83 protein-coding genes and 1 pseudogene are annotated in these 87,506 nt (G+C 43.2%); 42 read left to right on the top strand and 42 right to left on the bottom strand.

Features of this window, described 5'->3' with window-relative positions:
- Window positions 1-168: DUF169 domain-containing protein (locus tag EQO05_RS10295; protein ID WP_205793777.1), on the top strand; the 168-nt coding region annotated here is incomplete at its 5' end.
- A gap of 240 nt (window positions 169-408) precedes the next feature.
- Here the strand turns inward: EQO05_RS10295 and EQO05_RS10290 are convergent.
- The 5 genes from EQO05_RS10290 to EQO05_RS10270 form a co-directional block, all read right to left on the bottom strand.
- A complete protein-coding gene (locus EQO05_RS10290; protein WP_128506216.1) occupies window positions 409-804 on the bottom strand; it encodes a hypothetical protein in 396 nt (131 codons plus the stop codon).
- A gap of 19 nt (window positions 805-823) precedes the next feature.
- A complete protein-coding gene (locus EQO05_RS10285) occupies window positions 824-1,135 on the bottom strand; it encodes a carboxymuconolactone decarboxylase family protein (RefSeq protein WP_128506214.1) in 312 nt (103 codons plus the stop codon).
- A gap of 79 nt (window positions 1,136-1,214) precedes the next feature.
- Entirely contained in the window at window positions 1,215-1,811 is a 597-nt protein-coding gene (locus EQO05_RS10280) for a hypothetical protein (RefSeq protein WP_128506212.1), read from the bottom strand.
- Window positions 1,812-2,081: 270 nt separating this feature from the next.
- Window positions 2,082-2,396 (bottom strand): hypothetical protein, encoded by a 315-nt coding sequence (locus tag EQO05_RS10275; RefSeq protein ID WP_128506210.1) that lies wholly within the window; start codon window positions 2,394-2,396, stop codon window positions 2,082-2,084.
- Window positions 2,380-2,709: a pyrimidine dimer DNA glycosylase/endonuclease V gene (locus EQO05_RS10270; RefSeq protein ID WP_128506209.1), complete on the bottom strand. Its 330-nt coding sequence runs from the start codon at window positions 2,707-2,709 to the stop codon at window positions 2,380-2,382. Before EQO05_RS10270 ends, EQO05_RS10275 begins: the two co-directional genes overlap by 17 nt.
- 137 nt (window positions 2,710-2,846) lie before the next feature.
- Here EQO05_RS10270 and EQO05_RS10265 point away from each other — a divergent pair, with 137 nt between their 5' ends.
- Window positions 2,847-3,920, top strand: coding sequence for a hypothetical protein (locus EQO05_RS10265; RefSeq protein ID WP_128506207.1), 1,074 nt, complete (start codon window positions 2,847-2,849; stop codon window positions 3,918-3,920).
- A gap of 376 nt (window positions 3,921-4,296) precedes the next feature.
- Here EQO05_RS10265 and EQO05_RS10260 read toward each other — a convergent pair whose 3' ends face one another.
- From EQO05_RS10260 to EQO05_RS10245, 3 genes are all read right to left on the bottom strand, one after another.
- Window positions 4,297-4,530 (bottom strand): DUF378 domain-containing protein, encoded by a 234-nt coding sequence (locus tag EQO05_RS10260; RefSeq protein WP_128506205.1) that lies wholly within the window; start codon window positions 4,528-4,530, stop codon window positions 4,297-4,299.
- Between the two features lie 1,212 nt (window positions 4,531-5,742).
- Window positions 5,743-6,483 carry an MBL fold metallo-hydrolase gene (locus EQO05_RS10250; RefSeq protein WP_128506201.1) on the bottom strand — a complete coding sequence of 247 codons (741 nt, stop codon included), beginning with the start codon at window positions 6,481-6,483 and terminating at the stop codon, window positions 5,743-5,745.
- 2 nt (window positions 6,484-6,485) lie between these two features.
- Window positions 6,486-7,766, bottom strand: coding sequence for an ATP-binding protein (locus tag EQO05_RS10245; protein ID WP_128506199.1), 1,281 nt, complete (start codon window positions 7,764-7,766; stop codon window positions 6,486-6,488).
- 480 nt (window positions 7,767-8,246) lie between these two features.
- Between EQO05_RS10245 and purC the strand changes: the two genes are divergently transcribed.
- The gene (gene purC, locus EQO05_RS10240; protein ID WP_128506197.1) at window positions 8,247-8,960 is read left to right on the top strand and encodes a phosphoribosylaminoimidazolesuccinocarboxamide synthase; all 714 of its coding nucleotides are present in this window, start codon (window positions 8,247-8,249) and stop codon (window positions 8,958-8,960) included.
- A gap of 137 nt (window positions 8,961-9,097) precedes the next feature.
- Here purC and EQO05_RS10235 read toward each other — a convergent pair whose 3' ends face one another.
- The 3 genes from EQO05_RS10235 to yciH all read right to left on the bottom strand — a co-directional run bounded on the left by EQO05_RS10235 (window position 9,098) and on the right by yciH (window position 11,206).
- Complete coding sequence (locus EQO05_RS10235) at window positions 9,098-10,324, bottom strand: Nre family DNA repair protein (RefSeq protein WP_128506195.1); 1,227 nt, start codon at window positions 10,322-10,324, stop codon at window positions 9,098-9,100.
- Window positions 10,321-10,686 (bottom strand): transcriptional regulator, encoded by a 366-nt coding sequence (locus EQO05_RS10230; protein WP_128506193.1) that lies wholly within the window; start codon window positions 10,684-10,686, stop codon window positions 10,321-10,323. Before EQO05_RS10230 ends, EQO05_RS10235 begins: the two co-directional genes overlap by 4 nt.
- A gap of 211 nt (window positions 10,687-10,897) precedes the next feature.
- Entirely contained in the window at window positions 10,898-11,206 is a 309-nt protein-coding gene (gene yciH, locus EQO05_RS10225) for a stress response translation initiation inhibitor YciH (protein WP_011023951.1), read from the bottom strand.
- Window positions 11,207-11,768: 562 nt separating this feature from the next.
- Between yciH and EQO05_RS10220 the strand changes: the two genes are divergently transcribed.
- The 7 genes from EQO05_RS10220 to EQO05_RS10190 all read left to right on the top strand — a co-directional run bounded on the left by EQO05_RS10220 (window position 11,769) and on the right by EQO05_RS10190 (window position 20,560).
- Window positions 11,769-12,017 (top strand): transcriptional regulator, encoded by a 249-nt coding sequence (locus EQO05_RS10220; protein ID WP_240664563.1) that lies wholly within the window; start codon window positions 11,769-11,771, stop codon window positions 12,015-12,017.
- 614 nt (window positions 12,018-12,631) lie between these two features.
- On the top strand, window positions 12,632-14,779 hold the full coding sequence (gene purL, locus EQO05_RS10215; protein WP_128506230.1) for a phosphoribosylformylglycinamidine synthase subunit PurL: 2,148 nt from the start codon (window positions 12,632-12,634) through the stop codon (window positions 14,777-14,779).
- Window positions 14,780-14,924: 145 nt separating this feature from the next.
- On the top strand, window positions 14,925-15,221 hold the full coding sequence (locus tag EQO05_RS10210; protein WP_128506191.1) for a hypothetical protein: 297 nt from the start codon (window positions 14,925-14,927) through the stop codon (window positions 15,219-15,221).
- Window positions 15,222-15,362: 141 nt separating this feature from the next.
- Window positions 15,363-16,499 carry a glycoside hydrolase family 57 protein gene (locus EQO05_RS10205; RefSeq protein WP_128506189.1) on the top strand — a complete coding sequence of 379 codons (1,137 nt, stop codon included), beginning with the start codon at window positions 15,363-15,365 and terminating at the stop codon, window positions 16,497-16,499.
- Entirely contained in the window at window positions 16,496-17,692 is a 1,197-nt protein-coding gene (locus EQO05_RS10200; protein ID WP_128506187.1) for a glycoside hydrolase family 57 protein, read from the top strand. Before EQO05_RS10205 ends, EQO05_RS10200 begins: the two co-directional genes overlap by 4 nt.
- A 37-nt stretch (window positions 17,693-17,729) precedes the next feature.
- Window positions 17,730-18,542 (top strand): V4R domain-containing protein, encoded by an 813-nt coding sequence (locus tag EQO05_RS10195; RefSeq protein WP_128506185.1) that lies wholly within the window; start codon window positions 17,730-17,732, stop codon window positions 18,540-18,542.
- Window positions 18,539-20,560, top strand: coding sequence for a glycoside hydrolase family 15 protein (locus EQO05_RS10190; protein ID WP_128506184.1), 2,022 nt, complete (start codon window positions 18,539-18,541; stop codon window positions 20,558-20,560). The genes EQO05_RS10195 and EQO05_RS10190 overlap by 4 nt, the downstream gene beginning before the upstream one ends.
- 122 nt (window positions 20,561-20,682) lie before the next feature.
- Here the strand turns inward: EQO05_RS10190 and sppA are convergent, their stop codons facing one another.
- Window positions 20,683-21,870, bottom strand: coding sequence for a signal peptide peptidase SppA (gene sppA / locus EQO05_RS10185; protein ID WP_128506182.1), 1,188 nt, complete (start codon window positions 21,868-21,870; stop codon window positions 20,683-20,685).
- 542 nt (window positions 21,871-22,412) lie between these two features.
- On the opposite strand from sppA, the gene metG reads away from it, so the two are divergent.
- Window positions 22,413-24,539 carry a methionine--tRNA ligase gene (metG, locus tag EQO05_RS10180; RefSeq protein WP_240664561.1) on the top strand — a complete coding sequence of 709 codons (2,127 nt, stop codon included), beginning with the start codon at window positions 22,413-22,415 and terminating at the stop codon, window positions 24,537-24,539.
- A 477-nt stretch (window positions 24,540-25,016) separates the two neighbouring features.
- Window positions 25,017-25,628 carry a hypothetical protein gene (locus EQO05_RS10175; protein ID WP_240664559.1) on the top strand — a complete coding sequence of 204 codons (612 nt, stop codon included), beginning with the start codon at window positions 25,017-25,019 and terminating at the stop codon, window positions 25,626-25,628.
- An 85-nt stretch (window positions 25,629-25,713) separates the two neighbouring features.
- Here EQO05_RS10175 and cyaB read toward each other — a convergent pair whose 3' ends face one another.
- The 5 genes from cyaB to EQO05_RS10150 all read right to left on the bottom strand — a co-directional run bounded on the left by cyaB (window position 25,714) and on the right by EQO05_RS10150 (window position 29,826).
- Window positions 25,714-26,247, bottom strand: coding sequence for a class IV adenylate cyclase (gene cyaB / locus EQO05_RS10170; protein ID WP_128506180.1), 534 nt, complete (start codon window positions 26,245-26,247; stop codon window positions 25,714-25,716).
- Between the two features lie 146 nt (window positions 26,248-26,393).
- Window positions 26,394-26,792 (bottom strand): Zn-ribbon domain-containing OB-fold protein, encoded by a 399-nt coding sequence (locus EQO05_RS10165; protein WP_128506178.1) that lies wholly within the window; start codon window positions 26,790-26,792, stop codon window positions 26,394-26,396.
- Between the two features lie 6 nt (window positions 26,793-26,798).
- On the bottom strand, window positions 26,799-27,971 hold the full coding sequence (locus EQO05_RS10160) for a thiolase domain-containing protein (RefSeq protein WP_128506176.1): 1,173 nt from the start codon (window positions 27,969-27,971) through the stop codon (window positions 26,799-26,801).
- A 16-nt stretch (window positions 27,972-27,987) separates the two neighbouring features.
- Complete coding sequence (locus EQO05_RS10155; protein WP_128506174.1) at window positions 27,988-29,037, bottom strand: hydroxymethylglutaryl-CoA synthase; 1,050 nt, start codon at window positions 29,035-29,037, stop codon at window positions 27,988-27,990.
- Window positions 29,038-29,085: 48 nt separating this feature from the next.
- Window positions 29,086-29,826, bottom strand: a complete 741-nt coding sequence (locus EQO05_RS10150; RefSeq protein WP_128506173.1) for a helix-turn-helix domain-containing protein — start codon at window positions 29,824-29,826, stop codon at window positions 29,086-29,088.
- 137 nt (window positions 29,827-29,963) lie between these two features.
- Here EQO05_RS10150 and EQO05_RS10145 point away from each other — a divergent pair, with 137 nt between their 5' ends.
- Window positions 29,964-30,782 (top strand): Dna2/Cas4 domain-containing protein, encoded by an 819-nt coding sequence (locus EQO05_RS10145; RefSeq protein ID WP_240664557.1) that lies wholly within the window; start codon window positions 29,964-29,966, stop codon window positions 30,780-30,782.
- 31 nt (window positions 30,783-30,813) lie between these two features.
- Window positions 30,814-31,215, top strand: a complete 402-nt coding sequence (locus EQO05_RS10140) for a hypothetical protein (protein WP_128506171.1) — start codon at window positions 30,814-30,816, stop codon at window positions 31,213-31,215.
- 35 nt (window positions 31,216-31,250) lie between these two features.
- On the opposite strand, the gene EQO05_RS10135 is transcribed toward EQO05_RS10140, so the two are convergent.
- From EQO05_RS10135 to EQO05_RS10125, 3 genes are all read right to left on the bottom strand, one after another.
- Window positions 31,251-31,520, bottom strand: a complete 270-nt coding sequence (locus EQO05_RS10135; protein ID WP_128506169.1) for a type II toxin-antitoxin system RelE/ParE family toxin — start codon at window positions 31,518-31,520, stop codon at window positions 31,251-31,253.
- Complete coding sequence (locus EQO05_RS10130; RefSeq protein ID WP_164888529.1) at window positions 31,510-31,725, bottom strand: hypothetical protein; 216 nt, start codon at window positions 31,723-31,725, stop codon at window positions 31,510-31,512. Before EQO05_RS10130 ends, EQO05_RS10135 begins: the two co-directional genes overlap by 11 nt.
- Before the next feature lie 283 nt (window positions 31,726-32,008).
- The gene (locus EQO05_RS10125; RefSeq protein ID WP_128506165.1) at window positions 32,009-32,326 is read right to left on the bottom strand and encodes a hypothetical protein; all 318 of its coding nucleotides are present in this window, start codon (window positions 32,324-32,326) and stop codon (window positions 32,009-32,011) included.
- Between the two features lie 444 nt (window positions 32,327-32,770).
- Here EQO05_RS10125 and EQO05_RS10120 point away from each other — a divergent pair, with 444 nt between their 5' ends.
- The gene (locus tag EQO05_RS10120; protein WP_128506163.1) at window positions 32,771-34,675 is read left to right on the top strand and encodes a phosphoadenosine phosphosulfate reductase family protein; all 1,905 of its coding nucleotides are present in this window, start codon (window positions 32,771-32,773) and stop codon (window positions 34,673-34,675) included.
- Between the two features lie 191 nt (window positions 34,676-34,866).
- On the opposite strand, the gene EQO05_RS10115 is transcribed toward EQO05_RS10120, so the two are convergent.
- Both EQO05_RS10115 and dinB read right to left on the bottom strand, forming a co-directional pair.
- Window positions 34,867-35,121: a protease inhibitor I42 family protein gene (locus tag EQO05_RS10115; protein ID WP_128506161.1), complete on the bottom strand. Its 255-nt coding sequence runs from the start codon at window positions 35,119-35,121 to the stop codon at window positions 34,867-34,869.
- Window positions 35,122-35,478: 357 nt separating this feature from the next.
- Window positions 35,479-36,576, bottom strand: a complete 1,098-nt coding sequence (gene dinB / locus EQO05_RS10110) for a DNA polymerase IV (RefSeq protein ID WP_128506159.1) — start codon at window positions 36,574-36,576, stop codon at window positions 35,479-35,481.
- 167 nt (window positions 36,577-36,743) lie between these two features.
- On the opposite strand from dinB, the gene EQO05_RS10105 reads away from it, so the two are divergent.
- From EQO05_RS10105 to EQO05_RS10090, 4 genes are all read left to right on the top strand, one after another.
- Window positions 36,744-37,727, top strand: coding sequence for an energy-coupling factor ABC transporter ATP-binding protein (locus EQO05_RS10105; RefSeq protein WP_128506157.1), 984 nt, complete (start codon window positions 36,744-36,746; stop codon window positions 37,725-37,727).
- Between the two features lie 37 nt (window positions 37,728-37,764).
- Window positions 37,765-38,571 carry a cobalt ECF transporter T component CbiQ gene (gene cbiQ / locus EQO05_RS10100; RefSeq protein WP_128506155.1) on the top strand — a complete coding sequence of 269 codons (807 nt, stop codon included), beginning with the start codon at window positions 37,765-37,767 and terminating at the stop codon, window positions 38,569-38,571.
- A gap of 500 nt (window positions 38,572-39,071) precedes the next feature.
- Entirely contained in the window at window positions 39,072-39,737 is a 666-nt protein-coding gene (gene cbiM / locus EQO05_RS10095; protein WP_128506153.1) for a cobalt transporter CbiM, read from the top strand.
- Entirely contained in the window at window positions 39,734-40,039 is a 306-nt protein-coding gene (locus EQO05_RS10090; RefSeq protein WP_128506152.1) for a PDGLE domain-containing protein, read from the top strand. Before cbiM ends, EQO05_RS10090 begins: the two co-directional genes overlap by 4 nt.
- Before the next feature lie 962 nt (window positions 40,040-41,001).
- Here the strand turns inward: EQO05_RS10090 and nth are convergent.
- Together nth and EQO05_RS10080 are read right to left on the bottom strand one after the other, a co-directional pair.
- The gene (nth, locus tag EQO05_RS10085; RefSeq protein ID WP_128506150.1) at window positions 41,002-41,715 is read right to left on the bottom strand and encodes an endonuclease III; all 714 of its coding nucleotides are present in this window, start codon (window positions 41,713-41,715) and stop codon (window positions 41,002-41,004) included.
- Between the two features lie 127 nt (window positions 41,716-41,842).
- Window positions 41,843-43,195 (bottom strand): NAD(P)/FAD-dependent oxidoreductase, encoded by a 1,353-nt coding sequence (locus tag EQO05_RS10080; protein WP_128506148.1) that lies wholly within the window; start codon window positions 43,193-43,195, stop codon window positions 41,843-41,845.
- A gap of 423 nt (window positions 43,196-43,618) precedes the next feature.
- Between EQO05_RS10080 and purH the strand changes: the two genes are divergently transcribed.
- Together purH and EQO05_RS10070 are read left to right on the top strand one after the other, a co-directional pair.
- The gene (gene purH / locus EQO05_RS10075) at window positions 43,619-45,235 is read left to right on the top strand and encodes a bifunctional phosphoribosylaminoimidazolecarboxamide formyltransferase/IMP cyclohydrolase (protein WP_128506146.1); all 1,617 of its coding nucleotides are present in this window, start codon (window positions 43,619-43,621) and stop codon (window positions 45,233-45,235) included.
- 578 nt (window positions 45,236-45,813) lie between these two features.
- Window positions 45,814-46,671, top strand: a complete 858-nt coding sequence (locus EQO05_RS10070; RefSeq protein ID WP_240664554.1) for a winged helix-turn-helix domain-containing protein — start codon at window positions 45,814-45,816, stop codon at window positions 46,669-46,671.
- Between the two features lie 165 nt (window positions 46,672-46,836).
- Here the strand turns inward: EQO05_RS10070 and EQO05_RS10065 are convergent, their stop codons facing one another.
- Window positions 46,837-47,760, bottom strand: coding sequence for a UbiA family prenyltransferase (locus EQO05_RS10065; protein ID WP_128506144.1), 924 nt, complete (start codon window positions 47,758-47,760; stop codon window positions 46,837-46,839).
- A gap of 253 nt (window positions 47,761-48,013) precedes the next feature.
- On the opposite strand from EQO05_RS10065, the gene EQO05_RS10060 reads away from it, so the two are divergent.
- Both EQO05_RS10060 and EQO05_RS10055 read left to right on the top strand, forming a co-directional pair.
- Window positions 48,014-49,312, top strand: coding sequence for an NCS2 family permease (locus tag EQO05_RS10060; RefSeq protein ID WP_128506220.1), 1,299 nt, complete (start codon window positions 48,014-48,016; stop codon window positions 49,310-49,312).
- Between the two features lie 488 nt (window positions 49,313-49,800).
- Window positions 49,801-52,638 carry an HAD-IC family P-type ATPase gene (locus tag EQO05_RS10055; protein WP_128506142.1) on the top strand — a complete coding sequence of 946 codons (2,838 nt, stop codon included), beginning with the start codon at window positions 49,801-49,803 and terminating at the stop codon, window positions 52,636-52,638.
- Window positions 52,639-52,833: 195 nt separating this feature from the next.
- On the opposite strand, the gene EQO05_RS10050 is transcribed toward EQO05_RS10055, so the two are convergent.
- Window positions 52,834-53,448: an acetate uptake transporter gene (locus EQO05_RS10050; protein ID WP_128506140.1), complete on the bottom strand. Its 615-nt coding sequence runs from the start codon at window positions 53,446-53,448 to the stop codon at window positions 52,834-52,836.
- Between the two features lie 328 nt (window positions 53,449-53,776).
- Between EQO05_RS10050 and EQO05_RS10045 the strand changes: the two genes are divergently transcribed.
- Window positions 53,777-53,992, top strand: a complete 216-nt coding sequence (locus tag EQO05_RS10045; RefSeq protein ID WP_128506138.1) for a hypothetical protein — start codon at window positions 53,777-53,779, stop codon at window positions 53,990-53,992.
- A 117-nt stretch (window positions 53,993-54,109) separates the two neighbouring features.
- On the opposite strand, the gene EQO05_RS10040 is transcribed toward EQO05_RS10045, so the two are convergent.
- The gene (locus tag EQO05_RS10040) at window positions 54,110-54,310 is read right to left on the bottom strand and encodes a DUF1059 domain-containing protein (protein WP_128506136.1); all 201 of its coding nucleotides are present in this window, start codon (window positions 54,308-54,310) and stop codon (window positions 54,110-54,112) included.
- Between the two features lie 204 nt (window positions 54,311-54,514).
- Window positions 54,515-55,849, bottom strand: a complete 1,335-nt coding sequence (locus EQO05_RS10035) for an OFA family MFS transporter (RefSeq protein ID WP_128506134.1) — start codon at window positions 55,847-55,849, stop codon at window positions 54,515-54,517.
- 710 nt (window positions 55,850-56,559) lie between these two features.
- Here EQO05_RS10035 and EQO05_RS10030 point away from each other — a divergent pair.
- The 3 genes from EQO05_RS10030 (at window position 56,560) to EQO05_RS10020 (ending at window position 60,103) form a co-directional block, all read left to right on the top strand.
- Window positions 56,560-57,090 carry a DapH/DapD/GlmU-related protein gene (locus tag EQO05_RS10030; RefSeq protein WP_128506132.1) on the top strand — a complete coding sequence of 177 codons (531 nt, stop codon included), beginning with the start codon at window positions 56,560-56,562 and terminating at the stop codon, window positions 57,088-57,090.
- Window positions 57,091-57,347: 257 nt separating this feature from the next.
- Complete coding sequence (gpmI, locus tag EQO05_RS10025) at window positions 57,348-58,895, top strand: 2,3-bisphosphoglycerate-independent phosphoglycerate mutase (RefSeq protein WP_128506131.1); 1,548 nt, start codon at window positions 57,348-57,350, stop codon at window positions 58,893-58,895.
- A 251-nt stretch (window positions 58,896-59,146) separates the two neighbouring features.
- Entirely contained in the window at window positions 59,147-60,103 is a 957-nt protein-coding gene (locus EQO05_RS10020) for a beta-ribofuranosylaminobenzene 5'-phosphate synthase (RefSeq protein ID WP_128506129.1), read from the top strand.
- Window positions 60,104-60,115: 12 nt separating this feature from the next.
- Here the strand turns inward: EQO05_RS10020 and EQO05_RS10015 are convergent, their stop codons facing one another.
- From EQO05_RS10015 to EQO05_RS10000, 4 genes are all read right to left on the bottom strand, one after another.
- Complete coding sequence (locus tag EQO05_RS10015; protein WP_128506128.1) at window positions 60,116-61,123, bottom strand: cation diffusion facilitator family transporter; 1,008 nt, start codon at window positions 61,121-61,123, stop codon at window positions 60,116-60,118.
- Between the two features lie 73 nt (window positions 61,124-61,196).
- On the bottom strand, window positions 61,197-62,213 hold the full coding sequence (gene fen, locus EQO05_RS10010; RefSeq protein ID WP_128506126.1) for a flap endonuclease-1: 1,017 nt from the start codon (window positions 62,211-62,213) through the stop codon (window positions 61,197-61,199).
- A gap of 563 nt (window positions 62,214-62,776) precedes the next feature.
- Window positions 62,777-63,079: a hypothetical protein gene (locus tag EQO05_RS10005; protein WP_128506124.1), complete on the bottom strand. Its 303-nt coding sequence runs from the start codon at window positions 63,077-63,079 to the stop codon at window positions 62,777-62,779.
- A 507-nt stretch (window positions 63,080-63,586) separates the two neighbouring features.
- Complete coding sequence (locus EQO05_RS10000) at window positions 63,587-63,910, bottom strand: hypothetical protein (protein ID WP_128506122.1); 324 nt, start codon at window positions 63,908-63,910, stop codon at window positions 63,587-63,589.
- A 319-nt stretch (window positions 63,911-64,229) separates the two neighbouring features.
- Here EQO05_RS10000 and EQO05_RS09995 point away from each other — a divergent pair, with 319 nt between their 5' ends.
- The 12 genes from EQO05_RS09995 to EQO05_RS09940 all read left to right on the top strand — a co-directional run bounded on the left by EQO05_RS09995 (window position 64,230) and on the right by EQO05_RS09940 (window position 76,027).
- Window positions 64,230-64,502: a hypothetical protein gene (locus EQO05_RS09995; protein WP_128506120.1), complete on the top strand. Its 273-nt coding sequence runs from the start codon at window positions 64,230-64,232 to the stop codon at window positions 64,500-64,502.
- A gap of 456 nt (window positions 64,503-64,958) precedes the next feature.
- Window positions 64,959-65,852 (top strand): presenilin family intramembrane aspartyl protease PSH, encoded by an 894-nt coding sequence (locus EQO05_RS09990; protein ID WP_128506118.1) that lies wholly within the window; start codon window positions 64,959-64,961, stop codon window positions 65,850-65,852.
- A gap of 98 nt (window positions 65,853-65,950) precedes the next feature.
- Complete coding sequence (locus EQO05_RS09985) at window positions 65,951-66,751, top strand: HAD family hydrolase (RefSeq protein WP_128506116.1); 801 nt, start codon at window positions 65,951-65,953, stop codon at window positions 66,749-66,751.
- 356 nt (window positions 66,752-67,107) lie between these two features.
- The gene (gene atwA / locus EQO05_RS09980; protein WP_128506114.1) at window positions 67,108-68,721 is read left to right on the top strand and encodes a methyl coenzyme M reductase system, component A2; all 1,614 of its coding nucleotides are present in this window, start codon (window positions 67,108-67,110) and stop codon (window positions 68,719-68,721) included.
- A gap of 40 nt (window positions 68,722-68,761) precedes the next feature.
- On the top strand, window positions 68,762-70,318 hold the full coding sequence (locus tag EQO05_RS09975) for a methanogenesis marker 3 protein (protein ID WP_128506113.1): 1,557 nt from the start codon (window positions 68,762-68,764) through the stop codon (window positions 70,316-70,318).
- Window positions 70,319-70,612: 294 nt separating this feature from the next.
- Window positions 70,613-71,056, top strand: a complete 444-nt coding sequence (locus tag EQO05_RS09970; RefSeq protein WP_128506111.1) for a methanogenesis marker 6 protein — start codon at window positions 70,613-70,615, stop codon at window positions 71,054-71,056.
- The gene (locus tag EQO05_RS09965; protein WP_128506109.1) at window positions 71,053-71,565 is read left to right on the top strand and encodes a methanogenesis marker 5 protein; all 513 of its coding nucleotides are present in this window, start codon (window positions 71,053-71,055) and stop codon (window positions 71,563-71,565) included. Before EQO05_RS09970 ends, EQO05_RS09965 begins: the two co-directional genes overlap by 4 nt.
- Window positions 71,562-72,809, top strand: coding sequence for a methanogenesis marker 15 protein (locus EQO05_RS09960; protein ID WP_128506107.1), 1,248 nt, complete (start codon window positions 71,562-71,564; stop codon window positions 72,807-72,809). The genes EQO05_RS09965 and EQO05_RS09960 overlap by 4 nt, the downstream gene beginning before the upstream one ends.
- Window positions 72,810-72,815: 6 nt before the next feature.
- Window positions 72,816-73,415, top strand: coding sequence for a methanogenesis marker 17 protein (locus tag EQO05_RS09955; protein ID WP_128506105.1), 600 nt, complete (start codon window positions 72,816-72,818; stop codon window positions 73,413-73,415).
- A gap of 1 nt (window position 73,416) precedes the next feature.
- Window positions 73,417-74,349, top strand: a complete 933-nt coding sequence (locus tag EQO05_RS09950) for a methanogenesis marker 7 protein (protein WP_128506103.1) — start codon at window positions 73,417-73,419, stop codon at window positions 74,347-74,349.
- 144 nt (window positions 74,350-74,493) lie between these two features.
- Window positions 74,494-74,979, top strand: coding sequence for a carboxymuconolactone decarboxylase family protein (locus EQO05_RS09945; protein WP_128506101.1), 486 nt, complete (start codon window positions 74,494-74,496; stop codon window positions 74,977-74,979).
- 394 nt (window positions 74,980-75,373) lie between these two features.
- A complete protein-coding gene (locus EQO05_RS09940) occupies window positions 75,374-76,027 on the top strand; it encodes a matrixin family metalloprotease (protein ID WP_240664552.1) in 654 nt (217 codons plus the stop codon).
- 34 nt (window positions 76,028-76,061) lie between these two features.
- Here the strand turns inward: EQO05_RS09940 and EQO05_RS09935 are convergent, their stop codons facing one another.
- Window positions 76,062-76,499: an NUDIX domain-containing protein gene (locus tag EQO05_RS09935; RefSeq protein WP_128506100.1), complete on the bottom strand. Its 438-nt coding sequence runs from the start codon at window positions 76,497-76,499 to the stop codon at window positions 76,062-76,064.
- A gap of 241 nt (window positions 76,500-76,740) precedes the next feature.
- Between EQO05_RS09935 and EQO05_RS09930 the strand changes: the two genes are divergently transcribed.
- From EQO05_RS09930 to speB, 3 genes are all read left to right on the top strand, one after another.
- Window positions 76,741-78,459 (top strand): aldehyde ferredoxin oxidoreductase family protein, encoded by a 1,719-nt coding sequence (locus tag EQO05_RS09930; protein ID WP_128506098.1) that lies wholly within the window; start codon window positions 76,741-76,743, stop codon window positions 78,457-78,459.
- Between the two features lie 514 nt (window positions 78,460-78,973).
- Window positions 78,974-79,360: a translation initiation factor IF-5A gene (locus tag EQO05_RS09925; protein ID WP_128506096.1), complete on the top strand. Its 387-nt coding sequence runs from the start codon at window positions 78,974-78,976 to the stop codon at window positions 79,358-79,360.
- Window positions 79,361-79,438: 78 nt separating this feature from the next.
- Window positions 79,439-80,314, top strand: a complete 876-nt coding sequence (speB, locus tag EQO05_RS09920; protein WP_128506094.1) for an agmatinase — start codon at window positions 79,439-79,441, stop codon at window positions 80,312-80,314.
- Between the two features lie 158 nt (window positions 80,315-80,472).
- Here the strand turns inward: speB and EQO05_RS09915 are convergent, their stop codons facing one another.
- From EQO05_RS09915 to EQO05_RS15775, 9 genes and pseudogenes are all read right to left on the bottom strand, one after another.
- Entirely contained in the window at window positions 80,473-80,658 is a 186-nt protein-coding gene (locus EQO05_RS09915; protein WP_128506092.1) for an MM0924 family protein, read from the bottom strand.
- Between the two features lie 197 nt (window positions 80,659-80,855).
- The gene (locus tag EQO05_RS09910) at window positions 80,856-81,035 is read right to left on the bottom strand and encodes an MM0924 family protein (RefSeq protein WP_128506090.1); all 180 of its coding nucleotides are present in this window, start codon (window positions 81,033-81,035) and stop codon (window positions 80,856-80,858) included.
- Window positions 81,036-81,462: 427 nt separating this feature from the next.
- Window positions 81,463-81,687 (bottom strand): helix-turn-helix transcriptional regulator, encoded by a 225-nt coding sequence (locus EQO05_RS09905; protein WP_128506088.1) that lies wholly within the window; start codon window positions 81,685-81,687, stop codon window positions 81,463-81,465.
- A 100-nt stretch (window positions 81,688-81,787) separates the two neighbouring features.
- Complete coding sequence (locus tag EQO05_RS09900; protein ID WP_128506086.1) at window positions 81,788-82,171, bottom strand: DUF2178 domain-containing protein; 384 nt, start codon at window positions 82,169-82,171, stop codon at window positions 81,788-81,790.
- 793 nt (window positions 82,172-82,964) lie between these two features.
- Window positions 82,965-83,321: a P-II family nitrogen regulator gene (locus EQO05_RS09895; protein ID WP_128506084.1), complete on the bottom strand. Its 357-nt coding sequence runs from the start codon at window positions 83,319-83,321 to the stop codon at window positions 82,965-82,967.
- Window positions 83,311-84,039, bottom strand: coding sequence for a DUF1538 domain-containing protein (locus tag EQO05_RS09890; RefSeq protein ID WP_128506082.1), 729 nt, complete (start codon window positions 84,037-84,039; stop codon window positions 83,311-83,313). Before EQO05_RS09890 ends, EQO05_RS09895 begins: the two co-directional genes overlap by 11 nt.
- Window positions 84,036-84,728, bottom strand: coding sequence for a DUF1538 domain-containing protein (locus tag EQO05_RS09885; RefSeq protein ID WP_128506080.1), 693 nt, complete (start codon window positions 84,726-84,728; stop codon window positions 84,036-84,038). The genes EQO05_RS09890 and EQO05_RS09885 overlap by 4 nt, the downstream gene beginning before the upstream one ends.
- A gap of 539 nt (window positions 84,729-85,267) precedes the next feature.
- Window positions 85,268-87,259 (bottom strand): cation:proton antiporter, encoded by a 1,992-nt coding sequence (locus EQO05_RS09880; protein ID WP_128506078.1) that lies wholly within the window; start codon window positions 87,257-87,259, stop codon window positions 85,268-85,270.
- 64 nt (window positions 87,260-87,323) lie between these two features.
- Window positions 87,324-87,506 (bottom strand): annotated as a pseudogene (locus EQO05_RS15775) (hypothetical protein); the annotation flags it as partial.

Below are 87,506 nucleotides of genomic sequence, written 5' to 3'. Positions count from 1 at the left end.
TCGGATGGGGTTGTAAGGGTCTACAAAGAAGGCAAAATCGGAGTTACAGTCGGCTGCAGCGGCAGCAGGACATACACGAAGATCTCAGACGAGGAAATGATTATGGGAATCCCAATCGAACTTCTGGCAGATGTCTCCTCAGGTCTCAAAGCAATCTGTCCAAAATAAATTTAAAATTCAGGTTTTTACCCTGAACGTAAATTGTCCTATGCTCAAGCCCTTTCAGGAGATTATTAAATCATAAGTTTCGTGAAAGGGCTATCAAAAACAATGCTTCTGGTAACTCTTTAACTGGCGAAGATCAGACTGTTGATGCCTGGTTTGACCTATAAAAAAGATAAAGATCCGCTTTCGGAAGATAATATGAGCAAAGTAAGGAATAAAAAATAAAGTAGTTTTAGAGCTTGCTTACGCCCCAAAGGGTACAAGATATACGCCATCTGCCCTTTTTTGTCCTTTTACCAGCTCACAATGCCTCAGGAGAGCAAACTGGTTCTCGGCTTCCAGCAGGGAGATTCCAAACTTTTTTACAATCTCTTCTTTTTTTACCCCGCCGCTGGAAGCAATAAACTCATAAATGGCTTTTTGCAGTTCCGTCAGTCCTTCTGTCCCTTCAAGCCCGGCTTCTTCTCTGAAGATTTTCTTGGAGCGAACTGCCCAGGGGTTACATGCCTGGATTTTATGGTGCCCTTCTATAAAGCAGTCTTCACAGAAAAGCTTGCCTTCTTCCTCTATACAATCTTCTTTTTCCATCTCGCAGCCGCAAACGTTACATTTGACAGAATTGGTTTTTCCTTCGGTCAACTCATCTCACCTCGCTGATTCAGACATTCAGTTCATCCAGAATTTTAAGAACGATTACCGATCCATAGGCTACCGCAGGTCCACCAGCCATCACTATAGCTGTACTGACGGTCTCCAGGATTTCCTCACGGCTTGCTCCCAGTTTTACAGCTTCAGGAACATGCTTCCAGAGACAGTATTCACATCGCAGGGATACTGCAATCGCTACCATCATGAGTTCTTTCGTTTTCGCACTTAAAGCTCCGTCTTTAATAACTTCGGAATGGAGCCCGTGGACTGCACTCATTACTCCAGGGAGTTGCCCGGCCAGAATCCGTACTTTTTCATCCATGTCGATTTTTTCGGTGAATGTTTCACCTCCTTTAACACACTAAATCCCATAAGTGGTTTAAAAACTATTAAAAGTAGATTTAAGAGTCAAAAGGCACCATGTACATTTCATCTCCCATTTTCCGCCACTTCACGAGCTCACAATGCCTTAATATCGCAAGCTGGTTCCGGGTTTCCTGGGGCGTAAGCCCAAAGAGTTTAGAAACCTTTTCAGGCGTTACCCCTCCTTCAGCCTGTATAAACCGATAAACTTCTTTTTGAAGGTCGGTCAGCCCGTCGGTACCTTCCAGTCCATACTTTTTTCTGAAGAGTTTTTTAGAACGTACGGCTACAGGATCTGCAAACTTGATTCTCTGGTGCTCTTCCAGATAGCATTCTTCACATGTTACCCGCCCATTTTCTTTGATATATTCATTTTCTGGAATTTCTTTTCCGCAGCCTGGACATGTTACACAATAGGAAACATTTTGATCGAATACCCGGTTGCCGGATTCGTTTGTTCTTACCAGACCGTGAAATTCCAGATAACTTACAATCTCATATACTGTCGACCTGGATAGGCCATATCTTGTTTTTGCTTTTTTTATAACATCTCGAATATGGAAACCGCAGTCTATATGGGCTTCTTTTATGCACTCAATTATCCAGATTTCCTCTTCATCCAGTACAGGTTTCATTATATTCTCCGGAAAGATGTGAAAAGACGAGGTTTCAGGCTTTCCTGCTGCCATATCGCAGATCTGGCGACGGTATATTCTCTCCAGAATGTTTCTCTCTAGTAAATTAGAGTTTATTATATATTAGTTTATCGATATGTATATATATTTGTCTTGAATTTTAAAAGATTGAGCAGAAAAGATAAAGAATTAGCGCCATACATTAATTACCAGCGGCATGGTAGTAAGACAATGGAAAGACACAGTAACAAAAAGTAAAGGATCAGTGTCTCATTCCAGGCTGACGGTAAGTTCTACCACAGTTACAGGCTGAACAAATGCCAGAGAGAAACGAATAAATTCATACGAAGTTCTGCTGGAGATATGGATAGAATAACCTCTACTAATTAAGACGTATAAGATTAAATTTGTCTTAACCTTAGATCCTGAAACTATAAGGTAAATTTGTCTCAACTTTAGACCCTGAAATTCACTCCCCTTTTTACCCGGACTAAGAAGCCTTGCCTTCATAAAGAAGTTTGAAAGCACAGCCAGGGATGTGAATTTTCGTTTTCCTGAAAGAACCGATTCAAACCCGGCAATCACACCCCCTTTCTTTCAGGAGCCTGACCTGCTCTTCATAAGAATTCACAAGCTCATCCTGAACAGCCTTTCCCGTCGCAAAAGCAGGATCAAGAGGAGTGTGATGCTTGTAACCCCTTTTTGTCATTTCCTCTACCAGGGCTTCATGCCTCAGGTAGAGAGCTTTGAGTTTCCCCCTCCAGCGCATGGTTTCGGGATGATGCGCATAGCCCTTTTTGTTATTGATAATTATTGACCATAAAGCATGCAGCTCACGATGTTCCCCTAGCAGGTGCTGCCTGCATAGCCTTTCAGGAGGTATATCCCAGATTCTCATAAGAGAAATTCGAGCACATTTATGAAAGGGTTTTCGGAGGGAGAAGAATTCACTTAATACGGAAATTCAGCCTTATCTTCTATGTCTGATTCTTTGTTCTTATACATATTTACGTACTACTTGAGAAAACATTGTCCATGCAACTGCGGATACTCAAGCATCCTGGCTTTTTTCTACTGCTTCTGACTGCCATATGCTTTTTTCTCACTCCCGTACTTGCTCATGTGCCAGCTTTTGGTGGAGAAGGTGAAAATCCTGAATCCGCTGTCCTGATTGAAAATGCTGCGAAATCATGGGTTTTTTACGGGCAGATTGCTTCCGAAGACCTAAAATATTACGCTTTTAAGATGGAAAAAGGAGAGAGAATTGTACTCGGGCTCACCGTCCCGATTGAGGAGGTAGACCAGGGCTTTACTCCTAACCTGATTCTTATGGGGCCGGGTCTTGAGGATGAGGGACGGGCACCTGAGGGATTGGAAGTGCCCGATGGATATGGGGCAAAAGTACTTTCCTACGGTATGCCTGAGAGTCCAGTATATGAAGGGTTTACCCCGAGTGCCTTTTATTCACTTGCCCGGCTCGATATGGAAGCTCCGGAAAGCGGGATTTATTATGCCGCAGTAGGTGCGGTACATGGAGCAGATATAACAGGGGGAGAAACTGTCCCGGAAAGAGAAGTCCCGAGCGAAGGAAATTATGGGATGGTTCTGGGATACCGGGAGACTTTCACCTTGAAAGAATGGATCACCGTACCCCTGAGCCAGATAAGGGTTTATCGCTGGGAAGGGCAGAGCCTGTATTTGATATTCACCCCGCTTGCATTAACTCTTGCAGCCGGGTTTCTGGCAATATACCTGAAAAAGGAAACTGTAGCCGGACTCAGCCCTGCACGCATGTCAGGGATACTTGCAGGTCTTTTCTTCCTGGGTACGGGAGCCTCATATATTTTCCAGATGCTGATGTCATTAAGTAAAAGTTCGTACTCCCCGGAAATTGCTATCACTGTAGTTTTAATCTTATCCAGTATAGGACTTGGAGTTGCTTCAATCACGTTAAGCCTTAAAAATGAGACTTATGGCGGAGGATCAGCAAGAAAGCGGTTTTACTTCTTTTCGCTTGGAATAGTAGGGCTTTTATTGTGGGCAGGATGGTTCATAGGGCCGCTTCTGGCTTTTGAAGCTGCATTGCTGCCCTGGAAGCGTAAAGAATAAAATTCGGTTCGACCAGGAAGGATAAAACTGCTCTAAGATGAGCAGGAAATTGCCTACAGAACATACGGCATACTGCATTCAAAAAATTTCAAGGGCAGAGAAGTTATAAAATAAAATACATTATATTAAAGTACATTATATTGACAAACATAATAAGACTACGAATTAAAGATTATTATGACGTTGATAAAACCTGATATTTGACAATAACTGAGAAATCGGATTAAAAATAAAGAGAGAAAAATGAAGAAAAAATTTTTAGAAGGAATAGAAAAAAATTTGTCCTATTTTATATCCAGCCTTCTTAAAAAAATTACAGCTGGTTAGGTCTCTTTCACGGTGCTACACCGGAAAGGAGCTTTCCAATCATTTTTACTTAATGGCGTGTCGTAGTACCATGAGTTTGATACGTATCAGATCTTACGGTGAAGTAGATCGTATAAAGCGCTGCAAGCCCTACAAGGATATAGATAATTCTTGAAAGAGTACTCCCTTCCCCGAAGATAGCAGCTACCAGATTAAAGTCAAAGAGCCCTATAAGCCCCCAGTTTAATCCGCCCACTATAACAAGTATAAGTGCAATCAGGTCTACTGGATTTCTTACTGCCATAGATATCACTCCCTTTTTGTTTTATTTTCCCATTCAATATAATAGGAAAAAATATAATAATCCCAATATTAAAATTGGATGTACTTGTATTTATATGTGACTAACATAAAAATTAGAGCCCTTTAAAGAGAAAAATAGAAGAAATAAGAGATTAGATTGTTATTTAGAGATAGGAATCCTTTTATTTTTCAGACATTCTTCGAACTGTATATTTCGAGAGAATTATAGTCGTTTGCAGATATATTACTTTCTTTCGAGACAGTTGTTTTGAATCCATATAGAATAATGAAAACACCTTTTTTCAACAACCTTGCCGGGCGAGTTTCTGACCTCCCGCCCATTATATCCGTATCAAAGAACACCAGATATACCAGATACTACTAAATATATGGAGATTACATAAAAAATCAAGTTTATAAATACCTTACCAGCTTTATAGTCAGATTTAGCTTGATATTCGTTTTCATATAGCTCAACGTATAATCTGTAATCTATTGATTTTCGATTCCAGTTATCAATTAATACGCAACATGCTCCTACTAACATAATTAAGAAACTAGCTTTTGTTGCTAAATTAAAAACGACCGGGTAACTCTTTACAATTAAAAAAGTAAGTATAATACCGTCAAAACCTATAAAATACTTATAATAATTATCCAGAGAAAAGTAATGCTGATTCATAATTCTACACCGTATAAAATCCTTTAGTAATACTAAAACATTAAGATAAATATTAATCTAATGCTTCTATGCGAATTTTGTTTACCAGCTGAGTGGCAGGTTTTAAGACCAGTCTACCTGAAGAAATAGATTCATTCTAATTTCTGATTCTTGAAGCAGGTGAAATGCTTCAGTCATCTGGGAAAAACCCGAATTCAAACTTTATTAAGCTTGTACACATATCGATAAAAACTAGATCTCAGTGTGCGACATAAGCAAAAACCTGTATAAATTATTTGTAATAAATTGGCGATTTCTACAAAAAAGTACATTTTCAACATATATTTTAATACTCGATTTTCTTTTTAGGATTTTATAACTCATTTACCTGTTACCAAAATATGGATGAAACGATGTATAAACGATGTATAATACACCTAAATACACCTAATGCCAAAAATATAGATGAAGATTAGAATTTAGGAGTGAAACTGGTCCAGTTCAGAAAAATAATTAAGCAAAATAATACTGATAAGCGAGATGCCGAAAATTTTAGAACTCAAAAACCTGCTCGTCATATCCGAGGGGCAAAAATAATGCTTCAATATGGTGGGGACGGAACAGATGACTGAGATGGGTCAAAACTACTTCTTTTGCATTGAGTTGCTCTGCGAGTGCCATAGCCTCTTCTGAGTTCATGTGCTTTTTAATATGGATATGGGGAGGGACTATAGCATCGGCAATAAGAAGGTCCGGGTTCTGCATCAGCTCCAGGCTGGCTTCAGGAATCTTTGAGTTTGTGTCTCCTGTGATCACTACTTTCCTATTACCTTCACGAATTATAACCCCTGCCGGAATTTCTACTGGAGGGTGGTTGACCTTAAAAAGAGAAAACTGTAGCCCTATTAGCTCGAATGGCTCATAGAGCTTTACGTAATGATACCTGGGTTTAAGAAAGGAGACATACCGGTCTATATATTCGAGAGTTTCGCGAACTCCATAGACATCAACCTTATTTTGAACCCTGTAAAATTCACCGAACCCGGCGTAATGGTCATAGTGCCCATGCGTCCAGATTACTCCGTCTACGCAGGAAAGGTTTTGCTTGAGAAACTGCTGCCTGAGGTCAGGGCTGGTGTCAATAAGGATTTTACCCTCTCCGGACTCAACAAGGATGGAAGAACGAAGACGCTGGCTCTTTCCACCCTTTCGGGCATCTTCACAGGCAGGGCAATTACATCCGATTTTAGGCGTTCCGACAGCATCGCCGGTCCCAAGCAAAGTTAGCCTCATCTTTACTTCTTCCTTTCATATTCTTCGGATTTAAGGTCAGACCTTTCATCAAAAGATTTTACCGCTTCCAGCAGGTCTTCCTGGGTAAGTATTTTACGTTCCTCAAGAAGAGCACTGAGGACAGCTTCCCTTATAACCATGCGCAGGTCTGAACCTGAATAGCCTTCTGTCAATTCGGCAATTTCTGCTGTATCGAAGTCCCCTTCAATGTGCCGGGTTACGATATCCAGAATGTTTTTACGCATATTAGGGTCAGGAAGAGGGAAATGGACTATTTCATCAAAGCGCCTCCACGCCGCACTATCAAGCATGCGGGGGTGGTTGGTCGCGGCGATAAGAAGAACTCCATGCTCTACAAGACTAATTTCATCTATGGCTTTAAGGAGGGTATTGACTGCTCGCTTGATCGCAGCGTTTTCGTCCGAGGTTCTTGCTTTTGCTACGAAATCCAGCTCATCTATGAAAAGAATGCAGGGATTGAGTTTCTTTGCAAGCAAAAACACTCTGTCAATGTTCTTTGCGGTCTCACCAAGATACTGATCGGTTATCATGGAGAGTTTAACCTCAACAAACGGGATTGAGAGCTGTTCTGAGAGTGCACGGGCAACCGAGGTTTTTCCGGTACCAGGAGGGCCTACGAAAAGGAGTTTTCCTATATCATGCAGGCCAATTTCCCGCAGGTATTCCCTGTGCTTAATTGCTTTCATAATCTTTTCAACTTCGCTCTCCTGTTCTTCAGTGAGCACAAGGTCGCGGACTTTTTGCTTTACATCCTCAGGGGCGATAATGACCACGAGTTTAAGCATTTCTTCGCTTTTGTCCTCTTTCCTGATCTCAGCTATCAGGGACTCTATCCATTCCCTGTCAACTTCCTTGGGCCTTATTTTAGCCTTTGCGAGTGCATAATTTGCAACCTCACCCTTTCTTATTTCTCCAAAGTAATAAGCCAGGACAGGGTTATTCTCAATCCGTTCCTGAGACCCCTCCTGCTTTTCAAACCATTCTGCAGCAAGTTCGAAAGCACTCAGACGAAGTTCAAAATGAGACTTATCAGTATTTATGAAGGGGACGTTCCTTACGATTTTTTCGATATCCTTGATTCCATACAGTTTTTCAATACGGATAAACGTGGCTGTAACGGGTTTGGGAACTGTTTTTTCTGTGCCACTCCAGTAGTTTTTCCGAATGTTTTTTGGAAGATCGTTCACATCCAGTTCTGGATAGCGGTTATAGATCTCTGCGGTCAGCAGTAGTTCTACAATATCTAATATAGTGCCTGACATGTTTTTACCTGTTGCGTGCTTGGACTAATCCACTATCAAGTGTTGGGCACTCAAATGCGGTAAGTTCTTAAGTCTTTTTTTAAGTTGCTAAACCTAATAATTGAGTTTCTTCGGTGATAAAATTTACTAAGCAGTCGGCAGTAAAAGGAAAGACCGGCTGGAGATGATAACTTTATCTAGCAGAAGACATTATCATCTACTCTATCTCTTTCGAGAATCAAGGCATATTTTTGGAAAAAGCTTTTGCCGCGTCCGGAAAATGTCCCACTTTCGGAGAGTGATCATGAATTCTGGAAATAATCGAATAATCTCCGTGAGAATACTCGCGTTTTAGAGAGGATTCGATCCAATATAGTTATTTCTGGAATACCACGGCATTATCAAAACTCATTCATTATCAGAACTAGTATATTAAAACTATCATTCCTCAGATCTCTCTATCTAAGGAAATCCAGAATTATCCCTAGAGAGGACCATTGCATGACAAGAGAACAGCTCTATTCAGGGAAAGCAAAAACTATTTATAAGACGGATGATCCTGACACCTTTATTGCCGAATTCCGAAACAGTCTGACTGCGTTTAACGGCGAGAAAAAAGGGGAAATGGAAAAGAAAGGGTATTACAACGCCCAGATCTCAAAAAAGCTCTTTGAGATGCTTGAAGCAGAGGGAATAAAGACTCATTTTGTCGAAATGCTTTCTGATATTGATATGCTTGTGAAGAAAGTCGATATCATAAAAATTGAAGTCATTGTCAGGAATATTGCCGCAGGCTCGATTACAAAGAAATATCCCTTGAAAGAAGGCACTGTTTTCAAGTCACCGGTGATTGTTTTTGACTTCAAGAGCGACGAATATGGGGATCCCATGCTGAATGACGACATTGCGCTCGCGCTTGGACTGGCAACAGAGGAGGAACTTGCCACACTCCGAGAACTCGCTCTGAAAATCAATAAACTGCTTGTACCCTATCTGGACGAGAAAGGCATCCTGCTTCCGGATTTCAAGCTGGAATTCGGAAGAAGAGGCGGAGAGATTATCCTTGCAGATGAGATTTCCTGCGACACCTGCCGGTTCTGGGACAAGAACACAGGACAATCCATGGATAAAGACGTCTTCAGGTTTGACAAAGGCGACATTTCCAAAGCCTACGAAGAAGTTGCCCGGCGGATAGTGCCTGAGATCTTTGAATAAACCTGAGAAAGGCAGGGAGCTTGAATAAGCCCGATAAAAGGCCTCAAAATTTTCCTGCCTGCCTGTTTTCCTTTTTACATCGTAGTAAACAGTTACCCTTACTGGTGTTACACCTGCACCGATTTCTGTATTTATTACTATGATCTAAAGAAGAAGTCCAGCGTTGTTTGAAAACGGAAGTCTGAAAGCAGCTTTGCCTGCTGTATCCATTCGGCTTCTGGTGTGCGTACCCTGCCCGCAAGATCTGAAACTGCAGCTTCGAGAGAATCGAATTTTTTAGGAGGGTTCTGCATAGCTTTCCTCATGCCCTCCCTGACAACCCAGACTCCCAGGGGAGCCCAGTAGTCCGGAGTTATTTCCCGGAGCACGAAAACCGAAGCCTGCCTTTTGATTTCCGTAAGATATTCAAGTACAGGAAGCCTTGCAGCATAATAACCTCCAGCCAGGGTAGAATATCCTTTTTTTCCCTCGTAACCTTCACTGTCTTCCGCAATCCAGCTCGACTCTCCAGACCAGACTGTTTTTGGGAGCCAGGTTTCAATAAGTTCGAAGGAGTAAGCCCGTGGAAGGATAAGGACTTCAAAATGGTTCCCAAAATGGGTTCCGCTAAATAGCTGGATCTCTGAAACCCAGGGAAAATCCTTTATACGGTCTGCAAATTCTTTTCCTGCCATATCATCCACAGCTGTAATTGACCAGCGCGTTGGCACGATCTTTCGCGCTTTTCCGAGAAGGCCGATGGATAGCAGGCGCGTAATATGTTCAGCCGGGATGTCTCCTTTATAAAGTTCAAGCACAGCGTCTTTTGCGAGGGCATCAGTGTCATAGGCAAGGTAGTCTACTTTTTTAGGGACTTTCGGGTTTTCTGCAAGCTCAAAGTTTTTTACAAGTCCTGAAGGCCCCATAGGCGTGAGCACGGCATCGAACTTGAGTTCCTGTTTGGGGGTTTTGAAAAACCAGGCTTCGGTATCAACCGGTTTTCTGGAGAGGGCAAGTTCCTGAGCCTTTATAAGGAGAGGGTTTTCTTTTCCCTGGGCATCTTTTACATGGAAGTTTGTATTTGCCCTGACCATGCGGGAACGCAGGGAGATAATATCTTCAATTTGCATATTTGCCCATGCTGCAGGCTCCTCAAAAGCCGGGGCTTCACTCTCTTTTGCCAGAGGAGGAATGAGCGGGCCTGCCGATACCCTGGGGTAACCATAACTTCCGACAAAAATAGCTGGGGGAGATGCCCCAAAAACCGAGTTTCCTGAAATTACAGGAGCAATCGATTGTAAGGTCTTGAATTTTTCAAGGATTGGGCAACGGGGGCGCCCGCAGAGTCCTTTTCCTTTGCATTTAATACATAGCGTGCCATTCACTTTAGATCCATATCCTCGCATATAATACAGGGTTTAGCCTCAGGAGCATTCCTGTATAGCCAGCCGGATTTCTGAACAAAACTGCAAACCCCGCACATGCCTTTCGCCTTTTCCTTAGAGGATAGATTTCGATTTAGAAGCACTGATGCAAACTTGCGAATCTCATTTTGAGTCTCCTCGGAAAAACCAACTTCAGCACCGCGCTTCTCACTCACATATTGGGATACCGCAGCCCTTGAGAGCTCCAGGATGTCCGCTACATCCTGTTGCGTGCACCCATGTTCAAAAATCATTGTTCTGGAAAGCTCGGCCCGGATTGCGGGCAAGACTTTCTGTACCATAATTTCGCATGTTGTTTTCATGGGAGACCGACACCGCATAAATCAGGAAATTACGAGATATATTCTCTTAACTCATTTTATATCCGTATATTTTTATTTTTCGAGTAGAGCATGTCTCCCTCAGTTATAGAAAATGCATGCTACCGAAGATAATCGTAAAAATATATTTAATTCCGGACCTGCAAATTTATAGTTTCACATGCCCGGTTTATCCTTAGAAGCTGGTCAGAGTTTAGTTTTTAATCTGTTCAGCAGAAAAACCCTTTTCCATGAGGACTTCTTTCATGCGGGCCAGGTGATTACCCTGAAGTTCCACCGTATTTCCTTTTACCGTACCGCCGCATGCAAACTTTGATTTAAGATAAGTGGACAGTTCGTGAAGATCAATTTCACTTGCGTCGAATCCTTCTACAACGGTAACTTCTTTTCCGTATCTTCTTCTGTTAACTTTTACAGTAATTCTCTGTTGCTCTTTTGCAACCTCTTCGCAAATGCAAAGTTCTTTTGGAAGCCCGCATACTGGGCACATTCCGCTGCTCATTTGTTGGTATGTCCTCCGAATTTGTAATCATTGTATATGTAAGTTACATCTAAAAATAACTGAATAGATATAAAGTACTTATCAATGATGGTATTAAAGCCTAATGGTATTTTTCAGGCACTTTATGCTGAATTTCAGTAGATAACCAGAAATTCCCGAAAGCATAAAATGCCAGCCAGAGCTTTATTATTTTTCAATTTTTTATATAATAATACAATATTATGTTCGTTTATAGAGTAAGATTTAATAATATAATTGCTGGTTAAAATACACACAGCAAACGAGAAAACAGGTTTTTAGAGAATTCCAGAGGTTAACACTTTGAGGACGGATCCGGGCCGAAAAAACTGAAAAGCCGAAAAAGTTAAAAAATCAAAACGGCTAAAAAAGCCTCAAATCTCCGCCTTTGCCGGAAAAAACTTCTCTTACCCAGCAAGAAGTTAAATATATCTTGAATCCAATCTCTTTCTATAACCTGCGAATTACAATATATGCACTTCTATTATATAAATATAGTAGTATAAAATTAATGACTAAACGAATCCATATTCGGGGGCTTCTGATGAACGAATTGAACGATTTAATAGGTTTTGTAAACGGTAACAACATAAGACAAAAAGTACTCTCCTTACTTTCCTCGAAAGGAGAAATGGAAGGGAAAAGAGTATCAAAAATCCTTAGAGTCGCACATCCCACCGTTGCAAAGACTCTCGAAGAACTTGAACAGAGGGAGTTAATCGCGAAAAAAGAAGAAGTGTACTCCCTGACCGAATCCGGAGTAAAAGTGGAAAAAATGATCCAGCAAATCTAATCAATTAAATTATTAACAAAGTCTGATTAATCAGGTCAATGACTAAAAAGTAATAAATTATAAAGTCTGATTAATCAGGTAAACCACTAAAAAGTAATATATTCATTTATCCTTTCTCTTTATTTTAAATACTACTTTTACTTATTAACTTCCACTACTCCCCCATAATCAGCCTCAGTTTTTATTCTTTGATAACTTTTCAGAATATTTATCAAGGCGAGGAAGAGTATTTAAATTCATATAACGCTAGCAAAGAGCTGTCTTAAGTCCTGAATTATTCTTAAATGCTTATTTTCATTAGCTTGATTTTATTGAAAAACCGGGAGCTTCGAAGTCCACTATGGATTTGAGACATCGAACTGCATATTTATAGGGCACAGCTCGTACAGTTCTCCCGAGATGGACTCAGGTTTGCATAGGCGCAACTCTGTTGAAAAGGGCACCGTCTTCCGGAGATGCAATTGGGAGATCAGAAATATTTATCTAATCCTTATCCCTTTATGTCGGCATATACTGTTAATGCGAATAATGAAAATCCTGAATTTAAAGGAATAAACTATAGAAAAACCAAAGCTTCGGTATCCAAAAAAGGATTAAGCATTAGAGGCAAGGCAATGTTACCTGAAGAAGATCTTAAGATCATTAAAAAAGAACTCGGGCGAGAGCCCACCCTGGTAGAACAGGGCTGCTTTTTAAACCTGTGGAGCGAACACTGCTCCTACCGCTCAAGCGCTCCTCTCCTGAAAACTTTTACTACTACGGGCGAAAACGTAATTATCGGCCCGGGAGACGATGCTGCAATTATTAGATTCGACGATGGATACGTACTTGCCATAGGTATGGAAAGCCATAATCACCCCTCATATGTCGATCCCTACAATGGGTCTGCTACCGGTGTTGGAGGCATTGTAAGAGATATTATCTCCATGGGAGCCCGCCCTATAGCTCTCATGGACCCTCTCTATTTCGGGCCTCTGGACACTCCAAAAAACCTTTTCCTTTTTGAGCAGATAATTAAAGGAATTGCAGGTTATGGGAACTGTATAGGAGTGCCTGTAGTCAATGGCGAGGCTTTCTTTGACAAAAAATACAGCGGAAACCCTCTTGTAAATGTGGTTGCAGTAGGACTCTGTAAGGAAGAAGAGATTATAACTGCACGCTCCCAGAAAGCCGGAAATAAACTCGTGCTCGCAGGCTCAGGCACAGGAAGAGATGGGCTTGGAGGAGCTTCCTTTGCCTCCAGGGATCTTTCCGAATCAGCCGAAGCCGAGGACCGGCCAAGCGTCCAGGTGGGAGACCCATACACTGAGAAGCTTGTAATTGAAATGACTCTGGAAGCTATGGAAAAAGGCTATGTAAAATCCTGCAAAGATCTCGGAGCTGCCGGCCTCGGGGGAGCGAGCTCGGAACTGGCTGCAAAGGGAGGACTCGGAGCCCGGATAATTACAGATGCCGTACCCCAGCGCGAACCCAGTATGAACGCGTATGAAATCCTGCTTGCGGAATCCCAGGAGCGCATGCTCTTTGAAGTAGCTCCTGAAGATGTCGATGCAATACTTGCCCTGGTAACAAAGTATGACCTTAACGGGGCTGTAGTAGGATATCTGACAGAGGAACCAAACTATACCGTTGAGTTCAAAGGGGAAATTGTTGCTGATATACCAATAGCTTTACTGACAGGCGGCGCTCCGACCTGTGAGAAACCCTCAGTAATTCCTATTTCCCAGGTTGAGAAGAGTAAAGCGCCTGAAACTCCGAAAGACCTGAAAGCAGCTTTCCTGAAAGTCCTGTCTTCCTATAATATCGCCTCAAAGGAATGGATTTACAGGCAGTATGACCATGAAGTCCAGTTGAGAACGATTGCCAAACCCGGAGAAGATTCCGGTGTGCTCAGGATTACCGATAAAAAAGGAATTGCACTTTCCTGCGGCTGCCAGCCGAGAGCCACCCTCCTTGACCCCTACAATGGGGGAAGGACAGCAATAATAGAAAATGCCATGAACCTGGCAGTAAAAGGTGCAGAAGCTCTTGCCATTGTAAATTGCCTGAACTTCGGAAACCCCGACCGCCCGGAAATTTACTGGCAATTTAAAAATGCCGTACTCGGGCTTGGAGACGGTGCCAGGGAGCTCTCAATCCCGGTCGTGGGAGGAAACGTTTCTCTTTATAATGAAAGTGATGAATTCAGAACTTCAATTCTTCCAACCCCCTCGATTGGAATGATAGGGAAAGTCGACCTGGAAACCCCCCTGCCTTCGGGCTTTTTTGCAGAATCCGGAGACACGATTATCCTGGTAGGAGAAACGACTGCGGATATGGGGGGTTCTGAATACTATGCCTCTTTCGGAGCCCAGAATGCCGGAAAAGTTCCTCCTGTCCCTGAGAATGCTCCCGAAATACTAAAAGCTTTAATCGAAGCTTCAAGGAGCGGAAAACTCCGTTCGGCGCATGACCTTTCCCTTGGAGGGATTGCTGCAGGGCTTGCAAGGATGTGCAGAAATACCGGTGCAGAGATAGACCTTACTGAGGTTGCAGAAATAACAGCTGATGAACTGTTATTCTCAGAAGCCCCTGCAAGAGCTCTGCTTGCTACAGCCGAGCCTGATGCTGTACTGGAAATCCTTAAAGATGTGCCCCATCTCATAATCGGCAAGGTCGGAGGTAGCTCACTTGAGATTAGAGGAAAAGATTTCGGAATTTCCCTCTCTCTTAAAGAAATTTCCGATGCATATGGCAGCCTTACAAGATTTATGATGGGCTGAACCTCCCGAATTCCGCTTCGGGAGCACGGAGCCCTTTTACGAAAAAATTCTTGACCGCAAGCCTTTTCAAAAAATAGCTTGATCGCAAGCCTTTTCTAAAAAGGCTTGAGCGAAAACTTTTTCAAAAAAAGTTTTATCAAAAACCATGCTTTATCGAAAACGTCACTATCAGCGTGATAAACCGGCGCAACGCAAGCCTTTTGCAAAAAGGCTTGAGCGAAAACTTTTTCAAAAAAAGTTTGATCAAAAACGCATGCTTTATCGAAAATGGCTTGACGGCGTGATCAACCGGCGCAACGGTTGTGGCGCAGCGGTTGCGCTCAAGAGGGCTAACTTACAGGGCTGCGGCTTTTCCGCGCAGGTCTTGTTTTGGGAACAAGATCTTCTTTGCTTCCAATTTAAGTGGGATCCCATCTTATCTTTTAAGCTGTCTTTAATCTAAACTGATCTTTTTAACCCCTGAATCATTCCATCTTTAGTTTTTTCTAATCCCTGGGAATTCCAGGTTTAACTAGAAAATAATTTTGAGTTAAGCTAGATAAACAATAGTTTTTAGTAGGTTTCCGCACTAGATTACTTTGTTATGAAAGCTGTATGCATCTGTATGGGAGTGCATCTGCCTTACAGTCCCAAGTGGTACTGGCCTGTAGAGGGTTTTTCAGGGATGCCTGAAATGGACCGGTATTTTGACCGGAATAATATTTTTTCAAAATTTTTAAAAACAAGCCGGCAATTTTTACGCCTTAATGACCTGATTCTGGAATCCGTGGAAAGGGGAGGAAGATACTCCTTTGATCTATCCGGGCCTTTCCTTGAACAGTGTCGATGGGACCCCGAACTTCTTGAATCATTCTGCGAGCTTGGAGAAACCGGGAGCGTGGAATTTACAGGAAGCTGCAATTATCATTCCCTGAGTTCGCTATATCCTGATCTTTCCTGGTTTAAGGAAGAGATACTGATGTACAGAGAGATGTTTAGGGAGTTGTTCAGGATCACCCCTGAAACATTCGTAAATACAGAGCTTCTGTATACTGAAAGGGTAGGGGAAATTCTTACCGACCTGGGTTTTAAGTGCCTTATCGCCGAGGGGTCCAGAAACCTTATGAATGGATACGAGCCTGTACATGTTTTTGAGAATCATCTCCCTACTCTGCTAAGGCATATAAACCTCAGTGAAGATCTTGAGCTGCGTTTTTCGGAAAAGAACTGGCAGGGCTATCCTCTTATTCCGGAAAAGTTTGCAGACTGGATTGCCAGTATGGAAGGTGATGTCCTGACACTTTATTTTAATTATGAAAATCTCTGTCTCCATTACAGAAATAAGAGTATGATAGCTGATTTTATCCGGACGTTTCCGGAAATACTTGAAGTCAGGGGCATTGAGATGCTCACACCGGTTGAGGCTGTGAAGAAATTCGAACCCCTGAAACTTCCTACGCTAGGTACCGAGCAGACAATCCGTTATGGAATGTATAATGCAGTAGGGAACCATGCTCAGCAGCTTTACCTGCGAGAGCTGGTAAGGATTGGAGAAGAGCTCTCAGAGCTTAAAGAGAAAAAGGATTATCGGAAGCTTAAAGAGGTATACGGTTACCTCCAGCAAAGTGAAATATTTTTTTCAATGAACCCCGGGAATGTCAGGGAGGGATATGAAAGGGCTGTAAATTATTTTTCCATCCTTTCCGATTTTAGAAGAGCTGTACTGGAGGAGGGAACATGACATCGGTTTGTCTTTATTTCCAGGCACATCAACCTTTCAGGCTGCGCAGGTTCTGGCCTGATGATCGAGCAGGTTTTTTCCGTTATTTCGATGAAAGAAGCAACAGGGAGATCTTTGAGAGAGTGGCACAGAAAGGCTATATTCCCACAAACCGGATACTCCTTGACTCACTTGACAGGCACAAAGGGGAATTCAAATTTTCTCTTTCCGTTACCGGGACCTTGCTAGAACAATGCGAACTCTGGGGAAAAGACGTACTCGATGGCTTCCGGCAGATGGCTGAGACCGGATCAGTCGAGTTTCTTGACGAAACGTTTTATCATTCTCTGTCAAGCCTTTTTGAAGATAAAACCGAATTTATCGAGGAGATAAAAGAACACCGGGAACTTATGTCTGACCTTCTGGGAGTTAAACCTCAGGTATTCCGGAATACCGAACTGCTTTACAATAACACGATAGCAAAGCTTGTTTCCGATCTGGGGTACAGGGCAATCCTTACTGAAGGTGCGGATCATATGCTTGATGGAAGGTCCCCAAACGTGCTTTACAGGGCAAAAGGTTCGGGACTTCCCATTGTCTTCAGAAATTACAAGCTGAGCGACGATATAGGATACAGATTTTCGGCAAGGTGGTGGGAAGGATATCCCCTGACTGCTGAAAAATGGGCATCATGGGCGTCTGGGATTAATGAAGATTGTATTAATATCTTTATGGATTATGAGACCTTCGGAGAGCATCAATGGAAGGAAACCGGAATATTTTCCTTTCTGGAAAAACTGCCCGATGAAGTACTCAGGACTCGCCTGAGTTTCAACACACCTCTTGAGCTTGTCGAAAAATACTCATCTGTAGCCGAGATCGATATAGGGGACTTTTCCACAATTTCCTGGGCTGATATGGAACGCGATACCAGCGCATGGCTTGGCAACGACATGCAAAGGCGCTGCTTTGAAGAAATAAAGCTGCTTGAACCCTTTGTAAGGAAGACAGAAGACCCTGAAATCCTGCGCATATGGAAGCACCTGCTGACCTCGGACCACTATTATTACATGTGCACAAAATGGCTCGAGGACGGGGATGTCCATTCATATTTCAGCGTCCATTCCACGCCCTTTGACGCAGCGGTGAATTTTATGGCTGTGCTTATGGATTTCAAAGCGCAGGTATTCAGGAAACTAAGCACAATAGCTTAATTGAATGTACACATACTATTCATGGGAGTCGAGTCACATGGTAAGGGACTTATTTATGTTTGCAGGCTTCAATGAGAGCTCGCAGATCGTATGGTTTAAAATTATTTATTCGAAAGAACCCGGATCTTTATCCTCAATAATCGATTTTCTGGAAAAAGAGAATGCGTTCGTAATGTTTGGCCATCTGGATAACATTACACAAAAAACAACAGGTGAATACTCAGTATTTATCGAACTTAATAAAGATGTCGACCCAGAGAGCTTCGCCCAGAGAATAAAGGAACTTGAGGTCGTAAGCGAGGTAGAATATGGAATTTCAAAGTACGGGATGATTTATGCCATGGACTTTCCTCTTAATGTTGTAGGAGTCAGGGGAGTTGCAGCAAGGGCACTTACCATTGTTGACATCATTAAAACATTCAACCAGAATGCGCCGCATGCCGAAGGACTTCTCACAATTTCAGGACTTAAGGGTGGGATCCACTCAGCAAAATATTTTAAGAGTATTCTGAACCTTAATGACAGTAATTTTGCAAGCGTGCTTGCGGAACTATATAGGGCTGTGGGTTGGGGAATTCTGGAAATCGAATGTGATCCAGCGACCTTTGAAGGGAAAATCATTGTGAAGGACTCGTTTATAGCTGATGTTTACGGAGGGTCGGAACAGCCAGTTTGCGCCTTTATGAGTGGCTATTTTGCAGGTTACCTGACCGAATATTTCGGGAAAAACATAAGTGTGAGGGAGGTAAGCTGTAAAGCTACAGGAAAGAAGGTCTGCGAACACATAATCTCGCCGGCGCCGTCAGGCGGTACAAGCCAGGAATACCAGCTGAGAGGGGAGACACGGTGATAAAGCAACCCAATGTCATTCTCGGAAATGAAGAGCTGCTTGTAACAATGGGGAAAAAGGGGGAGATTTTAGGCTTTTTTTACCCCCGCAGAGACCATGCTCAGCACGTTGAAGAATCCGTCGCCTGTATCCATACAGGAGAAAAACTTCTCTGGACAAACGACAACGATTGGCACTGCATTCAGAATTATATTGAGGATACCAATATCGTATCTACAAAACTTTATCATGATTCGGGCATTCGGATTTCCATTCTTGACCTTGTACATCCCGACGTGCCTGTTCTTATCCGCAGGTTTAAGGTTCAGTCCCAGAAAAAAATATCAGGAAAATTCTTCTATTATTCGAATTTTAGCGTAGGGGAAACGTCAAAGAAGAACTCCGGATTTTGCGATACCGATACTCGTTTGCTCGTACAGTACTGGCAGAATTATTATATAGGGCTATATTCCCTGCCAGAGTTTACCGAGTGGCAGATAGGAAAAGCAATGGATACAATATGGTGGACAAATTCCAAGTATGATATGGAAGATGGAAAACTTCAGGGGAATAAGGAAGATATCGGAAATATTAATAATGCGGCTGGCTGGGATCTCGAACTGGAGGCTGACGGAGCAAACGAGTTTGTTATCCTGATAGGAGCTGCATCTTCCAGGCGCCTCCTGTATAAAAGAATATATGAACTCTCAAAACTGCCTCTTGAATATATTTTTGAAAAAACGCGGGAACACTGGGTTATGTGGCTTTCCAGAAAACATGTGCTCAAGATGCCTGGAATAGAGGGATACGATAACCTGCGGCAGGAGCTATTCAGCGCTTATAACCGGGCTCTTCTTGTGCTTTATCTTCTTAATGACCGTGAGTACGGGTCCTTTGTGGCTGCTCCGGAATTTGACTCCAATTTTGAGAAATGTGGAGGTTACGGCTTCTGCTGGAATCGAGATACTTCAGAAATCGTGCTTGCACTAAAACATTCCGGCTATCCGGAATACTGTGACACGTTTTTCAAATGGTGTATCCGAACCCAGCTTCCTGACGGTTCCTGGTTCCAGCGCTACTGGCTCAATGGGGATATAGCTCCTTCATGGGGCAATTTTGATTACTCGACTCAGATAGATGAAACCGGATCCACACTCTATGCTATGGATGTTTATTACAAGATTCTTGAAGGCCTGAAAAAAGCTGAGTTTCTCGAAGAAGTCTGGGTTTCCATACTCAGAGCTGCGGAATATCTGATGAAGCGGACCAAGTCAGGAATCCACGAAAGCTGTATGGATCTCTGGGAGACATATTACGGGATTTTCACATATACGAATGCTTCAATCTACGCAGGGCTCATGGGTGCTTCTCACCTGGCTGAAGAGAACGGGGAAATTGGCATGGCAAGGCGCTGGAAGAAGAGGGCGGAATTCATCAAACAGGCCACAATTGATCGTTTCTGGCTTCAGGAAGGCTATTTTGCAAAAGGAGTTATTAACGAGAAACTGGACAAAACTATTGATGCAAGCATTCTGGGCACCTATGTTCCATTCGGAATGCTATCTCCTAAAGATCCCATAGAGAGAGATATGATCCAGTTTATGATAGAGAACATCCAGAAAAAGCTATCAATACCTGTTAATCTCAACTACGGCATCAAAAGGTATGAAAATGACAGTTACATGAATGGAAACCCCTGGGTAGTAACAACTCTGTGGCTTTCGGAAGCAATGTTTGCCCTTGCCCTTGACACCCCGTATGAGAAAGCAATGTTTGCCTCTACAGAGGAGATTCCCGACAAAAAAGAAGGCGGGCATGATGAGAACATGAAAAATCTGACCGGTGAAGGAATTAAATGTCTTAAATGGGCTCTTGCCGGAGCAACAAGTACAGGGCTTCTCCCGGAACAGGTGGATCAGTCTACAGGCAAACCTGCCTGGGCAATTCCTCTAGGATGGAGCGGGTCCCTGATGCTTGACAATATTCTGCTGCTGGACAAAATCTGCATGAGAAAAGCGGGGAGCACGAAGGAAAGTTAAAGAAAAAAGAAAAGAAAGGTCAAAAATTAAAAGGAAAAAATAAGGGATTCCTTAATTTTCTTTATTTTGAGTTATTTACCTGCTACAGGAATCCTTTTAAAGTTTATACGCAGTTAGCAATTTCAGGCAAGGATTTTTCCATATGGACTTTCTTCAAAGTAGCTGACGAACTGCCCGGCAGTTTCATTAGATCCTCCTGAGCCCGAACCCAGAAGCAGTCTTGAGAGACTTGCCCTGTTCATGTATTCTATTCTTGGCTCCCCTTCAATTCCTCCTAGTTCTGCAGCTTTGTCAATAGCATCATAAAGATTTCCGAACCCATCCACAAGCCCGAGTTCCTTTGCTCTGGCTCCGGTGTATATTCGACCATCAGCAAGTTCCTTTACTTCACTTCTGGACATGTTGCGCCCTTCGGAAATTTCATTTATGAAATCTTCGTAGCTTTCCAGAACCACAGCATCAGCGTACTCTTTTTCCTCATCAGTAAGCCCTCTCCATGTGCTTCCCATGTCCTTTAATTCTCCGGATTTTGCAATGTAATGGTCTATGCCTTCTTCCTGATAAGAGGCAGACATATTCTGGAAGACCCAGATCACTCCGATAGACCCGGTATTCGTAGAGGGATTTGCAATAATATAATCAGTCGGCGCAGAGATATAATATGCAGCACTGGTAGCAAGATCTCCCATTGACACAACAACAGGGATTCCCTTTGCCCTGGCTTTCTCGATTTCCCCTGTAATTTCCTGCGCTGCTGCCGGAGACCCTCCTGGACTGTTAATCCGAAGCACAATTGCCCTGACTCCGCTGTCTGCGGCAGCCCTGCGGATACTTTCGGAAATCTCTTCAGAAGTTGCGTAGCCAAGTCCTGCAGGAACATTCCCGGAAAGTATGGTACCCTGAATATAGATAACAGCCACCTTCTCAGAACTCCTCAGATCTCCTCCGGCACCGAAACTGAAGGAAATGACCGCAATACTTACAAGTATGACGGCGATTAGAGCCAGTACTACCAGCAGATAGGGCATTAAGCCATGTTTTTTTCCCTGTGGAGGCGGATTGGAATTCATGCTTAAACTCTTGTTTTCAATTTCTTTATTTTGAGAATTTTCAAAGGAAGCTCCCTTATTCCCTGCTTTTCCCGACCCACCAGCGCCAAAGCCTGAACCTGAGGAGCTTTTGCTCATACCGTAAGCTGTGTTATCAGAGATGAAGTCCTGTTTTCCATTGTGAAAATTATTTTGTAAGTTGTCATCTCCAGATAGCTCTTCTGAGTTCATATCATCAGGGTTTATGTTTTTATCGTTCATGTCTGATAGAACCGCATATCTTGAACTCTTCGCTTTAACCTGAGGTTTGAGCGTGGTTGAAATTTCAATTAAGAGAGCAAATATATTAAGGTAGCTGGCAATGGAGGAAGGAGAACGTGCAAAAGCTCGCAACAATAGAATTGTCTAACAGCCTGAATTGTCAGAGCCCTTATTAATCTGTCTCTACAATCCATCCTTCTTTATATAGGATTATTTACTATCCCTCAAATAGGTTACCTTGTAAAACAAACTTTTTCAAAAAAGGCTTGAGCGAAAACTTTTTCAAAAAAAGTTTGATCAAAAACGCATGCTTTATCGAAACCGGCAAAGCGGCGTGATAAACCGGCGCAACGGTTTCGGGGCAACGGTTTCAATGCAAGCTTTTCAAAATGGGCCTGATCGAAAATGCTCTCAAAAAAATTTGGTTAAAAACAATGAGACAAACTTTTTTTGAAAAAGTTTTATCAAAAGATAGCGAAATATATTTCAGAATTGCGGTTATGGAAAAGGAATATACTCATGAAAAATATATGGAGATAAGAATGCCAGAATCATCCAGTAAACCCGTACTTGTCACCTGTGGCCTGCCTTATGCTAACGGCAAGGCTCATATCGGGCATCTCCGGACCTACGTGCCCGCTGATATTTTTGCCCGTGCCCTGCGAAAGGAAGGGAGGGACGTTACCTTTGTCTGCGGCTCGGACACTCACGGCACCCCTATTGTCGTAAACGCCGAAGAACTCGGGGTCACTCCTAAAGAGCTTGTGGAGACATATCACAAACATTTTGACGAGACTTTCAAACAGCTGGGAGTTTACTTTGATGCTTTTGGAACAACGGATGATCCTGAGAATCATAATAGAACCCTGGATATAGTCAACAGGCTGATTGAAAAAGGCTACGTATACCCAAAAACTATTGAAATTGCCTACTGCCCCAAATGCAACCGTTTTCTCCCTGACCGGTATGTAGAAGGCTCCTGCCCTCACTGCGGTGAAGTTGCAAGAGGAGATGAATGCGATCAGGGATGTGGGAAACACCTGGAGCCCGGAGAACTTCAGAACCCGGTCTGCACAATCTGCGGAGGACCCGCCGAGTACAGGCAGCAGGAACATTTCTTTTTCAAGCTTTCCAATTTCAGCGATTACCTGATGGGCTATCTCTCAAATGACCTCGGTGGGACCACAAATGCAAGAAATTACGCACTGGGCTGGGTAAAACAGGGGCTTACGGATTGGTGCATTACCCGGAACCTGGAATGGGGAGTAAAATTCCCTGGACATGACGACCTTGTGGTTTATGTGTGGGTAGATGCTCCTATAGGATATATTGCCTTTACAGAGGAGTGGGCTGCAAAAGCCAGAGATTCCTGGGAGAAGTACTGGAAAAATGACGGGGAAATTGTCCATTTCATAGGCGGAGACATTACCTATCACCACTGTATCTTCTGGCCGGCAATGCTCAAAGGTGCGGACTACTCGGTGCCTACTGCTGTTGTAGCTTCAGGTATGGTCAAAATTGAAGACAAGAAGTTTTCCAAGACCAGGGGGTATGTGGTCTGGGTAGGGGAGGATTACCTTGCCCACGGCTTCCATCCCGACCTCCTTAGGTATTATCTGGCAAGCTATACTTCCCACACAAAGGAGCTGAATTTCTCGTGGCGCGTGCTTCAGGAAAAGATTAATACCGAGCTTGTAGCCGTACTGGGGAACTTCCTGTACCGCACAATGCTTTTCGCTTTTAAGAACTACGGGGAAGTTCCAGCCGGGGAACTCGACACTGAAGTAAAGAGAGAGATAGAAAAAGCGCTAAAAGAAGTAAAAGCAGCAATGGCTGAATATGAGTTCAAGAAAGCCGTTGATTCTGCAATGGCTCTGGCATCTTTCGGAAACACCTACTTCCAGTCCCACGAGCCCTGGAGCCTGATAAAACAGGATAAGGCAGCCTGCGGGCAGGTGCTTTATAACTGCCTCCATCTTGCAAAAGCTCTCAGCCTTATCTTTGAGCCTGTGCTTCCCGGAACCATGGAAACCGCCTGGAAAGAACTCGGCCAGGAAGGAGACCTGCACACCACCTTTTATGACGAAGCTCTCATGCCTATAAAAGCAGGCACAACGCTTGCAAAGCCCCATATCCTTTTCACCAAACTCGAAGATGACAGGATAGGGGAAATGGAAGAGATCGCAAACCAGAGGGTAAAAGCTGCCGATGCTAAGAAAACCGCAGGAAAGAGAGAGGAAAAAGAATCCTCCAAATCCGAAGGAATGGGCACTGCCGAGGAAGCCGCAAAAGCGGGAAAAGCCGAAGCTGAATCTACCGAGTCGATAGAAATCCTTCCCACGATCGAGTACGAGGACTTTGCGAAACTCGATATTCGCGTAGGAAAGGTTTTACTTGCCGAACCCGTGAAAAAGTCCAAAAAACTTCTTCGGGTTGAGGTGGATATCGGCGAGGAAAAGCCAAGGCAGCTTGTTGCAGGCATGGCTTCGTATTACACTCCTGAAGAGCTTGTAGGGAAAACTGTAATCGTACTCGCCAATCTGAAACCTGCAAAACTCTGCGGAGTAGAATCAAACGGCATGATGCTTGCAGCCGACGATTGTGCAGCTAATATTGTAGCAGCCCTTATGCCGGACAAAGAGATAAAGCCCGGTTCAAGAATACGCTGAAACCATTTTCTGAAGAAGTGTTCATCTTTTTTTATTTTCTTTTTTATTTTTTTTCTATATCTTCTTTTTATTTTCAGCTTTTTGCTTTTTTTCTTTTTTTGCAGAAAAGGCTGTTTGAAGTCAAATGTAACAAAGATAGTGTAAAATGTAATCTTAGAATAAAACAAAATTGATTTTTTGATATAAACGAACATTTTTATGGATTTATCACATTCTATGAATAGAAGATAAGTTGTCTGATAAGTCTCCTCTTTTGGCTTTTGTATTTATGCCTTAGTGGAGCTAGACTAATCTTCCTGAATAGGTGAAAAACAGGCAGCTATTACAATGAATCATGAAAAATCCAGCCCACGATCTCGACAACCTATTCATTAAAATTAAATAAAGAACAGGAGAATTTTAGTGAAATGCCTAAATTTACTTTCTATACTTTTTACGATCTTGATACTTCTTCTAGTTCCAAACCTCGCAGCAGCTATGTTAGATGCAAAAACTGCGGAAATCCCGTATCAGGTAAATAACTCTGACCGCATAGTGGTTGGCACAGTGAGTAAGGTAATTGATTATGGCAGATACACGATTACTACAATTACAGTTAATGAGTGGCTCTATAATCCCCTACCTGCAAAGACTATAAAAGTAAGAACTGAAACAGGAAGCATTCAATGGACTGAAGATGAAGCGGAGTTTACCAAGAACGAATCCGTACTTATAATGTTAAAAGAAGTAGATCCAGATAAACAGCTTTTCAATGTTATTTTTGGTTTTCCAGGGAAACACCCGGCTACCGATAGAGATACAGTAATTAAGGAACTGAAAGCTCAGGGAAAGTGGCTGGAAGAAAACCAAATTGAGAACAAAACGGATGAGACTAAACAAATAGAAAATGCAGACTTCGCAGGCAAGCAAGAAGGAAATCAAACAGGAAATCAAACAAATGACACCGGAATGACAAAGAACGCAGAAACAGCAGACGAGCAGAAAGAAAGTTCCAATCAAACCCAGAAATCAAACACTACTCCTTTCATGAGTCCTATCTATCTGCTTGTAATAATTCTTGGAGCAGTCATATACATAAGAAGAAAATAACAAAAGTTAAAGAAGAACTTATTCAGACTTAATAAAGAATGGCACGAAATGCATTGAAGGATGGCACATACATCAACCAGATGTATTAACTTTTATCTTTTTCCAGTACCATCTCAAGGTAAGAAGTCCTAATCGAATCCTTTTCCCCGGCGCCAAACTGTTTTAACAGTTCAAATAACTTCGCCCTTGAGGTTTCAAGCTCATTTTCATTTTCAGCCACGATTTCAACTTCAAGAAATTCTCCGAGCCCTTCAACCACATCAAGGCAGACGGTTATCTCTCCTGCGGTGAAAACTTCTCTTTTTTTGCGGACTACTCCGGCTTCCGAGAAGCCAAGGGCATGCAAAATTTCTATTGTGGCAGCCTCATCTACAGAGGTTTCGAATTCTTTCCTGGTTTTGGAAACTCTATCGAGCTTGGGGCCTTTGTAGGTCAGTACAGCCTCGCCATCTAATGAACGGATTCGGAGCGCCTCGTCGGTTCTCGCAAAGTCCCTGTAAGGAGCTGCAAAATAAATATCGGACTGGCTCTCAGCCCCGAGTTTTACTGCCCCTATTTTCTTGAGGACGGGGCTGGCTTTTGAATGGTCTAGTTTGACCTTGACCTCGATTTCAATCATAGTCTCCACACATCTCCAGTTATTTCCGGTTAAGGTTGGCTAAACACTTAAGATTAAGTGCCTGCCTTCCTAAAATCTTGCTTAAATCAGCTGAAAAAATAGAATCCGGAAAATCCGGATCTTATTGTGGATCTTTATTGATCCTTTTATGCATCTGCGGGAACGAATTTGGTACCGTAATAGATCATACCGCGTTCGCCGTCTTCCCCGAGCTTACGAAATACGGGTCTAACCCTCATTCCGATATGCATCTTTTCGGGCTCACCAACGACCTGGGAGGTCAACCGGGGCCCCTCATCCAGCTGGATTATTGCAAGAGTGTAAGGGGACTGATTTTCAAACCCTTCCGCAGCTGTGTGAATTAATGTATATGTTACGATCTCGCCAGTGCCTGTGAAGGTGTAAGGCTCAATCTCGCCTTCCCGCCTGCAGTTTACGCAGACATTGCGTGGGGGATAGAAATGCTCCCCGCATTCTTTACAGCGGGTACCCTCAAGATTATACCGGCTGCCGAGATTTCTCCAGAATCTAGGAACGGAAGACATTTTATATCACCTCTCCCTCGAAAAGATATGCACTGCTGCTGTTGCGCCTGACCCTCCGACATTGTGGGTCATGCCGTATTTTGCGCCTTCTACCTGTCGCTTGCCTGCTTCTCCGCGCAGCTGGGTTACGATTTCTACAGCCTGTTTTATTCCTGTTGCGCCCACCGGATGTCCGCAAGCTTTGAGCCCGCCGGAGGTGTTCACAGGGATTCTGCCTCCAATTGCAGTTTCGCCGTTTTCCGTGACGATTCCGCCTTTCCCTTTTTCTGCAAACCCGAGATCTTCAATTGCACAAATCTCGGCAATGGTGAAGCAGTCATGCACTTCCACAAGGTCGATATCCTCAGGTTTCAGTTTTGCCATGGAATATGCCCGCTCTGCGGCTATTACAGTTGCATCAAGAGTTGTCAGGTCGCGACGATCATGAAGCGCAATCGTATCACTTGCCTGGGCAGTTGCCCTGATATAAATGGGAGTGTCTGTGTATTTGTGGGCAACCTCCGCAGGAGCAAGTACAAGGGCTGAGGCTCCGTCCGTGATGGGGGAACAGTCGAAAATATGCAGAGGGTCCGCTACCATAATGGAATTTAGCACCTGATCAACAGTAATTATGTTTTTGTACTGGGCAATGGGATTGAGGCATCCGTTTTTATGGTTCTTTACGGCAACTTCGGCAAGCTGCTCGCTGGTAGTTCCGTACCTGTGCATGTGCAGCCTTGCGATCATTGCATAAAGTCCCGGAAAAGTTGCTCCTGCCATACCTTCCCATTCCCGGTCAGCTGCCGCCGCAAGGGCTGAAGAGGCTTCCTCAGACCCGACGTCAGTCATTTTCTCCGCTCCCGCTGCAACCACAATATCGCTGTAACCGGATGCCACAGCCATAATAGCCTGCCGCAGGGCAAGCCCGCCTGAGGCACAGGCAGCCTCTACTCGCGTGGCGGGAACGTGCAGGTTCCTGGAAAGCCCGGAATAATCCGCAATAAGAGCCCCTATATGTTCCTGCTCAATAAAGCGGCCTCCACTCATGTTTCCTACATAAAGAGCATCGATTTCTTTTCCGCTAACACCTGCGTCTTCGATTGCTCCTATGCCGGCTTCTACCACTATATCCCTCAGGGAACGCTCCCAGAGTTCTCCAAACCTGGTATTTTTTACTCCGACAATTGCTACATCTCTCATTATACTCACTCCGTTTTCAGGCCAGGCGAATCTTCCCTTTATGCCTGGCATATCTTGCATAGTCGATATATATTGGGTCCTTAATCAGTTCGGAAACCGTCGGAGCTCTGTTTCGGATTTCCTCGATTCGGTCTGTAACTGTTATACTAAAAGCGTCAGATCCTGCACCTGACCCAAACGCAGTTGCAAAAATTCTATCCCCTGGTTTTGCCTGATCCAGAGTCGCAGCAATCCCCATAAGGCAGGAACCTGAATATGTATTCCCGATCTTTGGAACTACGAGCCCCGGCGTAATCTGAGCTTTAGTGAAGCCCAGGGTTTTTGCGGCTTTGCTCGGGAATTTGCCGTTTGGCTGGTGGAAAACCGCATAATCGTAATCTTCAGGTTTAGTTCCGAGTTTTTCCATAAGTCCTTTTGCGCCGTTAGTTACGTGTTTGAAGTAACCGGGCTCTCCTGTAAAACGGCCTCCGTGCTCAGGATAGGGCATTCCTTCCCTTCTCCAGAAGTCAGGGGTGTCAGTTGTAAAGGAATAAGTGTCTTCAATTATTGCGGCAAGCTCGGATTCCTTTCTCCCGATGAGACAGGCAACTCCACCTGCAGCCGCAGTGTACTCAAGCGCATCACTTGGAGCTCCCTGGGAAACATCTGCTCCTATAGCCATGCCCAGATCGACCATCCCTGAGCCCACCAAACCCATACAGGCCTGAACTGCAGCCGTACCTGCCTTACACGCGAACTCAAAGTCTGCTGCAGTCATGTGCGGAGTCGCTCTTATAGCCTGGGCAACAATTGTGCTCGTCGGCTTAACGGCATAAGGATGACTCTCCGAGCCGGTGTATACTGCCCCGATCCGGCCTGGATCGACTCCGCTTCTTGCCATCGCGTGTCTTGCCGCTTCCACAGCTATGGTTGCCGCATCTTCATCGATATCAGGCACGGATTTTTCATATACCATGAGGCCATTTTTAAGAGCCTCTGCGTTATCACCCCAGAGCCGGGCGATTTCTTCAATTTTTATACGGTATCGGGGGACATAAGCACCGTAAGATACAATTCCAATAGCCATTATTTTCACCTGTTTTTGAATTTTTCAGGGCATCAGTTTCAGGGCGGTTTATTCCCTGGCATAATATTGACTGTATTTTTTCAGTAACTGGACGATCTGGTCGAGATCCATTGTAGTTGCGACCAGAGGGATGCGGTCAACTTCCGCCATTTTGATTACAACGGGTTCTACTTCTTCCTTTCGAAGCCCGTGCAGTACCACCGCGCCAGGCTTAAGGTTGGTAACCCTGATGGCTACCATTGGGGATTTCCCGGTGCTGACTTTCGTAAAGACCATAGCCCTGTCCGTACTCCAGCCATAGAGTTTCTGGAACTCATGGGAGGAAAGCTCCAGAATTGCCCTCTGGCTGTCAACAACAGAGAAACCGTAGAGAGGTCTCTCAACTCCTTTGTAGACAATCTCGCCTTCGATAAGATTGACTAATTTAGCAAGCTGTATAGGGAGGGTATACTCGTATGTTGAGTAAATGGACTTTGTACTGCTTTCGGCGTTAAGTATTGATTCATAAGCGTGAATCTTTTTGCCTCCCCTATCAGCATCAATTTCAAGAAGAGATTCCACAATTTTCTTGATAATCAATGTTCCTGGAGACTTACGTCTCCCGCTTTCATAATCACTAATAACAGAAGGGGAAACCTTAAGGTAGTTTGCAATATCGGTCTGGGATATCTCGAAATTCGACCTCCATTTTTTGAGTGACTCACCCGGTTTTTCCGAGAGAGTGATATCTCCAGCCATTTTTTCTGCAAGGCGATTGCGCAGATTTTCCGAGGATTCATTAGATGTCATGACTCACGTACTCTAAGAGGAAACATTACCATATATATCTAACGAATATGAGTTCGGCAATTGTCGCAGAAGTTCTATTGAATTACGGCGAGAACTTTCAAAAAAATATATAAAGTTTGCAAAAGAATTATTATCTGATGCCAGCCGAATCACCAAATCCGGAGATAAATGTATCAGATCTTCTATTATATGCCAACTGCCCGCGAAAGGTATACTTTGTCAATCGGGGCTTTGAACTCTTCCCAGAAATGAATGGGCAGAGGCTCGAAAGAATGATCCTGAAAGAACTTTCCCTGACCTACCCTGAAATTTTGAGAAAGTGTTCGTTAAACGCCGATAACCTTCGTAAAGAGCTTGAAACCTCCCTGGCACAGACATGTAGGGATCTGCCACTCCTGTTTCCACGGGAACTTGCCGATGCCACAAAGGAAATTCTTGAGGTAGGAGAAGCGCAGGCGAGAACCAAAATTCCTGAAATTGCAGCCAATCTTCTGAGGGCACTTGAGGAATATGGGAAAGAGCCCATGCTTGCGGCATTCAACCCTGTTAAAACCGAGCCCTTCCTTTCCTCAGAGAAACTTAATCTTAAAGGTGTTCCCTCCAAACTGGTTTGCTTTGAAGGCGCGCAGGTTCCGTCAATCTTAAAGCCGGGAAGCTGCCCTGAACAGGGAGTATGGACTTCTGACCGGATACATGCCGCAGCTCTTGTCATGCTTCTTGAAGCCCAGAATGGGAAAGAGGTTCCTTTTGCTTTTGTAGAGTACGTGAGCTTCGGTCTTCTCAGACGGGTAGTTGTTCGAAGCTCGGACAGGCGGGAAGTTCTCAAAATCAGCAGGGAAGTTGAGAAAATTAAAGCCGGATTAATGCCCGAGAGAAAAGAAGAGAAATTCTGTAAGGAATGCAACTTTTTGGAGCATTGTGCTTCAGATTCGTCCCTTATGTCGAAGTTTTTCTAAACGGCATAAATTTAAAAACTACCTGAAGGGTTTGGCTTCGGAATTCTTATACCTGCATCTTCAGAACTCAAGAGAATGCAAAAGAAGAGAAGAAGAGCCAGCCAGCAGCCCAGGAGAGGCGCATATAATCCAGGAAGAGAGGGAGATAGTAACCCAGAAACCCGAAGGAAAAAAGAAGCTTAAATTATCGCATAGAAAAGTGACAGGAGACATAAAAATACCTTGTAATTATTATGAAAGGCCAACCAGGCCAGCTGGGAAAATGGTAGATGGCTTGCTGATAACAATACAACCAGAAAAACTCGAAACGCTGTATAGCTCTTCAAGTAAAATACTATCCAGAAGAAATGAGAAGAAAGAACGCTGTAACAGCGATTATTTCAAAAAATGCAACCGCTATATGATGCGACACGGCAGGAAACTTATAGAATAAAAATAAGAAAGGGTAAGTGAGAAAAAAGTTTGGGACTATTTAAAATGATTGTACTTCTTATGCGCCTGTTCAGCCGTTATTATATTAAAAACAAGAACTTCGTTTCGTTCAAAATCAATTTCGTATAAAATGCGAAAATCGCCTACATGAAGCCTATAAACTGTTTTGTGACTTCCTTTTACTTCTTTTTTGTTTCCCCCTGGCAGGGGGTCTTTTAGTTCTTGAAGTGCCTCTTTTATTTGATCCCTACGATCTACAGGAATATTTTCGAAGACCTTAGGGTGGATCAGAACTTTAAAGGTCATCGATGCTCACGAACTCGTCACGATGTTCTTTTATGAGCCTATCGCCTTCGTCTATAAGTTTATTACAGTTGTGTTCATGGATCAATTTTCGTATAACGGTATTGTAGTCATCGCCCATTTTCCCAATGTTTTTTAACTCATCACGAGTGTCTTTGGAAATCTGTATGGTTGTGGTTTCTGACATAATAATCACTATAGTTATCATAGTATTTATAACTATAAATACTCAAAAAACAGAGAGAGCTAATGATTTCAAAAATTATTAAAGATTGAGCCAGGAGTATCTATTTTTCGAAAATTTTCTAATCAAAGAACAAAAAGTAAGAAAAATGGGAAAAAACCAGCAGTGTGACGATTTTTCTCCTAGTACAAAAAAATAACTTTGAATTTACAGCAAATTCGTAACACTGCCCAATGATCATTAGCTATTATCAATCTCCTTAAAATAAAAGAAACCAGAAAAAGACGAATTGAAGAGATGCGAAACTTCAGGTTTTAACATTATTAAAGGCCGTATTTTTACGCAAAATCTCCACCCTGAGCCCTTTTTTCGAACCTATCAGAGTGTTATATAAGCCAGCCGTAATACGCCCTATAAGATAGCCCGACACTCCATAAAATAGCGGTAAGCTGAATACAGCCTGTCTTCCGAAGATCAGGGAGAAAATTCCCAGTCTTTTTGGCATGGAAAATCCCATGAAAGTAGCAATTGTTGTGAAAAACCCGAAAACTAAACCCATTGTCCCCTGAACGATCAAAAGAGTTTTTCCGAACTCCACAGGATCGATTTCTTTTATAATTACCATTAAATTCCCCCATACATTGTTTCTCGTTTTAGTGTATATAATTTAACTACTGCTATCGAGAAGTGTTAAAGGAAATTTTACTCAAAATTTTTTTGGAAAAGTTTGCGTTGCGCCGGTTCAGATAAAGCAGTAGTTTTTGACCAAATTTTTTGAAAAATTTTGCAATAAAATCTTTTCTCAAAAGGTTTTCGCTCAAGCACAACCGTTGCGCCGGTCGATCACGCTCCGGTTACACCGGTCTAGATAAAGCATGAGTTTTCGCTCAAGCCTTTTTTGAAAAGACTTGTGATTAAACTTTTTTTGAAAAAGTTTGCGATAAAACCTTTTCTCAAAAGGTTTTCGCTCAAGCCTTTTTTGAAAAGGCTTGTGATCAAGCCGTTTTTTTGAAAAAATTTGCAGGAAAGACAAACCTTTTAAAGGGGAACATATCTCAATCTGCTTGATATGTCCAGACCAGCTTATCTTGGTAAAATGCTTCTGCACTGGTGCGAGGCCTGTAATGTGCCTGTACTGGGAAAACGATGCGGATGCGGCAAAAACACAAAAAGGGTCGAGGTCACCCCCCCAGGGGATATCCGCCCTGCTTTTGATTATGATATAAAACGCATAAATTCGGTTTCTGAAAAACAATTCAATGCGCCCCTCATAGCCGACGGGCACCTGGTAGTGCTGAATAAAGCCCCATACGAAGACCGTATGGATGAGATTATAGTTGACGGGGAAGTGCTTGCATCTATCAGATTTGAAATCGAGAGCTGCGAATGGGTCCTGCTTCCCAGGCTCGAAGGGGCAAGAAGGCTTTTCCAGGGAGAGGATATAAAGGCCCTGAAGAAATGGGTCGTTATCGAGCAGTCCGTTGTACCTTTCATTTTAAAAAAGGGTGCAAGTGTCCTTGCTCCCGGAGTTCTTGATGCAGACCCCGAAATCCAGAAAGAGGACGAGGTCGTTGTGCTGAACCCTGCAGGAGAGGTAATCTGTTGTGGGCGTGCCCGAATGGCGGGAAAGGAAATGTGTGAGGAAACCCGCGGGCATGCCGTAAAACCGCGCTGGAGCGGAGAGCCAGAATCTCAAAAAACAAATTCTGCGGGTCAGAACTGGGAAGATGCCGTAAGAGCCAACGAAAAAATCCTGGACGGCATGATAGAAAAATCCCACGCCTTCATCAAAAATGTAACAGGAAGCATGAATCTGAAAGTAAGCGTATCCTATTCCGGGGGAAAGGACAGCCTTGCCGTGCTCCAGTTAGTTCACGAAAGTCTTGACGATTACGAGATCATGTTTGCAGATACAGGGCTTGAGTTTCCAGAAACCCTTGAGAATGTCAAACAGGTTGCTGAGCACTACGGGAAAGAGCTCAGGACCGCAAGTGCAGGAGACTCTTTCTGGGATTCTATAGGTGTCTTTGGCCCCCCTACCATGGATACCCGCTGGTGCTGTAAGATCTGCAAACTCGGACCAATTACCCGGTTAATTGATGAGAATTACGAAGGCGGATGCCTGAGTTTCATAGGGCAGCGCCAGTACGAATCCCACGCCCGTTCAATCAGCAAGAAAGTCTGGAAAAACCCCTGGGTAGGAAATCAGGTAGGAGCTTCCCCTATTCAGGAGTGGACAGCCCTTCATATCTGGTTTTATATTTTCAGGACTAAAGCTCCCTACAATCCGGCTTACGAGCACGGATATGACAGAATGGGATGCTGGCTCTGCCCATCTTCTTCGCTTGCAGACTTTTTCCAGCTCGAAGAAAGCCACCCCGAACTTGCAAAAAAACTTAACTCCCATCTCCTTGCCTATGCTGAAAAAATGGGTCTCTCGGCTGAGTGGGTAAAATACGGCTTATGGCGCTATAAGCGATATCCGCGGGTTCTTCAGACACTTGCCGAGAAAAAAGGCATTTCCCTCCTCCCGTCCCAGGAAGTCCAGAAAGAACTTCATTTTGAAGTGGCAACAGGATACAGGCCCTGCAAGGCAGGAGGAATGTCTTCAGATGGAAGTTTCGGGCAGGCAATCGATATAGAAACCCTGCAAGAAAGCGGAATGCTTTCCCCTGTTGGGAAGGTTTCTTTTATAGAAGGTGCGGCCTCGGTCACTTTCGGAGAATCCAGAGCACAGGTTTTTGCCTCGGGAAACGTTAATGGGAGAAGTGACAATGAAAAAACTCTGAAAGGGCTTATGAGAATTGTTGAGTTCTCGGTAAGAAGGGCTTTGCTCTGCCAGGGATGCGGAGTTTGTGTGGGGCATTGTGAGTACAATTCGATTGAAATGAAAGACCGGAAGGCAAGGATTAAAGAAAACTGTACTCATTGCGGAGCATGTATCGAAGTCTGTCCGCTTGTTAAATTCATATAATTTTCGTCGGTTGTCTCGAATCAGAAGGATCAGCCTTCAAAAAGAGGAAGTGGGAAGAGAGAATAGGTGAGGAGTAAAAGAACCTGAAAAATCTGAAAAGGAATAAAATGAGCCTCCAGCAAAGCCGGGCGGATCTGGCTTTGCCGGAGAAAATCCCTGGCAGGGATCAAAACCTTCGGGGGACCAGGGTATTACTCAGCATCAATAATAATTTCAAAACAACTCGCTATCTGCTTACCCCTGCGGTATGTACCTGTAAGCTTTTGGCTTCCCTGGCACGTTACCTGAATATCCCATATATGGTACCCGCCGCCGCCAATTTTTCCATCGTCCTCGGGAACAAACCTGTCCCCGGTTACCTGCAGTCCATTACTGGTTGCGATATCCCAGCTAAACCCGCTGACCGGGTTTTCCGGAAACTGGATGGTAAACGGTTTTTTAATCATACAGTTCTCTCCTAACCGTCTCTTCTGCAGCCGTCCTTTCCTATCCCAATTTACACATTCTGACAAAATAAAAATTAAAAGTAGCCACCGTTGAAAATATGGGAGTAGAATTTCAGGTCATGGATGCAATTCTGAAATATAACTCATATTATTATTACATTTCTTGTTTGATAAATTTTATGAAAAAATGCTTTGAAATTGACAGAAAAGGAGAAATGTAATATTAGAAATATTAGATTCCCCGAATTGAAGCAGGGAACGTCAGATAAACAATACGGGAATATAAGCACGGTCAGAGTTATATACAGTACTTTGTACCTCAAACCGAATAAATATAAAACTTCAGAAGAGGAAAACTCAATAATCGAAAAGGCTTTTCTGACCCATTGTTTTCTGTAGCTCCCCTACCCTGACCCCTACACGCCTGAACTCAGTCCTGCTTTCCGATAGAAACTCATCCAGGATTTCATTAGCGACTTCGAGAAGAGTCTCCTTTGAATATGCGGGGTGGTTTAATGTACGGCTTTTGGTATACATTTTGAACTTCGAATTTATGACCGTAACGGTTACAGTCCTGAAGGAGAGCCCCCTTGAATCGAGTTTTGAGATTACATCTCCTGCCAGCCTGTCAAGCAACTGAGAGATAAAGTTGATATCAAGGGTATCTTCAGGCAGGGTTGCAATCCTCCCTATCTGCTCGGAGCCGTCCCTTTCTTTTACGGGAGAATCATCGATTCCTGCCGCAGCCTGTTTAAGCCAGATCCCCCGGGTTTTTCCGAAGGTGGAAATCAGGTCGATGACATCGTGCTCAGCCAGGTCTTTTAATGTGACTATGCCCATTTCCTGTAACTTTCCTGCGGTTACATTTCCGATCCCCCAGAGTTTAGACACCTTAAGGGGCCAGAGAAAGCTCTCGAGCTTGTCCGGACTTATAACTGTAATTCCGTCAGGTTTCTGTACAGAGGAAGCCATCTTGGCAATAAGCTTATTCGGACCTATCCCTACTGAACAGGTCAGTTTTTCCTTATCCTTTATTTCATTCTTAATCTGGATTCCAGTCTCATAGGCAAGGCTGAAGTCCCCACCTGCCCTGTCGGTAATTACCAGGAATGCCTCATCTATGCTGATTTGCTCAAATGCCTCCCCGGTCTCGCTGATATCCGCATAACTTCTGAGAATTTCCATAACCCGGTCCGAAACCGAAGTGTAGAAATCCTTTCTGACAGGTAAAAAAACAGCCTCAGGATTCAGTTTCTTTGCCTTTGAGCAGGGCATACCTGCCCTGATTCCGGATTCCCGTGCAATATAGTTGCAGGTACTTACAGCCCCACTTAGCCCGCTTCTTCCTGAGAGCATGCAGACCACAACGGCTTTTCCCTGAAGCCCGAGATTTTCCCGCTCTTCAATAGCTGCAAAAAAATAGTCCATATCCACATGTAGAACAACACGCTGCATTGGAAAAAAATATGCCGGGAAGATTTGTATAATTATCTCTTAAACTTCAAAAGCAGAAAAGTATAAACCATAACGCATAAAAAAGATAACTTCATTAATAGTAGCACTATTTTGAAAAAAGTTAGTTTCCGCAGTTAGACGCGAGTTTCGTGCAGGACGTTTTCAGTATGAGTATTCCGAATTCCCCACATAACCCCGATGAAGCAGCAATTTTCCCGAAAGAGACAACAGGCAGGAGGAATCATAGATCCGGATCAGGCTCCGAAAAACCGGGTAACAGTTCCGAAAGAAACATTGTTCCTATCCTGGAAGCAAAAGATCTCTGCCATAGATATCCTCATCTCGAGTCAAACGCCCTGGATAAAATCAACCTTAAAGTGTTCAAAGGGGAGAGAGTCGCAGTGCTTGGGGCTAATGGAGCCGGAAAATCAACTTTATTCAAACACCTTAATGGAATCCTGCGCCCTCTTTCAGGAGAAGTCCTGGTAAAGGGAGAAAAAGTGACTAAAAAGAATGTCCGGGTATGCAGGGAGACCATAGGCATTGTTTTTCAGGACCCTGACGACCAGGTGCTTGCGCCGAGTGTCGAGGAAGATATCGCTTTTGGGCCAATTAATATGGGTTTGCCCAGAAGCGAGGTCGAAGTAAGAGTTAAAGAAGCCCTTGAGATGGTCGGACTCACAGGTTTTGAGGAGAGAGCCCCTCATCATCTGAGTGGAGGGCAAAAAAAGCTTGTGGCAATTGCAGGCATCCTTGCCATGCGCCCTGAGGTTATAGTCCTTGATGAGCCAACCGCCGGCCTTGATCCTCTCAGTTCTGCCCGCGTGCTTGAACTGATTATGAAAATGAACCGGGAACTTGGAATTACCCTGCTCCTTTCCACCCACGATGTGGATGTTGTCCCTTATTTTGCGGAAAGGGTTTTTGTTCTCCATCATGGAAGGCTTGAAGCTGATGGAACCCCGGAAGAGATCTTCAGTGATCCCGAACTTCTCAGGAAAGCCCATCTCAGGCTTCCCAGGGTAGCTGAGGTATTCGAGATGCTCCAGCAGGAAGGACTCGACGTCAATATACAGATAACGGCTGAAAAAGCCAGGGACGAAATTCTCAGGGTTATCGGCCCCGGAAACCAGAAGGCAGGGATGAAGTGAAAACCAGAGAAAACTCTTCCTCAAAGGAGAACTTTTAATGGTAACCCTTACTGATATCGAACGCGAATCATATAAAGACAGTCCTGTGCACAGGCTTGACTCCCGGATAAAGTTAATTTTTGCACTTGCGATAATCGTTTATGCAGTTAGCCTGCCCCGGATTCATGAAAAAAATATGGTTCGCCTTCTTGCCATAGAAGCCTATTTGATGCTCCTTGTGCTTGCCGCAGGGCTGGACTTAAAATATTTTCTCATTCGAATCCTTGCAGTCTTACCTTTCGGGCTCGGGATTGCCATTATTCAGCTTTTCCTGAGACCTTCCTTTGTGGAAAATTATACACCTTATCCGCTTGACCTGCCTCTCGGACTCAGCATAACCTACGAAGGACTGGCTTTCGGGAGTACATTGCTTGCGAAGTTTCTGGTGTGCATAACAGCTATAGTCCTGCTTTCTTCAACCACCCGACTCAGGGATATGGTTGCAGCCGCAGACAGGATGGGGATTCCAAGGGAATTTACCCTGCTCCTCAGTATGATGGTACGCTATCTTTTCCTGTTCTGGGCTGTCCTGAAAAGAATAAAGGTTGCACAGGAGACGCGTCTCTTCAATATATGGAATAGTAAGGTGCCCAGGAAGTGGATTCTCAAACAAATAGGACACAGTATAAGTGCAATTTTCGTGCGCTCGTATGAGCAGGGAGAAAAGACGTATATCAGCATGCTCTGCAGAGGTTATGGGAGCGGCCATGAAAAAGCATATTACAGAGCAAAAATTCGGACTACGGACATACTCTTTTTGCTTCTCAGTACCGCGAGCATAGCATATATCCATTTTCTTGTCTGAAGGCTCATGCTGCGGGCATTTTCATTTTTCAAAATCCTTTTTTTCTTTTTCCCGATCTTTATGAAAAGGTTTTCAGGCAGGTCAATAGGAAGAAGAGCTTCGAAATGGTGAGATTATTGATTATAAAGTTTAATACTAAACGATTACCCGTGAATACTCAATTCTATATATACCGTTAATATAGAATACGCAATTTGACGTATATATAAATACAGAGATACTCAATTAGATGAAAGCGAAAAATCGTCGAACAAAGTAATATCAAAACGTATATATGTAATACTGGACAATCTATTATTATCAAAAATATTCATTGAAAACAGTAACCAGAAACACTGTAAGAGACTCTTGGAAATTAAGTTCTTCGCTGAAAGAGAGTTTCAGGTTCAATATTTAGAACGTTTTCTATTCCTCGTTTCAGGAATATTTTCCAACGTAAAAAAAGGTTCCTGCTTGATTTGACAGGAAAAAAGAGATAGGGGTAAAAAGAGGGAAAATGAATGCATATACCTGATTCGTTCATACCGCTTGACCATGCAATAATTTACTGGGTTCTTGCCCTTCCATTTATTATAATGTCAGTTAAGTGGGCAAAAAACGAGCTTGATGAGATGAAAGTGCCTATTCTTGCTGCTCTTGCAGCCGGGATTTTTGCAATCCAGGCCATGAATATTCCAATTGGGATGGGGACAAGCGGACATATGGTCGGGGCAGCCCTTGTAGCTATAGTTTTCGGAAGTCCCTGGGCGGGAGTGCTTGTGCTGACGCTGGTGCTGCTGGTACAGGGTTTTGCCTTTGCTGACGGAGGAATTACTACAATGGGCGCAAACATCCTGAACATGGGAGTTGTGTCTGGATTTGTCGGATATTACACTTACAGTATCCTCCGTAGAGGTCTGAGCGCAAATATTGCAGCTTTCGCAGGTGCCTGGCTTGGACTTTTTATTTCGGCAATTACCTGTACTATCCAGTTATGGCTGGCTGGCACTTTCCCCCTGGTTTCTGGACTTATAGCTATGGGAACATTTCACCTTATCATCGGCTTCATAGGAGAAGGACTCATTACCTCGGTTGCAATTACAGCCATTGCAAAATCCCGGCCTGACCTTCTTGAAGACGATCTTAACACGAGAACCGAGAGAGCTGAAACGGAGGCAATGGCGTGAGCGGTAGAGCTAATAAAAAATTTTTTTATTTTGGGATTGCAGTCGCCCTCATGATTGCGATACTAGCCCCATTTCTCGCTTCACCAGATCCAGACGGACTGGAGAGTGCTGCTGCGGGCGTGGTCGATGAATCAAAACTGTCCGACCTGGAAGAAAGTGGACCGGTTATAAGTTCTCCAATGCCTGATTACTCAATTGAAGGCATGGGCAAAAGCGGAGAAGTTGCAGCAATAGCAGCCGGAACTCTTGCAGTACTGGCAATCAGTTTTGGATTTGGAAAAGTGTTCAAAAAGAAAGCCTGAACTCTTAATGCTGGCTTACAATCTAACTGCTCAATACTGATTAAAGGAATAATACTAAAGAAATAATACCGTTTTTGATCAAACTTTTTGGAAAAAAGTTTGTGATAAAACATTTTTTGGGAAAAGCTTGCATTGCGTCGGTTTACAACGCATCTATGTGGTTTTCAATAGACATGCGTTTTTGATCAAACTTTTTTCCAAAAAGTTTGTGATAAAACATTTTTTGGGAAAAGCTTGCATTGCGCCGAAACCATTGTGCCTCGACCGTTGTGCCGGTCGATCACGCTCCGGTTACACCGGTTTCGATAAATCATGAGTTTTCGCTCAAGCCTTTTTGAAAAAGTTTGCGTTGAAACCGTTGCGCCGGTTTATCACGCCCCGGTTACACCGGTCTAGATAAAACATGAGTTTTTGATAAAACTTTTTTTGAAAAAGTTTTCGCTCAAGCCTTTTTGTAAAAGGCTTGCGTTGCGCCGGTTTATCACGCCCCGGTTACACCGGTCTAGATAAAACATGAGTTTTTGATAAAACTTTTTTTGAAAAAGTTTTCGCTCAAGCCTTTTTGTAAAAGGCTTGCGTTGCGCCGGTTTATCACGCCCCGGTTACACCGGTCTAGATAAAACATGAGTTTTTGATAAAACTTTTTTTGAAAAAGTTTTCGCTCAAGCCTTTTTGTAAAAGGCTTGCGTTGCGCCGGTTTATCACGCCCCGGTTACACCGGTCTAGATAAAACATGAGTTTTTGATAAAACTTTTTTTGAAAAAGTTTTCGCTCAAGCCTTTTTGTAAAAGGCTTGCGTTGCGCCGGTCGATCACGCTCCGGTTACACCGGTTTCGATAAAGCATTAGTTTTTGATCAAACTTTTTTTGAAAAAGTTTGCGATAAAACCTTTTCTCAAAAGGTTTTCGCTCAAGCCTTTTTTGAAAAGGCTTGCGGGCAAGCTATTTTTAAAAAAGCTAAGGTTATGAATAGTATCGCGCCATAAATATTATACTTGAGGGGCAGAACTGGTTCACAACGCAGGAGGGGCATTTTGGCTTCCTTGCCTGGCAGATTTTCCTCCCATGGTAAATCAGGGTCATGGAAATCGAATCAAGGTCTTCCCTTCGAGCAAGCGAGATGAGATCCCTTTCGATTTTCTCAGGATCGGAATTTTTAGTGAATCCCAACCTTCTCGAAACCCTTTTTACATGTGTATCTACAGCAACTCCCTCAATTATCCCGAATGCCCTGGCAAGCACTATATTGGCGGTTTTTCTTCCCACGCCTGGCAAAGTAACCAGCTCTTCCATAGTCTTCGGGACTTCGCCGTTATGTTTTTCAAGAATTATCTGTGCAGCGGCTTTAATGTTTCTTGCCTTGCTTTTGTAAAAGCCTGTAGAGTAGAGATTATTCTCAAGCTCCCTCGGGTCTGCACCGGCATAGTCTTCTGCGGTTCTGTACTTTTTGAACAGTTCCGCAGTCACTTTATTAATCTGGACATCGGTTGACTGGGCTGAAAGCACTGTCGCTACAAGCAGTTCAAGGGGATTGCTGTAATTAAGGGAGGGTTTTACATCAGGATACTCTTCCTTTAGAAGAGCCCAGATTCGGTCGAAATTATGAGTATTGTCAGGGAGATCATACTCAGAAACAAGGTCCTGCGTGTCCGATTTTTCTGGATTTTTTTCAGGCATAACGGCTCCATTTTCAGATTTGCTTTCAGGTGTCAGTAGGGAATAATATGTTTGCGGAAACTTTATTTAAAACTGTCTTTCTTGAATAAATTCCTGGTAATATTAATTGCCTGCTTCCTGCCCCAGGTTACAGCATATAAGGAATATCCGAACATACCGTAGGATAAGTGAAGATAACTTTCTTTATATCCGACATGCTGAGGTTAAGCCTTACTGCCACAGCGAAAATATTTATGGCTTCTTCAGCATTCGGGCCGAGGATATGAGCTCCCATTATACGGTCACTGGTTTCATCAAGAATAACCTTTGATGCTGCAAATTCAAATCCGGCTCTGCGTGTTGAATTCCAGTTGCTTCGGTCCCGGAAGATTACCCTGTACTTATCACTGTCCTCAGGGGCATTGATTCCTACCGAAGCCAGGGCAGGAATGGTGAAGACCGCACTGGGGATACCGGTGTAATCAATTTCGGCACCATCTCCGTCCAGAATGTTAGATGCGGCGACTTTTCCCTGGAGGGTTGCTACGGGAGTGAGCTGCATTCCATCGGCCACACAGTCTCCTCCGGCATAAATGCGGGGGTTTGAAGTCTGCATGTGTTTGTCAACTGTAATACCCTTTTTTTCAGTTTTAACGCCTGCATTTTCAAGTTTCAGGTCTTCGATATCAGCGACTCTTCCAGCTCCGTTAACGACCATATCCGCATGAAAAGTCTGGGTTTCGGACTTATCTCCGGTTTTGAGTTCGGTTCTGACCAGAAAACCGTTATTTTCCTTTTCTACAGCTACCACCGGGTTATTTGTAAGGACTTTAATGCCTGATGCTTCTGAGGCTTTTACAAGCAGCTCCACCATATCAGAATCGAAAGGCTTGAGCGGCCTTTCGCTCCTGTGCAGGATTAAAACCTCAGACCCCGCCCTTCTCGCAATATGTGCAAATTCAAAAGAGATATAGCCACCCCCGATAAAAATGACCCTTTGGGGGAGCTTTTCAGTTTCCATAAAACCCTCACTTGTCGTAAGATATTCTTCCCCGGGTATGCCTAATTTCCTGGGCTTTGAACCCGTGGCAATGAAGATGTGTTCCCCTTTGAGTCTATCTTCGCCTACAACGACTGTATTTTCATCAGCGAAATATGCTCTCCCGCGATACATGTCAATCCCCATTTCCGTAAACATTTCTTCAGTCTCACGGGGATAGCCTTCAGTAAAAGTTCTCTTAAATTTGATAAGTGAAGGCCAATCAACTTTTAAAGGCTCTTTTGTCCCTGCACCTCTTCCTATGAGCCTGTTATTCCAGTCCGTGGCTTCAGAAACACTTGCAAGCGTCTTTTTTGGGTCACAGCCTCTGAGCGGGCAGGTACCTCCATACTCCCTTGAGTCAATAATGGCGAATTTCAATGCTGATGACCCTGCCCTGCCTGCAAGAGTCCTGCCCGCAGTGCCTGTCCCGAGAATTATAATATCATATGTCCTTTCCATTCAACTCCCCAACCTTCAAGATCATTTCCGGAAATGGATTAAAGAAGACCTAAAAGCATATTTTCTATGCATCCCCTATCCATTCTGATTTCAAAGAATAAGTATTTCACCTGAATTCCAATTACGGAGCTGATTCAAAGAATAGATATTTCACCTGACTCCTTTACAGAGAAGAAGCATTTACCTGAAGATTTTTCCTGAAAAAAGCAAATAATAGTCTAATTTCATAGAGTTATGCATGCAAAGTACCAAAAACTTAAAGAACTATATTCCCAGAAGAGTTCTGGCAGCACCCTGATAGAATACTGGGGTTTGCAGAATTAAGTCCAGTTTTCCAGGGAAAACGCTTCTTTTTAATAAAATAACATGTAGACCATAAGTTATATAGCTAAGAATTTTTAAAGCAAGTATATTGGTGATTTTTTGGTAAAAAGGGCACTGCTCAGCGTCTCAGACAAGACAGGAATTGCAGAATTCGCACGCGGGCTTGAAGCACTTGGCGTGAAGATTATTTCAACAGGCGGAACCGCGAAAATTCTTCGCGATGCCGGCATAGAAGTTGCCGATGTCTCGGAGGTTACGGGCTTTCCGGAGATGATGGGAGGAAGGGTTAAAACTCTCCATCCGAGAATTCATGGTGGGCTCTTGTGCCTGCGAGAAAGCAAGGAACATATGGCTCAGGCTTTAAAAGAAGATATCTCGCTCATTGATATAGTGGCTGTAAACCTTTATCCTTTTGAGGAAACGGTTTCAAAAGAAGGCGTGGAACTTGAAGAAGCCATCGAAAATATAGATATCGGAGGTCCAACCCTTCTTCGTTCGGCCGCAAAAAATTACCGTTCGGTCACAGTGCTTTCCGACCCATCGGACTACGGGCATGTCCTGAAAGAACTGCGTTCGACCGGGGTAATCTCGGAGTCAACCCGGGCTGCCCTTGCAGTTAAAGCTTTCAGGCATACTGCGGATTATGATGCAGCCATTGATGCCTACCTTAGCAGGACCCTGCTCGGAGAAGATATACTCCGCCTGAATTTCACCGACGGCGTAAAACTCCGCTATGGAGAAAACTGGCATCAGAAAGCCTTTTTTTATAAAGATCCTGAAATAGAAGGCCCCACCCTGGCAAAAGCTGCCCAGCTGCACGGAAAAGAACTTTCCTATAATAATTATATAGACGCCGACAATGCCCTTCAGACAGTCAAAGAACTCGGAAATGCTTCTCCTGCAGTGGCAATCGTAAAACACAATAATCCATGCGGGCTTGCTACCGGAAGCACACTCCTGCAGGCTCTTCAGGCTGCCTGGGACGGAGACCCAATTTCAGCTTACGGAAGCATAATCTGCACTAATGAAGTATTTGACCTTGAGGCTGCAACTTTTCTGAATGGGAAATTCGTGGAAATTATTCTTGCTCCTGACTTCAAGCCTGATGCCCTTGAATACCTGAAAAACAAAAGTGAAAATCTCAGACTCCTCAAACTGCCTGAACTCAGAGAAGTTTTCGGAACTGACTGCACATATAAATACATAATCGGAGGCATGCTCAAGCAGAGCCGTGATATCGGCCTTTACGAAAAATGGGAATCAGTGACCGAAGTTCCGTATCCCGAAGAAAAACGCTCTCTTTCGGAATTCTGCCTGAAAGCCTGCAAGGCAACTAAATCCAACGCAGTAATTCTTGCTCACGAGTACGAGCCCGGATTCTTCATGGTACTTGCCATGGGCGCAGGGCAGCCGAACAGAGTTGACTCGATTCGCAAACTGGCAGCCACAAAAGCTGTGGAAAACCTCAGAGTGATTCACAAAAGGGAACAGCCTGCAACCTCGTTTGAAGCCTATTGCCAGAAAATTATATCAGAGTGCGTAATGGCTTCTGATGCCTTTTTCCCCTTCGATGACAGCATAATTCATGCCTCAGAGAATAATATCCGCTACATAGTCTCTCCGGGCGGATCAATTCGGGACGGCGAAGTCATTGCTACTGCAAATCGGCTCGGGATTGCCATGATTTTCACAGGCATGCGCCACTTCCTCCATTGAGAACATTTTCAGGTTATCTAGAAATAACAAATAGGCTGAAGCCTGAATCCGAACAACCCTGCCAACTCCGGGCAGGGAAAACTTTAATTAAAAATTTGATTTAAGCAAATTTCAGTGCTTTCCTGATCTTTCCTGATATTAGCGCAGATGAATTTTATTTATTGTCCCATTGAACACATCTTTAATTCAAACCCCTGAACACTCTTTTAAATTATTATTATATATTTCAATTTTAAATATTAATTTTTTTTAGTAACATGTTGTGCTATACTCCCATGAGACCAATTATGAACTTATATTAGTGAAATAATCTGATACTATTGACATATAAAGTTTCTTGAGGTTGGAGGAAAATTTGTTTAGGAAGATGGTTTACGTTTTCGAAAGACTGATACTTACAAGCCGGAATAAAAGAGAAAAATCACCGATAATTAAATAGACTTTCGAAAAAGATAATATATATTGAATTCGTATAGCATTCTAGCATTGCTATATCGACAGGAAATAACTGCACCCTTAGATCAATATAAAAAATAAGAGGAATATAAAACTTAAATTTTATTTATTGTGAATCAAAAGTGAAGAACGTATTTACGAATATTAAGCCTCAATTAGCTCCAGAAGCATATGAAAATTATGGGTTGATAGAAGTGAAATCCAGCGGACTTTTAAGCATTCTAACCTTTTCTGAAAAAAGGAAGGATATTCTATTTTTACTTCAGGAGAATCCAAGAACTCTTTCCGAGATCAAAGATTATTTTGATGTAAGGTCACCCGAAATCCTGCCTCGCCTTAAAGAAATGGAAACCGCAAATTTGATTGTCAGGCAGGAAGGAATGTATCGATTAACATCTCTCGGAAAAGTTTCAGCAATATATTACAAGCCCTTTCTGGATACCCTCAAAGCAATAGAAACAAACGAAGATTTCTGGAGAGACCACGATCTTACTGCAATTCCTGAGATACTATTGAACAGGATTCAGGAGCTTAAAGAATGCAGAATAGTAAGAGATGAACACGAGCATATTTATGATACTCATAAGGCATTTCTGGAGAATGTGCTGTCCTCCACCCGCTTCTCGGGTTTTGCGTCCATTTTTCTTCCAAGCCATCCCTCGATGTTCCTGGAATTGGCCCGCAGGAACATTCCGGTTTCCATAATTGTTACGCCCAATGTATTTTTCAAAATAAAAAGTGAGCATAGTGCCGAGATTGAAGAATTCCTTAAATTCAAGCACACTAGTTTCCATGTATACGACAATGCAAAGATAGCCTTTGTGGTGACAGAGCGCTTCCTATCCCTTTCGCTCTTCTTCAAAAACGGAACCTTTGATCCTCGAAATGATCTGATAGGTTTTGACTCATTATCAATCAAATGGGGAGAAGATCTTTTTAAGCATTACAAAGAGAATTCAATTGAAATAAAGAATTTATAAAGCCTGTTGAAAATTTCCGTAAAGAATCCTTAAAACTGGATGGAAAGATAGGGACCTGATTTTTGTCCCGGTAGATTTTCTGGGAACCGGATCGGTTTCTCTGAGGTATTCTACCTGTCTTACTGCTTTTGACCCTGAGCATAGATCCCATTCCAGATACGTATTTTATGCCAGGAAGGCACCTGCAATCGTTCTCAATCCGACAATTGAAGTTGATTCTCCATCCACAAGAACAATTCTTTCGAATTTCCGGAAAGAAGGTTCCTCATCATCAGTTTTTGTGTAGTTCTGAATGCAGATCAGACCGCCCATAAAACTATAGAGGACGATAAGAGGCTCGGGGCCAAGAACCCCATTAATCAGAGCGATGCCGAGTATCAGGTGGGAGAGGAGATGCAGTCCTAGAAGGAAGTTTCGGGTATTTCGTGCCCCAAAGCTTACAGGAAGAGTTTTGATACCTGCAAGCGCGTCCCCTTTGATATCTTTAAAATCATATATTGCAGAATTGATAAAGAGTTTAACTCCAAAGAAAGTAAAAACTAGAAGTAGAGGGAGCATACTTTTACAGGTACTGCCTGCAAGTCCTGAAATAAAAGCACCCCAGGTGAGACCTACAACAAAGTTTTTGACTCCAAGTCCACCTTTGAGTTTCAAAACGAATTTTCCAATCTTAATGCCTTTACTGTAAAGGAAACCGACTATCAAGGGTAAGAATGCAAGTGCAATCATTTCTTCTTTTGCCAGTACATAACTTCCTATCACAAAGGTAAGCATAGAGGCTGCAAGCCCTATTTCCTTTCTTGAACCACTTAACTCCTTCCGGTTTACAATATCCTCTTCAGAGCCAAGGGCCCTATCGAGTGTATATACGCTGTAGATTACGAGTCCTCCTGCAATGCAGGTAAATATACTGGAATCAATTTGAAGCAGGAGGAAAGCAATGTGAATTCTTAATGCGCCTGAAAACGCAACCAGGACGGAACTTTTTAAGAGTTCGGTTGTAGCATTTTTTTGCTTAAATTCAGGGGTGTTCTTTCGTCTGTACCTGAGAAAGCGTTCGAAACTTCCGAAAAATACATTGGAGCTCATAAAAGTAATACTGGACGACTTTCAAATATTATTTACTCAATATAAGATTTTACAATGTTTATAAGATATGAGGAGTCAACTACGTTTTAGAGAAATGAACTAATACTAGCCGAGTAAACTAACCATTATTATTATAAGAAAATTATTTTCTTGTTATTCCATAAAAAAGATATTGGCATACGTATTATAAGATATTAGAATACTTGCGGACCCCGAAATCAATAAAATCAAAGAAGTTTACCGGGTGGCACAAATGGAAATCCTGGAAAAGCTATTCAAACTGAGCCAGAATAAAACCGATTCCAAAACCGAGACTCTTGCCGGGCTAACTACGTTTGTAACAATGGCTTACATAATTTTTGTGAACCCCACTATCCTGAGCAGCACAGGCATGGATTTCGGAGCTGTCATGGTTGCAACCTGTCTCTCAGCAGCAATCGGAACGCTTATTATGGGATTGTGGGCCAATTACCCATTTGCTCTGGCTCCTGGAATGGGGCTGAATGCCTTTTTTGCATTTACCGTAGTGCTCGGCATGAACATAAGCTGGCAGGCTGCCCTTACTGCGGTTCTTATCGATGGACTTATCTTTATTCTTCTGACCCTGACAAGATTCAGAGAGACTGTTGTCAATGAAATTCCAAAAAACCTTAAGATTGCAATAAGTGCAGGAATTGGTTTCTTTATTGCTTTTATCGGGTTTACGGGATCAAGGATTATTGTCCAGGACCCTAATACCTTTGTTACTCTGGGAAACCTGAGAGAAACAACAGTACTTCTTTCTATACTTGGTCTTACCATTATGATAGTGCTGCAGGCTTACAGGATAAAGGGAGCAATTCTCTGGGGAATACTTGCGGTGACAGTTCTGGGAATGGCTCTTGGCATTGTAGAAATTCCTGAAAGATTATTTTCAATGCCCCCTTCTCTCGCCCCTATTGCTTTCAAGTTTGACTTCTCGCTTCTTACAAATCCTGATTTTTACGTAATCATGTTCACCTTTCTCTTCACGGATTTCTTTGATACGGTAGGCACTCTGGTTGGAGTTTCTTCCAGGGCGGATTTCCTGGATGAGGAGGGAAGGCTTCCCAGAGCCAGACAGGCTCTTATGGCCGACGCCGTTGCCACATGTGCAGGTGCAGTCATGGGAACGTCTACAGTAACTACCTATGTTGAAAGTGCTTCAGGTGTTGAGGAAGGAGGAAGAACAGGGCTTACTTCAGTTGTAGTAGCAGTACTGTTTTTGCTTGCGGTTTTCATATCTCCCATAGCAGCCATTATTCCGGGATATGCGACTTCTCCAGCCCTCATCGTGGTAGGGATTTTCATGATCCAGAGCTTAAGAGATCTCGATTTTGAAACCTGGACCGAGGCAGTCCCTGCGGCATTTACCATTCTGGTGATGACCTTCAGCTATTCAATTGCCGAAGGAATTGTCTGGGGCATAATTTCCTACACCGCAATAAAAGTCGGAACCGGGAAATTCAAAGATATAAGTTTAATAATGGTTTTTCTAACTCTCATCTTCCTGTTAAAGGAAATATACCTTTAAGAAAGCCCCAATTTAAAAGGCTGAAGTAAAAGCTCAGGACTGGCACTTTCCAAAGCAGGTTCCGGAAAGTTAGAAACCTGATCAAATCTCAGTCCTGGAGTTTGTGTAAAACAATAAGGAAAAAACGGGCATAATTCCTTTTTAAATTTATTCTTGTCATAGACTGAATAAATAACGCAATTTAGAACGCTGTTCAGGTTATTACACGTATAAAAGCTGCAATTACCAAAATGAGATTTATATAATAAGCAATCCATGTATCGAAGGGGACTAACTTTGAGTGTGCTCAGCTAATTGCAGATTTATTCGATTTTATATGGTACTTCTATCCCGAATAAGGGCTTTAAAGCCGCAGGTTCAGAGGCAAACCTGACCAATCAGTTTTTGGTTAGATCGGGCAGGGAAAAAAAATAAAGGCAGGAAGGTTAAAGAAGACCGGATTTTGAGATCAAGCCTTCGAAAAGGGGATATTGGAAAAAGGGGTATATATGTTCCAGACAGACCCGGATAACCCTGAAGGGGACCGTAAAAGACCCGACTCGAAAGAAAAGAAAGGTAATCATTCTTTAAAGAAGCCTCCAGAGGACTTCGGCTCTACAGAAGACCGTACGGAATATGCGACGCCCGAACAGTCTACTTCGTGGCATGCCTTGCAAACTGAAGAGGTCTTTAAAAAGCTTATGACCTCATCCGAAGGTCTGGCATCTGAAGAAGCAACCTTAAGGCTGGAGGAATACGGAAGGAATACCCTTCCGGCAAGAAAACCTCCGGGACTGGCAGAAATAGTTTTTCATCAATTTAAAAGTCCTCTAATTTATATCCTTCTCATAGCAGCGATTATCTCTATTCTCCTGGATGACATCAAGGATGCGGCATTCATTTTCCTCGTGGTGGTAATCAATGCGGTAATTGGTACCCTTCAGGAATGGAAAGCGGAACAGAGCGCATCACAACTTCAGACAATTTTAAAAATAATGGCTCGGGTCAGGAGAGGAAATACCGAGCTGAAAGTCCCTGCTGAAGAAATAGTTCCCGGAGATATTGTATTGCTCGAATCCGGAAACCGTACTCCGGCTGACCTCCGGATACTTTATGCCACAAACCTTACCATTGATGAATCGCTCCTTACAGGGGAGTCCGCTGCCGTACAGAAAACCGCAAGCGTTCTGAAGAAGGATACACCTGTAAGCGACCGTCACAATATGGCGTATGCAGGAAGTACGGTAATTACAGGACGAGGCTGCGGGGTCGTGACTGCAACCGGCAACCGAACTGAGGTTGGTATGATTGCACGTGCGGTCACTGAGGCAGAAGCTGCAAAGCCGCCTCTTCTTATACGGATGGAGGATTTTGCCCAGAAAGTAGGTATCCTTGTAATCGCGGCAAGTTTTGTGATGAGTGCAATTGCCCTCGCACAGGGGATAGCGCCTATTGAGGTATTTTTCCTTGCAATAGCCCTTATAGTGTCAGCCATTCCTGAGGGTTTGCCAGTAGGGGTCACAGTAGCACTCTCGATTGCATCCACAAGAATGGCTAAAAGACACGTGATAGTTCGCAGACTCTCTGCAGTAGAAAGCCTTGGAAGCTGCACTACAATAGCAACGGATAAAACAGGGACTTTGACTGTCAATCAGCAAACTGCGAAAGTAGTTCTGCTGCCCCCAGGCGAGAGTTTTGAAGTTTCAGGGGAAGGTTACATCCCTGTGGGCGAAGTCCGGAGAGAAAATAAAAGCATTTCTGGCACAGAAGAGATGACAGGGCTTCAAAGGCTCGCTCTGGCGGCTGCTATATGTAATGAAGGGACGCTTTTTCAGGAAGAAGGGGAGTGGGTGCACCACGGAGATGCTATAGATGTCGCTTTCCTTGCGCTTGCGTTTAAGCTGGGAATTAACCCGCGTGAAGTCAGAGAACGGGCAAAGATAGTTGCTGAGGTTCCCTTCGAGTCCGAGAGAATGTACTCTGCCGTATACTACAGGAAAGAAAAAGAAGGTTCTCTGAGGGTAGCCGTTAAGGGAGCCATGGAGGCTGTCCTTCCATACTGTACAAAAATGAATACTTTAGAAGGAGAGACCCGAATCGATCCTGATATCCTTTATGAAGAACAAAACTCTTTGATGGAAAAAGGATATCGTGTACTGGTAGTTGCTGATGGCTTTCCGGAAGAAGTAACCACCGACCCAGACCTTGAATCTGTCAGACCGGGACTCACATTCCTGGGCATTACAGGATTTATAGACCCTGTAAGGCCCGATGTTAATGAAGCGGTGGAGACCTGTAAAAAGGCTGGAATTGATGTCGTAATGATTACGGGAGACCATCCAAAGACTGCACTTGCAATAGCCAGCGAGCTTGGCATCGCCCATTCCATGGAAGAGATGATTACAGGTAGAGAGATGGAAGAAATGGAAGATCCGGAGACTCCTGCTTTTATCGCTACTCTCGAAAAGCCAAGAGTTTTCGCAAGGGTTACCCCGGTGCAGAAAATGGAAATTGTTGATGCACTTGTAAGAAGGGGTCATTTTGTTGCTGTTACAGGGGATGGGGTTAATGATGCCCCTGCGCTCAGGAGGGCAAATATCGGTGTGGCTATGGGCTCAGGTACGGATGTCGCAAAGGATACCGCATCGATGATCGTGACTGACGACAACTTTTCTTCAATTGTTGCGGGAGTTGAGGAAGGAAGAGTTGCATATGACAATATTAGAAAGGTTACCTATCTTCTGATCTCAACAGGGCTTGCTGAAGTGGTTCTTTTCATACTGGCATTAATTGCGGGACTGCCAATACCACTGCTCGCAGTACAGCTCCTCTGGCTTAATCTGGTTACAAACGGAATTCAGGGAGTGGCTCTGGCTTTTGAAGACGGAGAACCTGAGACAATGCGTAAAAAGCCGAGAAGGCCGGGAGAGGGGATTTTCAATAGCCTCATGATTAAGCAGACACTGATCTCGGGCATAACCATAGGTGCGGTAGCATTTACGGTATGGGCATGGTTTTCCTTTATGGGATACGGAGAAATAGAATCGCGCAATCTCCTGCTACTTTTGATGGTGCTTTTTGAAAACTTCCATGTGTTTAACTGCCGCTCGGAATATCGCTCCGTATTCCGGATACCACTAAGAAATAATTATTTGTTAGTCACTGGCGTTGTACTGATGCAGGGACTCCATATTCTCTCCATGCATGTGCCTTTAATGCAGGATCTTCTGGGCATAAGTCCGGTTTCGGTTGAAAGGTGGTTCAGCTTCTTCATAATTGCCGGTGTTATTATTGTTGTGATGGAGATATTTAAAAGAGTGGGAGCAGTTCGTAAAACCGAATTCTGACGAGTTATGGAATAATAAACATACGGACTGGCGCTTCAGGAATGATTAAGGTTAAAATCCTGCACAAGAAAAAGATAACCTGCAAACGAATATGCAGCCCGAAAGAAATAAAAAAGGAATCTCACTGGAGATTCTGACAGGTAACTGCCAAAAATTGAAATAAGGGCAAAATCGCCCAAAAATAGACTATAACTATTACAAAGGAACTATTTTCTTTCCATATGCTTCATTTAACACCTGACCGAGGGCTGTATATATTGCGGCAAGTCCCGTAAAGATCCCTTCGTAGCCAGCTATTCTCAGGATTCCGGCGCCTGCACCTTCTGCGCCAAGATAGAAAGCTGCTGTAAGCAGGAAAAATAGAATTGCAAGAGTCAGGAAAACAACAGAGAGAGCCTTTGAGCCTCTTAGTGTACCTATAAACATAACAAGGGTAAAAAGTCCCCACATAAACATATATGCGGCAAGTGGGAATGGCCCTGTAGCAAACCCTGAATAAATCTCAATCCCAGGGAGCAGATTAATTCCCACAAGCGTAAGCCAGAACAGCCCATATGAGGTAAAAGCTGTAGTTCCGAATGTATTGCCTTTTTTCCATTCCATTATCCCTGCAATAACCTGAGCCAATCCGCCATAAAAGAAGCCCATCGAAAGGATCATAGCGTTCATCGGATAGAAGCCTGCATTGTGTATGTTCAACAACACAGTCGTCATTCCAAAGCCCATCAAACCCAGAGGAGCGGGGTTTGCGGATAAATCCGTAATTTTAATATCACGAATATTCATAACATCTTTAATATTTTGACTCATTAAATCAGATCCTCCTTCCCATTAACCGAAGATTTAGCCTGAACTCCTAATGAAAATTAATTGTGAGATATTAGACTGTTTTTGGATCTGTTTTTTACCTCTTGAAAAGATATGTCATAGTTAATAGTTATAGAGTTTACGATACAGCTATATAAAAAAAAGCGAGAGCTGGTCATTTGCTTGACGTATTAGTTAAATAAAACAGAAAAATATAATTTTAAGTTAGAATCTGTTCTGTAACTGACAGCCTTGAAGCCGGAAAAGTCATAAAAAGATTTAAGTTGAGATCTTCGCCTGTTGACTGTAGAGGCTCTGAGGGCAGTTGCTAATGTGGCTTCAGCATCACGAAGATCGTGATAATACTGCTGCCATAGCACAACCATTCAGGGGAAAGACACTGATATATCCTCTCAGGGCATTTTTTGCCGCATCTAAAATCAGGTTTCCACATAATGGCACCTATATAGCAGGCTGCGAGGACCGGGCTATAGTTGCGCACATAGTTTCTGCTGCCAGAGCAGGTAACTGTACCACAGAGCAATAAAATGAGGGTAAAACCTGAAGGTTGTCTTATATCAGTGTCAATTCCCGGAGATTCCAGGTGAGAGATGCGCGGCTGCGCAAATAACCTGACAGAAGATATAAATACCGGTCTTCGGTCTCACTCCTCGACCTTCACAGGTTTTATCTTTTCCTTTATACTGCGTTCGGTCTCCTCGGAAATCTCCTTCATGCCATGCTCACTTGCCATATGGGCTCTGGCATGTTCCATAGCTTCTTCCTTTGTCTTTGCCTGTACACGGAAGCCACACTTATGCTCCTGATCTCTGCAGCAGAACAACATATATTCAACGTCTGGCATTATTATCCCCCTAAGTATCTATGTATCTATTTTAGTAAATAACATTTTTAAATGAATAAATATTTTCGACTAGTCCCTGCTAAACTCCTGTCTCGAAAAATTTTGAGATTTACTTAGCAGAGAGCTGTATAATTTTATTTTATATTCTTTTATAATATTAAGCCTTTCAACAGGCACAATACCTGAGGCTGTAAAAAATAAAAATTAAATAGAAGATTTCTTTGTCTCAGTTGAAGAAATGGCTTTGGAGGCAGCCGTTGCAGGTGGCTTCAGCATTAAGAAAGCTACGACAATGCCAAGTACCGACAGCACGGCAACGTATGGGAAGACATTGACATATCCCCCAAGAATATCTTTTGCTGCGCCTGCCATCAGGTTTCCTATTATAGCCCCGACACCATAAGCTGTAAAGATCAAGCCATAGTTACGTGCATAGTCCGTAGTGCCAAAATAGCAAGCTGTAGCCGCGGGAGCAATAGCCAGCCAGCCACCGAGACAGAGCCAGAGTAGTGAGAACGCTATCGTGTACATGCTGACAGAAGCCGGATTCAGGTATACCAGCAGGGATGCGATTATAATCAGAATATATGATAGAATGGCCGCTTTTGAGGGAGTGATCTTATCCGTCAACGTGCCGAAGAGAGGCCTTCCGCCTGCATTACAAATTGCAAATGGAAGAATGAGGTTAGTCATCAGCACACCTGCGGTCAATTCACCTATGCCTGCATTGCCAGCCACCTCCATACCTGCGGGTTTGGCAACGCCTATAGCCATGAGCCCGGCAAGAGCGCCTATAGTGTAGCAGACCCAGAGGCCGATAAAGCTCCTAGTTCTTATCATTTCTTCTCTGGTGAAATCCACCTTCGCAATTCCCCCAATTGGTGCAGGGGGTTTCCAGCCTCTCGGGCACCAACCTGCAGGTGGAAAGACCAGGAACATTGAAAGAACTACGATCAATGCCAGGAAACCAATTCCCAGGAAACGAAATGTATTGAATATTCCGACGTTTGCGGTCAGCATATCCGCTACCTTCCCAGTAACGAATGCAGAAAATCCGAATCCCAGCAATGTAAGTCCTACTGCAAGACCTCTTTTGTCAGGGAACCACCTTGCAGAGGTTGTAATCGGGCAGCCGTAAGCAATACCAACGCCCACCCCGGCAACAACACCATATAAAATCGCAAGCATTGTCGGCGAGGTTGCAAAAGAAGCTAGAATCCAGCCCAGTCCTACGATAACCCCACCGATCATTCCCACTTTTCTGGGCCCCAGGCTTTCGATATACCTGCCGACCAGTGGCATGGTTACAGCGAACATGGCAAGGGACACAATGTACGGTAGCTGCATCTCAATTGCACTGACCGTTAGACCGAAACCCCCGGCTGATACCGGGTCTGTGAAAATTTTCTTTAGCGGTACGCTAAGTATACTGTATGCATAGACGGCACCCAGACAGAGTTCGATAATGGTGCCTATAATAACCAGTATCCACCGTCCCGACTCGGCGGGCATACCTAAAATCCTGACATCATCTGCCATAAGTTTAACACCTCTGAAAGAAAATTATTTCATTCTTTTCAATGCAGACAATAAATGTCGAAAGACTTACGCAATTGAAACGAAGAATAATGGCGTTAAACTTTTTAGCTGTCTAAAGTGTAAATTGAACTACAATTTTACTGTACCTGTTTTAGATCTCATGCGTAAGCCTGTACCGATCAAATTCGTAAGATTCAGCCTGCTCAAAATCGACATCAATAAGTCGGTTTTGATGGAATGAGTTAGTAAAAACACTAACCGGTAGGAAAAAAGCAAAATCAGTAACCAGTAATTGAAATCTAATTCATGAGATGTTCATAAATTAAAAATATGGCTACTGGTATTGTTTTACCCAGGCCGAATAGTTACCGTTACTTATCGAGGACCTGTGTAAATTTAGTTTCACCAATCCCCCATTATTTTACTCGGCTTCCCCCCTATTTAAACCTGATGGCAATTTGTCAGTATTATTCGTTATAAATATACGAAGTCGTTTCTACAGACTTACGGTATAAACCAAACTCTGAAATTAATCAAAAACCGTAGCAAAAGAAATATTACTGTCCTTTGTAATCGATTATTGAGAACCTTTCTCGAGGGGGAATTAGTACTGGTGGTGACTTTTTCTAAGGAGAATACCGGATACCTGAAGGGGTGGTGTTATTACGCTGAAAAGCAATCCAAAAACTTCGTGGAATAGCACAGAGCGCATGCCGACAGTATCGGCAACTGCTTATGTGGATGATTCAGCTATACTCATAGGGGATGTGAGGATCGGTGATAATGTTTATGTCGCGCCTGCAGTATCACTCCGGGCAGATGAAGCTTATCCCATCATCATAGGCGACGAATGTAATATTCAGGACGGCGTAATCTTTCATGGCCTTGAGGGCAGTTCGATTGAGCTGGGAAAGCGCATTTCAATAGCTCACGGCGCTGTAATCCACGGCCCCATGAAGATCGGGAATGACAGTTTTGTAGGTTTTAACGCAGTGGTGCATGCATCCACTTTAGGAGAGAAGTGTTTTGTAGCACATGGGGCGGTAGTTATAGGCGTAAAGCTTGCAGATGGCAAGTTTGTGCCACCTGCTACTTTAGTTGATACACAGTATAAAGCCGATGCACTTGGAGATATCCCGGACGACCTTAAATACTTTAATGACGAGGTAATTAAAATAAATAAGGAGTTCGCCTCCAGCTATGGCCTGAAGTCTAAAATGAGAAGAATAGGGATAAGGTAGAGACTTTTTTATTTCGCTTGCTGGAATGATTCTACAGGCAGTTATTTTTGTTAGCGCCAGAAGTATGAGGGCCGCGATGGTACCAGGCATAGATAGTGTAGCTACAACAGGAAATCATGTAATCCCACTATAATAGCCCACTATAATTAATGACTGTGGAAGTATCAGAACATATAATAATATTAAATTATGCCATCACAGAGTCATATGAGGTTCCATAATAAGCTATTTATGAACATGTGTGGAATTTGCTTCATATGATTCAGGCAAAAAGACCTCTTATGCTCATAATTCTTGATGGCTGGGGCTACAGGGAAGCCAGAGAAGGAAATGCTATCCTGGCAGCCAGAACTCCAAACCTTGACCGCTTGATAGAAGAATATCCCTGTTGTCTTTTAGAATCATCAGGGGAAGCCGTAGGTCTTCCGGAAGGCCAGATGGGGAATTCTGAAGTAGGTCACCTGAATATAGGAGCAGGACGAATTGTTTACCAGGACCTTACCCGCATAAACCTTGCTATCAGGAATGGAGACTTCTTCGAAAATCCGGCTTTTTTGGATGCTATTACAAACGCCAGAGATAACGACTCAAGCCTGCACCTCTTGGGGCTTGTCTCTTACGGAGGCGTCCATAGCCACATGACTCACATTTATGCCCTCATTAAACTTGCAAAGGAGAAAGGGCTGAAAAAAGTATATATACATGCATTTCTGGACGGCAGAGATGTGCCCCCTAAAGCTGCCCTCAAGGACATAAAGGAGCTTGACGCTATTTGCAAGGAGAATGGTAATGTTAAAATCGCAACTGTATCAGGGCGTTACTACGCAATGGATAGGGATAAACGCTGGGAGAGGACAAAACTTGCCTATGATGCCCTGACTCTGGGGATTGCCCCTTACAAAGCTCCTGATGCGGAGACTGCAGTTTCTGAAGCCTACGGCAGGGGAGAAACTGACGAATTTGTGAAACCGACTATAATCATGGATTCAGAAGGAAAGCCCGAGGCAGTTATACAGGATAGTGATTCTTTAATCTTCTTCAATTTCAGGCCTGATAGGGCACGGCAGCTTACCTGGGCTTTTGTGAATAAAGATTTTGAAGGCTTCCCCAGGGAAAAACACCCGAAGGTTCACTATGTCTGTATGGCACAGTATGATGAAACTCTTGATTTGCCTATAGCTTTCCCCCCTGAAGAACTGGAAAATGTACTTGGCGAGGTTTTGAGCAAGCAGGGGTTAACCCAGCTTCGGATTGCCGAAACCGAAAAGTACGCCCATGTGACTTTTTTCCTCAACGGAGGGCAGGAGAAATGCTATGAAGGTGAGGACCGCTGCCTAATTCCGTCACCAAAGATCGCTACCTATGACCTCAAGCCCGAAATGAGTGCATATGAAGTTACGAATGAAGTGATAAAGAGAATCAGGTCAGGAAAATACGATGTGATAATCCTTAATCTAGCAAACATGGATATGGTAGGACACACCGGAATTTTTGACGCCGCAGCAAAGGCGGTGGAAGCTGTAGATAACTGCGTGGGCAAAATTGCAGCGGCTCTTAAAGAAGTGGGAGGTGTAGCTCTCATAACTGCAGACCACGGGAATGCCGAACAGATGGAAAACTCGACAACAGGAGAACCTCATACCGCACATACCTCAAATCTTGTAAGATGCATTTACGCAGGAAATCATGAGGTTAAAGCTTTTAAGGATGGAAAACTTTGCGATCTTGCACCAACTCTCCTGGAACTCCTCAAGATCCGAAAACCTGAAGATATGAAAGGGGAATCCCTTATCGTAAAAGAGTAAACAAATAAAGAAAAAATGTGAAAAGGAAATTAAGCAGAGAAAAAAACCACCTGAGATATCAGGAACCTTAATTTCCCTTCTGCTCTTGCCCCCCTTTTAATCTTGCCCTTCTCATCTTATTCATTATTTTCATGAAAATGAAGCTTGATCAAAGATAATTTTAAAAAGATTAAATATCAGCAGTTATAATAAAAGAGCGCAGATACTTAGCAAATTAGAAATTTCCAGTCCAGTTTCGGAGTTTAATAGTAATGATCAAAGTAACCACCCCTTGCCGAATTCATATGACTCTCATAGATATGAACGGAGAGATCGGAAGAGTTGACGGAGGAGCAGGACTAACCCTTTCCTCTCCCAACATAAAGATTACGGCCGAAGAAGCCGATGGAGTCAGTATCGAGGGTCTGCAGGATTTCACCGATCGAATGAAAAGAGCTGCAGAAGCTCTGCTTCCAGAAGGGAAAGGCATCAGGATCAACGTACAGGAAGTGTATCCAGCCCATGTGGGTTTTGGATCTGGGACTCAATCTTCTCTTGCCGCGGCAGCAGCCGTGAATGAATTATATGATCTTGGAAAGAGTGTTAGAGAACTTGCACTAGCAGTAAAACGAGGAGGAACTTCGGGCATCGGAGTAACTGCTTTTGAGGAAGGCGGATTTATAGTTGACGGAGGTCACAGGTTCAAAGACAAGGGTGGTTTTATGCCGTCGGCTGCCAGCCGGGTACCCCCCGGGCCAGTACTCTTCAGGGAGGATTTTCCTGATTGGGATATGGTGGTAGCAATCCCTAATGAGAAGGGAATGCACGACCAGGAGGAGATCGATACCTTCAAGAAATTCTGCCCTCTCCCTATAGAGGAAGTCAGGGAAATCTGCCATGTCGTTCTCATGCAGATGATGCCTGCAGTAATAGAGAAAGATATAGAGAGCTTTGGAGCTGCAGTAAATCATGTCCAGAACGTTGGTTTCAATAAAAGGGAAAGCCTTATCTGGCCTGAGTTTGTGAAGAATATCGCTTCCTTCATGCGCAGCCAGAGTTACGGCGCCGGGGTAAGTTCCTTTGGACCTGTAGTGTATTCCTTTGTAGACAATAAATCGGAAGGCAGGCACCTCCAGGTGGAGGTTCAGAAAATGCTCGATGAATCCGTTGGCGGGACTGTTATACTTACCAGGGCAAAAAACCGAGGAGCAGAAATCTCCAGAGTCTAAAACCTCTCAGGTTCAGTGCGAATGAGAAGGGAGATTGTCGTGCTCATGCTCAGGCAGCCTGTGAAATGACTCCCCGGCTGAACCGAGCGGGTCCACATGAACGATCACGTTTGACAGATAACCCAGACCGTGCATCATCCTGTGCCGTACCTCTACGGCAATCAAATGCCCCTCTTCAACCGAAAGTAATGGGTCTACCGCAATGTTTACTTCCGCATATAGTCTGTGCCCTAGCCAGCGAACCCTTACTTCGGTAACATTCCCTACCTCTTCTATTTTATTGATTACCTGGTGAATTTCGTCAACAATGTCCGGTTCCACACCATCAAGCATACGGGAAAATACGGATTTGCCCGCGTCCCAGACGATTCTCAGAATTGTAATTGTAATAAGGAGTCCTATAAGAGGATCCGAGAGTGGAAAGCCAAGCCAGACCCCAAACGCTCCGAAAAGCACGGCGAGACTTGTAAAACCATCCGCTCGTGCATGGTAACCGTCAGCCACAAGAGCTGCACTTCCGATTTCCTTTCCTATTTTTATCCGGAATTTTGCAACAAACTCATTTCCCAGGAATCCGATAATCGAAGCTGCAATTACCCCTCCAAGAAATTCCACGGGCTGAGGGTAGAAAAATCTAGATATCGACTCATAGGCTGCTACAACAGCGCTTAGAAGAATTAAAAAGACAATTAGTAAGCCCGCAAGGTCTTCTGCCCTGCCGTAGCCGTAAGTGAAACGTTTGTTCGGTTTTTTCCGGGAAAGGAGAAAAGCAAGACCCAGAGGAATTGCGGTCGCAGCATCCCCGAAATTGTGGAGTGTATCAGCCAGGAGGGCTACACTTCCCGAGATCCAGACAATGAGAATCTGAAAAAGAGCTGTAGCCATCAGCCCGACAAAGGACCATTTGATCGCATAAAGTCCCCTGGATGTAGAGAGAAGTTCAGGGTCTACAGCTCCATGAGCATGGGCATGTGAGTGTTTTTCCCGGGAAGAGTTAGGGTCTGCTTTTGTCAGTCTCAGACCTCCTTGGCTGGATACGATAGAAATTATAAAGGAAAATTATGGAGCAAAATGCTTCTGAATAAAAGATTCCTTAAAACCACTGGTCAAGAGTTTTTTGTCTGGCTCCTGAAGCCGCTTTAAGCCGTTCTGCAGCTTTTTCCACCCTGTCAACCGAGAAATCATGCTTTTCACAAAGGAATTCAAGAAGTTTTTCGGAGTCAGGTTTGCCCCATTTTATTTCGTAATTATCCGTCACATCAGGGTTGAGAAAGATTTCCCGGATCCGGTCCACAGCTTCGATTTCTGCCCTTTTTTCGCGGAGCACGGCATAAATATCTCCATGCTTTTTAATAAGTTTGAGGGCTGTTTTCGGGCCTACTTTTTCCAGGCCTTTATTATAATCCGTCCCCACACAGATCGCGATATCTATAAGCTGCTCCCTGGTAATTTCCAGGGCCTGGAGAGTTTCGTCCAGTTCTATTATTTCGGCTTCGACGTCGACGTAAATATTCTTTCCCGGAAGCTTGCGTTTTCCTGTTACGGCCAGGTTCCGGACAACAACCGGCGCTCCAAAAAGGAATGAGTCATAATCCTGCGAAGCAACGCAATTAGCATCTTTTTTGAGAACCATATGTGCAGCCTGAGCTTCCCCTTCACAGGGTGCCTGAACGAAAGGAATTCCCATAGCGCTAAGAAGATACTTGGAATCTTCAATAATCTCCTGATTTACTTTTGAGGAAGCCTGGGCATACCTATAAGCCGATTCGAGATCCCCGACGGCTTTTGCATTTTCCCATTTTTCCCTTGAAGATTCCCTTACTTCTTTCCTTTTATTCAGTGTTTCGGACTTGAGAGCAGGAGGTTTGCCATCAAAAACAAAAAGAGGCTTGATACCGACTTCAACAAGGCTTGCTGTCCGGTAAAGCAGACCTGAGAGGTGGGAAGTTACTCTACCTGCGGAATCGACCAGAGGATTTCCATCCCGCTGGCGAATAATGCTCAAAAACTGGTGCAGCGTATTAAATGCATCAATTGCAACCACCTGGTTTGCAAGATCCGAAAACTCAACTTTTCTTTTCTGAAGCAGATCGCCTATGTCTGTGCCCATATTTTCCCTCGAGTCTTAAGTTTTCCTGAAGCTTCAGCGCTCCAATTATTTTCTTTCTTACCCCTTGCCTTATTCATTAGCCTTCCAACGGTTCCGTGAGAATTCAATATCAAAGGCCTTTTACCTCAAGCCAATATCATATATGCTTTGCTGCGGCTAAATATCAGAGGTGTTTTACAGTAATCCTGTAGTTTTACTGCTCAATACGCTTTATAGGTACTGAAGTTTTATATTTACCGCGCATTTCGAGTTATTCTGAGATATCCCGTTGAAGGTAGAAGCTTCAGAGAAACAGTAACTGCTCAGCATAATAGTAAAAATAAAGCAACTAACCACAGAGTTTCAGTCTAATTAATCCAGCTCTGATTCAACCATACAGTTTCTGCTCATGGAGCTTAAATCCGGCTCATGATGTTTCAGCTAAATTCACAAAGCTTAAGTCCCGCTTATTTTGTTTATACCTTATTACCATTTCCTGGTCGCCCATCAAAGCTATCCAGTAAGGGATGAAAAAGAGATGATATTTTAATGGGTTTCATAAGTCTCTTCAGAGACTTCAGAACTCAGGCGGTAAGGTCAAGTCGAACATCGATCACTGAATCTTCATTTGCCTCTATCTTGGATATTGTCAGCAAATTGCCTTTTCTCTCCAGTAAGGTCGCTTTCGTGACCTGAACCTGGTGCCCATCTATCTGTTTTTTGTTATTGTTTTTATGGATGACCAGGAGCTTCTGTCCTTTTTCAGCTCCTTCTCCTATTTTGGACACAATATTTCGTATGACCTGTTCAAAATCAGAATAAATCAAAATTTCCGACTTATTTGCAACCTTCTTGATAATGCCAATCGGTTCCAGATTGAGGTGCATATTAGCTTTCCTTCTTTACCTGCTTACACAAGTAATCAAATAATACTAACTCTGAGTAATAATAACTTGCGATATGTGATAACTTCTTTAATATTTTTATTAATAATCGGATCTCAGATATTCCTCTCTACTACAGAAGAACCAATATATATACCTTACTAAATCAAGGTGCTTGCACCCGAAATGGCCGGATTGAACCTGAATAAATCGGAAATATTAGTAGATATTGCAATTCAGACTAGGATAAATAGTAATAAGTTTATACTCAAACTCGAATAAAACCTGAGAATCTGTTTAATAAATTTCTTATCTACTGTTTTTTAAAATTAACCTCGCCCACGTGGAAGATTCCTGCACTATAAAGGGGATGCTGCTAAAATGTTAGATATTCTCAAATAAAAAACTGTATTTAATTGTCAGCAAAATTTGAATATCCAACCATATCTTTTTCTTAGAATAGAAGATTGAAAGTCCGGTCCTTATAAAAAATAGAATTATAAGTAAAATTCAGTGATACTTTCTGCGGTTGAACTCGTAGATTGAATTATCAACTTTGCTTGAGAGTTCATTCATCCTTTCTTCAATCTTCATTCCCGTACTCTCCATGTTGACCTTGAGGGTGCGGTCCTTTGCTTCCATTTTATCTTCGAGCTCCTGAAGCCTGTTGTTAATAGAGATGAGCATAATCGCTAGCGTTCCGACCAGGACCATAACCGAGAGAATAATCAAGGGGTTTGTGGGTTTGTATGCAAATCTTCTAAGCCATTCAAAGGATAGAAGAAAGGCTGACAGAACCATCACAACAAGAAATACTGTATCTCTAGTTTCCATTGTATACCTCTAATATACCTGTAAGATTTTTCCGCATACACAAGTGTTCTGTAATATATATTTCAAAACGATCAAGCGGAGATACTTTTGCTAAAGTATCAACCCAAAGGTAATATATCAAGAGTTTGGGGATCTCCTTATAAACTTTGACGGCCTGCGCGATGATCCGGTAATTAGAGAGTAGCCTGACACTCCGATCCCGCAGTCGAATACGGAAAGGAATTACTTGTTAGCTATGAGACACTTTACCAAATGGACCGGGAAGACACCGGGTTAACTATTAACGGAGGCCGAACAGGAAGTTAAATCTGGTAAACTGATGCGACAGCGCAGTATAAAAAAGTATCTAATTGGGTCTGGAAAGCGCTTACAAAAGGAAAGGGGCAACGCCAATCTGACCGCCAGGAGTCGTTTAGCAGGACTCAAAAGTTTTTACCAGGCTCTTGATATTGAGATTCCTGAATTGCCGCAGGCCAGGATCAAAGCGTACCCGCTGAAAGGTAATATGGATATCCATACTGAGGAGCAACTGCAGGAAGTCCTCAAGGTATATGATCCTTTGAAAAAAGCAATATTGCCTGTAAGTCAGTGAAAAATATAGGGCATGGTTTATCCGGGAGAAAGCATCAAAACCGAAATTTCTTTTGAAAAGGGAATTCCGTGTCAGAAAGTAGATATCAATATCTGATTGTAGTGTACGTTCGTTTAAGGTTCGAATAGAGCGCCTGAGAACAAAACTTTCATCAAATGACAAATTTTTTGTTTTCAACTCTTATCTCCCGGATTGAAAGCGCAAAAACTTATAGCCTACCCGAAAAGTCGATAAGCGAATGCTCTAGAAAAAAGAGCCAGATCTTAAGGAATGTATCAGAAGTACTGCGCCTGAAATACTATGTGATAAATCCCCTTCCTGAAAAATATGACAAAAGAAAGAGATTTTCCAGGCAAGGTTATTATATAAACAGGCTAGAAGAACAGGAGATAAAAATACAGTAAATATATAAAGGAATAAAAGAGGCATACTGTTAAGAATTGAGGAGTTTAGCACTTGAGTTCCAGCGAACAATCAATTAAAGATTATTTACCTATTCTCTCCATGGGAGGATTAATCTTGGTAGTGCAGATTCTTGCACTTTTTTTATCCGCACCCATGGAAGTTAATGAAATGCAGGCTTTTGAAGACCCTACCCAGGTGTCCAATTCCATATATTATATTATAATGATCCTGGTTTTCACCCTGTTTGTCCTGATCGCACTAAAGAGAAATATGAAATGGGTAATCAGCCTCTTTATTTACCTGGCTATAATAAGTACCCTATACTACGTATTCTTTGCCCTGTTTACTCTCATTCCGTCTCTGTCGGGATTTGAAGTCATTGCCTCAGCGGTGCTATCCACAGGAATAACAGTACTGCTCTATAAATATCCCGAATGGTACATAGTTGACATTGTGGGCGTTTGTATTGCAGCGGGGGTCAGTGCCCTGATAGGGATTTCCCTTTCAATTATCCCCATAATAGTACTCCTGCTACTTCTTGCAATCTATGATGCTATCTCGGTATACAAAACAAAGCATATGGTTACTATGGCTGAGGGGATAATGGACCTGAAGCTTCCGATCCTGTTCGTAATTCCAAAAAATTCAGGTTACTCCTTCCTGAAGGAGAACTTCAAATCGGGAGAAAAGCGCGAAGCCTTCTTCATGGGTCTCGGAGATGCGGTTATGCCTACCCTTCTGGTGGTCTCGGCAAATGTCTTTATGGAAAGCAATGGGATCTCATATCCAGTTCTCGGGGCTATATTGGGCACCCTTGCGGGGCACGCAATACTTTCCATCCTGGTAATGAGAGGAAAACCCCAGGCAGGGCTCCCTTTCCTGAACTCCGGAGTGATCCTTGGATTCTTTGCAGGTGTCCTGCTCTCAGGAGCCCAGATAATGTGAAGTTAGCTTTTCTTCACATATTTTATTTTCATCAAATCTCTATTGAGTTTTCCGGATTTTTACAAAGATTTTTTTATTTTATAGCATAATCACTTGATATGTCCAAAAGAATTGCAGTGGTCTTTGACAGCGCTGGAACCCTTCTACATATGTACAGGGTTGCAAAGGAAGCCAGCACAGGGAATATTCTTGAAAACATAGAGAGCACTGCTATCGTCGCGCAAAAAAACGGATGCGGGCTTGTAGTTCTGAATGCCGAAAGTGATATAATCCTGCGTTCAAGAAAAGATATGCCATTATTCGAATTTATAAGAGAGCACCGAGTTTCATTAGGCATAAGCTGCTCAAAAGGAAAATTTACTCCGGAAATTGCATGTGAAATTATAAGAGGAACCGCCGCAAGAATTGGTGACGTACATGAAGTGCTGGAAGCAGTTACAGCCCGCTGCCCTAATGTTTTTTACATTGCAGCAGGCTTGATAGTAGACTCCGAGGCCAGAAGCGTGCCGTATGTACTGAGCACAGGTGGACACGTATTCAGCACAACGCTGCAAACAATCCAGACTCTGCATTCCATGAAAATAGACACTTATATCGCGTCAGGAGATAGTTTATTTGCTCTCATGCAATTGGCTGAGTTTGTAAATATTCCCCAGGAAAGAGTTTTTGCCTTCTCAAACACCCTCATGAAGGAAAAAATTGTGCTTGAACTAAAAAGTAAATATGAAAAAGTAGTCATGGTAGGGGATGGAATCAATGACATACTGGCTTTCAGGGCAGCAGACGTGGGGATAATGACAACGCAACAGGGTGACAGAAGACCCGAAGAACTTAGAAAAGCGGCAGATGTGATAATTGACAACATAATAAAGGTTGTGGATGTGGTAAAAGCGCTGTAACTTGTATAAAAGAAATTAATATATAAAACGAATAATATAACACGACGAGTCAATATAAGAAGACTAATCAATATAACACAACGAGTCAATATAGCAGGACGAAATTAATTTGACTAAGGAAGTTCACCAGATGAATTTGATTATAAACCCTGCTTTAAATGTTAACAGTGAAAAAATAATGCGTTACGTTTATGTAATCTTTACTCTTATGTACTTGTTGCCCAAATGTGTGAAATTCATTGTTTATGTTACTGTATTATTCACTTGTAATAATTGCTTTTCACTCTTGAGCTATATGCCCAGGCAGGCAAGAACCACCAGAAAGTTTTGCAGCTCATAATTGCGGAGGAAAATCCATGCCAGTATTTATTGAAGTTAAAAATCTAACCATAGATTTCGATGGTCACAAGGCCCTGAAAAACGTAAACTTAAGCATTAACGAAGGGGAAATCGTTGGAGTTCTGGGAAAAAGCGGGTCCGGGAAAACGATCCTGATGCACGTACTGCGCGGCACAGAATCTTTTGAAAACATATCAGGTGAAGTGATTTATCATCTTGCCCGCTGCCCGAAATGCGGTTTCATAGAGCGCCCCAGCAAAACAGGCCAGAGGTGCCCGGTATGTGGAGAGACGCTGGAGGCTTTTGAAGCGGATTTCGTAAAACTCTCCCTTTACAGTCCGGTAAGAAAAGATGTTACCAAACGTATAGCCATTATGCTTCAGCGCACCTTTGCACTTTACGGAGACGAAAGAGTTCTTGTAAACGTTATTAACTCTCTGAATGAGATCGGGTATGCAGGAAAAGACTCTATGAAAAAAGCAGTCGAACTGCTGGAAGAAGTAAACCTGAGTCACCGCATGATGCATGTTGCAAGAGAACTTTCGGGTGGAGAAAAACAGAGAGTTGTGCTTGCAAGGCAGCTTGTGAGAAATCCCCTGCTTCTGCTAGCTGATGAGCCTACAGGCACTCTTGACCCCATGACTGCAAGACTGGTCCATGATGCTATGATCAGGTCAGTTAAGAACTATAATATGAGCATGATCCTGACTTCTCACTGGCCTGAGGTTATCGAACAGATGGCAGATAAGGCTATCCTGCTTGAAAATGGAGAGGTAGTCCAGGAAGGTGACCCGCTTGAGGTTTCTGCGATATTCATGCAAAGTGTGTCCATGGTAAAGCAAGAAAAAAATGTGATGGTCGGCGAGCCTATAATCAGGGTAAGAAACCTTTCAAAACGCTATATCTCAGTTGACCGTGGCGTGGTAAGAGCCGTAGATGATATCTCCTTTGATGTAAAGGAAGGAGAAATTTTCGGGCTGGTCGGAGTGAGCGGAGCAGGCAAAACCACAACCTCAAAGATTCTTATGGGAATTCTACCGCCCACATCCGGAGAAGTTGAGGTTCGCGTGGGAGACGAATGGGTTGACATGACAAAACTGGGAGTGGAGAATAAAGGAAGGGCAACTAAGTACATGGGATTCCTGCATCAGGAATACGGCCTTTACACTCACAGCTCCGTAATAGACAACCTTACCGAGTCTATTAGCCTTGACCTGCCTTTTGAACTCGGGGTTAGAAAAGCCGTAATTACTCTCAAGGCTGCAGGCTTTGAGGAAAACAAGGCAAAAGCCATTTTACCCAAAATGACCGATGAACTGAGTGAAGGGGAGCGGCATAGAATTGCACTTGCGCAGGTTCTGATAAAGGAGCCGAGAATTGTCATTATGGATGAGCCGACAGGGACTATGGACCCGATCACCAAGGTATCGGTAACGAATTCCATCCTGAAAGCCAGAGAGGAGATAGGAGAAACGTTTGTCGTAGTTTCTCACGATATCGATTTTGTAAACGAGATCTGTGACCGTGTTGCACTTATGCGTAACGGGAAAATTGTAGACATAGGTCAGCCAAACAATATACTGTCTCAGCTCACCGAAGAAGAAAAAATCAAAGCTGCAGAAGAAATATAAATATGCTGCCACCTCTTAGTATGGAAAATACTAAAATGAGGTGCCGATTACGAGTAATGAGATCAGCGTAGAGGTGAATGGGCAAAAATATACCTTACCTGAAGGCTCTACCCTTGGAGATGCCCTTAAAGTTTCCAGAGCCTCTTACATGGCAGGTACAGCGATCGGAATTCTGAAAGAGACCGCTGAAGAAAAGACAGAAATAATCACCGAATACGCTATCAATACTTCCAGAGGGGAATTCAGGATAGAAATAAAAAATCCTGAGTCACCTTCAGGAAAATTATGGGCGAAGCATTTTGAAGAGTATGAAGGGAAGCCTGTGCACTGGGCGAGCCCTGAAGCTCTGGCTTTCGGGCCCTTTGAAGCCGAAATTAAACCTTCGCATGGGACAGGGAGCTTTGAAGCTTTTGAGGTAATGTTTGGAGCAGGTGGATTTGACCCCCATAACACTCATCTTATTTTTTCACTAAAAAGACATACGGCAGAGTATGGAATGCCTGAAGACGGAATTTTTGCAGAAGTTGTAACCGGAAGAAAAATTTTATCCAGGCTATCCAGAGACGATACGATTCTGACCATTGAGCCAATAATAGAATGGGAGCAAATCTCAGAGAAGACCTGTACAACTGATCTAACTATTTCGCTTGAAGATGGAAATAGCATATTTACTTATTTTGAAGTTGAGCTTTCCAGAAATGCTCCCAGAGGAGCAGAACATTTCTATGCCCTGACCCGTGAAGGAAGTCTTGCTGTAGATGTTACTACCAGTTCATTTATTTCGGACGATGGCCTGAAAGGAGAAACTGTTCCTTACGAAAATTTCGAGCCGAGAAGAGAAGGTGCGATCTCCGTCCGAACAGTAGGATACGGGCTGGGCAGGACGTATATTTCCAAGGAGGAACGGCCTTCAAGCCTGATACATTCCGTTGTAGGGCAGGTAACTAAAGGTATCGAACTTATCAAGCTCGCAGAAGAAGGACAAAAACTCTCTGTTGAGAGCCTTCCTCCCCAGATAGTTCTTCTGGGGCATAGCTTTGAAGAAGCCGAGCCAGTACTTTCTTCCATAGGGGTTGAACTGGTAAAGGACGGATATATCGGGGAGGATGCAGTAATTGTCAGGCAGGATCCGCCCACAACCCTGGAAATTCTTGGAGAAGCAAAGGTAACTGCGTATGCAGTATCCAGAGCAAGACTGATTGAAATTGAACTTTACCCTGAAAAAGCCCCCAAATCCGTAGATTTTTTCCGCCATGCTCTTGAGCTTAAAACAAAAACCGTCGGAAAGCTGCCGGTTTATATGATATACGATGACACTTACCTTTTTAAAACCGAAAAAGAAGTCGTCAAGTATAAGGAAATCCTTCCTGAAAACACGCCCACAAATAAGGTACTCGGAGGAGAAATAGGAATTACAAATCAGGCTGCAAAAAGAATGGGGACTATAGGAGTAAGAATTGGAGATGACGAGCTTTTCGGCCCCACCGGAGAAAAGTTTTCCTCAACTAATATTATCGGCCGGATAATAAATCCTGAGAAACTTCTCGATGTCAAAGAAGGAGATGCGATATACGTAACTGAAGTTGTGCGCAAGTAAATTTACAGGTAAATAATGGATAAATATTAAGAGTACATAATAAAGATAATATATAAAAGAAGTAATATACGTTAGCGCAGTAATAAATAAGTAGCCGTAATAAATATCAGGCTAATAAATAACAGGCTAATAAATAACTCAGGCAGAAAATCGGTTGCTTGTATCAGGTTAAAACCTGGATTAGAAATAAGTCAACTCATTATGATGCGGCCGCTTTAATGGATCCAGAAGCTTGAGCGGATTTATATGGATTCATCGAAGGTGGAGTCTCCCGGGGTGAAGGAGAGACGAAAGATGACGGAAACGAAAAAAGAAGAGATTACAAAATACATTGTAATCAGTTCGGATAAAGTGCTGCCTTCAGACGCAGCTATGAAGATCTACGAATCAGAGTTTCCAGTTACGGTAAAGGAGACATGTTTTGGACTTATCGTATCAGGAGCTAAAAACGATGTCCAGGGAGTAGTCGAAAAAATCCGGCAACTGGATAAAAATCATATTTTTATAAAGGATAGGGGATTCCCTCCAGGAGATGAGAGACGTTGCCGCGCAAGCAGGGGTGGAGGTCCGCGGCCAGGATTCCATTTTTTGAGGGAAGAAGTGGAAATGCTTCCGGCTATAGGAGCTGCACTTGACGAACTTGAAGCAAAGGAACATGTAAAAGAAAAATGTAAAACGAAATGCAGGCTTAAAACTTCGGACCTGGAGAAAGTTATTGAAGAAGAGCTTGCGAGGTGAGTTTTTTGGCAAAGGTCTTCATTTACCCATTAAATAGTCTTATTCTGGCTGACCTGGTTGAACGCTTCGGGCATAAACCCCTTACCATGATGAGCCAGATCCGAGAAAAGGTTACAGGTCTCAGTCTGGATTCTCCTCCCATGAATATAACTTCTGAAGATCCTAAACTGGGCCTTAAATATGCTGCAATCGAAGTGCCGGCTGGAGTAAGAGGAAGAATGTCCCTTATGGGTCCCCTTATAGAACAGACAGAAGCTGCAATTATAGTTGAAAACCCACCTGCGAATTTCGGCTGCATAGGCTGTAATCGCACAAACGAGCTGATAAAATATTTAATCCGCTCAAAAGGTGTTCCTGTTCTTGAGGTGAAATATCCGGAGTCAGACGACGAAGCCCGCGATTTCGTAAATAAGATCGCAGAATTTCTAGAAACGCTGCCCAGGGAGAAGCCTGAAGAAAATGAAAAGGCGAAAGAAGAAGGATTGCCAGAAAAGGAGGGTAAGGAATGAGTGCTGAAGAGTCTGCAGTTGTCAAGATTGCGCTGGTATCATGTGGCTCTGAATATGCTGGAGTTCAGCCCGAATTTGAAGAAGCTGCAGCCAAAGTGAACGCAAAATTTGTTTTCCCTGAGGTTGATATTGCATCCATAGATACTATAGGCCGTGATTTCGGGCTTGAGGTTGCAAGCGGAGACCTGAGGCTTATGATGGCCAGGGCAAAGGCTGTCGTTGAAGGTACAACTAATGTGGACGGAGTTTTTATTACCACCTGCTTCCGCTGTGCCGAAGGAGCTATTGTACGAAATGAGGTCCGGAGGTACATCCATAAACACTCCAGAATCCCGGTAATCAGTTATTCGTTTACCGAAAGTACCACTGCAGGCACCCTGCTCACTCGCCTGGAAGCCCTGACAACGATTGCCAGACGCAGGCACCTTCTTACAAGGGAGGTACAGACAGGACTGACTGCGGGAATAGATTCAGGGTCAACGACTACAAAAGCCGTGATAATGAGGGATAACAAAATAATAGGCAAGGGCTGGGTACCCACAACAAAAGTCCTTGAAAGTGCTGAAGAGGCGTATTCTATTGCCCTGAAAGAAGCAGGAGTTTCCAGAGAAGAAGTTCAGGCCATGGGTACGACAGGATACGGGCGCTTTCTTATAGGAAATCATTTAAAAGCTCAGCTTATTCAGGAAGAAATAACTGTCAACTCGAAAGGTGCGGTATACCTTGCTGGCAGGCAAAAAGGCCCTGCAACCGTTATTGATATAGGCGGTATGGATAACAAAGCGATCTCAGTTGAAGACGGAATTCCCGGAATGTTTACAATGGGTGGGATCTGCGCAGGCGCTTCAGGACGATTCTTTGAAATGATCTCAAAACGCCTTGGTGTAGACATTACCGAACTCGGAGCTCTGGCAGTCAAAGGGATGCACGAAAAAGTATCCATGAACAGCTACTGCATAGTTTTCGGGATTCAGTCCCTTGTAAATTCCCTTGCCAAAGGATCTACCCCTGAAGATGTAGCGGCTGCAGCCTGCTATAGCGTGGTAGAACAGATCTACGAGCAGCAGTTACAGGAAGTGGATGTAAGAGAGCCGCTGATTCTTGTGGGCGGCTCTTCCCTTATTGAAGGAGTCCCAATGGCCCTTGGGAAGCTTCTCAAGATCGATGTTCTCGTGCCCGAGAACTCACACCTTATAGGAGCAGTAGGGTCAGCTTTGCTTGCTTCAGGCTTTATAGAGGAGTGAGGAAAAATGGATTCGCTTGAGATTTTTGCTGTTGAGTCCATAGTCGCTTCGGAGCAGGAATTTTACAGGAAAATTATCGAGGACAACATGGCAAGTCTCAGGCTTGCCCCGGCAATAGGGAGAATAAAGGTAGTGTTGAGACCTGAAGACTCCCTCTTTCAGATGGCAATCATCTTGAGGGATGTAGGCACCAGAGTTACAACCGTTGATATTGCCGACGTAGAAGCAAAGCCGGTTGCCGGTGAGATAATAATTTCGATCAAGAAAGAGCAATATATTCCGGAGTTACTAGGAAAACTCTGGGAACGTTACGGGAAAGCAAATATCAGCCAGCCCGACCGCTGGACTGTAGCTATAAGTACGGACAAGCCAGAGGAAGAAGCAAATTTTCTTAAAGATCTGATGGTCGCGGACCCCAGGCACAGACTTCATGAAAACCTTGTTGATTTCGCTATCCGAGTCACTCCAGAGGGTTTTAGAGTCCGTTATCACCTGTATAAAGGTAACCGATTTATTTTCGTAGCATCCGAGGAAGCATTAAAACGTGAATGGATTGAAGAAACAGAGTCAATGCTCGAGGAACTGATAAAAGGAGGGAAAAAGTAAGATGGCTGTACTCAGACCCTATCTTTACACAGGCGGTGTCCACAAGCATGGGCTTTTAATCGAGCTGCTGGAAGACCTGGGAGGCTACATAATCCAGAAAGTGGTCACAGGGACTGAAGTCAACATTATAATGCTTATTCCTGAAAAAGATATCCCGATAGTAAAAGAGCAAGCTGACGAACTGCTTGGGATGATGGCAGAAGCTCCCCTTACCGGAGTTGAGATCGCAGTTGTTTCTCCTACCCTTGCCTCCCATCACCTTCCACATTCAGCCTGTGACGTAGCCGAGTATCTCCGTCACCCCGGTGCCAATACAAACATGATAGGCCTTGCAAGAGGAATGGGGCGCAGAGTGTCTCTGTCTATGGATTATGAAAGGAAACTGATAAATGAGCACGACATTGTGGTTTTCACATTCGGGTCCTTCAGCGACTGCATTATAAACAAGAAGCCAAAACTCTTTGAAGGCATAGAAATTCCTATCGTAGTTACAGGCGGGCCTGACCTGAAAACCGAGGAAGTCGCCGGATCAGACCTGTATGTTGGAAATATCGGAAGGACTTCACACAGGTTAAGGAAATCCGAGGAGGTTAGCGCCCTTGATAAACTCAATGAAGAGGTTGGGAAAATTGCTGACAATATTCGCAGACAGCAGGCAAAAGACCCCCTTGCAGTGCTTCCTGCCAGAGTTATGAAGGAGGTTGAAAACCAGGTTCCTGAAATCCGAACCGTACTTTCGCCTGCCCCGCTCACTCTCCAGCTTAACGGGCTCAGGGTCAAGCTGCCCTATGACGAATTTCACGAAAGGCTTGAAAAACTGGAGTTTGATGAAGGAGTCACGCTTTCGGAGCTTGCAAATATTTCGAGATCAAAAATGAAAAATTATATATTGATAAAAATCAAATCTAAGTCTGACGTTGGTTTTGCAATTTGATCCGGATTCTGTTGCGTTAAGAGTTGTCAACTTTGCATTTTTACTGGATTTGTGTATTTTCACTTATCCTTTAAACTGTAAAGCCTAACTCGGAAAACGGTGATTGAACCCTTTTTCCACGTTAATCTATGCTGGTGGTTTCGTATGGAACTTGAGGATATTGTGGAAATTTTGAAAGAGGACCCTGAGAGAGCCGTTCCTGAACTCCTTGAGGATGTCCGGAATCAGTATGGCGAAGTTCCTTACATCATGAACTTTATGAAGGATCTTCCAGAGATATTTATTCCGAAAACGCTTTATGATAACTCCATAATGAGGGAATTCAAGAATCTTGACCCGGAGACAGTGGAACTTATTTCTATAGGTGTGGCTTCTGCTCTTCGCTGCGAACATTGCCTTAAGATGCACATCAGGATTGCAAAAAGAAGAGGGATAAAAAAAGAAAAGATATTTTACGCTATTATGATAGGAGCATCCATTTCCAATGCTGCCGTGCTTGCCGAAAGTACAAGAGCGCTTGCATCCGAATTTCCGGGTGATGGATGTGAGGAAGAGGAAGAAGAAAAAGAAAAACACTGCCGTGATCCCAATTGTGAGATCTGTGATATCTCCAGAGCAACTCTTAAGTAAATAGGAAGACCTGTGATATATCAATCCGTTTTTGTAAATATTGTAAATTAAAATCATAAAAACCTATTTAATTTTTACAAAGTAACTCCCTGACCAGAAGCTACTCTGAGAGTGCTTCCATAAATATTTAAAGCAATATTTATCCATCAATAATTATCCGTCAATAATTATCTGTCAATAATTATCTGTCAATGATTACTCATTATTAGACCACGCTTTTGCATCGGATTTATGCGAGTATAAGCAAGAGACATGTGGGAATATGCGGGATATATTCAGGAGATCGATACCCTTACGTCAGGTTTTCAAGGTCAGGCAGTACTTGGTACGGAGGCCGATTCATATAAATCGAAACAGTATGTACGGAATTATGTTGCTTTTTATGCTGTTACTGATGGTACCTGTTTCATATACGGTCTCAGCTGCATCTAAAGCAAATCAAGAAATGATTCTGGATTATCCGTGGGACCATTCTCCTATCACTGTATATATAGATGACAGCAATGTGCCCGAACATTACAGCCCGACCTATTACACACAGATAGAAAAGGCTATGGAATACTGGGAGAAAGGAGGAAACGGAAATCTGAAATACAAGCCTGTTTTCGAACCTGTGGATTCGAAGGATGCTGATATCAGGGTGAGATGGGTCGAAAACCTTGAGAATGTCGAGGGAGCTCCTTCAGGCGTTGCCGGCTATGCAAGCCCCACGATATCTCGTGAGCAATTTGTAAGGGTTGATATAGTGCTTGAGGTAGGGAACTTTAAAGGAAGAGCCTGGCGCCAGTATGGGGATGCAACAATGCTCTCTATTGCAAAACATGAATTCGGGCATGCTCTTGGCCTGGGGCACAGCAGCGACAGGCGAGACATTATGTATCCCAATTACGAGCTAAGAGACAATATAAATCCTCTCCTGTTGAGCAAATACAGGCCCTTATTGCGTGTAGCAGGTTTCGCAGCTCTGGCGGTTTTCCTGTACCTCGGGGTAAGCTGGCAGCACAGCAGGAAAAAAAGGAAAAGACTTGAGGATAAATACTTCAAGTAAAATTTGCCTTAGAGTAGCCTCAGCGACAACCGGATTAAATAGGCAGTTCTGAAGGTCCTCTATTTTCTGTAGCGAACCTTTTAAAGAATTCTTTAAAATGGTCAGGAAGAGCATTCAGCTCCAGAATATCGGCAAGAGGGACCCATGCATATTCCATATGTTCATGGCTCAACTTTACATCAGCAATTACATATCCCCCATCATATACTATAGCAACCACCTTTTTTCCGGGAAGCTCAAAAGTAGCATATCCTGCGATATCTCCAGGTACGATTGAAATCCCGGTCTCCTCCCAGACCTCCCGCACAGCCGCTTCTTCAAGGGGTTCCCCACGGACCAGCTTTCCCCCTGGCAGGTCCCATTTTCCCGGGTTGCTGTGAGAGTTTTCCGACCGCCTGAGAAGCAGGAATTCGCCTTTCTCATTCCGGAGAACGGCATATATAGAAACGATGTAAGGTTTCTCCAGATTCATACAATAATATTTGAGATTACCTGTCTTAAAGGCTGGCTCTTTCAGGATCTTCAGGGAATAATTTCCTATTAAATAAGGAGAAAGACTGAAGCGACAGAAAGCAGATCTAAAAAGATATAGGGTTGGAGATAAAGGATACTAAAAAATAAAAAACCGGATGAAAGTAGATTATAACTTCTTTGCAGTTACTGAGACAAGTGACAAACTAAAAAATGGCTGAAAAAGAGATAGAGGAATTAATATGGCTGGCTGGGCAGGAATGACAGTATATGTAGACCTTGGTTCCGGATCGGTGAAGTCCGTCAGGACTGAGGAAAGTTTAATCAGAGAATATTTGGGCGGCAGGGGACTTGGGGTAAAACTGCTTTCCGAACTTACAGAACCTGATATTGATCCTCTTGGTCCGGAAAATCCTTTAATTTTTACTTCCGGACCTCTTTCTGGTCTTGCTCCAATGGCGTCGGGGGCAGTCCTTACATCAAAATCCCCACTGACAGGCACAATATTTAGCTGGAACATGGGTGGAGGTTTCGGGAGAGAGCTCAAGAAAGCCGGGATTGACGCCCTGATCCTTACCGGGAGAGCAGAAAAACCTTCATATGTTGAAATCGGGGAAGGAAACGTTATAGTCCTGCCCGCAGAACAGTTTTGGGGAAAAAATATTAGCGCCTGCACTGAAGTCCTTGAGAAAAGAGGTAGAGTAGCCTGTATAGGCAGAGCAGGAGAGAAACAGGTTCTTATTTCTTCCTTTGTTGCGGACTCAATTCACAGCGGAAGAGGAGGGCTTGGTGCAGTAGCCGGCTCAAAGCTGCTTAAAGCCGTGGTCGTAAGGGGAGAAAGTGAGCTTTTACCTTCCGATTCAGAGAGTTTCAAGCAGCTTGAGGCAAAAATAATGAAGCTTTTTGATGCAAGCCCTATGCTTTCTAAAGGACTTGCAAATTACGGCACATCTGCGCTTGTGAAATTGCTGGACTATATGAATCTCATTCCGATCAGGAATTTTTCAGGAAGAGAAACTTCTTTCGCAGATTCGCTTTCAGGAGAGCGTATCAAATCTGATTTCGAGCTTGAAAAAGAGAGCTGCCCGGGCTGTCCTCTGGGCTGCAAGAAAAGGATCAAAGCGACCGGGCAGATTATGCCGGATTATGATTCCCTCTGGGCTTTCGGGTTTAATCTTGAGAACCCTGATCTTGCGGCTGTACTCAGGGCTGACAGGATATGCAAGGATTACGGGCTTGACCCGATCTCGGCAGGCTCCGTGCTCGGTGCGTGCGCAGAACTCGAGCCCGGAATAATCGAGGCTAAAGGAATGGAATCCCTGCTCCTGGGAATCGGGGAAGGAGGAGAGCCGGGTAGTGGAGCCAGAAGGTATCTCTCAGGCCTTGGGAGAGAGGATTTGAGCATGGATGTAAAGGGACTCGAACTCGGAGGTTTTGATCCGCGAGGAATTCGGGGGCAGGCCCTGGCGTATGCCACATCCAGCCACGGTGGAGACTACCTGACGGCTTTCATGGTAGGACCAGAGGTACTTGGAAAACCCGTTAGTCTTGAACGCCTGAGCCTTAAAGGGAAAGCAGGCATCCTCCAGGTATTCGAAAACTTGACAGCAGTACTGGATTCTTTTGTGGTTTGCCCCTTCTCGGGCTTTGCCCTTAATGAAGAACTCGGTTCAGCTCTCCTGCTTGCGGCTGCGGGTATGGAGATATCGCCTGCCGGGCTCCTGAAAATCGGAGAAAGAATCTATAACCTTGAGAGAATTTATAATCTTAACGCGGGATTTACCCTGGAAGATGACACTCTCCCGGCAAAGCTGTTTGAAAATAAGGGAGGAAGTGAAGAATACGGGCTTCCCAGGAAGGAGTTTAAAGCTGCGCTTCAGGAGTATTACCATTACCGCAACTGGGATGAGAAAGGGGTGCCCAGATCGGAGAAATTAGAGGAGCTTGGGCTCAGTTTCTAAAGGAACGGGAAAGGAGTAGAGGCTACCGAAAAGTACAGACTTAAGTCCGGAAACGCCTGTTAAAGAAAAATGAAATAAGCCTTCGGGATATTTACTGTCTCAAACCCTGCTGGAATAAAAATCTTTTAGGGTAAAAGATCTTCTCTTTGAAATCCAATATTTCCTTCAGTGCAATATTACCTTTAACCCACGGATTTTGCGGACCTTTCGGGGAATTTTCCCAGGAAGCTGGTCCAAAGACGCAAAATCTCGCACAAACGTTATATAGTCAAGGATAATTAATCGTATTAGTTCTCGACCTGCGGATGGCTTCTGCAGGCACCCCAAGCTCAGAATATTTTCCAGTTTTTCCATGCAGTACATTAAGCAATGTATGGACAAATAATAGACAGGCTTAAAGATCAGGAAAGCCTTCTTATACTACTTTACCGGAGCCGCAGAAATTTTTCCGGCAAATCCTGAATGGCGTTTACAGCTTATTAGAAACATCCTAAAAACGTAAGGGAGAATCGTTATGAAACAGCAGGTAGAAGTAAAAGAACTTAAAGAAGGGAAATACGTAATTATTGATGACGAAGCATGCGTCATAAAGAGCATTACCAAATCCAAGCCGGGAAAACACGGAGCTGCAAAGGCGAGAGTAGAGGCTATCGGACTCTTTGACGGCCAGAAGCGCTCCTTTATAGGCTCAGTTGCAACCAAAGTATATGTCCCGATTGTGGAAAGAAAGTCTGCGCAGGTAATTTCGATTACTGGCGATATTGCCCAGCTCATGGACATGGGAGACTTCTCAACCTTTGAGATCGTAATTCCTGAGGAATACAAGGATAAGGTCAAAGAGGGCGAAGAAATTTCTTACATTACGGCTCTTGGCAAGGTAAAGCTCGATATACGGACATAAACTTCCTAAACTAAAGCGAAACTCAGGTAAGAGCCTGAGCCATTCTTTTTTTAATAATATAATTATATAGGTTACATTATGTTTTTACCCAATTCCTTTATAGATGCTCTTGCAGACTATGAATCTGCACGTTATGTTATCTTCGGTGTGCCTTTTGACAATACCTCCTCTTACAGGGCAGGCAGCCGCTGGGCTCCGGACGCTATGCGTCAGGTTTCTGCAAATTTTGAGAGTTATAACCCGACTTTCAACATCGACCTTGTGGATCTCCCGATCTACGACGCCGGAAATTTGGAAACTTCAGCCTCGGTTGACGAGACCCTGGCAAACCTTTATGAGGCTACAAAGGACCTTCTGAAAGATGGAAAGCTTCCCATTATGCTTGGAGGGGAGCATTCCCTGACCTTTGCTATGGTAAAAGCCTGTGCCGAACTCGCAGGAGAGGACTTCGGGGTGCTTATTCTGGACGCTCATTTTGACCTCAGGGAAGAGTACAGGGGCTTTAAGCATAACCATGCCTGTGTATCCCGAAATATTCTCAATCAGGTTACAGAGAATCTGGTTTCTATAGGCATAAGAAGCGGCCCTGAGGAAGAATGGGTTTTTGCCAGGCAGAATAACCTGAAATACTATACATCCGACGACGTCGAATCCACAGGTATGGTAGAAGTCATCAAGGAAGCCCTTGAGTGGCTTGACTGCAGCCAGCTATACCTTTCCCTTGATATGGATGCCATAGATCCGGCTTTTGCTCCCGGTCTGGGCACGCCTGAGCCCTTCGGGTTGAGTGCGCGGGACGTAAGGACTGCAATAAGGACTCTTGCTCCTTTCTCAATGGCTTTTGATATTGTAGAAATTGCCCCTGAATACGATTCCGGACAAACGGCGATGCTCGGGGCAAAACTAATGAGGGAGTTTATTGCTTCCCATGCAAGAAGCTGTATGAAAGCATAAACTACGAAAACTGAAGAACGACCGTATACACAAAATTCTCAACTGAAAGGACAGTCTTGATCTTTTGAGAGCTTAAAAACTGGTGGAAAAGGAGGAACTTCTTACTTCCTTCCAGGCTTTTCCATTGTATCCAGTATACCTTTTGTCCAGTGAACTCTTTATGGAGTTTGCGCACGCCATATAGCTATGATTTTATCCATTGCTATGTAGGTATATCTTCCATTCTGTTCAAGACAAAGTATATTGTCTGCGCAGCTTTCTACCCTTCCACTAAAAACGTCAGGACCCCCACAGTAGACGTCTACAACCTCACCTCGAAGGTGTTCCACTATAAAAGATTGCATTTCTTTGCACCTCAGATATTCTCCCAATATCGAACTCTTCCATGCTGGTTTGAGTTTGCTTCCTTTTCTGAAAAACAGAGTCCGATCCAGCCGTCCAGAACTTTATTCAGTTTTACCCAGGTTTAGAAAACAAGTAAGATTTCACCTGTTCCTTTATCCCCTTATATTATACGATATTAAAATATAAAATTTTGAGCTTATTGGCTCCATAGGGCTATTATTTTATCGATGGCTATATGGGTAAGTTTTCCTTCACTGCTGAGTGTCAGGACATTATCGGCACAGGCTACTACACTTCCCCTGAAAACGTCAGGCCCGCCGCAGTAAACATCTACATCCTTATTCAGATAATGTTCTACTATAAACGATTGCATCATAGATTTCTCTCCTGATTATTTTTTGGCAACTTGTTTATTTAGCTGTTAGTCTGTTTGATGGCATAAGCTGTCGGTCTTTATATATCCAGATGCCCTTTAACTGTAACTAATCTTTCATTCCATATAAATATATTTAGAAACTAAAATTGTTTTTCGGGCTGGGATGCCCTTAGTCTCTGAAGGAAAGATTAACTTGCTGATCCCGTGGACATTAGTTGTCAGGTCTCGTTTTCCCGGAAATAAAAAACGATTACATGGTCTCTTTTCTTCGGGTTTATTTGCTTCGGGGAGCCGGGAAAGCTAAGTTTACCCGACAAAACCTTATGAACTTATTTCTAATAAAAAAGAATTAATCCGAAGCTTTCCGGCAAAGCGTCAAAAGAAATCTCGCGGAGTTAAACGAGCAATTCCGTCAGAATCAAGCAGATTAGCCTTTTTTTTCAAAATTTCCTGTTTCGGAATCTTCATAGAGAAAAATATCCTCAATAAGGGTATCGAAAAGCCTGGCGAGTTTGAATGCAAGCTCAAGGGAGGGATCGTACTTGCCCTTCTCAATTGCATGTATGGTTTGCCTTGTCACTCCCACTTTCTCAGCCAGGCTTTCCTGAGTAAGATCATGCATTGCCCTGTAAACTTTAATATTGTTCTTCATCACATGCCCCGTATTATTTGCTAGATTGTTGTCAGATATGAATCGAGTGCAAGACATGGTACATTTACAACCAGAAAATTCATAAAATCCAACCGTCAGTTCAGCCCCCGGATTTTAGATTAAAGTACATATAAAAGATTGAGTAAAGCACAAGCACTGCACAGCTTGCATATGCCATGAAAAAGCCAAGGTCAACATAGCCTGGATGGGCTTCTCTCATGGCTATCAGAATTGCCCCTCCTAGTGCAAAGCCGATAGCTGTAAACTGAAGAGTAACCCAGGAAGCTCTCTGACTTACCTGGCGGATCCTCTCATCTTCGACTATATCTTCAACCCTGTGCCTGGAAATATACATGGCGGCCATGCCTGTAAATGCAGCACCTGCCGCAAGTGCAAGATTTCCACTGGAAACTGAAAAACCTACAACAGCCCCGAGGACTGTTACAATCAGCAAGGAAATTATTCTGAACTGCTTCCACTTCATCTGAAGAACCTTCTTGAGTATAGTGTTCAGTAAATAGATTGTTTAGCATCCTGATGTATGCTTATATTTACAAATTGACTCATTTTAGATATAATAAGTAATTTAAACTTTACATATAGTAAATAAAAGATTACATTATTTAAACTTATTGAGTGGATGATCTGAAGATTAAAACGCAGATTAAAAGTATAGATCAAAATTTGAAAATTGCAACCTGCTTTTGGAAAATTTCAATGCTTTAAAAAATTGACTGAAAAAATAATTTATATCAGTCTTACATATATCAAACCATGCAAGATAATTTTTTAAGATACGCTGAAATCATATTTTGTATTTGTCTCATTATACTTTTTCTAATTTCCTGCAGTCAGAATGTATAAAAAAATCTAAATTACTGCTCTTTTCACGAGATATATGATTCAAAGGATCAATTAATATAACTACCAGAATCTGGTTTTCATAATTGATCCTGTAAAAGGGTCTTAAATGCCGGGACCGTAATCGGAAAAGTTTTCCTTTGCTCTCGATTGTTCTTATTAATCGCGGTGGAACGGGGTCGAAGGCGAGCTCGTCAAGAGTTTCTTTGACCCTTGAGTAAGTCATTTCGTCTGCCAGTTTCAATACTCATTTTTCCGATTTAATTTATATAACAGATCCAGGCGACGGCAGCTGGTAATGATAAGATGCGGTTCATAGTTTTAATCTGGTGAGGTCCTGTTCTACAGAGCGTGTAGGCAATACCAGACAATCACCAAAAAACTATAAGCTTCGTAAGTCCAGAGCTCTCTAAAGCTTATTTTTCGTCCTGCGGACACTTCCTCGTTTCATAAAACGAATGACAGATCCCGAATACTTTGTCCAGTGAAACTACAAACCCTATTCCCACTCCGGGTTCATTGAGGTTTATAGCATTAATAATGCTATTCCGAATATTATCTTCAATACCTGACTCGGCTATTGTAAGTACCATTTCTTTTTCGGGTTCAATCATTAAACCAAGAATACTTTTAGTCTCATGAATTCCTGTGCCACGACCAAATAAGATTGTTCCTCCCTGGGCACCGGCTTTTCTTGAGGCTTTAATAACCTCGTCACCCCATCCCTTTTTGACAATTGTTACTATTAACACAAATTCACTCTTATTGCACATTGTTTTTACCTCCATTAAATCTTATATAAACACCCAACAGCATAACAAAAATAATAGGTGCGAGTGCGATCATTGCAATCAAGCCAAAGCCGTCTGCGACAGGATCTGCGCCCTCGTGCGCAGTAGCCACTCCGAGAGCCATCGACATAAGGAAAGACACAGCCATTGGACCTGTTACAGCTCCTCCTGCATCAAACGCGATACCTATAAAGTCCCTGTCGGAAAAAAATAACAAAATAAGGACAAGTAAATAACCTGGAACTATTATGTACAGGAAAGGGATTCTATAGATAATTTTTGCCATCGTGATAGCAGCCAGCATAGCAACTGCAAGAGATAATGTATAAAGCATGAGATTTGCTCTTATATAACCACCGGAAGATTCCTCAACCTGGTAACATAATACCCGTACAGAAGGTTCTGCAAAAGTAGCAAGTAAACCCAGTAGGAAACCTATGGGAATTAAAAAGTTTTTTTTAGAACCGCCAAAGAATTCTCCTATTGCCGTTCCCGCAGGTAGAAAGCTATTGTTAACACCATGAAGAAACAATATCATGCCAAATGCAGTAAGGGTTAAACCTAAGTAAAGTTTTTTTAACTGCGTTGGAGGCAACTTTAAATACAATATCTGGAACAATGTGAAGAAAATAATTAGAGGAGCGATTGACTGAATAACCTCAAAGAATACAGCCAAAATTTCCTCCATACCTGAAATCATGAAGACAGAACCCCCATGAGCATGATACTTATTATGGGGCCCGTAGTTGCCAGACCTACAAGTCCGAATCCATCAAGTTCAGATCTATCCTGCAATACTGAAGCTATCCCGATTCCAAGTCCCATAAGCACAGGCACAAACATAGCCCCGGTAGTTACGCTTCCGGAATCAAAAGCAATTGCCAGGTAATCATCAGATATGAAAAAGGACAGCACGAGTATAAATGAATAAATTACAGCAAATAAATATTTGATAGGGGTTCCATAGATTATCCTCAGGATGGAAATAACCATAAGGATACCTACTCCACAGGCTATGGAAATTACTAATAAATTGTTATCTATGCTTCCCTGCAAAGCTGAGTCAATCATGCCAATTAAAACACTCACATTCGGTTCTGCTACGGCTACAAAGGATGAGAGTAAAAACACTACCAATGCGATGAACGCCAGTGAATTATGCTTAGGCAAGTCACCTCCAATTGCCTCTCCTATCGGGAGCATACTCAGCTTAACCCCAGTTAGAAAAAAGGTCATTCCTATCGCAGTTAGAATTGTAGCTATTAAAAAGGAAATAAGGTTGTTCAAGCTTATACCAACGAACAAAAGCAAGAGTAACACTACTGCCAGAGTTAAAGGAAAGACAGCCCGAGTGACTTCCAGAAAAGTTTCTTTTATACCCCTCATCATGAAATGGTCCACCAAATATGTGTATATATATTAAATAAGATATATATCAACCCCGTCAGAGAATTGATGCCTGCATCTTAAGTTCTTTATGTAACTTAAATCTGTACGTATAGATCTATCTGAACTGATATGATATGAAGGTCCACCTTGAAAATTGGCTACTTTTACAGTAAAGTAAACTTCGAAACTGAAAACTTAACAGTTTCCTGGCAAAAATTTTAACCGGTATTTGAAGGTCTACAGGTTCTCCCCCTTTTCTGCATGTGTCCCTGTTGATTACCTTTTATTTTATTTTCGGTTTCAAGCACTAACAAAGTCCTTTAGGTCTCCCGTTTTAATTGGAGATTTTCAGTTAGTCTGGTTCTTAAACAGGAAGGCAGTATAAACAATGGTTAGTAATATCATATTATTCTAACTATTCTAACGAGTACTTGATGAAAAAGTACATCAACAGAAGAAAGGATCTGATTTCTAAAACCTCCAGCCTGAGATGTCAAAGCTTTGCACATATTTATGAAATTATTAAGAGGGATTGACTCTTATCCCACACTATCTTCACAAAGCTTTCTTACCTCATCAAGCTTTTCCGGCGGGCTGATAACTAGCAGGATGTCATTCGCGAGAATCTCAGTTTTGGCTTCAGGACCCGGAATGATTTTGTGAAGCCGGGAGATTGCAAGTGCAGATACTCCATAATTTTTCCGGAGATTAAGTTCTCCAAGAGTCATTCCTGCCGCTCTGGAGGACTTCCCGACCCTGATGCTCCGGATCTCTACATCTGCAAAATCAAGAGCTAGATCGGACATCTTCTTCCTGCGGACTTCAGGATTCCGGAGCATCTCGTAATGGTCGGCACGTAGAGTTGAACCCAAAGAATTTATCTCGCTGCTGGGAACTAAGTACCTGTGAAGCACCCTTGTGAAAAGCTCTATTGAGCTTTCAAATTCGTCAGAAATTACTTCATCTGCCCCGAAAGCATAGAATTTATCCAGTTCACTCAGGAAATGCGTCCTTGCAATTATGTGGATTTGAGGGTTCAACCTCCGGGCAACTTCAATTATCCTTTTGGCACTGGCAGGATCGCCTGCAGTCACAACAACGGATTTCGCGGAATGGATACCTGCATGTTCCAGCACAGCACTCTGAGCAGCATCGCCGTAGAAGATATGCTCTCCCCTTAGTTTCTCTACTCTTACGACTTCAGGATTCATATCAATCACGATATAAGGAATTGAAGTGTCCTTCGCGGCAGTCACGACATTTTTGCCATTTATCCCGAATCCTACTATAATTACATGGTTTTCAGGTTTTTCTTCGGATTCGCCCTGTTTAAATTTACTGTACCAGCCTTGCTTCAAGATTGGCGGGAAAGGTAACGTCTCAGCAAAACTTGTGGTTCGATAACCTATACCCATAAAAAGAGGGGTAAGTACCATTGAAAGCACTGCCATATCCAGGAATTCCTGATACATAAGAGGGGAGATCAGCCTGCTCGTATAGCCTACTTTTGCAAGAATAAAGGAAAACTCCCCCACCTGTGAAAGGGAGAACCCTACCAGGATCATTGTATGCAAAGGGAAGCCTATGAGAAAGGTACTTAGACTATTTGCCAGAAGCTTCAGGAGCAGTACAATTAATGTAGCAGCCAGGATGAGAAGAAGATGCTCTCTCAAGATATCGAGATCGAGCAACATCCCTATTGAAACAAAGAAAATGCTCATGAACACATCTCTGAATGGGATAAGATTTCCAAGAGCCTGAACCGAATACTCGGATTCGGAGATAATCAGACCAGCAAGAAAAGCTCCGAGAGCCAGAGAGAGACCAATAATTGAAGTCAACCAGGCTACAGCGAGCCCTATTGCTATGACACTCAGGAGGAAAAGTTCATTATTCCGTGTCTTTGCCACCTGATACATGATGAAGGGGACTATATATCTGGCGCTTACAAGGGTAAGCACGATTAGCCCGAGCCCCTGCAGAATAAGCTCCAGGAAAGATTTCTCTGTTCCGGGGGTACCTGCGAGAACCGGGATCAGGAGGATAATTATCACTGCAGCTATATCCTGAAAGATCAGTATTCCTAAAGAAGTTCGCCCGTGAAGACTATAGATTTCTCCTTTTTCCTGTAATAGTTTAAGGACAATTGCAGTGCTGCTCAGTGCCACTAAAAGCCCGATGAAAATCGAGGATTCTTCGGAATTGCCAAGCCATAGGAATATGAGAGCAACAATAATCGCAGTTATGGAAAGCTGCAACCCGCCTCCGAAAATCACTACCCTGCGAAGCTGCAGCAGGTCGCGCAGTGAAAACTCCATGCCTATTGTAAAAAGCAGGAGTACTACTCCTATTTCCGCCAGAAGTTCGATATTTTCCACGTCCCGAATCAGTTCAAGACCGAAGGGTCCGGCAAGAATACCTGCGAGTAAGAAGCCGATCAGCGGAGCTATCTTTAGTTTTGAGAAAATAAAGACTACAGGAATGGAAAGTCCAAAGATGATCAGGAGGTCGGTTAGAAAATCCGTTGTCATCAAAATAAATTTAATTTTTAAATAATATAAATGTTGTTATACAGGAAACTGTCAATAAGTATCATTACTGACAACCGGGCTGAGTGAAGTTAAAGATTAGAAGATCCGGCTCTGTAGAAATCCTTAATTCGATCCATATTATTTCTATTACTTTTTTGTTCATGTTATAAACTATCAGTTTAACTTTTACTTCTTTTACTTGATTTCTAACCTTTCTTGCTCTTAATGTTTCTCCAAATTTCCTTTT

Origin of the sequence: Methanosarcina sp. MSH10X1 (genome assembly GCF_004099695.1) — an archaeon.
Classification (GTDB): Archaea; Halobacteriota; Methanosarcinia; order Methanosarcinales; family Methanosarcinaceae; genus Methanosarcina.
This window is presented reverse-complemented; position numbering and strand designations above follow the sequence as displayed.

Coding starts and splice junctions, on each gene's coding strand:
- EQO05_RS10285 (WP_128506214.1), bottom strand. CDS start 1,135: ATGGATGAAAAAGTACGGATTCTGGCCGGGCAACTCCCTGGAGTAATG.
- EQO05_RS10280 (WP_128506212.1), bottom strand. CDS start 1,811: ATGAAACCTGTACTGGATGAAGAGGAAATCTGGATAATTGAGTGCATA.
- EQO05_RS10270 (WP_128506209.1), bottom strand. CDS start 2,709: ATGAGAATCTGGGATATACCTCCTGAAAGGCTATGCAGGCAGCACCTG.
- EQO05_RS10265 (WP_128506207.1), top strand. CDS start 2,847: ATGCAACTGCGGATACTCAAGCATCCTGGCTTTTTTCTACTGCTTCTG.
- EQO05_RS10260 (WP_128506205.1), bottom strand. CDS start 4,530: ATGGCAGTAAGAAATCCAGTAGACCTGATTGCACTTATACTTGTTATA.
- EQO05_RS10250 (WP_128506201.1), bottom strand. CDS start 6,483: ATGAGGCTAACTTTGCTTGGGACCGGCGATGCTGTCGGAACGCCTAAA.
- EQO05_RS10245 (WP_128506199.1), bottom strand. CDS start 7,766: ATGTCAGGCACTATATTAGATATTGTAGAACTACTGCTGACCGCAGAG.
- purC (WP_128506197.1), top strand. CDS start 8,247: ATGACAAGAGAACAGCTCTATTCAGGGAAAGCAAAAACTATTTATAAG.
- EQO05_RS10230 (WP_128506193.1), bottom strand. CDS start 10,686: ATGAAAACAACATGCGAAATTATGGTACAGAAAGTCTTGCCCGCAATC.
- yciH (WP_011023951.1), bottom strand. CDS start 11,206: ATGAGCAGCGGAATGTGCCCAGTATGCGGGCTTCCAAAAGAACTTTGC.
- EQO05_RS10220 (WP_240664563.1), top strand. CDS start 11,769: ATGAACGAATTGAACGATTTAATAGGTTTTGTAAACGGTAACAACATA.
- purL (WP_128506230.1), top strand. CDS start 12,632: ATGTTACCTGAAGAAGATCTTAAGATCATTAAAAAAGAACTCGGGCGA.
- EQO05_RS10210 (WP_128506191.1), top strand. CDS start 14,925: ATGCTTTATCGAAAACGTCACTATCAGCGTGATAAACCGGCGCAACGC.
- EQO05_RS10205 (WP_128506189.1), top strand. CDS start 15,363: ATGAAAGCTGTATGCATCTGTATGGGAGTGCATCTGCCTTACAGTCCC.
- EQO05_RS10200 (WP_128506187.1), top strand. CDS start 16,496: ATGACATCGGTTTGTCTTTATTTCCAGGCACATCAACCTTTCAGGCTG.
- EQO05_RS10195 (WP_128506185.1), top strand. CDS start 17,730: ATGGTAAGGGACTTATTTATGTTTGCAGGCTTCAATGAGAGCTCGCAG.
- sppA (WP_128506182.1), bottom strand. CDS start 21,870: ATGAACGATAAAAACATAAACCCTGATGATATGAACTCAGAAGAGCTA.
- metG (WP_240664561.1), top strand. CDS start 22,413: ATGCCAGAATCATCCAGTAAACCCGTACTTGTCACCTGTGGCCTGCCT.
- EQO05_RS10175 (WP_240664559.1), top strand. CDS start 25,017: ATGTTAGATGCAAAAACTGCGGAAATCCCGTATCAGGTAAATAACTCT.
- cyaB (WP_128506180.1), bottom strand. CDS start 26,247: ATGATTGAAATCGAGGTCAAGGTCAAACTAGACCATTCAAAAGCCAGC.
- EQO05_RS10165 (WP_128506178.1), bottom strand. CDS start 26,792: ATGTCTTCCGTTCCTAGATTCTGGAGAAATCTCGGCAGCCGGTATAAT.
- EQO05_RS10160 (WP_128506176.1), bottom strand. CDS start 27,971: ATGAGAGATGTAGCAATTGTCGGAGTAAAAAATACCAGGTTTGGAGAA.
- EQO05_RS10155 (WP_128506174.1), bottom strand. CDS start 29,037: ATGGCTATTGGAATTGTATCTTACGGTGCTTATGTCCCCCGATACCGT.
- EQO05_RS10150 (WP_128506173.1), bottom strand. CDS start 29,826: ATGACATCTAATGAATCCTCGGAAAATCTGCGCAATCGCCTTGCAGAA.
- EQO05_RS10145 (WP_240664557.1), top strand. CDS start 29,964: ATGCCAGCCGAATCACCAAATCCGGAGATAAATGTATCAGATCTTCTA.
- EQO05_RS10135 (WP_128506169.1), bottom strand. CDS start 31,520: ATGACCTTTAAAGTTCTGATCCACCCTAAGGTCTTCGAAAATATTCCT.
- EQO05_RS10130 (WP_164888529.1), bottom strand. CDS start 31,725: ATGATAACTATAGTGATTATTATGTCAGAAACCACAACCATACAGATT.
- EQO05_RS10125 (WP_128506165.1), bottom strand. CDS start 32,326: ATGGTAATTATAAAAGAAATCGATCCTGTGGAGTTCGGAAAAACTCTT.
- EQO05_RS10120 (WP_128506163.1), top strand. CDS start 32,771: ATGTCCAGACCAGCTTATCTTGGTAAAATGCTTCTGCACTGGTGCGAG.
- EQO05_RS10115 (WP_128506161.1), bottom strand. CDS start 35,121: ATGATTAAAAAACCGTTTACCATCCAGTTTCCGGAAAACCCGGTCAGC.
- dinB (WP_128506159.1), bottom strand. CDS start 36,576: ATGCAGCGTGTTGTTCTACATGTGGATATGGACTATTTTTTTGCAGCT.
- EQO05_RS10105 (WP_128506157.1), top strand. CDS start 36,744: ATGAGTATTCCGAATTCCCCACATAACCCCGATGAAGCAGCAATTTTC.
- cbiQ (WP_128506155.1), top strand. CDS start 37,765: ATGGTAACCCTTACTGATATCGAACGCGAATCATATAAAGACAGTCCT.
- cbiM (WP_128506153.1), top strand. CDS start 39,072: ATGCATATACCTGATTCGTTCATACCGCTTGACCATGCAATAATTTAC.
- nth (WP_128506150.1), bottom strand. CDS start 41,715: ATGCCTGAAAAAAATCCAGAAAAATCGGACACGCAGGACCTTGTTTCT.
- EQO05_RS10080 (WP_128506148.1), bottom strand. CDS start 43,195: ATGGAAAGGACATATGATATTATAATTCTCGGGACAGGCACTGCGGGC.
- EQO05_RS10065 (WP_128506144.1), bottom strand. CDS start 47,760: ATGAGCTCCAATGTATTTTTCGGAAGTTTCGAACGCTTTCTCAGGTAC.
- EQO05_RS10060 (WP_128506220.1), top strand. CDS start 48,014: ATGGAAATCCTGGAAAAGCTATTCAAACTGAGCCAGAATAAAACCGAT.
- EQO05_RS10055 (WP_128506142.1), top strand. CDS start 49,801: ATGTTCCAGACAGACCCGGATAACCCTGAAGGGGACCGTAAAAGACCC.
- EQO05_RS10050 (WP_128506140.1), bottom strand. CDS start 53,448: ATGAGTCAAAATATTAAAGATGTTATGAATATTCGTGATATTAAAATT.
- EQO05_RS10045 (WP_128506138.1), top strand. CDS start 53,777: ATGTGGCTTCAGCATCACGAAGATCGTGATAATACTGCTGCCATAGCA.
- EQO05_RS10040 (WP_128506136.1), bottom strand. CDS start 54,310: ATGCCAGACGTTGAATATATGTTGTTCTGCTGCAGAGATCAGGAGCAT.
- EQO05_RS10035 (WP_128506134.1), bottom strand. CDS start 55,849: ATGGCAGATGATGTCAGGATTTTAGGTATGCCCGCCGAGTCGGGACGG.
- EQO05_RS10030 (WP_128506132.1), top strand. CDS start 56,560: ATGCCGACAGTATCGGCAACTGCTTATGTGGATGATTCAGCTATACTC.
- gpmI (WP_128506131.1), top strand. CDS start 57,348: ATGATTCAGGCAAAAAGACCTCTTATGCTCATAATTCTTGATGGCTGG.
- EQO05_RS10020 (WP_128506129.1), top strand. CDS start 59,147: ATGATCAAAGTAACCACCCCTTGCCGAATTCATATGACTCTCATAGAT.
- fen (WP_128506126.1), bottom strand. CDS start 62,213: ATGGGCACAGACATAGGCGATCTGCTTCAGAAAAGAAAAGTTGAGTTT.
- EQO05_RS10005 (WP_128506124.1), bottom strand. CDS start 63,079: ATGCACCTCAATCTGGAACCGATTGGCATTATCAAGAAGGTTGCAAAT.
- EQO05_RS10000 (WP_128506122.1), bottom strand. CDS start 63,910: ATGGAAACTAGAGATACAGTATTTCTTGTTGTGATGGTTCTGTCAGCC.
- EQO05_RS09995 (WP_128506120.1), top strand. CDS start 64,230: ATGCGACAGCGCAGTATAAAAAAGTATCTAATTGGGTCTGGAAAGCGC.
- EQO05_RS09985 (WP_128506116.1), top strand. CDS start 65,951: ATGTCCAAAAGAATTGCAGTGGTCTTTGACAGCGCTGGAACCCTTCTA.
- atwA (WP_128506114.1), top strand. CDS start 67,108: ATGCCAGTATTTATTGAAGTTAAAAATCTAACCATAGATTTCGATGGT.
- EQO05_RS09970 (WP_128506111.1), top strand. CDS start 70,613: ATGACGGAAACGAAAAAAGAAGAGATTACAAAATACATTGTAATCAGT.
- EQO05_RS09960 (WP_128506107.1), top strand. CDS start 71,562: ATGAGTGCTGAAGAGTCTGCAGTTGTCAAGATTGCGCTGGTATCATGT.
- EQO05_RS09955 (WP_128506105.1), top strand. CDS start 72,816: ATGGATTCGCTTGAGATTTTTGCTGTTGAGTCCATAGTCGCTTCGGAG.
- EQO05_RS09950 (WP_128506103.1), top strand. CDS start 73,417: ATGGCTGTACTCAGACCCTATCTTTACACAGGCGGTGTCCACAAGCAT.
- EQO05_RS09945 (WP_128506101.1), top strand. CDS start 74,494: ATGGAACTTGAGGATATTGTGGAAATTTTGAAAGAGGACCCTGAGAGA.
- EQO05_RS09940 (WP_240664552.1), top strand. CDS start 75,374: ATGGTACCTGTTTCATATACGGTCTCAGCTGCATCTAAAGCAAATCAA.
- EQO05_RS09935 (WP_128506100.1), bottom strand. CDS start 76,499: ATGAATCTGGAGAAACCTTACATCGTTTCTATATATGCCGTTCTCCGG.
- EQO05_RS09930 (WP_128506098.1), top strand. CDS start 76,741: ATGGCTGGCTGGGCAGGAATGACAGTATATGTAGACCTTGGTTCCGGA.
- EQO05_RS09925 (WP_128506096.1), top strand. CDS start 78,974: ATGAAACAGCAGGTAGAAGTAAAAGAACTTAAAGAAGGGAAATACGTA.
- speB (WP_128506094.1), top strand. CDS start 79,439: ATGTTTTTACCCAATTCCTTTATAGATGCTCTTGCAGACTATGAATCT.
- EQO05_RS09915 (WP_128506092.1), bottom strand. CDS start 80,658: ATGCAATCTTTTATAGTGGAACACCTTCGAGGTGAGGTTGTAGACGTC.
- EQO05_RS09910 (WP_128506090.1), bottom strand. CDS start 81,035: ATGATGCAATCGTTTATAGTAGAACATTATCTGAATAAGGATGTAGAT.
- EQO05_RS09905 (WP_128506088.1), bottom strand. CDS start 81,687: ATGAAGAACAATATTAAAGTTTACAGGGCAATGCATGATCTTACTCAG.
- EQO05_RS09900 (WP_128506086.1), bottom strand. CDS start 82,171: ATGAAGTGGAAGCAGTTCAGAATAATTTCCTTGCTGATTGTAACAGTC.
- EQO05_RS09895 (WP_128506084.1), bottom strand. CDS start 83,321: ATGTGCAATAAGAGTGAATTTGTGTTAATAGTAACAATTGTCAAAAAG.
- EQO05_RS09890 (WP_128506082.1), bottom strand. CDS start 84,039: ATGATTTCAGGTATGGAGGAAATTTTGGCTGTATTCTTTGAGGTTATT.
- EQO05_RS09885 (WP_128506080.1), bottom strand. CDS start 84,728: ATGATGAGGGGTATAAAAGAAACTTTTCTGGAAGTCACTCGGGCTGTC.
- EQO05_RS09880 (WP_128506078.1), bottom strand. CDS start 87,259: ATGACAACGGATTTTCTAACCGACCTCCTGATCATCTTTGGACTTTCC.